This is a genomic window from Staphylococcus sp. HMSC068G11 (assembly GCF_001815825.1).
Lineage (GTDB): Bacteria > Bacillota > Bacilli > Staphylococcales > Staphylococcaceae > Staphylococcus > Staphylococcus epidermidis.
Genome location: NZ_KV822067.1, coordinates 30,167 through 145,509 on the forward strand (window position 1 = coordinate 30,167; position 115,343 = coordinate 145,509).

General features: G+C 32.2%; 88 protein-coding genes and 5 pseudogenes (1 of these 93 cut by a window edge). 22 read left to right on the plus strand and 71 right to left on the minus strand.

Features of this window, described 5'->3' with window-relative positions; translation table 11 throughout:
- The first annotated feature begins 425 nt into the window (after positions 1–425).
- Positions 426–1,787, plus strand: coding sequence for an FAD-dependent oxidoreductase (locus HMPREF3058_RS03085; RefSeq protein WP_002490866.1), 1,362 nt, complete (start codon positions 426–428; stop codon positions 1,785–1,787).
- Positions 1,788–2,103: 316 nt separating this feature from the next.
- The gene (locus tag HMPREF3058_RS03090; RefSeq protein WP_002458264.1) at positions 2,104–2,994 is read left to right on the plus strand and encodes a fructose bisphosphate aldolase; all 891 of its coding nucleotides are present in this window, start codon (positions 2,104–2,106) and stop codon (positions 2,992–2,994) included.
- 132 nt (positions 2,995–3,126) lie between these two features.
- Here the strand turns inward: HMPREF3058_RS03090 and HMPREF3058_RS03095 are convergent, their stop codons facing one another.
- The 10 genes from HMPREF3058_RS03095 to betB form a co-directional block, all read right to left on the minus strand.
- Positions 3,127–4,050, minus strand: coding sequence for a hypothetical protein (locus HMPREF3058_RS03095; RefSeq protein WP_002490897.1), 924 nt, complete (start codon positions 4,048–4,050; stop codon positions 3,127–3,129).
- A 392-nt stretch (positions 4,051–4,442) separates the two neighbouring features.
- On the minus strand, positions 4,443–5,942 hold the full coding sequence (gene lqo / locus HMPREF3058_RS03100; RefSeq protein ID WP_001830651.1) for an L-lactate dehydrogenase (quinone): 1,500 nt from the start codon (positions 5,940–5,942) through the stop codon (positions 4,443–4,445).
- A 208-nt stretch (positions 5,943–6,150) separates the two neighbouring features.
- On the minus strand, positions 6,151–6,969 hold the full coding sequence (locus tag HMPREF3058_RS03105) for a pyruvate, water dikinase regulatory protein (RefSeq protein ID WP_002447042.1): 819 nt from the start codon (positions 6,967–6,969) through the stop codon (positions 6,151–6,153).
- 1 nt (position 6,970) lies between these two features.
- Positions 6,971–9,598: a pyruvate, phosphate dikinase gene (ppdK, locus tag HMPREF3058_RS03110; protein ID WP_002499483.1), complete on the minus strand. Its 2,628-nt coding sequence runs from the start codon at positions 9,596–9,598 to the stop codon at positions 6,971–6,973.
- Positions 9,599–9,960: 362 nt separating this feature from the next.
- A complete protein-coding gene (mbcS, locus tag HMPREF3058_RS03115; RefSeq protein WP_002490872.1) occupies positions 9,961–11,541 on the minus strand; it encodes an acyl-CoA synthetase MbcS in 1,581 nt (526 codons plus the stop codon).
- 317 nt (positions 11,542–11,858) lie between these two features.
- Positions 11,859–12,305, minus strand: a complete 447-nt coding sequence (locus HMPREF3058_RS03120; protein WP_002490853.1) for an antibiotic biosynthesis monooxygenase family protein — start codon at positions 12,303–12,305, stop codon at positions 11,859–11,861.
- A 27-nt stretch (positions 12,306–12,332) separates the two neighbouring features.
- Positions 12,333–12,551, minus strand: coding sequence for a sterile alpha motif-like domain-containing protein (locus HMPREF3058_RS03125; RefSeq protein ID WP_002458270.1), 219 nt, complete (start codon positions 12,549–12,551; stop codon positions 12,333–12,335).
- Positions 12,552–12,995: 444 nt separating this feature from the next.
- A complete protein-coding gene (locus tag HMPREF3058_RS03130) occupies positions 12,996–14,171 on the minus strand; it encodes an amidohydrolase (RefSeq protein ID WP_002490858.1) in 1,176 nt (391 codons plus the stop codon).
- A 316-nt stretch (positions 14,172–14,487) separates the two neighbouring features.
- Entirely contained in the window at positions 14,488–16,206 is a 1,719-nt protein-coding gene (gene betA, locus HMPREF3058_RS03135; RefSeq protein WP_001830593.1) for a choline dehydrogenase, read from the minus strand.
- Between the two features lie 159 nt (positions 16,207–16,365).
- Positions 16,366–17,856: a betaine-aldehyde dehydrogenase gene (betB, locus tag HMPREF3058_RS03140; RefSeq protein ID WP_002474203.1), complete on the minus strand. Its 1,491-nt coding sequence runs from the start codon at positions 17,854–17,856 to the stop codon at positions 16,366–16,368.
- Positions 17,857–18,336: 480 nt separating this feature from the next.
- Here betB and HMPREF3058_RS03145 point away from each other — a divergent pair, with 480 nt between their 5' ends.
- Entirely contained in the window at positions 18,337–18,897 is a 561-nt protein-coding gene (locus tag HMPREF3058_RS03145; RefSeq protein WP_002490864.1) for a choline uptake/conversion transcriptional regulator CudC, read from the plus strand.
- 49 nt (positions 18,898–18,946) lie between these two features.
- On the opposite strand, the gene HMPREF3058_RS03150 is transcribed toward HMPREF3058_RS03145, so the two are convergent.
- The 27 genes and pseudogenes from HMPREF3058_RS03150 to HMPREF3058_RS03280 form a co-directional block, all read right to left on the minus strand.
- Positions 18,947–20,569: a BCCT family transporter gene (locus HMPREF3058_RS03150; RefSeq protein WP_002447035.1), complete on the minus strand. Its 1,623-nt coding sequence runs from the start codon at positions 20,567–20,569 to the stop codon at positions 18,947–18,949.
- A 422-nt stretch (positions 20,570–20,991) separates the two neighbouring features.
- On the minus strand, positions 20,992–22,290 hold the full coding sequence (locus tag HMPREF3058_RS03155) for an anaerobic C4-dicarboxylate transporter (protein ID WP_001830664.1): 1,299 nt from the start codon (positions 22,288–22,290) through the stop codon (positions 20,992–20,994).
- Between the two features lie 362 nt (positions 22,291–22,652).
- Positions 22,653–23,189: an anaerobic ribonucleoside-triphosphate reductase activating protein gene (gene nrdG / locus HMPREF3058_RS03160; RefSeq protein WP_002447033.1), complete on the minus strand. Its 537-nt coding sequence runs from the start codon at positions 23,187–23,189 to the stop codon at positions 22,653–22,655.
- The gene (nrdD, locus tag HMPREF3058_RS03165) at positions 23,186–25,036 is read right to left on the minus strand and encodes an anaerobic ribonucleoside-triphosphate reductase (RefSeq protein WP_002490905.1); all 1,851 of its coding nucleotides are present in this window, start codon (positions 25,034–25,036) and stop codon (positions 23,186–23,188) included. Before nrdD ends, nrdG begins: the two co-directional genes overlap by 4 nt.
- Before the next feature lie 317 nt (positions 25,037–25,353).
- Positions 25,354–25,659 carry a hypothetical protein gene (locus HMPREF3058_RS03170; protein WP_002490871.1) on the minus strand — a complete coding sequence of 102 codons (306 nt, stop codon included), beginning with the start codon at positions 25,657–25,659 and terminating at the stop codon, positions 25,354–25,356.
- Positions 25,660–26,011: 352 nt separating this feature from the next.
- Entirely contained in the window at positions 26,012–26,611 is a 600-nt protein-coding gene (cysC, locus tag HMPREF3058_RS03175) for an adenylyl-sulfate kinase (protein ID WP_001830609.1), read from the minus strand.
- Between the two features lie 15 nt (positions 26,612–26,626).
- A complete protein-coding gene (sat, locus tag HMPREF3058_RS03180; RefSeq protein WP_002447030.1) occupies positions 26,627–27,805 on the minus strand; it encodes a sulfate adenylyltransferase in 1,179 nt (392 codons plus the stop codon).
- Between the two features lie 23 nt (positions 27,806–27,828).
- Positions 27,829–28,728: a sulfite exporter TauE/SafE family protein gene (locus HMPREF3058_RS03185; RefSeq protein WP_002489313.1), complete on the minus strand. Its 900-nt coding sequence runs from the start codon at positions 28,726–28,728 to the stop codon at positions 27,829–27,831.
- A 20-nt stretch (positions 28,729–28,748) separates the two neighbouring features.
- On the minus strand, positions 28,749–29,360 hold the full coding sequence (locus HMPREF3058_RS03190; protein WP_002489311.1) for an NAD(P)-binding protein: 612 nt from the start codon (positions 29,358–29,360) through the stop codon (positions 28,749–28,751).
- A gap of 86 nt (positions 29,361–29,446) precedes the next feature.
- On the minus strand, positions 29,447–30,226 hold the full coding sequence (cobA, locus tag HMPREF3058_RS03195; RefSeq protein ID WP_002447028.1) for a uroporphyrinogen-III C-methyltransferase: 780 nt from the start codon (positions 30,224–30,226) through the stop codon (positions 29,447–29,449).
- A gap of 21 nt (positions 30,227–30,247) precedes the next feature.
- Entirely contained in the window at positions 30,248–31,966 is a 1,719-nt protein-coding gene (gene cysI / locus HMPREF3058_RS03200; RefSeq protein WP_002447027.1) for an assimilatory sulfite reductase (NADPH) hemoprotein subunit, read from the minus strand.
- 19 nt (positions 31,967–31,985) lie between these two features.
- Entirely contained in the window at positions 31,986–33,830 is a 1,845-nt protein-coding gene (locus HMPREF3058_RS03205; protein ID WP_002458281.1) for an assimilatory sulfite reductase (NADPH) flavoprotein subunit, read from the minus strand.
- Between the two features lie 298 nt (positions 33,831–34,128).
- Positions 34,129–34,860 carry a phosphoadenylyl-sulfate reductase gene (locus HMPREF3058_RS03210; protein WP_002490851.1) on the minus strand — a complete coding sequence of 244 codons (732 nt, stop codon included), beginning with the start codon at positions 34,858–34,860 and terminating at the stop codon, positions 34,129–34,131.
- Positions 34,861–35,175: 315 nt separating this feature from the next.
- Entirely contained in the window at positions 35,176–35,652 is a 477-nt protein-coding gene (locus HMPREF3058_RS03215; protein WP_002490906.1) for a glutathione peroxidase, read from the minus strand.
- Positions 35,653–35,664: 12 nt separating this feature from the next.
- Positions 35,665–36,998 (minus strand): annotated as a pseudogene (locus tag HMPREF3058_RS03220) (NAD(P)/FAD-dependent oxidoreductase).
- A gap of 16 nt (positions 36,999–37,014) precedes the next feature.
- Entirely contained in the window at positions 37,015–37,455 is a 441-nt protein-coding gene (locus tag HMPREF3058_RS03225) for a MarR family winged helix-turn-helix transcriptional regulator (protein WP_002490895.1), read from the minus strand.
- A 219-nt stretch (positions 37,456–37,674) separates the two neighbouring features.
- A complete protein-coding gene (locus HMPREF3058_RS03230; RefSeq protein ID WP_002447022.1) occupies positions 37,675–38,424 on the minus strand; it encodes a zinc-ribbon domain-containing protein in 750 nt (249 codons plus the stop codon).
- A 5-nt stretch (positions 38,425–38,429) separates the two neighbouring features.
- Positions 38,430–39,755, minus strand: a complete 1,326-nt coding sequence (locus tag HMPREF3058_RS03235; protein ID WP_002490881.1) for a PrsW family glutamic-type intramembrane protease — start codon at positions 39,753–39,755, stop codon at positions 38,430–38,432.
- Positions 39,756–39,898: 143 nt separating this feature from the next.
- Positions 39,899–41,008, minus strand: coding sequence for a hypothetical protein (locus tag HMPREF3058_RS03240; RefSeq protein ID WP_002490870.1), 1,110 nt, complete (start codon positions 41,006–41,008; stop codon positions 39,899–39,901).
- Positions 41,005–42,189, minus strand: a complete 1,185-nt coding sequence (locus tag HMPREF3058_RS03245; RefSeq protein ID WP_032604314.1) for a hypothetical protein — start codon at positions 42,187–42,189, stop codon at positions 41,005–41,007. Before HMPREF3058_RS03245 ends, HMPREF3058_RS03240 begins: the two co-directional genes overlap by 4 nt.
- 129 nt (positions 42,190–42,318) lie before the next feature.
- Positions 42,319–43,911 (minus strand): annotated as a pseudogene (locus HMPREF3058_RS03250) (solute:sodium symporter family transporter).
- 522 nt (positions 43,912–44,433) lie between these two features.
- Positions 44,434–45,024, minus strand: coding sequence for a DUF4064 domain-containing protein (locus HMPREF3058_RS03255; protein WP_002490857.1), 591 nt, complete (start codon positions 45,022–45,024; stop codon positions 44,434–44,436).
- A gap of 103 nt (positions 45,025–45,127) precedes the next feature.
- On the minus strand, positions 45,128–47,140 hold the full coding sequence (locus HMPREF3058_RS03260; RefSeq protein WP_002490860.1) for an FtsX-like permease family protein: 2,013 nt from the start codon (positions 47,138–47,140) through the stop codon (positions 45,128–45,130).
- A 1-nt stretch (position 47,141) separates the two neighbouring features.
- On the minus strand, positions 47,142–47,891 hold the full coding sequence (locus tag HMPREF3058_RS03265) for an ABC transporter ATP-binding protein (RefSeq protein WP_002490898.1): 750 nt from the start codon (positions 47,889–47,891) through the stop codon (positions 47,142–47,144).
- Positions 47,892–48,001: 110 nt separating this feature from the next.
- A complete protein-coding gene (locus HMPREF3058_RS03270) occupies positions 48,002–48,898 on the minus strand; it encodes a sensor histidine kinase (protein WP_002490847.1) in 897 nt (298 codons plus the stop codon).
- A gap of 5 nt (positions 48,899–48,903) precedes the next feature.
- Entirely contained in the window at positions 48,904–49,569 is a 666-nt protein-coding gene (locus HMPREF3058_RS03275; RefSeq protein WP_002486903.1) for a response regulator transcription factor, read from the minus strand.
- Between the two features lie 60 nt (positions 49,570–49,629).
- Positions 49,630–49,779, minus strand: coding sequence for a hypothetical protein (locus HMPREF3058_RS03280; RefSeq protein WP_002490882.1), 150 nt, complete (start codon positions 49,777–49,779; stop codon positions 49,630–49,632).
- Positions 49,780–50,074: 295 nt separating this feature from the next.
- Between HMPREF3058_RS03280 and HMPREF3058_RS03285 the strand changes: the two genes are divergently transcribed.
- Positions 50,075–51,544, plus strand: coding sequence for an alkaline phosphatase (locus tag HMPREF3058_RS03285; protein ID WP_002490907.1), 1,470 nt, complete (start codon positions 50,075–50,077; stop codon positions 51,542–51,544).
- A 122-nt stretch (positions 51,545–51,666) separates the two neighbouring features.
- On the opposite strand, the gene HMPREF3058_RS03290 is transcribed toward HMPREF3058_RS03285, so the two are convergent.
- From HMPREF3058_RS03290 to HMPREF3058_RS03305, 4 genes are all read right to left on the minus strand, one after another.
- Positions 51,667–53,211: an NAD(P)H-binding protein gene (locus HMPREF3058_RS03290; protein ID WP_002490842.1), complete on the minus strand. Its 1,545-nt coding sequence runs from the start codon at positions 53,209–53,211 to the stop codon at positions 51,667–51,669.
- A gap of 189 nt (positions 53,212–53,400) precedes the next feature.
- Positions 53,401–55,734 (minus strand): CDP-glycerol glycerophosphotransferase family protein, encoded by a 2,334-nt coding sequence (locus tag HMPREF3058_RS03295; RefSeq protein ID WP_002490908.1) that lies wholly within the window; start codon positions 55,732–55,734, stop codon positions 53,401–53,403.
- Between the two features lie 198 nt (positions 55,735–55,932).
- Positions 55,933–56,034, minus strand: coding sequence for an SE2200 family small protein (locus HMPREF3058_RS03300; RefSeq protein WP_002437978.1), 102 nt, complete (start codon positions 56,032–56,034; stop codon positions 55,933–55,935).
- 406 nt (positions 56,035–56,440) lie between these two features.
- Positions 56,441–57,760, minus strand: coding sequence for a poly-gamma-glutamate hydrolase family protein (locus HMPREF3058_RS03305; RefSeq protein WP_002490913.1), 1,320 nt, complete (start codon positions 57,758–57,760; stop codon positions 56,441–56,443).
- A gap of 1,136 nt (positions 57,761–58,896) precedes the next feature.
- Between HMPREF3058_RS03305 and HMPREF3058_RS11620 the strand changes: the two genes are divergently transcribed.
- The 4 genes and pseudogenes from HMPREF3058_RS11620 (at position 58,897) to HMPREF3058_RS12385 (ending at position 60,787) form a co-directional block, all read left to right on the plus strand.
- Positions 58,897–58,992 carry a type I toxin-antitoxin system Fst family toxin gene (locus HMPREF3058_RS11620; RefSeq protein WP_002495983.1) on the plus strand — a complete coding sequence of 32 codons (96 nt, stop codon included), beginning with the start codon at positions 58,897–58,899 and terminating at the stop codon, positions 58,990–58,992.
- 192 nt (positions 58,993–59,184) lie between these two features.
- Positions 59,185–59,352, plus strand: coding sequence for a hypothetical protein (locus HMPREF3058_RS12275; protein ID WP_002490862.1), 168 nt, complete (start codon positions 59,185–59,187; stop codon positions 59,350–59,352).
- Between the two features lie 8 nt (positions 59,353–59,360).
- The gene (locus HMPREF3058_RS03310; RefSeq protein ID WP_002490911.1) at positions 59,361–60,059 is read left to right on the plus strand and encodes a hypothetical protein; all 699 of its coding nucleotides are present in this window, start codon (positions 59,361–59,363) and stop codon (positions 60,057–60,059) included.
- 100 nt (positions 60,060–60,159) lie between these two features.
- A pseudogene (locus tag HMPREF3058_RS12385) lies at positions 60,160–60,787 on the plus strand (recombinase family protein).
- Positions 60,788–60,928: 141 nt separating this feature from the next.
- On the opposite strand, the pseudogene HMPREF3058_RS03320 reads toward HMPREF3058_RS12385, so the two are convergent.
- The 3 genes and pseudogenes from HMPREF3058_RS03320 to HMPREF3058_RS03330 form a co-directional block, all read right to left on the minus strand.
- Positions 60,929–61,115: pseudogene (locus HMPREF3058_RS03320) on the minus strand (DNA/RNA non-specific endonuclease); the annotation flags it as partial.
- A 172-nt stretch (positions 61,116–61,287) separates the two neighbouring features.
- Complete coding sequence (tnpA, locus tag HMPREF3058_RS03325; RefSeq protein WP_032604316.1) at positions 61,288–61,782, minus strand: IS200/IS605 family transposase; 495 nt, start codon at positions 61,780–61,782, stop codon at positions 61,288–61,290.
- Between the two features lie 212 nt (positions 61,783–61,994).
- A complete protein-coding gene (locus tag HMPREF3058_RS03330) occupies positions 61,995–62,441 on the minus strand; it encodes a MarR family winged helix-turn-helix transcriptional regulator (RefSeq protein ID WP_002446968.1) in 447 nt (148 codons plus the stop codon).
- A 171-nt stretch (positions 62,442–62,612) separates the two neighbouring features.
- Here HMPREF3058_RS03330 and HMPREF3058_RS03335 point away from each other — a divergent pair, with 171 nt between their 5' ends.
- Complete coding sequence (locus HMPREF3058_RS03335; RefSeq protein ID WP_002490909.1) at positions 62,613–64,262, plus strand: alpha-keto acid decarboxylase family protein; 1,650 nt, start codon at positions 62,613–62,615, stop codon at positions 64,260–64,262.
- A 345-nt stretch (positions 64,263–64,607) separates the two neighbouring features.
- On the opposite strand, the gene HMPREF3058_RS03340 is transcribed toward HMPREF3058_RS03335, so the two are convergent.
- From HMPREF3058_RS03340 to HMPREF3058_RS03380, 9 genes are all read right to left on the minus strand, one after another.
- Positions 64,608–65,774, minus strand: a complete 1,167-nt coding sequence (locus HMPREF3058_RS03340) for a CapA family protein (RefSeq protein ID WP_002490888.1) — start codon at positions 65,772–65,774, stop codon at positions 64,608–64,610.
- A 252-nt stretch (positions 65,775–66,026) separates the two neighbouring features.
- Complete coding sequence (locus HMPREF3058_RS03345; RefSeq protein WP_002490876.1) at positions 66,027–66,785, minus strand: alpha/beta hydrolase; 759 nt, start codon at positions 66,783–66,785, stop codon at positions 66,027–66,029.
- A 291-nt stretch (positions 66,786–67,076) separates the two neighbouring features.
- Positions 67,077–67,763: a Crp/Fnr family transcriptional regulator gene (locus HMPREF3058_RS03350; protein ID WP_001831835.1), complete on the minus strand. Its 687-nt coding sequence runs from the start codon at positions 67,761–67,763 to the stop codon at positions 67,077–67,079.
- A 244-nt stretch (positions 67,764–68,007) separates the two neighbouring features.
- Positions 68,008–69,411: an arginine-ornithine antiporter gene (gene arcD / locus HMPREF3058_RS03355; protein WP_002490916.1), complete on the minus strand. Its 1,404-nt coding sequence runs from the start codon at positions 69,409–69,411 to the stop codon at positions 68,008–68,010.
- Positions 69,412–69,669: 258 nt separating this feature from the next.
- Positions 69,670–70,677: an ornithine carbamoyltransferase gene (gene argF, locus HMPREF3058_RS03360; RefSeq protein WP_002490889.1), complete on the minus strand. Its 1,008-nt coding sequence runs from the start codon at positions 70,675–70,677 to the stop codon at positions 69,670–69,672.
- 104 nt (positions 70,678–70,781) lie between these two features.
- A complete protein-coding gene (gene arcA, locus HMPREF3058_RS03365; RefSeq protein WP_002446960.1) occupies positions 70,782–72,017 on the minus strand; it encodes an arginine deiminase in 1,236 nt (411 codons plus the stop codon).
- A gap of 337 nt (positions 72,018–72,354) precedes the next feature.
- Complete coding sequence (locus HMPREF3058_RS03370; protein WP_002486840.1) at positions 72,355–72,816, minus strand: arginine repressor; 462 nt, start codon at positions 72,814–72,816, stop codon at positions 72,355–72,357.
- A gap of 513 nt (positions 72,817–73,329) precedes the next feature.
- A complete protein-coding gene (locus tag HMPREF3058_RS03375) occupies positions 73,330–74,853 on the minus strand; it encodes a M4 family metallopeptidase (protein WP_002499477.1) in 1,524 nt (507 codons plus the stop codon).
- A gap of 432 nt (positions 74,854–75,285) precedes the next feature.
- Complete coding sequence (locus HMPREF3058_RS03380; protein ID WP_002490903.1) at positions 75,286–76,530, minus strand: ArgE/DapE family deacylase; 1,245 nt, start codon at positions 76,528–76,530, stop codon at positions 75,286–75,288.
- Positions 76,531–76,865: 335 nt separating this feature from the next.
- Here HMPREF3058_RS03380 and HMPREF3058_RS03385 point away from each other — a divergent pair, with 335 nt between their 5' ends.
- From HMPREF3058_RS03385 to HMPREF3058_RS11635, 3 genes are all read left to right on the plus strand, one after another.
- Positions 76,866–77,369, plus strand: coding sequence for a hypothetical protein (locus HMPREF3058_RS03385; protein ID WP_002490914.1), 504 nt, complete (start codon positions 76,866–76,868; stop codon positions 77,367–77,369).
- A gap of 204 nt (positions 77,370–77,573) precedes the next feature.
- Entirely contained in the window at positions 77,574–78,476 is a 903-nt protein-coding gene (locus tag HMPREF3058_RS03390; protein ID WP_080033768.1) for a DUF1672 domain-containing protein, read from the plus strand.
- Positions 78,457–78,627, plus strand: a complete 171-nt coding sequence (locus tag HMPREF3058_RS11635) for a hypothetical protein (protein ID WP_002456749.1) — start codon at positions 78,457–78,459, stop codon at positions 78,625–78,627. The genes HMPREF3058_RS03390 and HMPREF3058_RS11635 overlap by 20 nt, the downstream gene beginning before the upstream one ends.
- A gap of 457 nt (positions 78,628–79,084) precedes the next feature.
- Here the strand turns inward: HMPREF3058_RS11635 and HMPREF3058_RS03395 are convergent, their stop codons facing one another.
- Complete coding sequence (locus HMPREF3058_RS03395) at positions 79,085–79,864, minus strand: (S)-acetoin forming diacetyl reductase (protein WP_001831826.1); 780 nt, start codon at positions 79,862–79,864, stop codon at positions 79,085–79,087.
- Between the two features lie 298 nt (positions 79,865–80,162).
- On the opposite strand from HMPREF3058_RS03395, the gene HMPREF3058_RS03400 reads away from it, so the two are divergent.
- The 4 genes from HMPREF3058_RS03400 to manA all read left to right on the plus strand — a co-directional run bounded on the left by HMPREF3058_RS03400 (position 80,163) and on the right by manA (position 85,724).
- Entirely contained in the window at positions 80,163–80,297 is a 135-nt protein-coding gene (locus HMPREF3058_RS03400; RefSeq protein ID WP_001831873.1) for a beta-class phenol-soluble modulin, read from the plus strand.
- A 563-nt stretch (positions 80,298–80,860) separates the two neighbouring features.
- On the plus strand, positions 80,861–82,732 hold the full coding sequence (locus HMPREF3058_RS03405; RefSeq protein WP_002490854.1) for a BglG family transcription antiterminator: 1,872 nt from the start codon (positions 80,861–80,863) through the stop codon (positions 82,730–82,732).
- A gap of 85 nt (positions 82,733–82,817) precedes the next feature.
- Complete coding sequence (locus HMPREF3058_RS03410; protein ID WP_002490869.1) at positions 82,818–84,758, plus strand: fructose-specific PTS transporter subunit EIIC; 1,941 nt, start codon at positions 82,818–82,820, stop codon at positions 84,756–84,758.
- A gap of 15 nt (positions 84,759–84,773) precedes the next feature.
- The gene (manA, locus tag HMPREF3058_RS03415; RefSeq protein WP_002490850.1) at positions 84,774–85,724 is read left to right on the plus strand and encodes a mannose-6-phosphate isomerase, class I; all 951 of its coding nucleotides are present in this window, start codon (positions 84,774–84,776) and stop codon (positions 85,722–85,724) included.
- Positions 85,725–86,034: 310 nt separating this feature from the next.
- On the opposite strand, the gene HMPREF3058_RS03420 is transcribed toward manA, so the two are convergent.
- Positions 86,035–88,893, minus strand: a complete 2,859-nt coding sequence (locus HMPREF3058_RS03420; protein ID WP_002490844.1) for a YhgE/Pip domain-containing protein — start codon at positions 88,891–88,893, stop codon at positions 86,035–86,037.
- Between the two features lie 287 nt (positions 88,894–89,180).
- On the opposite strand from HMPREF3058_RS03420, the gene HMPREF3058_RS03425 reads away from it, so the two are divergent.
- Positions 89,181–91,148, plus strand: coding sequence for an amidase domain-containing protein (locus tag HMPREF3058_RS03425; protein WP_002490843.1), 1,968 nt, complete (start codon positions 89,181–89,183; stop codon positions 91,146–91,148).
- A gap of 368 nt (positions 91,149–91,516) precedes the next feature.
- On the opposite strand, the gene HMPREF3058_RS03430 is transcribed toward HMPREF3058_RS03425, so the two are convergent.
- On the minus strand, positions 91,517–93,547 hold the full coding sequence (locus HMPREF3058_RS03430; RefSeq protein ID WP_002490902.1) for an LPXTG cell wall anchor domain-containing protein: 2,031 nt from the start codon (positions 93,545–93,547) through the stop codon (positions 91,517–91,519).
- 249 nt (positions 93,548–93,796) lie between these two features.
- On the opposite strand from HMPREF3058_RS03430, the gene HMPREF3058_RS03435 reads away from it, so the two are divergent.
- A complete protein-coding gene (locus HMPREF3058_RS03435) occupies positions 93,797–94,225 on the plus strand; it encodes an organic hydroperoxide resistance protein (RefSeq protein WP_002446944.1) in 429 nt (142 codons plus the stop codon).
- A gap of 313 nt (positions 94,226–94,538) precedes the next feature.
- Complete coding sequence (locus HMPREF3058_RS03440; protein WP_001831885.1) at positions 94,539–94,715, plus strand: hypothetical protein; 177 nt, start codon at positions 94,539–94,541, stop codon at positions 94,713–94,715.
- Between the two features lie 231 nt (positions 94,716–94,946).
- Here the strand turns inward: HMPREF3058_RS03440 and HMPREF3058_RS03445 are convergent, their stop codons facing one another.
- Together HMPREF3058_RS03445 and HMPREF3058_RS03450 are read right to left on the minus strand one after the other, a co-directional pair.
- The gene (locus HMPREF3058_RS03445; protein WP_002486855.1) at positions 94,947–95,636 is read right to left on the minus strand and encodes a flavin reductase family protein; all 690 of its coding nucleotides are present in this window, start codon (positions 95,634–95,636) and stop codon (positions 94,947–94,949) included.
- A gap of 161 nt (positions 95,637–95,797) precedes the next feature.
- On the minus strand, positions 95,798–96,970 hold the full coding sequence (locus HMPREF3058_RS03450) for an MFS transporter (protein WP_002476077.1): 1,173 nt from the start codon (positions 96,968–96,970) through the stop codon (positions 95,798–95,800).
- A 340-nt stretch (positions 96,971–97,310) separates the two neighbouring features.
- Between HMPREF3058_RS03450 and HMPREF3058_RS03455 the strand changes: the two genes are divergently transcribed.
- Complete coding sequence (locus HMPREF3058_RS03455) at positions 97,311–97,667, plus strand: hypothetical protein (protein WP_002446941.1); 357 nt, start codon at positions 97,311–97,313, stop codon at positions 97,665–97,667.
- Positions 97,668–97,812: 145 nt separating this feature from the next.
- Here the strand turns inward: HMPREF3058_RS03455 and HMPREF3058_RS03460 are convergent, their stop codons facing one another.
- From HMPREF3058_RS03460 to HMPREF3058_RS03515, 12 genes and pseudogenes are all read right to left on the minus strand, one after another.
- Complete coding sequence (locus HMPREF3058_RS03460) at positions 97,813–98,292, minus strand: peptide-methionine (S)-S-oxide reductase (protein WP_002446940.1); 480 nt, start codon at positions 98,290–98,292, stop codon at positions 97,813–97,815.
- Positions 98,293–98,461: 169 nt separating this feature from the next.
- Entirely contained in the window at positions 98,462–98,809 is a 348-nt protein-coding gene (locus HMPREF3058_RS03465; RefSeq protein ID WP_002476081.1) for a magnetosome magnetite crystal formation protein family, read from the minus strand.
- Positions 98,810–98,914: 105 nt separating this feature from the next.
- Positions 98,915–100,255: an accessory Sec system glycosylation chaperone GtfB gene (gene gtfB / locus HMPREF3058_RS03470; RefSeq protein ID WP_002490900.1), complete on the minus strand. Its 1,341-nt coding sequence runs from the start codon at positions 100,253–100,255 to the stop codon at positions 98,915–98,917.
- Positions 100,248–101,756 carry an accessory Sec system glycosyltransferase GtfA gene (gtfA, locus tag HMPREF3058_RS03475; RefSeq protein ID WP_002490912.1) on the minus strand — a complete coding sequence of 503 codons (1,509 nt, stop codon included), beginning with the start codon at positions 101,754–101,756 and terminating at the stop codon, positions 100,248–100,250. The genes gtfB and gtfA overlap by 8 nt, the downstream gene beginning before the upstream one ends.
- 17 nt (positions 101,757–101,773) lie before the next feature.
- Positions 101,774–104,164 (minus strand): accessory Sec system translocase SecA2, encoded by a 2,391-nt coding sequence (gene secA2 / locus HMPREF3058_RS03480; RefSeq protein ID WP_002502186.1) that lies wholly within the window; start codon positions 104,162–104,164, stop codon positions 101,774–101,776.
- Positions 104,157–104,729 carry an accessory Sec system protein Asp3 gene (gene asp3, locus HMPREF3058_RS03485; RefSeq protein ID WP_070731134.1) on the minus strand — a complete coding sequence of 191 codons (573 nt, stop codon included), beginning with the start codon at positions 104,727–104,729 and terminating at the stop codon, positions 104,157–104,159. The genes secA2 and asp3 overlap by 8 nt, the downstream gene beginning before the upstream one ends.
- Positions 104,716–106,005, minus strand: a pseudogene (gene asp2 / locus HMPREF3058_RS03490) (accessory Sec system protein Asp2); the annotation flags it as partial. The pseudogene asp2 and the gene asp3, both read right to left, overlap by 14 nt.
- A 73-nt stretch (positions 106,006–106,078) precedes the next feature.
- Positions 106,079–107,380 carry a hypothetical protein gene (locus HMPREF3058_RS03495; RefSeq protein WP_002490865.1) on the minus strand — a complete coding sequence of 434 codons (1,302 nt, stop codon included), beginning with the start codon at positions 107,378–107,380 and terminating at the stop codon, positions 106,079–106,081.
- Between the two features lie 275 nt (positions 107,381–107,655).
- Positions 107,656–108,471, minus strand: coding sequence for a phosphonate ABC transporter, permease protein PhnE (gene phnE, locus HMPREF3058_RS03500; RefSeq protein ID WP_002476085.1), 816 nt, complete (start codon positions 108,469–108,471; stop codon positions 107,656–107,658).
- A complete protein-coding gene (gene phnE, locus HMPREF3058_RS03505; protein ID WP_162832815.1) occupies positions 108,468–109,220 on the minus strand; it encodes a phosphonate ABC transporter, permease protein PhnE in 753 nt (250 codons plus the stop codon). The genes phnE (HMPREF3058_RS03500) and phnE (HMPREF3058_RS03505) overlap by 4 nt, the downstream gene beginning before the upstream one ends.
- Before the next feature lie 49 nt (positions 109,221–109,269).
- A complete protein-coding gene (gene phnC / locus HMPREF3058_RS03510; protein ID WP_002446931.1) occupies positions 109,270–110,043 on the minus strand; it encodes a phosphonate ABC transporter ATP-binding protein in 774 nt (257 codons plus the stop codon).
- A gap of 113 nt (positions 110,044–110,156) precedes the next feature.
- Positions 110,157–111,113 carry a phosphate/phosphite/phosphonate ABC transporter substrate-binding protein gene (locus tag HMPREF3058_RS03515; protein WP_002490918.1) on the minus strand — a complete coding sequence of 319 codons (957 nt, stop codon included), beginning with the start codon at positions 111,111–111,113 and terminating at the stop codon, positions 110,157–110,159.
- Between the two features lie 234 nt (positions 111,114–111,347).
- Between HMPREF3058_RS03515 and HMPREF3058_RS03520 the strand changes: the two genes are divergently transcribed.
- Positions 111,348–112,898 (plus strand): motility-associated ABC transporter substrate-binding family protein, encoded by a 1,551-nt coding sequence (locus tag HMPREF3058_RS03520; RefSeq protein ID WP_002490896.1) that lies wholly within the window; start codon positions 111,348–111,350, stop codon positions 112,896–112,898.
- Between the two features lie 96 nt (positions 112,899–112,994).
- Positions 112,995–114,530, plus strand: coding sequence for a bifunctional metallophosphatase/5'-nucleotidase (locus tag HMPREF3058_RS03525; protein WP_002490901.1), 1,536 nt, complete (start codon positions 112,995–112,997; stop codon positions 114,528–114,530).
- Positions 114,531–114,629: 99 nt separating this feature from the next.
- Here HMPREF3058_RS03525 and HMPREF3058_RS03530 read toward each other — a convergent pair whose 3' ends face one another.
- Positions 114,630–115,343: the 3' portion of an MFS transporter gene (locus HMPREF3058_RS03530; protein WP_002446927.1), read on the minus strand. It continues 462 nt past the right edge of the window; only the last 714 of its 1,176 coding nucleotides appear in the window; the start codon falls outside the window, past its right edge — the gene reads right to left on this strand; the stop codon is at positions 114,630–114,632.

Consider the following 115,343-nt stretch of genomic DNA (forward strand, 5'->3'; position numbering starts at 1 on the left):
CAGTAAATGAATTTATAAAAAACTCATTTACTGGTTATTTTGCTAGAAATTATGTGCCAATCTCTCCTTTTAATTTCAATATTTGTAAAATAAATAGTTAAGTAACTAAAAGTATAACTAAACTATAGTTTGTAAAATATTTTGAACACACTCTCCTACCAATAACATAAATATTGAAACAAGCTTGATAATAGCGCATTTTAATCCACTATCGACTACCCATATGTAAAAACCCTTGAGTCAATGACTTAAGTTTCATATTAATCGAACATGAACGAATCCCCAATTCTTTTACAAAATTTTGAAGAATATATCACTTTTTCAATAACGTTGAATAGAATTTAACTACCTGGGTAAACATCATAATGTAATTGCTAAAACTAACGTAATCTATACGTTTTTATAAATAAAAGGAGGACATCATAATGAAATATATTGTGGTAGGTACATCTCATTCAGGATATGAAGTAATCCAAACATTGCTTAAAGAAGATGAAAATGCTGATATTCAAGTTTTTGAAAGTGCAGATCAACCGTCCTTTTTATCTTGTGGTATTCAAAGTTATCTTGAAGACATCTCATCATCACTAGATGATTTACATTACGCATCCGTTGACTCTTATAAGGCACAAGGTGTAAACATTCATACGAATAGCACAGTCACAGATTTAGATACTGACAATAAGACTGTTACAGTTGAACACCAAGGTCAAACATCAACTTATTCTTATGATAAATTGTTCCTAAGTCCCGGCGGTAAACCTGTTACACCTCCAGTCGATGGAATTGAAAAATATAAACATGTATTATTTATGCGTGGACGCGATTGGGCAAATCAAATTAAAGAACGCATGAAAGATGCCAAAAAGGCTGTTGTAGTCGGAGGTGGCTATATAGGTATTGAAGCTGCTGAAGCTTTTGCTAAAGCAGGCATAGATACTACAATCGTAGATGTCGCTGATCGTATATTAAACACTTACTTAGATAAAGAGTTTACAGACGTATTAGAAACAAATGCACAGCAACACGGCCTTCATTTTAAAGGTGGCGAAACAGTACAATCACTTTCAGGAAATCAAAATGGCGAAGTAACTACTGTAGTTACCGACAAAAATGAATATGACGCAGATACTGTCTTATTTGCTGTAGGTGTCGAACCGGCTACCGAGTGGCTAAAAGATAAAATAGATTTAGGTAAAAAAGGAATTATAAACATTAATCACCAACAACAAACATCTGCTAAAGATGTCTATGCAGGTGGCGATGCGACATTAGTTCCTTTTGCACCAGTATCTGAGGATCGTTATATTGCATTAGCAACAAATTCAAGACGTCAAGGCGTTGTCGCAGCAAAAAACATGTTGGGTAAAGAAATGACAATGCCACGCGTTTCTGGTACTTCAGGTTTACAATTATTTGATTATAAATTTGGACAGACTGGCATTCATGGTACAGAAATCGATAATTATGATGGCAATTTAGGTCAAACATACGTAGAAGAATTGATTCGTCCTCAATTTATGCAAGATGATACGAAAATTCATATGAAAATTATTTATGATAAAGACACTCACCGTATACTTGGTGGTCAAGTCATGTCAGAAGAAGATATTACTGCTTCTATTAATACAATTTCAGTAGTAATATCTGCTGGTTTCACACTTGAACAACTCGCTGTCCAAGATTTCTTCTTCCAACCTGATTATGATAGACCATGGCATTACCTTAATGTTTTAGCTCAACAAGCATTGGGTGATACATTTGGTAGCGATAAGATGTTGTTCTAAATCTCTTAATCTGATATAGGAAAAAGTACTTATAAGCCTAGGTTATCTAACGTTGTCCTAGGTTGATTTAACCTTTATCAGTTGATAGTTAAATGCAAATACCAGTTAAACTTTTTGAATTCTATTCGTCGGTGTTTCTGACGATATGATGCATTTAAGGAAAATCATTGTTACGATTTATTTACATTTTACACATCTAAATCATAGTTAATTACAACAATTATGTGATTTTTCATCATTTTTAAGTAGAAAAACTTGAGATAAAAAGTAATTTTTATCATACTGTATATGAAAGTTATATTAAGGAGTGGAAAGTATGAATAAAGAACAATTAGAAAAAATGACTCATGGTAAAGGATTCATTGCTGCATTAGACCAAAGTGGTGGTAGTACACCTAAAGCACTTAAAGAATATGGTGTGAATGAAGACCAATACAGTAATGAAGACGAAATGTTCCAACTTGTTCACGATATGCGTACACGCGTTGTAACTTCACCTTCATTTTCACCTGATAAAATTTTAGGTGCGATTTTATTCGAACAAACTATGGATCGCGAAGTTGAAGGTAAATACACTGGAGACTATTTAGCGGATAAAGGCGTTGTTCCTTTCTTAAAAGTCGACAAAGGTCTTGCTGAAGAGAAAAATGGCGTGCAATTAATGAAACCAATTGATGATTTAGATGAAACTTTAGATCGTGCAAATGAACGTCATATCTTCGGTACTAAAATGCGTTCTAACATCCTTGAACTTAATGAACAAGGAATCAAAGATGTTGTTGAACAACAATTTGAATTCGCTAAAAAAATCATCGCTAAAGGTTTAGTACCTATTATCGAACCAGAAGTTAATATTAACGCTAAAGATAAATCTGAAATTGAGAAAGTTTTAAAAGCTGAAATCAAAAAAGGTTTAGATTCATTAAACGATGATCAATTAGTTATGTTAAAATTAACTATTCCTACTGAAGCTAACTTATATAAAGAATTAGCTGACCACCCTAATGTTGTACGTGTAGTAGTATTATCAGGTGGTTACAGCCGAGATGAAGCTAACAAATTGTTAAAAGATAACGATGAATTAATTGCAAGCTTCTCACGTGCATTAGCAAGTGACTTACGTGCTAGCCAATCACAAGAAGAATTCGATAAAGCATTAGGCGATGCTGTAGATTCAATCTATGATGCGTCAGTAAATAAAAACTAATTATTTATCAGTTCATAACGAACAATGTTTTCTCTAAACAACATCACATTGTCTAGAGAAATATTAAAACCGTGTGGTAGATTAATCTGACCACACGGTTTTTTTATACTTTACACACATTTTGTCCTTTGATTATTCATCGAACGACATACTACTTTCGATAATTTTTTTAAATACACCAAGTTGATAAGATGAAAAATCGTTTTGAGCACTTAAGAATGGCGCTGATGCAACTTCAACGTATTTATGATTATCATCACTATCTAATTCCGTTGGTGAAAATAGATAATAAGCTAATATGGCTGAGGAAATATCATTCTCTTCATCAGAATCACTGCCTAATATTGAAACTTGAGTGTATGGTTTCCCTTTATATTTCGTCTGTAAAATACCATATGATGTCGCTTTAGGATTTTTCAAACGCGTTAAATCTTCCAATGTCTTAACTTCTTCTAAGTCTTTAGCTTTAACCATTTTCTTTTTATCTAAAGCAAAAAATCCAGGTTGAATATTTGTAGCTACTAATTTACCTTCTTTAAATGTTGCAAGTATTTGAGCGTAGGACATAGGTTGCTTATTTTTACCTGTTTTTTTACCATCTGGATCTACATACATATAATTAATATGCTTAATATTTTTTTCCTTACTTTTCATTCGTTTAATCTCTACACCTTTTTTATCTTTAAAGAACTTATTAACTTCTTCAATGGATGATCCTTTAGATTCTTTTGTGTATTTATAATCTGCAAGTGTTACCTTATCCATTAATTTTTTATAGTCTTCCCAGCCTTGCAATCCCGTTTTATTTGTAAAACCTTTTTCTGTAATAAGTGCATCAATTTCATTAAGAACTGGCTTTTGTTTAAGATCCTTAGCTTCTTTTTCTAGTTCTTTATATTCATCCTCTTTTGTATATTCAGTCGCCACGTCCGTTTTTTTCTCAGAGCTTTTTGATGATGACTTTTCATTAGAAGATTGATCTGAATCATTGCTATTTGAACATCCCACAAGAGCAATTGACATCACAATTAATAAAATTCCCAAAAATTTTTTCATATTCTATCTCCTTTTAATTTTTATATACAGAGAAATAACAATTAAATATTCATTAGTTTTAAATTGCTATTTATAACTTTATAATACACTATTTAATGTTTTTAATATATAGTTACCTGTACATATTTTTATTTATTAATTTTAAAAAAGAATTTTCATTAATCATCTATCAATTAAAGAAAAGATATGAAATATACTTTGTATTGAATTTTTTCGCTGCCTTATCAAAAGATATGATAGTTCACAATCTTGATTTAAATCCCTTTCATCTGCAAATTAACCATCGACTGTTAATATATAAAAATGCCTGAGACACTCATTGTCTCAGGCATTTAAAATATTAAATACAGCAACTTTACCTAATAAGGATTAATAGATAACGCTATATATTTTTATTTTGCTTTATTATAGAATCCTAATTCAAGATCTTTAGATGTTTGTTTACGTATTTTTCTCATTAATTGAACATCATCAATAAGTGATTCACCATATGAAGGAATCATTTTCTTGATTTTAGGTTCCCAGTCTTTCGCGTATTCAGGGAAGTTTTTCTCTAAAACTTCTAGTGCTACTGATACTGAAGTTGATGCTCCTGGTGATTCGCCTAGTAATGCAATAACTGAGTGGTCTTCAGAATTAACCACTTCAGTACCAAATTGGATAAATCCTTTACCATTCTCTTCAGTATCTTTAATAACTTGTACACGTTTACCAGCTGTGTAAACTTGCCAATCTTCATCACGTGCTTCAGGATAGAACGTACGTAAATGGTTCATACAACCTTCTTTTGTCATAATGACTTGGTCAAATGAATACTTAATTAATGGTAAGTTTTTAACTGCAGAAGCAAGTAAAGTCGTAATGTTATATGGTTTAATTGATTTGAATAAATCCAAGTTAGAACCATGTTTTAGGAATTTAGGCCCCACGTTTGCAAATGGCCCAAATAATAATGTTCTTTCACCATCAATGTAACGTGTATCTAAGTGAGGTACCGTCATTGGTGGTGTACCAGGTGGTTCTTTACCATAAACTTTAGCATCGTGTTGTTCAATAACTTGTGGATTTGTACAAGCAATAAATTGTCCACTGATTGGGAATCCACCTAAATGTTTACTTTCTGGAATGCCAGTTTTTTGTAATAGTGGAATTGCGCCACCACCAGCACCGATAAACACATAATCAGTTTGATGTTCGAATACTTGTCCATTATTTAGATTTTTAATTTTAACTGACCATTTACCATTAGACAAACGTTCAAAATCAACAACTTCATGTTTGTATTGCACTTCAACGTTTGGTGAGTTTTTAAGATTTTGAGCCATTTTACGAGTTAATTCACCGTAGTTTACGTCAGTGCCTTCGTCTATTTTACTCGCTGCCATGTAGCCCTTATCTTCACGGCCTTTCATCATTAATGGAATCCATTTTCTCATTTCTTCAATATCTTCAGTATATTCGATATTATCGAACATAGGGAATTGCTTCATCGCTTCATAACGATCTTTTAAGAATTTAACGTTATTTTTACCACGAACAAAACTAATATGAGGTAATGGATTAATAAATTCTTTAGGATTTTGAATTTCTCCTGATTTAACTAAATGCCCCCAGAATTGTTTAGAAATTTCAAATTGTTCATTAATTTCTTTAGCTTTTTCAATATCAATTGAACCATCAGGTTGTTGTACAGTATAGTTCAATTCACATAAAGCTGCATGCCCTGTTCCTGCATTGTTACGTTCATTTGAACTTTCAATACCAGGACGATCTAGACGTTCATATAAATGAATGTCCCAATCAGGTGCAATCGTTTTCAACATAGAACCAAATGTAGTACTTAGTACACCGGCACCGATTAACACGACGTCTTTTTTGTCAGACATAGCCATAATGTTCACCTCTTGTGTAGTAGTTATCAAATTGCTTTCCAGCTAATTAGACGTCATCATTCTTGTTATATTACTTTATAACCTCAAAACCTTAGAAAAGAATCAAATCTAATAGCTTTTACATATATATGTTAAAGCAAGCACTTTGAAAAGTAAATTGTTAATAGTAAATTTATGACAATTTTATGATATATATTTTTATGAAAATTTAACGTTTAGCTAAAAACTTTTCAATATAAAATGCCGATTCCTCTATCGATTTATATTCTGTATTAATTACCGTTGCATTTAATTTTCTAAAAACTTCTTCAGCATAAGATAATTCTTTTTTGATACGCTCTAAACTATTGTAATTAGATTCTGAAGATAGTCCTAATGTTTCTGCACGATTACGTCGTATATTTGCGATATAATTGGGACTTGCTGTTAATCCAAATACCTTTAAATTCTTTTGTTGAAATACATTATCTGGAATAGCCACTTCAGGGACCAAAGGAATATTTGCAATCTTATATCCTTTATTAGCTAAGTACATACTTAATGGCGTTTTAGAGGTACGTGATACACCTACTATTAAAGCATCCGCTTCTCCAATATCTGTAAAATGCTTACCATCATCATATTTCACTGAATACTCAATTGCTTCTATACGCTTAAAATACTCATCATTAAGCTTACGCAACGCACCACTTTCCATTAATGGTTTAGCGTGTGTATGTTTTTTAATTATACTAATTAACTCAGACATGTAATCTACATAGGGAATTTGATGTTCATTTGCAAACTGATGACCTAATGCATTAAATGACTCACTCACTAATGTTGTTGCAACAATTGCATTCTGTTCTTTAGCTAATTGTAAGACATTTAAAAATTCTTGTTCGTCCTTAATATACGGAAATTTCTTAATTTCTACTTGAGTTAAATCTGGAAACTGTGTCAACGTTGCATGAATCATCCGTTGCGCTGTTTCTCCTATTGAATCTGAAACTATAAATAACTTTAATACTTCATTATTATCCTTCACCTTATCGCTCGCTTTCCTCCGCTTGACTCTGAGCTGTAGCTAAAATTGCACCCGGAACTCTAAATGGTGAACATGAAACATAATCAATTCCCCATTGGTTAAATTGACGAATTGATTTTGCATCGCCACCAAGCTCACCACATACACCAATTTTAATCTCTGGATTGGTATTTTTAGCTTGTTCAACGGCTAATTGAATTAGTCGTCCTACACCTTCTCTATCTAAAGTTTGGAATGGGTCAAGCTGTAAAATGTTATTTTCAGTATACACATTTATGAATTTTCCTGCATCATCTCTAGAGAAACCAAATGTCAATTGTGTTAAATCATTAGTACCAAAACTGAAGAAATCACAATGTTTCGCAAGGTCATTCGCAATCAAGCATGCTCTAGGCGTTTCAATCATAGTACCTATCATATATTGTATATCTTGTTGAGATTCTTTTTCTAAATGTGTAATTGTATTAACTAATCGTTCTTTTAAAGTTGTAAATTCTTCTACTGTTGACACGAGAGGAATCATAATTTCCGGCAGGCACGTTATCCCCTCTTTTTGAAGCTTAATAACACTTTCAATGATAGCTTCAACTTGCATCTCATATAACTCTGGATAAGTCACAGCCAAACGACAACCACGATGACCAAGCATTGGATTGACCTCATTTAAGTCAACGATTCGCTTGCGTAAGAACTCAGAAGATACATTCAGCTGTTGAGAAACATTGTTTATATCTTCTTCAGATGATGGTAAGAACTCATGTAACGGTGGATCAAGTAAACGAACAATCGTAGGTCTATCTTGAGATAATCTAAAAATTGTTTCAAAATCTTCTATTTGGTATGTTTTAATTTTTTCTAAAGCTTGTACACGTTCGTCATGATTTGAAGCTAAGATAAAACGGCGCATTTCTATTAAACGTTCAGGGCCAAAGAACATGTGCTCAGTACGAACTAAACCTATTCCTTTAGAGCCAAAATTATATCCAGCTTTTATATCTTGTGGTGTTTCAGCATTCATTCTAACTTGCAGTCTTGCAATCTCTTCAGACCAAGTCATAAATTGATCGAACTCTTCACTATGTTCAGCATTGACTGTTTCAATTGCTCCTAAATATAAATCACCAGCTGAACCATCTACAGAAACGATATCCCCTTCATGTAATTCACCTTCAGGATAATATACTGTTTTGTTCACTGTATCTATCTCTACATTCGAACATCCTGTCACACAACATTTACCCATTCCTCTTGCTACAACAGCAGCGTGTGATGTCATACCACCATGAGTTGTTACGATTGCTTCACTTGCTATCATCCCCTCAATATCTTCAGGTGATGTTTCCGGTCGCATTAACACTACTTTATTACCATTTTCAGCTTGAAGTTTTGCTTCTTCAGCAGAGAAGACTACTTTTCCTGTTGCTGCACCGGGACTAGCTGGTAAGCCCATTTTAGAAACCACTGTCGCTTGCTTTAATGACTCTTCATTAAAATTAGGATGTAATAATTGGTCTATTGATTTTACTTCTACTTTTGATACTGCTTCTTCACGTGTAATTAATTGCTCGTGAACTAAATCCACAGCAATTTTTATTGCTGCTTTAGCAGTACGCTTTCCGTTACGTGTTTGTAATAAATAAAGTTTCCCATTTTCAATTGTAAATTCTATATCTTGCATATCTTTGTAATGTTTTTCAAGTTGTTTGGTTACATCAACGAACTCTTGATGCACGTCTGGCATTTGTTGTTTTAAAGTGTCAATATCCTTAGGGGTACGAATACCTGCAACAACATCTTCACCTTGAGCATTAAGTAAGTACTCCCCGAATAAATGATTTTCTCCGGTAACTGGATTTCTTGTAAATGCTACGCCCGTACCACTATTTGCACCACTATTACCAAATACCATTTCTTGAATATTTACAGCTGTACCAATATCATGTGGAATATCATTTAAATCTCTATATACACGTGCACGATCATTGTCCCAAGATTTAAATACTGCTTCAATTGCTTCTTCTAATTGCTTTAACGGTTCTTGTGGAAAAGGTTTATATGCCTCTTCTACATAAATTTCTTTATATCTTTCACATATAGTTTGTAGTCCTTCTGCCGGAATTTCAGCATCATTTTGATAACGATGCTTCGTTTTAAAATCATTAAAGTATGTATCAAAAGCAGTCATTGGAATGCCATAAACAACTTCACCAAACATTTGTAGTAAACGACGGTAACAATCATATGCAAAACGTGCATCATTAGTTTTGTCAGCAAGTTTTTTCACATTATCATCATTAAGTCCCAAGTTAAGAATTGTATCCATCATTCCTGGCATGGAAATTTTTGCACCACTACGTACTGATACTAATAACAAGTTGTCATCAGAAGAAAAGGACTTTCCTGTTCGTTTAGAAAAAGCTGCTAAATGATCAATTAATTGTGTCTTTACTTCTGTAGGTAGTTCTTCATTTTGTTTTAAATAGGTAATACAAGCTTCAGTCGTAATTGTAAAACCATCAGGTACTGGTAGTCCGAGTCTCTTCATCTCTGAAAGATTGGCACCTTTACCACCAAGTAAGTCTTTCATAGCTATATTTCCTTCATTAAATGCATAAACGAATTGTGTCATTCTTGACCACCTCTTATTTTTATTATGTCATACTATTTATTTACAAGTATGTCATAATAGAAAAGGAATTACAACACTTTTAAGAAAAGGCTTTCATTAAATTTGTTCTAAATATGTCAAAAGTATTAATTTAATGCTTTTTTATTCATGATTCTATTTTTCAATTCATCATTGATGAGATTATACTCATGTAATCGTAAAAAGCAGGACAAAATTCATATTGAATTCCCTATCGCATGACATTAACTAAATTATACTAATGCATATTTCTAATATTAGTCTCTGATAGTCAAAATAAAAAACCTGAGACATTGTATAAGTGTCCCAGGAAATATTTTCATTCATACTTAATGCGATGAATACTATTGTTTATATTTTTTAATTTCTGCATCACGTAATTCAACGCGACGTATCTTACCTGAATTTGTTTTTGGTAGATTTTCAACAAATTCAATTGCTCTTGGATATTTATACGGTGCTACTTCATTTTTACAGAATACTTGTAATTCTTGGATTAACCCATCACTTGCTTCATAATCATCTTGCAAGATGATAAATGCTTTAACAATATTTCCACGAATGTCATGCGGACTTGCTACAACAGCACATTCTTTAACAGCTGCATGATTTGTTAATGCATCTTCTACTTCAAAAGGTCCAATGGTATATCCTGAACTAATAATAATATCGTCACGGCGACCTTCGAACCAGAAATAACCATCATTATCAATATGAGCTTGGTCTCCAGTAACATAATAATCACCTGTTGAAGCTGCTTTTGTGCGTGCTTCATCTTTAAAATAACCTTTAAATAAGGCTGGTAAGTCTAAAGGCACGGCAATATTACCTTTTACATTTGGGCCAACCTCTTTACCATCATCATCAATGACAGTAACAAAACTACCAGGTATACCTTTACCCATTGAACCCATACGTGGTTCAGTATCTTTTAGAAATCCAATCAACAATGTACTTTCCGTTTGTCCATATCCATCTCGAACAGTAATATTAAAATGACGTTTAAATTGTTCAACAACTTCTCGATTTAAAGGTTCACCCGCAGACACCGCACTGTGTAAATGTTCTAAATTATACTGTTCTAAATGACTAAGTTTAGCCATCATACGATATTCTGTTGGTGTACAACATAGAACATTGATTTGATAATTTTGAAGTAACTCGAGATATGTTTCAGGGTGGAAACGACCGTTATAGACAAATGCTGTTGCTCCCATCCCTAAAACAGATAAGAATGGACTCCACACCCACTTTTGCCACCCTGGTGCTGCAGTTGCCCATACAAGATCATTCTCTTGTATGCATAACCAATGTTTTGGTGCCATTTGCAAATGGGCATACCCCCATCCATGTGAATGCGTTACTGCTTTTGGATTACCTGTTGTACCTGATGTATAAGAAAGAATCGCCAAATCATCTCGTGTTGTATCTGCGCCTTTAAGGTCATCACTTACTTTTTCTTTTTCATCTTCTATTGAAACCCAATCTTCTTTGTGACCAGCTACTATAAATTTCTTTAATTGGTCATATTCTTTAACGTTTTCGAATTCTTTAGTTAGAGAATCAAATGAAATAACTGCATCAATCTCACCGTGAGTAATTCGATATTGTAAATCTTTTGTTCGTAACATTTCTGAACTTGGAACAATCGCTATCCCCAGTTTCAATGCTGCAATATATAATTCATATGTAACGATTGCACGTGGCATCATGATGAGAACTTTATCTCCCTTTTTCAGCCCATGATTGAGGAATACATTCCCTACTTTATTAGCATTACTGATAAGTTCTTTATAACTTACAGAAATATTTTCATGCTCGTTATCCTTGTAAATAATGGCTTTTTTATGATCTTCTGAAGCATATTTTTCTATTTCTGAAACAATATTATATTTCTCAGGTGCTAGTAAATTTGATTTATTCATAAGTGTACTTCCTTTCAATATACTTTCATCTAAAATCTACCAAAGGTTTATAATCTATCAAACCTATTAAAAACATTCATATCATTCATCATCAACTAACAAATTTTCAAATAAGAAAAACCTGAAACATAAAATAATGTACAGCTTTATCATTAACTTTTTGTTACATTCATTTATCTTATATTATTTGAACAAGTCAAATAGACTTTTACGTGCGTACAATTCATTAAAAGTATCCTCAAATTTTTATTCTTAATAAATTCAATAACATATTATACCGTTTTTTATATTTTATCATTCATATATTCAACACAAATTTAGTTATTAAGACTTTCTAACTCTATTCTTATATTATAGGATAAATCTCTATTGACTATACGATGATCGACACCTTTTTGAGTTCCACGTTTTTTATGAGTTTGCGCATATGCTTTTGAATTTTGCCAATCATAGAAAGCTTGTCTACTGTTCCATAGCGTGATGATAATGTAATGTCTCCCTTTGACTACTGGTCTAAGAAACCTTAGCGCTTTAAATCCAGACACATCTTGCAAATGTTGATTTCTCTTTAAAAACCGTGACTCAAAAACCTCTTCATTACCTTCATTGACGAATAAGTGATTTAACACACAAAATGAATCATTAGATAAGCTGTTAATTGATTCTAATACTTCGTAATGTTGTTGATCATTATTCCTTTCAATTGTGAATGAATTACGAGTTTCTTCTATTATATAAGATTTATTTGTATCGCTAATTAACATAAGACATCCCTTCATTTCAAATTAAGATTATAGAGCTACTTTACTTTGTTCATATAGTGATAGCGAACGTTTTACAGTTTCAATACAATCGTCATCAAAATAATTTAACTGATTAAAATAGTTTAATATATTATGTGCTGTGGTTTCTTCTATAGGGAAATCTTCATCTTGGTTAATCCATGCGGCTAGTTTACCTAAAGGTGTTTCATCACCAACGAAATTTTGTATAAAATGATAAAAACTCACCCTATCACCTCTTCAATATGATATAAATACATACTACCATGATTTATTATATAAAACATTAAATCCAAACCGACACTCTATGCACTTCACTTATACATATCAGAACTATTTATATATTCTTACTGACATTTCGAGGTAAGAAAAGCCCGAATGATAAGGAATGCTGAAATTGCCATTGATACATTGAAACAAAAAACTTAAGTTATTATTTTGACTAACAAAAGTATCTTCTAAGTTTCCCTCAACAACAATAAACAACACACAAGAAGTACTGTTAGACTCACCACTATATTTATCGCACCTTTTCAATTTCCAAAAGACGTTTGTATCGTAAAAACAAGATTTAATTACCAATTAGATAATTAACAAATCGTAATAACTGTAAAATCGATACCTATTTACAATTTATAGATACCTTTATATTCTTGATATTTCATACTCTTTTTATTTCAAATAATCTAATACAATTGTACCCACTGCCTCTGCAGCCACAAGCATAGATGTTTCATTGATATTAAACTTAGGATGATGGTGAGGGTACATAGGTCCTTCTTCTGGTGCTGCACCCGAATAAATAAATGTTGAAGGTCTTTCTAACGCATAAAACGCGAAATCTTCTGAGGGTGGCTGTGGCTCACAAACATCTATTGCTTTTATGTCATCCAACTGAGCATTTTTTAAAGTTGTTGCTACATAAGAAGTAAATTCAGGATTATTATAAAGTGCTGGATAATCCTTTTTAAATTCAAAATCGCAAACCACTCCGAACGTCTCTTCTAATCCTCTGACTAGTCGTGTCATCTCATTCTGAATATTGTCTCTTGTATCATCAGTCAATGCACGTACATCACCTTCGATTATTATTGTATCTTTAATCACATTGAATTGCCCTTTCCCGTCGAAGGAACCTATTGTGACTACACCCGTTTCAAACGGATTTAAACGTCTTGAAACAATGGTCTGTGCGGTCGTTACAAAATGCGCACCTGCTACAATAGCGTCATTCGATGTATGTGGGGATGAGCCGTGACCACCCTGACCTTTAACAACAAGTCTAAAATAAGCGCGTCCTGTTTGAACAAAACCTTCACGATAGTATATTTTACCTGCTTCCATCATGCTCATCACATGTGCACCTAAAACATGGTCCACCCCTTCTAATACGCCGTCGTCTATCATACCTTTCGCACCACCCGGTGGCATTTCTTCTGCAGGTTGATGTATAATTACGACATTACCTCTCAATTGATCTTTCATTTCAATTAATGTTTCTCCAAGTATTAGCATGTATGCAGTATGTGCATCATGACCACAAGCATGCATGACTCCCTCATTTTTAGAAGCATAAGGTAAGTCTGTTTCTTCTTTTATCGGTAGCGCATCAAAATCAGCACGAATGGCGATAGTTTTGCCTGGATGTTTACCTGCGATGGTAACTTTAATTCCGTTAGGCCCCACATTCGTCTCAACTAAACAATCTTTATCTTTATAAAAGTTTGCAATATATTTAGATGTTTCATTTTCTTCGAATGATAATTCTGGGTTTTCATGTAAGTAACGTCTTATTTCTTTCATTCTTTGTTCTTTTTCACGTAGATGTTGAACTAAAGTCTGATTCATCTTAATCCTCTCCTCAAGATTATTATAAACTTAAATTTATAAATATTGTTACACAACGTTTTAGAGATACATATCTTAATTTTTATATTTAACCAATCAACGTACACATCTATCACAGTTATGTTACAACTAAAAACCTGAGACAACAAGTTGTCTCAGGCTTTTATATGAGTAACCAATGAATAAGTTACAATTGTGTACACAACAATTTTTAATTAAGTCTTTATATACCGTAACAAATAATCGAATTCAATATGATGGGTATTATAATCTATTTCTGGTTAGAATTTAAGATTATATTTTGAATCAAACTATTTTAATATTGATAGAATGGATCATCTTCCATTGCACCTGCTTTTTCATCATCAATACCATGTTTATAATAGTCAACATATTGAGGTTCGAGCGGTTTTCTACCACGAATAATATCCGCTGCTTTCTCAGCTAACATCAATACAGGTGCATGAATATTACCATTTGTTGTTCTAGGCATTGCTGAGGCATCAACGACACGTAAATTTTCCATACCATGTACTTTCATAGTTAATGGATCGACTACTGCCATTGGGTCAGATGCAGGTCCCATTTTCGCGCTACAAGATGGATGTAATGCAGTTTCACCATCTTTTCGTACCCAATCTAAAATTTCTTCATCCGTTTGAACTTGTGGTCCTGGTGAAATTTCGCCACCATTAAATGGATCCATAGCTTTTTGTTTTAATATATTTCTTGCTACTCTAATTGCTTCAACCCATTCTCTTTCGTCTTCTTTCGTAGATAAGTAATTAAACACGATACTTGGTTTTTCAAATGGATCCTTAGATTTGATTTTCAAACTACCTCTTGAGTTGGAGTACATTGGTCCAACATGTACTTGGTAACCATGTGCTACTGGTGCTTTTTGACCATCATATCTTACAGCAATTGGTAAGAAGTGGAACATGAGGTTTGGATAATCAACATCATCATTTGATCTTACGAAGCCGCCACCTTCAAAGTGGTTAGACGCCGCTGCACCTTTACGTGCAAAAATCCATTGTAAACCGATGAACGGCATACGTTTAACATCAAGGCTAGGTTGTAGTGAAACCGGTTGTTTACATTTATGTTGAATATATACTTCTAAGTGATCTTCGAAGTTCTCACCAACACCTGGTAAATGCATACGTGGTTCAATACCTTTTGATTTTAAGAATTCTGAGTCACCAATACCTGATAATTGTAATAGTTGTGGCGTATTGAAAGCACCGCCAGATAAAATAACTTCGTTTGCATGAACAGTATGTTCTTTACCATTTTTCTTGAAAGTCACGCCTGTTACTTTTTTACTATTATTTTCATCAAATATTAATTTTGTTACGAACGCACGTGTTTCAACATCTAAGTTTCTACGTCTTAATGCTGGGCGTAGATACGCTCTTGAAGCAGACATACGACGTCCATGATGTACTTGGCTATCAAATGGGCCAAATCCTTCTTGTCTGTAACCATTAACGTCTGCAGTTTTATGATAGCCCGCTTCAACACCTGCGTTAAAGAATGATTTAAATAATGGATTAGTAGCTGGTCCACGTTTTAATTTGATTGGACCATCATGACCTCTAACTTTATCATATGGCGCTGCACCATATGTTGTTTCTAACTTTTTGAAGTATGGTAGACAATGCGCAAAGTCCCATGTATCCATTCCTTCAGGTTCTGCCCATCCTTCATAGTCCATTGGGTTACCTCGTTGATAAATCATACCGTTAATAGAACTTGAGCCACCTAATACTTTACCTCTCGCATGATCAACTCTACGTCCCATATGTGGTTCTTCGTCAGTTTGATATTCCCAGTCATAAAAACGATTACCTGATGGGAACATCAATGCTGCTGGCATTTGAATAAATAAATCCCAGAAATAGTCACTACGTCCAGCTTCTAATACCAAAACATTTTTATCTTTATCTTCTGAAAGGCGTGCACCAAGAACTGAACCTGCACTACCACCACCAATAATGACATAATCGTATGAATCGCGTTTTCTTCTCATCGTTAAAGACCTCCAAAAATTGATTTGTTTTCTTTGTTTGTTAACATCTCTTTCTTAAAAGGTTTCATTTATTGAAGTGAGCACTATACCTTTGTAAGTACTCACTTCATGTAGCATTTTGTATTTATAAGTCATTTACTGTATAAAAGCAATTTATTATTATTTACTAAACCAATCCACTGGTTCTGGATTAGTATTTGTAAGAATATGTTTACTTACTAAATATTCCTCTAAGCCTTCTTTACCTAATTCTCTACCAATACCTGATTGTTTGTAACCGCCCCATGGCGCTTGTGCAAAGTATGGATGGAAATCGTTAATCCAAACCGTACCAAGTTTCAATTTATTCGCAACACGTTGTGCTTTACCAATATCTTTAGTAAATACAGCACCTGCTAAACCGTAAATTGAATCATTTGCTAAGCGAATAGCTTCTTCTTCATCAGCAAATCCTTCTACAGTCACAACTGGTCCAAAGACTTCCTCTTGAACAATACGCATTGATGTATCACAATCTGTAATTACAGTAGGTTCAAAGAATAATCCCGCTTGTAAGTCTTCTCGTTCAGGACGTTTACCACCAATAGCAATTGTTGCTCCATCTTTTTTCGCAACTTCCATATAACCTTCAATTTTATCGCGGTGTGCTGTTGAGATAACTGGTCCCATTTCAGTATCTTGATCAAAACCGTTACCTAATTTGATTTTGCTTACGCGATCGATAAGAGCTTTTTCAAATTTATCTTTAATATCATTGTGAACTAAGATTCTAGAACCAGCAGAACACACTTGACCAGCGTGGAAATATCCACCATTAAGTGCTTGGTCTACAGCTAATTCGAAATCAGCGTCATCAAAAATAATATTAGGATTTTTGCCGCCTAATTCTAATGCAACGTCGGTTACGTGATTAGCTGCTTGTTTCATGATGTGTTTTCCTGTTTCAATACCACCTGTAAATGAAACTAAATCGACTTCTTCATGACCTGACATCACGTCGCCCACTTCTGATCCAGCACCAAGTACTAAATTAATTGTTCCTTTAGGGAAACCAACTTCCTCCATCAATTCAAATACACGAATTGTTGTTAACGGAGTAATTTCACTTGGTTTCATAACTAATGAGCAACCTGTTGCTAAAGCTGGCGCAATTTTCCAAGATGCTTGAAGTAATGGATAGTTCCAAGGTGTAATTTGAGTAACGACACCTACAGGTTCTTTAACTATTTTACTTTCTGTATTAGGAATTGGTGAGTTAATCATTTCACCGCCATCTTTATCAGCTAAACCAGCAAAGTACATAAACACATTGTGAATATCATCCATATCAGCATAGGATTCTTCTAAAGTTTTACCAGTGTCTAATGTTTCTAATTTAGCTAACTCTTCTCTATTTTCTTTAATTTTATCAGCAACGGCTCTCACTTTTTTACCTCTGACTTCACTTGTTTCAAGTGACCATTCACCGTCTTCGAAAGATCTTCTAGCAGCTAAAATTGCTCTTTCAACATCTTCTTTAGTTCCTTCAGCTACAGTGAAGATTGTTTCTTGATTGTAAGGATTTATAATATCTCTTGTGTTTTTATTTGAACTTTCAACCCATTCTCCATCAATATATTGACGATTTGATAATTTATCTACAAGTTCCATCAAACGACCTCCGTTAAGTTTGTTAAATTTTTATTTAACGAATTTTACAGAGTTATGTTATCATAATTGATGAAAAAGTGTCAATTTCTTTAAAAATGTTTGTATTTTACAATCAAACTTATCTATGTTTAAGAAATAATTTTTGTTCAGAAAATTACTTTTCTTTTTTTCATAAAAGGCTTTATAATGATTCTCGTGTGTATTTATTAGAAATGGGACATATCGTATAGGTTTTTATAGCCATTTATAGATTACAACATTGAAGATAGTCAAAAGTAGTATAGACATTAACACTTCAAATCGATAACTAACATTTGATTATGATGATTATAAACTTTCAATGTAACTATGCTTTATATTCACGAACGAACTACAACTCAAAGTAATAGACGTATTATTTACAGATAAATCATCATAAAAATCATAGTATCTAGTGCGTCCCACCTAAGCTGAATAATGGATTAAAATGGAGGTGCAGTGATGGATTATAATAACAATGACAGTCAACATATCGAAGAAGCTAAAGATTTAGTTATCAACTCAATTGGTGAAACCATGGATTTGTATGGTATCAACCGTAGTGTAGGCAACTTGTATGGCATTATGGTTTTTGAAGGAAGTATGACACTTGATGAAATGCGACAGCAACTGCAAATGAGTAAACCTAGTATGAGTACAGGTGTAAAAAAACTACAAGAATACGATATCGTCAAACAACAATTCACGCGTGGTAGTCGAAAGCAACATTTTATTGCAGAGAAAGATTTCTTCACTTTCTTCCGCAACTTTTTCACTAAAAAATGGGAACGTGAAATTGACACTAATATGGAAGCTATTAAAGAGGCAGAAAATATCATTTACCCAATTCTTGAAAAGAATGATATAGACGAGGAAGTTAAAAACCAAGCAATAAATGTAAAAGCGCAGTTAGACCACTCTAAAATTTATTACAAGTGGCTCGCTCAATTAAGTGAAGCTTTAGAGTCAGGAGAAATCTTTAACTATTTTCCAATTCCAGATGAACAACATCATCATGATTAAAAAGAAAAAGCCAAGCGATAATGACTTAACATTATTGCTTGGCTATTTTTTATAAGTTATCATCTTCAGGTTTATCTTTGACCTGAACTATCCTTAGAGAACGTCTTTCAATTTCTTTATGCTTATCTGCACGTCTTTCTAACTTGATACGATCTCGTCCGAGTATAATTAAGAACGAAATCATCATAAGCGTAAATATAACAATTAAAGGTACACTAGCAAGTAATGATGCTGTTTTCAATACTTCTAATGCACGTTCTCCTCCAACTAGCATTAAAGAGAACGGTAGTAAACATAACGCAAACGCCCAGAATAAACGATTAGCACGTAACGGTTCTCCTATCACTTTTTTCTGTGACGCTGCTGCTAAAATATATGAACCAGAATCGAATGTTGTTGCTAAGAATAAGAAAGCTGATATTAAGAATAAGATAATAGTAATTGTCGAGAATGGTAGTTGATGCATTACTTCTATGATTGTTGCCTCTGTACCATGATTGTTTAAATAGCTTATTACATTAAATTGCTCAGAAATTTGTAGATATACAGCATAGTTACCAAAAATACCGAAAAATAATACACAACCTAATGTTCCATAGCATATTGTTCCTAATACAACTTCTTTAAGTGTACGTCCTTTTGAGATACGCGCGATAAATAATCCAATAAACGGTGCATAAACGAGCCACCATGACCAGTAGAATATTGTCCAATCTTGAGGGAAATTCGTCTCTTTACGACCTTTTATGCCACCAAATGGTTCCATCCATGTCGCCATATGGAAGAAATCTTTTATCATATTACCGAACCCTGTAACTGTAGTTTCCATAATAAACACAGTTGGACCTACAATGAATACAAATGCTAATAATAAAAATGATAACCAAACGTTAACATCACTTAATTTTTGAATACCTTTTTTCAAACCTGTGTAAGAACTGATTGCGAAAATAACTGTAATAGTTAGTAAGATGATTGAACGTAAAATCATATTAGATCCATCTAAACCAGTCAATCGTTCAATACCAGCTGAGATCATTGGCACGCCTAGAGCGAGTGATGTTGCAGCACCACCGAGCAAACCGAAAATAAATAAAATATCTACGATTTTTCCTAATAATTTATCCGTATGTCCTTTTAAAATTGGTCGACAAGCTTGACTAATTTTATAGACGGGTTTCTTCTTAACGAAAACTAAATAACCAATTGGCAATGCTGGTAGCACATATATTGCCCAGGCTATAGGTCCCCAGTGAAACATACCATACTGAGTTGCATATTGAAGAGCTTGATCAGACATTGATTTTGCACCGTTAGGAGGTACTTGATAATAAAATGCCCACTCAATAACACCCCAATATAAAATATCCGAACCAATACCGGCACAGAATAACATGGCTGCCCATGTGAAATTATTAAATTCAGGTTTGTCAGTCGCTTTTCCTAACGTGACATTCCCGTACTTACCAAATGCTATGTATAAAACAAAACAAAATATAGCCAATCCCATAAAGAGATATACCGATCCAATTGAATTAGAAATGGCACTATTGATATCGGTAATGATTATTTCACTTGCTTTCGGAAAAACCATCATAGGTATAACAGCAAAAAGTAACACAATGACTACGCCTATGAAGGTCGTCCAGTCCATAACTTTTTCCTTTTTCAAATGTGATCCCCCTAATATTAATTTATGAATCTTTACTTTAAATTACGTTCAATGGATAGTGATTCACAAAAAAGACAATAACGAATTTTTAATAATAATGCAAATTACATACATGGATCATCAAAATCTCATTTGAATAATTATATAATTTACGCCTCTCAAACATTCATCTCAAATTGCTATGACAATAGTGTTAAGTTAAAATTTAACAAAATGAACGAACTTTACAATATTTCATATTGTATTTTTATACACTTTTAAAGTATATATATTTATTTTAATTTTTTTCTCCACTTATACTCACTCTTAATCTATAAATAAAAAAATCGCCAATATTTAGTCATTCAAATACCTTACTCTATGAGATGAAGTATCTAAAGAACTATATATATAGCGATTAAATTCCAACTTATAAAAATTGATTAATATCCTAAAATGGTTTTAATAACAAATCCTGTAATGACGGATACTGTTATAACAAAAAATCCTGGTATCATAAAGCTCGTAGGTCTTGTTCTACCAGTTTCATCTAGTTCTACAGCAAATAATAGTGTCGGTTGAGCTGGAATAACGAAATTCACATTTAATGTTTGTACCATCGCAACAAAATAGATAGGGGGTATACCTAAACTCATAACTATCGGTACCATAATTGATGCTGTAGCTGTTTGAGAAATGACAATCATTGCAACTACAGAAACAAGTATGATAACAAGCCAAGGTACTTCACTAATAATTGACCCAATATCATTTTTCAATATTTTTAAGTTATGTGGAGCATTAAATATTGTTGCACCTAACCAACCTGGGCCAAGAACTGCAAAGAGTGCTCCCATTGCAGACTGAGTAATATTCGATGACAGAATATCAGAAGTATTGATTTTTATTAATAATAAATTAATTGTAGCGCTGAGATACATAAAGAACTGAACAATTTCAGTCATCTCAACTTTAACTACATCTCCATTCACATTGAATTGCGGCATGAGATTAGGAAATATGCCAAACGTTAATATACCCATGACACATAATAGGAATGAGATAACACCTATTTTTACTTTTAATGAAAAGTCATTTTTGATTTCGACTTCTGGCATCTGAACTAAACGTTCTGACTCATCACGCACGTGTTCTTTTCGTCCTACAAATGTACAAAATGTACTAAGCATTAACATACTAATTAAAGCTGTAGGTAAAACAATACTTAAATACTTGCCCATCGATATTTCATACCCTGCTAATACTGAGATAATATAAGCTGTAGCAGAAGCTGCCGGGCTACAAAGTAGGGCTAAATTGGCGGTTAGTACCGAAGCAGTTAATGCGCGTTTAGGCTGAATTCGTGCTTTTTGTGCAGTTTTAGCTATGATAGGTTCAAGTGAAAGAGCTATATTTGCAGTACCAATTCCAAAAACAAAGACAAAAACAATCATTGGTGCTATAAATATAATTGATTTTGGAAAGCGTTCAATCACACGTGAAGCAATGTAAACTAAATAGTCAATACCACCAGTAGCTTGTAACGTACCACCTGCTATACCAATAGATAATATGATCAAGACTGCCGTCACTGGTGCTGAACCTGGAGGTAACTGGAATCCAAATATCATAATAAGTTGCGCTACTATAGCAAAGATGCCACATCCCAGTGCACCAGCAGTTCTTAATCCTAATAATATCGCTAGAATCATGATTATGATTTCTATGATAAACAATAACATGGAAGAATCTCCTAACTTATGCCGAACAATTTTCACTTCAATATTTTATCACTTTAATATGTAATTAGTATATATATAAGTATAATATTATTTCCTTTACTTTTTAGATGTTTAATGTTTGTCACTTTTCAGTCTATAAATTGCAACAAATCACATCCACCTAATAAAAAGTGATAAAAATTTACTTTAAAAATAAAATTAACTATACTCTTTAAAACTGTCGTTATACATGTGATAACATTCATGTTCATCTCATTGATAACTTATAACAAAGATTGCTCAAAACAAATGAACCATAACATTTATTTCGGGCTATTTTTCTAAGAGATATCTTAAAAATTAATTACAATTATTATCATAAACTATTTAGTTAGATATTCAATGACCTGTTCTTTTTGTAAAGAAGCTTGAACATCAATCACACGTTGATTAAGTGATCCTTTATATGGAAGATTCGGACGATATAAATGTTGAATAAACATACCATCAACTAATACATCAATATGTTCGAGTAATGACTTGCGCGCATCGTTTTGCTGTTTCAAATATTCAAATAAAAAGCCAGTCCACACCCAAATTGTTTTTGTATGACCGAATCGTTGTCTAAAAGCTTCAACGAGTTGGAGTGTGATAGACAAATTACAAAATGGTTCTCCACCAAGTATGCTTAAGCCTTCGATATAAGAAGGCGCACAATAATCTAAAATCTCTTCAAGCATTTCTAGTTCGAAAGGTTCTCCGTATTTAAAATTTTGGGCTTGAACGTTATAACAACCTTTACATTGAAAAGGACATCCGGAAACATATACACTGCATCGAACACCTTCACCATCTACAAAGCTATGACTTTCTATTTTAGCTATATAGTGTTGACCTTCTTTAATGTTTAAAATATTCATGAACGAGGTTCCTTCATGTGTTTCACTCTCGCACATATCTCTTTTTGTCGTCCTTCAATAACTGGTCTTTGAACTGGATTTCCTAAATAACCACATGTTCTTTTTACAACGTCAACTGTTTTAGGATCATTGTTGCCACAATGTGGGCATTTATATCCGTTAGCAGTAGTTTCAAAATCTCCATCATAGCCACAACGATAACAGTGATCAATAGGAATATTCGTACCTAAATAACCTACCTTGTCATAAGCATAATCCCATACTGCTTCTAAAGCTTTAAGATTATGATTTAACTTTGGATATTCACAATAATGAATGAATCCACCACTTGCGTAGTAAGGATAGTCCTTTTCAAAATCTAGTTTTTCAAACGGCGTTACATCTTTACGAACATCATAGTGGAATGAATTTTGGTAATATCCTTTGTCAGTAACATCTGGAATAGATCCAAATTTATCTTTGTCCAATCGGCAAAATCTATCTGTGAGTGATTCACTAGGTGTGCTGTATATACTGAACCAAATATCATATTGTTTCGTCCACTCTACTTGATAACGTTTCATTTCTCTTAATATGTCTAATGTGAATGTTTTAGCCTCAGGATTATGTTCCCAATTTGGTCCATAAAATAATGTTGCTGCTTCGTATAAACCGATATACCCCATTGAAATTGTAGCGCGTTGATTTGTAAATAATGATTCGACAGTATCTTCTGAAGTGAGTTTATTTTTAAATGCACCACTTTTATATAAAATAGGCGCGTTATCCGGAATAGCATCTTGTAGTCTTTCAATTCGATACACAAGTGCATCATGTAATAATTGCATGCGTTTTTCAAAGATATCCCAAAACTGTTGCATATCACCATCTGCTTCGATTGCAATTCTCGGTACGTTCAGCGTCACTACACCTAAGTTACACCGTCCATTATTTTCCAATTGACCTTCATCATTCTTCCAACTTGGTAAAAATGAACGACATCCCATCGGTGCTTTAAAATCACCAAGCAGTTCCACTAGTTTATCGTAATTTAAAATATCGGGATACATGCGTTTTGTTGAACATTCCAATGCAAGTTGCTTAATATCATAGTTAGGATCTTCTGGACCAAAGTTAATACCCTTTTTTATCGAAAATACAAGTTTAGGGAAAATTGCAGTGACTCTATCTTTACCGAGACCTTTAATACGAGTATGTAAAATTGCTTGTTGAATCTTTCGACTTAATTGATCTGTTCCTAAACCAAATCCCAAAGTAACGAATGGCGTTTGTCCATTGGAAGTATATAGTGTGTTGATCTCATATTCTAAACTTTCAATCGCATCACCAATATCTTTAGTTACTTGCGTGTCCACATAATTCTCAATTTTGTCAGGTTGAACGAAATCATTCGCTACTTCCCTATGATGTTGTGCGTTCATTTGTGCATATTTACTTAGTAATTCGTCAACACGATCGACAGTACAACCTCCGTATTGACTGCTTGAAACGTTTGCAATGATTTGTACAAGTTGTGCTGAAGCGGTTTGTATTGATTGAGGTCTTGTAACATTAGCATTACCTATCTCAAAGCCATTCTCTAACATATCTTTTGCATCTATGAGACAACAATTGGTTAATGGTTGAAATGGATGGTAATCTAAGTCGTGAAAATGAATATCTCCCGATTGATGTGCATGAGCAACATGCTTCGGAAGTAAATGATCGAGTGCATAAGACTTTGATACCGTTCCAGCTGTTAAATCTCGCATTGTTGAAAATGTATTACTATCTTTATTTGCATTTTCATTTAATATAGTTGGATCTTTTGTGATTAATCGAGTTAATGATGTTTCTAGAGTAGTCATTTTGTCACCCTTTGCTATATATAGTGTATATCAATAAAATAAAACACTATATATAGTATTACAATCGATTACTAAGTCGTTAACTAAAATGTCATAAAGATTATTAACGTTTAGTGAACTCTATGTGAGATAAAGATAGTTTTGTAATCAATATAAAAACCTGAGACGTCAATGTTCTCAGGCTTCTATAACATACAGTTAGTTATTGATTCAGTTAAAATTTATAATATTTTCATTTTTTGTAATTCTAGTAATTATCTTCGTATAAATTGGGAATAAATAATCGAAAAAAACATTTATCTTTCCCTTTTACCTATCTAATTATTTTTATTATCTTGTGTTGATTGATTTATATTTTGATGTGTTTGTTGATAATCTCGAACGACATGACGAGAATGCTCTTGTGCTACTTGTTCTCCCCCGTTGCTCGACTCTTGCGATTCATCCGTATGTCCTTTTGACATCTCAAGATTTTTTTCTAAATTTTTGCGTTTTTCATCCTCTGATCGACGGTCATATGAGCGCTCTTCTAACACTGAGCCAACTGTTAAAATGAGAATTACAGCTATTGTCCCCACAATAAATAATACAAGTAAAATCCACATCCAAATATTAAATGCCATGTTATATCACCATCCTCTTATTTTTTATGATAAATCACTCAATATCTCTTTAAAAATATTTTCCCTTTTTATTTCACTTTAATCACACATCAATAATTAGCTTTTTATAAATTTGAATTATATTTGTATTTAGATAATCACAAACTAAGCATAAATCATGACTCATAAGTATACTATTGATGTCATTTAAAAATAGCATTTTCTTATTTAATTAGAAGTAAGTATACCTGACCAAGTGCTTTTCTTTAAAAACTTATGATACGTTCAAAACTTTCCACTATACTTTTAAAATTAAAAAGAGTAGGATTAAGAATCTATAATTCTCTCCTACTCTATATAATGAAATATCAATTTAAATATATTGGTGTTCTTTAAGATAACGTATAATTTGTTCCACTGATTGTTCAATAGTGTCGTGTTCAGTATCTATAGTGATTTCAGGATTTTCAGGTGCTTGATAAGGTGCACTTATACCTGTAAATTCAGGTATTTCCCCAGATCGTGCTTTTTTATACAATCCTTTCGGATCTCTCTTTTCACATTCCTCAACACTACATTTTGTATATACTTCTATAAACTCATTATCCTCTAGTAATGCTCTAACACCTTCTCTGTCTTCTTTATATGGGGAGATAAAAGCAGTAACTGTTAAAGCTCCAGCGTCTACCATTAATTTTGCTACTTCTCCAATGCGTCGAATATTTTCTGAACGATCTTCAGGACTAAATCCTAAATTTTTATTAAGACCGTGACGCACATTATCACCATCTAAACGGTATGTTTGTTTTCCTTCATTAAATAATTCTTTCTCTAAGGCAACAGAGACCGTTGATTTCCCTGACCCAGATAGCCCTGTAAACCAAATTACAGCACTTTTGTGCCCATTTCTATGCTGTCTTTGTTTCTTCGTAACTTCTGAGTCATGCCATGTAATATGATTTGATTCACTCATTTTAACACTCCTGATTTATTTTTCTCGCAAACCTTTAATTAGAACTTCGGCAACTTCTGGTCTTGAAAATTTAGTTGGCAATGATTCACCATTACGCAGTTTTTCTCTTACTTTAGTACCACTTAAATGTAAATGTTGAGAAGCGTCATGCGGACATGTTTTAGCAGTTGCCATATTACCACAAGCTTCACAATAAAAGGCATGTTCAAATTTTAAAATTTGAATACCTAACTCATCTTCAAATTGAGTAATCAGTTCTTGCGCTTCATAAGTACCATAATAATCGCCTACTCCAGCGTGATCTCTTCCCACAATAAAATGTGTACAACCATAATTTTTACGGACAGTTGCATGAAGTATCGCTTCACGTGGTCCCGCATAGCGCATTGCAGCAGGATAAATAACTAGACGTGCTCTATCTTCAGGATAATAGTTTTTTAATATCACTTCATAACTTTCCATACGTACATCCGCTGGAATATCGTCTGACTTTGTTTCACCAACTAGTGGATTTAAAAGTAGTCCATCAACAATTTCTAGTGCTGATTTTTGAATATATTCATGTGCTCGATGCACTGGATTTCTCGTTTGAAAACCTACGACAGTTTTCCAACCTAAATCATGAAATAATTGTCTCGTCTCTGAAGGATCCAAATGATAATTTGAAAACGCATCATGTTTCGGACGATTTAATAGTTTAATAGGACCACCTAAATAAATATTACCTTTTTCGTAAACTTTTTTAACTCCAGGATGCGCTTCTTCAGTTGTTCCGTATACCAAACGCGCTTCTTTTTCTTTATCATATGTGTACTTTTCTTCTAATTTAAGCGTTCCATATAACTGTCCATCTTCACCATATAAAGCGATATCATCACCTATATCAAGTTTATCTGCTTCAGATTCTGTTACAGGTAAAGTGATAGGAATACTCCAGACCAAGCCATTGCTTAAATGCGTTTCCTCTATAACCTTAGTGTAGTCTTCTTTGTTCATAAATCCTGTAAGCGGACTAAATCCGCCAATACCTATGAGCTCTAGATCCGATATTCCCCAAGGATTTAAAGTAATCGGTTTAAATTTTAATGCTTCCTCAATCAAACGTTCACGTTCGTTTCCTTCAACAACACGATTGATAAGTTCTCCTCCATGAGGTTTAATTGTATAATTGGTTATTGTTTCATTGTTAGACATTATAATCAAATCTCCTTTTCTAATTAATTATATTTGTTTACTCGGCTTTTCTTGTAAGAAAAAGATAATTTCTTGTTTCGAACGACTTGAAAAACAAGCAAAATAATGATTGCAATAATAATAATGAATCGAACTGTATTTGAAATAGTGCTATCTTTTACAAAATAGCTTAATAATGCATTACTATTTGTAAAAATAATTAAACCTCCGACACAAATTGCAAGAATGTTAATAGGTAACACTTTAACTAAATACGCTGAAATAGGTGCCGCTACCATTCCACCGAGACTCAAAGCAATTACAGCAAACCAATTAATTTGAGTGATTCCTAAAAAGATGATGAAACTTAAAGCAGCAGATGACGTAACAAAAAATTCACTTGCTGAGACCGTTCCAATCGCATATCGTGGTTGAATTTTTTTACTTGAGAGCAGGAGTGGTGTATTAACTGGTCCCCAACCACCACCACCGATTGCGTCTAAAAATCCTGCCACAAAACCTTGTGGAATTACTTTAAAGCTACTCAAATCTCCCACATGATGATGATGTTCATGTGCACGTTTAAATAGAAATTGATACAAAATATAAAATCCCATACTTAACAAGAATAAAGCAATGAACGGTTTAATATATTCACCATGAATAATTGTCAAAACACCTGCACCGACAAAGGCGCTTATTGACCCAGGTATAGCTAACTTCAACATTGTTGGTTTATGAACATTATCAAATCTCCAATGTGATGTCCCAGATGCAGCTGTTGTTGCAATTTCAGAAAAATGAACGGTTGCTGACACTACTGCCGGTGCTATACCATAAGTTAATAATATTGATGACGATGAAGCGCCAAATCCCATGCCTAATGATCCATCAACAAGTTGTGCTAAAAATCCCGCAATTGCGAAAATTAATACTTTGCGCATATATCATATGCCCCCATTCTTCATTTGACTTGTGATTTTAGCCATCGGATGAAATCTTGTTGCTTCTTCTCATCTAAATATTTGTCTGACAAAATTTGCTCGAGTAACGCTTGTTTATCAGATGGCTCAATTTTAAGTGATTTAATATACTGTCTACTTTCATATAAAAACTGAATATACATTGAATAGTCTTCATTGTATGTATCTTTTAAATCTTTAATAATTCGTTGACCTAATTTAGGACTTGCACCATCAGTTGATACACTTATTGTTAATTTATCTCTTTTTAAGAAATTAGGGAACGTTATATTACCTAGGTCTGCTTGTCCTGCATGATTAAATAATACGTTCTTAGACAAAGCTGCCCTCACATCGTTGTTAACATCGGATTGATTAGTAGCCGCGATGACCATATCAGCATTCTTAACATCTTGTGGTTCGAAGAGTTTCTTTTCATAAGTGATTTGCTTCGTTTCTAGATATTTTTGTAATGTATCAGTAATTGTTGGACTTACAACATGAATATGGTTTGTATAAGCTAATAAACTTGTAGTACGACGTGTTGCAACTTTACCTCCACCTACAATGACGACTTTCTTGTTACTTAAATCAATCATTAAGGGCATATTCATGATGATTTCCTCCTATACACTTTTATTAATACTCTTTATAACATGATATTTATCCATGATTTTTATTGTTGCGTTAAATGTATGCGCTAAGTTGATGACATTTCCGTTAACGTTTCATTTTGAACAGTTGCTTGTTCTACAAACCAATTAATTTTTTCTCTCATCTTAACCACTTCGCCTACAATAATCATTGCTGGATTCTGAATGTGATGTGCTCGTTCTTGAATTGTATCCAGTGTCCCAGTCACTGTCATTTGCTGTTTTGACGTTCCCATATGCACGAGAGCTACTGGTGTTTCTGACGAACGGCCATATTGTATTAACAACTCACAAATTTCACTGAGTCTCTTAACCCCCATATATATGCATAAAGTTTCAGGACCATTGGCCAAATGTTGCCAGTATTTGCCTTTATCCATACCAGGTTTATTCACTGCAGTTACAAATGCTACAGAAGAACTATAATCACGATGTGTTACTGGAATTCCAGCATATGCTGGTGCTGCAATTCCCGATGTAATTCCAGGTATAATTTCAAAGTGGATATTATGACATGCTAATTCCTCTGCTTCTTCTCCGCCACGTCCAAAAACAAATGGATCGCCACCCTTTAAACGTGTAACTGTGTGCCCTTTTTTGGCTAAGGTTACCATCATTTTATTTGTTTCTTCCTGCGGTAAGGAGTGCCTGTGAGGATCCTTACCACAATAGAAGAACTTAGTAGAAGGAGAAGCATAATTAAGTATTTCTTTATTTACAAGTCGGTCATAAAGAATGACATCGGCTTCTTTAATGGCTTTTAAACCTTTTAATGTTATTAATTCTGGATCGCCAGGTCCAGCTCCAACTAAATATACTTTCCCCATATGAACCACTACCCCTCTCGTTTAGCTATGAAAATCGCGACCATCATGAACTTTGGCTATCACACCGGCACGAATTACAAAGTCCCCAAAGTGTTCTCCGTCAAGACGCTCTTTACTATAACGCAATAACAATGGACGTAGACTTTCTAATATTTCATTTTCGTCGATATTCTCTTTATATATTTTATTTAGACGTTCGCCTTTAAAACTACCACCTAAGTACATATTATATTTACCAGGTGCTTTACCGATAAAAGCTATTTCTGCTAGCGCTGGTCTTGCACATCCATTAGGACAACCTGTCATACGAATCGTTATTTCTTCCTCTCTTAAACCAGACTCATCTAGTAAATCTTCAATTTTTGTAATTAATGAAGGAAGATATCTTTCAGATTCTGCCATAGCTAAACCACACGTTGGGAAAGCAACACAAGCCATAGAATTTCTTCTAAGTCCTGTATAATTTTTGCCATCTGTTAACTTATATTTATTAATAATAGCTTGTATTTCTTCCTTTTTCTCGGGAGAAACATTTGCAATAACTAAGTTCTGATTAGGTGATAATCTGAAATCTCCAGTATGGATTTCTGCGATTTCTCTTAAGGCTGTTTTTAACAAATAGTCTTCAGTATCTTTCACACGCCCATTTTGTATAAATAAAGTGAAGTTCCAATTATTAACACCTTCAATCCAACCTAATCGATCACCATTATGTTCAAATTCGAAATCACGTGGTGCTTTAATTTCCCAACCTAATCGTCGGTTTAATTCTTCAGTCACCCAAGTTTCTCCTAGACGGTCCACTGTATATTTAAAACGTGCATTTTTTCGATTTTCACGATTACCATAATCACGTTGTATTGTAAGTATTTTCTCACATACATCTACAACCTTTTCCTTAGGTATAAAACCTATGAGACGTCCAAGTTGAGGATATGTTTCTGTATTACCATGAGTCATACCCATACCGCCACCGATAGTCACATTAAATCCAATTAACTCATCTTGTTCAACGATAGCGATTAAACCAATATCTTGAGAATAGACGTCAATATCATTAGATGGTGGTACCGCAATACCTATTTTGAATTTACGTGGTAAATACGTATTCCCATAAATAGGTTCCTTTTCCTCACTAGAATCTAAAACCTTTTCACCATCAAGCCAAATTTCATGATATGCATTTGTTCTTGGAAGTAAGTGATTACTTATACGCGTTGCATAATCATTAATCTCCTTATGTACTTGAGATTGATAAGGATTAGGATTGCACATTGTATTACGATTAACATCTCCACATGCAGCAATAGAATCAAGTACTGCATGATTGATATTTTTCATTGATTGTTTCAAATTACGTTTAAGAATGCCATGAAATTGAAATGCTTGGCGTGTTGTTAATTTAATCGTATGATTGGCATATTGATTAGAAATATCATCCATAGCAATCCACTGTTCAGGAGTCGCTTTCCCCCCGGGTACACGAACTCGAATCATAAAACTATATGCAGGCTCAAGTTTTTGTTTACGACGCTCATCTCTTAAATCCCTGTCATCTTGCATATAACTTCCGTGAAACTTTAGCAGTTTTGCATCATCTTGTGTAATGGATCCAGTGATTGGATTAGCTAAACTTTGTTCAATAGTTCCACGCAAAAAGTCACTATTTGCTTTTAAAAATTCCATTTCATCAAGATTTTTATCTAATTCTTCCGAAATATGATTATTTGTATTAACCATGTATCCCCCGTCCCTTCTATTAATACACGTCTCTTTGATATCTTTTATCTCTTTTCATTTGTTTTAAGTATTCTTCTGCATCTGTTTCAGATAGGTTTTGCTCTTTGATTAACACATTTTTAATCGCTTGATGAACATCCTTTGCCATTTTACTTTCATCACCACATACATAAATAGTAGCGCCATTTTCAATCCATCGATTAAATTGTTCACTATTTTCTGCAATTTTATGTTGCACATACACTTTTTTATCAGTATCTCTAGAAAAAGCAATATCTAATTTTGATAAAGTTCCATCTTCAAGCCATTCTTGCCATTCCGTTTGATACAGAAAATCTGTAGTGAAGTGTTGATCTCCAAAGAATAACCATGTATTTCCTTCAAAACCTAGTTCCTCTCGTTCTTGCATATAGGATCTAAACGGTGCAACACCTGTCCCAGGACCTATCATAATCACAGGTGTTGATTCATCTTGCGGAAACTTAAAATTCGGATTTCGTTTTAAATAGATAGGAATTGTATCGCCCTCTTGTATTCTCTCTGCAAATTGAACTGAACAAACTCCTGAACGTTCGCGACCGTGTGCTTGATATCTAACTGCCCCAACAGTAATGTGAACTTCATCTGGTGTTGCTTTATAACTACTAGATATTGAGTACTCTCTAGGTGGTAACTTTCTTAATAATTGATGTAAATTTTCAGGTTGTAGTTCTGTCGTTGCGAAGTCATTTAATAAATCAATCAAATCCCGTCCCTCAACGTAGTTTTGAATCCATTCTTTATCTTGAATTTTTTCAGAAAGCTCTTCATTATCAAAAAATATCGCAGCATTTTCTATTAGCGGTTTTGTTAATTTAGTAATTTCGAAATGCGATGTTAATGCCTCTTCAAGATTTAAAGTATCTCCATCCTCGTTAATTAAAACTTGTGTTTCTGGACTCCAACCTAATGTGCTAATAAGTAAGTCTACGATAGCTGGATCGTTTTGAGGCAAGACAACTACACAATCACCCGGTTCATATTCTTCACCGAAATTATCAAGTAATAACTCAATATGTCTTGTCTCTTTGTCTGAACCTCTACCATTCAAATTAATGTTGGTCAATACTTCAGCATCGTAAGGATTAGACTTACTATATTTCTTTTCCTTTGCTGATTTTATAGATTCGCTAACAACTTGTTCACTTTCAGTACCAGCTGGTGTTGAATCAATCGTATTAATAACATTGGCCATCCACTTTTCAGCGTCTTCTTCATAATCAACATCGCAATCAGTACGTTGATAAAGTCTTTCTGCCCCTAATTCAGCCAAACGATTATCAAAATCTTTACCAGTTTGACAGAAGAATTCATAGGTTTGATCTCCTAATGCTAATACTGAAAATCTCACCCCATCCAATTTTGGCGCTTTACGTCCGTGGATGTATTCATGTAATTCAACAGCATTATCTGGTGGATCTCCTTCGCCATGTGTAGATGTGATAATAAATAAATCTTCTACTTTCTTTAAATTCTTAGGTTTAAAGTCATCCATTGATTTGAGCGTAACGTCATTTCCAATATCAGATAAACGTTGTTCAAATATTTCTGCAAGTCCTTGCGCATTACCAGACTCAGATCCATATAAAATCGTTATCGATCTCGCTTCCGGCTCAACTGAAGGTTCCTTTTCATGTAGCATCGCTTCTGTATTGTCATCTAAGTTATGTTGGTCTACAGAATCTGTAGATGTATTTGATTGTTGATTTGCCATCAGATAGCCACTTAACCATACTTGTTGGTTAGGTGATAAAGTGTGAAGCAATTCATTGATTTGTTTAGCTTGCCCTTCCGTAAAAGGACTATTGGTAACACTTAAGTTCAATCTTATCCACCTCTTATACTTTGTTATTCCGATATTTGTCATTAGTTTATATATGTCTATATTTGAAAATTATTAATTATATCTTCAATTCTAGTATGTACCATTTATTATTTTCAGTAAATGTAATACTCAAATGATAACTAAAATCGAAAAGACAATTCATAATATCAAAGTGCAATACAAACATTGATTACTCAAGATAATCGCTTATAAATAAAGCTGTATCAGCTTTTAATAAACAATTCCTTATTTCTTATCGGAATACTATGTTTTTAAATTAAAATTTTTTGACTATCTCTTATGGTTTATCAGCTACATGTAATCCGCATTCAGTCTTACTAGAATTTGACCAACGACCAGCACGTGAATCATTAGAATTAAATACGGGTGATGTACATGGAATGCAACCAATACTTGGATAATTTTGATCATGTAATTCATTATAAGGTAAGTCCTTATCACGTATATAAGACCATACTTCTTCTTCTGTCCAATAGATTAAGGGACACACTTTAATTGATTTAAATCTTTCATCTTTGTTAATGAAATTTGTATGTGCTCGTGTTGGTGATTGTGCTCGTCTAAGACCTGATATCCAAGCTACAGCACCAGATAATACGTCTTCTAGAGGTTTAATCTTGCGTATGTAGCAACATTGATTAGGATCATTCTTCCATAAAGCAGGATTATATTTCTCACCTTGTTCCTCTAACGTAAGTTCCGGTTTTTTCATTTTAATGCGTAATTGTGGATATTTATCTTTCACCCTATCTATTAAGTCATATGTTTCTTGAAAATGTAAATCAGTGTCTAAAAATACAATTTGTGCGTCGGGTTTAATTTGAGAAATCAAGTCAATCAAAACCATACTCTCAGCACCAAAACTGCAAGAATAAACAATATCATTTTCATAAGTTTGATATGTCCATTTTAAAATCTCATAAGCACCTTTTGTCTCATCATTAATATCTAATTCATTTATAAATGGATCGTTTTGAAAATTGTCATAAGTAATTCTTTTTATAGACATTTGTGGAGCCCCCCTATCACCTTATCAATCCATCCAAATCAACAAAACATATCAGAATTGTCAGAATAATTATGTTTAATACTTTAACTACTTTTATAACGAAAGTCAAGGTAACTCGAGAAATTATCGAAATAAAGATGAGATTAATTTAAATTTTTTGTCCTATATGCTCATAAAAAAATTTAAAGAGCCTACACATATGATATGGCAGACTCTTTAATAATTTCTTTTCCATTCGTTTATCGTGGCTTCATTCAAAATATTACAAATGAAACAAGATTATTTTATTCTTTAATTCAAGTATAAGACAGGCATTTATTTTAATAATTGTCTTATTAATTCCTCCATTTGGTTAGGATTATCACAAGGTAAAAATCGTTTAACAATATTTCTCTGTTGATCGACTACAAATTTAGTAAAATTCCACTTAATTTGCGAACCAAATAATCCTGGTTGTTTACATTTTAATAATGTGTACAAAGGGTGCTCATGCTCTCCATTAACGTTAATCTTAGCATGGATGGGGAAAGTAATACCAAACTTATATTTATATACGCGATAAATATCTTTGATTAATCCTGGCTCCTGATTATTAAAATCATTGCAGGGGAAGCTCAAAATCTCAAGACCATACTTATGATATTTTTTATAAAGCATTTCTAATTTATTAAATTGATCATTCAAAGTACAATTAGTTGCAGTATTTACGATAATGAGCACTTTCCCTTTATATTTATTTAGTAAATAGGTAGAACCATCATAATTCTCTACCGCAATATCATAAATACTCATTTAGTTACACCTCTACATCATCGCCAATTTCAATAAATCTATAACGCCACTGGAAGCTCCAGGAAATGCAAAAATATTTTGATTTAAATCGTGTGCAGTAAGTTTTTGATTAATGATAAAGACTAGGAGATTAACCAAATCACCAGCGTCATTCCCATAAATCTCTGCTCCTACTAAACGTTTTTGACTATCTAATACAATTGACATTTCAGCTTCTGTTTCGTTTTGATACTCAAATACCATTTGTCTTCCGAATGGTATATCTTTAATTATATACGTATCATCTTTCTTAGCCTCGCTTACTGTGACACCTATTTGAGATAAACGAGGCAATGAATAAAGCACTGAAGGTATTGGTGGATACTGGATGTTCAATCCAAGGATATGGGCAGCGATATAATTAGACTCAAATGTAGCTGTAGGAGTAATCTTAGGAATCATTTTATCGATAACGTCCCCACTTGCATATATATTTTTTACATTTGTTCTTAAATAATCGTCAACCTCAATACCTCTATCACTAAATTGTATACCCACTTTTTCCAAACCTATTTGCTCAACATTAGGCTTTCTACCTGTTGCATCCAGTACATAATCTGTTTCAATCATTTTTCCAGACTCAATTTCTACTATAAAACGTTGCGCATTCGGTCTAACTGACTTGGTATTCTCACTAAAGTAAAATTTAACACCTTCATCTTTTAACTTTTGAATTAATTTATTGACGTGAGATTCGTTAAACCCTTCAAGTGCCTGATTTGTATGATGAATCACATTGACCTCTACACCAGATTTGACCATGATAGAAGCGAATTCAATACTGATAATACCTGCTCCAATAAAAGTTATACTATTCGGTAAAGATTGCATTGATAAAAATTCCCGACTATCATGCGTATATTCTTTACCTTCGATATCTAATTGATGACTATGTTGTCCAGTTGCTATAACAATATAATCTGATTGTAATGTTGTATTATTTACCTCTATTGTATGAGCATCTACAATTTTACCTTTCCCCATGATTACATCAATCCCCTGTTGTTCAAACATAGATGTGAGGGTTTCAGACATAGGATTAATGACTTGCTCTTTGTAACGCATTAAATTCTTCCAATTCACTTCTAAATTGTGACTATCAATAATATTAGGATATTGTTTGGCTTCTTCAAGCACTTCATAAGGTCCCTCTAATAAAATTTTCGCATTACAACCATAGTTAGTACATGTACCGGCGATGGTATCTTTTTCAACTATAGTACTTGCTTACCACTTTGCTTTAATGTTAACGCAGCATGCCAAGCTGCATGACTACTTCCTAAAAATACTACATCATATTGTTTCATTAACTCTCATCCTTTCTTATTTTTCTATGAGATGTTTTAATGTTTTCTCTAGTTCTTCAAACACATACTTCGTTTCATCATACTCCGTTGTATCAAATTCTTGTGGTAAGCAACTTGAAATTGCTTCAAAAACTGCTTCTTGTTGTTGTTGTCCATTGTCAGTTAACGTAATTATCAACTGTCGTTTATCAGATTGTTGACGTTCTCTTTTAACCCATCCAGATTGCTCAAGTCTTTTTAGTAATGGGGTTAAAGTGTTACTGGATAAATCCAAATGTCTACCGATTGAATTTAATGTTTGAGGATTCTCTTCCCATAACATCAGTAATACTAAATACTGAGAATAAGTTATACCAAACTGTTTTAACTTTTTCTCATAAAATTGAGCAAATAAACGACTTACATTATATGCTGAAAAACAAAGTTGATTCGCTAACCTCATTTGTTCTTGTTTCACATATCCACCTCTTTTCAATCGCGCACGATTGATTATAGTGTAAAATGACTCGCACATATTCACAATATTTATGCTCACAAATAAAATTTTCTCATTTAAACATCGACTATAAAGTTAAAGAGACTTGGAATAATACTATATTAAAGATACCCTGACCACTAATCATAGAAAAAGCCCAAGACACTTTTTGAGTTCTTAGGCTTTCCATAAGCGTTATATTTAAATTTGATTTACATTTTCAATGACGGTAACGTCTCCATTTTTAACATTAACTAACACAGAGAAGTCATTATCTTTGTTACTATCATAAATAAGCTGGCTTGAATTTCTATCATCCGGTTCATTATACATACTTAAAAATTGATCTTCTGAAATATGATTAGGTGCTACACCTACGCTAACAACTTCATTATCATCGTAGGCTACAGCTAAATCACCATATGTTTCATAACTCCACTTCAAACTTTCTACAGAACCATTGGATGTTCCAAATTTATCTTCAACTTCTTCACGTGTCATTCCATTATAAACACCTCTATATCCACTTGTTGAAGCAGACTTCATATAACCTTGATCAAAGTCATTACTAAAAACATCAATGCTTGGACCAGTAGATTGGTTTCTATTTTGATTACTTTCATTTGATTGTTGAGACTGTGTTGTTTGATGACTTTGCTCATCACTAATATAATGATTGTAAGCATAGTACGCACCATACAATAGTGCTGCTATCAACAAGACAAATATAATTGATAGTACAATCAACCAACCTGTATGTTTCTGTCCTTTATAAAATGTTGAATCATGATCTTGTCTTTCCTCACGAGAAATATACGATTGCTGTTCACGCATATGTTCAATTTGATTTTCACTTTTTCTTTGTGTCGATGTCTGTAAATGTTTTCCACATTTATTACAAAATGACTGTTCCTTTTTTACCGGATTTCCACAATGAGGGCAGAATTTCATTTATATCACCTTTCCTCTAAACGATTGTATTCCTCACGCAACTGATTCACCTGAGTTAGCCCTGCTTTCATAAGTATAAATATAAATAGCCATGCAATTATAATTAATAGAATATATTTTAAATAACCACTACTTAAAAGTGTTATTTCCGTATCCCATATTCCGTGCAATGTCACTGCCACAAAAAAGAAAAATATAAAACGTTTATCGATGATATTCGCCCATTCGAAATGGTTTGTTTCTTTCACTATTACTGCCGCAGCACCAACAATAGCTGCCCAAACGAGGTGACCGCCTAAAGCTGTCCAACCTCTTTGTATAGTAATTTCAGTAATATTATTAACTCCATCAACTAAATTAAATCCAAACCTGAATATATAACCGGCTGATTCAAACACCGCGAACCCTGCACCAACAGCAGCACCGATTAGTAATCCATTGAGTATTTTATTTGTTTTTAAATAATTGATAAACAAAATAACAACAGTTGCTTTTCCAACCTCTTCAACAAATCCTACTATGAATGCATCTGTTATAGTCATAATTCCATAATATTGCGATTCAGTACTAAATGTAACAAATTGATATAAAATCATTGTACTAATGAGTGACAATACACCACCAATAAAGAACATCCTCATTACATCAAAGATACTAATGTTTTTAAATGCATTAGATTCGAAGAAGAAGATTAACCCTGAAATAGGAACTAATAGTGCGCCAATAAATATCATTCCTGGTATGGCATTGGCATTACCAAATACATTTGTTAATACCCATAACGCTAGGAAAGTGATACCTAAAGCTAAAAATACACGCGAGAATACCCAAGGTCTCCCCCACTCCTCGGAAACTTCATTAATATGTGGCGTCGTACGCTTTGTTCCAGCAATAAATACATCATCCGCTTCATCTTTGGTGTGAGCTTTAAACACCTCAGAAAACATATCACGCAAATTCAATTTTAAACTTTCATCATTCCCTGCTAGCCTACCTATTGATTTCGTTGTGTTATTAAATAGATGCTTGGCTTCTTCTGTTAATCGAATGCGATCTGCAGTTTCATTTTCTATTTCAGGTTTTGTGTTTGAATATGTATATGACCCTATGTTGTCATTTGCATTTGATAATGTTTGCTGAAGAAAATGACCACAATTAATACAAAACTTATCATCGACATTTACTACTTTGTGACACTTTGGACATTGTCTTTCTTGACTACTAAAAAAATGTTCAGTTTTTGTCTTTGGATTATCGAACACACTCTGCCCACAATTAATACAAAATTTATCATCCTTCTCTAAATGTGTCCCACAATTTGAACAAATCAATTCAATCCCTACTTTCAAGTTATCTCTATAAAAAAGTTGTTATCAATATTTTAAATTAATTCTCATAAAATCGCTATATTCTATGACAGATAAACTGTTAAATTTCGTATTGCAAAATAAAATGTCGATAAAAGCGACTGCTTTTATCGACGTTGCTCTTCGTATCTTATACGTTGACGATATCCATATGTGCTTTCTTTAATGAGTTCATCATTAAGTAAACCAGCTCCAATTGCACCTGCAACTGTCGAAATGGAAGCTGCAAACCATGGAATACTTAAATACAAATCAATGCCTGCAGGACCTTTTAATCCAACTTGCTGACCTAAAAATCCTGATGGTAATAATACGATTTCAGCAATTAAGAAGAGTAAATATAGAATAATATAATAAATGATAATGGCAAAAATCAATGTCATTATTGTTGTAAGATTGTATAACCAAGTAATACGCTTATGATTACTTTTTTTAACTGGTTCCCATAAATCATGTGACATCATTATCCATATTAACATTCCAATAATCGCAATAATTGAAATTCCAAATAAGCGCCACATTGAAAAGTTATAAGCCATTTGCCACATCGTTGTAAATACAAGTCCAAATGCACCTGTAGTAAATGCAATTGCTACTATATTACTTAAACTTGCCATCATATTTAATGGATTATTCGCAAAGGTCATTCCACTAACAAGGCGAAACATGCCTCTAGAACGTGAACTTGATAAATATCTTAAGTGATATGAGTCTGTTTCTTTCATATATATTGTTTCTTTATCTATTTTAGAAAGCGGAAATTGCTTTTTCACTGAATTTTCTATTTGATTATTATTATCATAATTACGACTTTCTTGTTCAGCTTCATTTAATTCTTGAATAATATTATAAATCGCATGCTTGAAACGTTTTTTAACTGGACGCCAGCCAAAGGCCGGATATGAGAAAATAGCTGCACCATTTTTCATATTAATATCTAATGCCATCACTTGCTTATCAGCAAACATCGGTAAATCTGTAATTGCTATCACATAATCCCATTGTCTCTTATCGTGATAATCGGCTACTTTCGCAAAAATTTCATCTACAGATTCGGCAAAACCAGTAAGCGGATCAGTAACTAAATCAAAAATCCATTCTTGCTGATGATCATAATGCGTAGATAACATTTTAGGCATTTCTTGTATGAGATTTTCTGCAAGATGTTCAGTAACACCTGGAGCGACGACTAGACCCACAGTTTTTTGATTTGTCATGCGTCATCCTCCTCTCTATGTCCTTGTTTTTTACCTTCATATTGTTCATTATTTTCATCTTTACTTGAAGTTTGTTGTTCGACATTTTGTTGTGATACATCACGAGAAGTTTCTCGTTCTTTTTGTTCTTGCTCAGCTTCTTTATAGCGATGATATTGTCTATAAGAATAAGTAATACGACGTATTTTCTCTTCATTTTCAACAGTTGATCCCATAGCTCCAGCTAAAAGCCCTAATGATGATACAAACCAAATCAATCTCATATAATTTGAGAACGTAAATTGTGCTTGGGCACTCGTCCAACTATTAAATAATTCCACAGGGACAAAGAGTGTGATACTGATGATTAACAATAAATACAAAATGACATAATTTATGAGTGTAATCAAACTTAGTGTAACAAGTGTGGTTGAATTATAAATATATCGATATACACGCTGAGATTTAGCAGTTTTCTTTTCAATCAATTGATGCGCATAGAATAGCCATCCGGCCATCCCAAGTATGGCAATCACCATCAATATGATAAGTCGAAGCGGTGAATAAATCACGCTTAATTCCCATGGCATTGAAAATATGGAGACATAAGTTCCTGTTGCAAAGGCAACTGAAATGATTTTCTTAAAATTAAAGATGTTTTTCCAAGGCTGATTTGCTCGTGTCAGTCCACCAATTAACTGAATCCAACTTATGATAAATAAAATATTAATATATCGTTGCTTTGATGTTGCGTCTTCGTCTGGTTCTACAGCCTTCACGCGTACAAAAGGATGTGGCGCATTTTTGTTTTTCGGTTGATTATAATATAATTGTTCAATCAATGAAGTCATCGTTTTAACTAGCTTGCGCTTTAAATCAATAAAACCTAGTGACGGTAATGATAGCATTGCAACATGTTTGTCACTATTAAAGTCGCTGACTACCACTTTATTATCTGAAATACTTGGCAAATCTGTCAGGCAAACAACGTAATCCCACTGATATGCCTCTTTAATTTGTGCTGCTTTTTCAACACTTTCATGTACATCCTCTGCAGATCCTATCATGAGATCGACTTTGATTTCGAAATTCCATCGATTATGTTTAGTCCGCTTTGACAATAACTGTTTAACATTTGGAATTATATTTTTTGCATGTTGATGCGCTATACCTGGTGAAGGTATAATTCCGACTGTTTGCATCGTCGTTGTCCCTCCTTTCTAATTTTTAAATCAACTTTATTCATAGTTAAAAAGTGCACGTGATCACGCTGATAAACGTTCTTAACGTACACTTTTGTTTTGTTACTCATTAAGTTTTAATTGTAACATTTATTTTGCTAACACGAGTGGTGAGAAGATAATATAACTTACTACTACTAATGCAAGAACAATAATACCTGCAACGTAACGATATTTCCAAGGCGTCATATCTACTTTTGGTTGATGCGTGTTTAAATCAAACTCACTAGATGGTTTAACTTTGTTAAAGATCAAAATTATAATTAAATCTACAAAGAATAATACACTAAATGTGTATACATAATTAATTTCTGTAAATACAAAGCTGATGATGGCATATAAAATTATATGTGTGAAGAGTGTCACTTTAGCGCCCAATTTAGATGTGCGTTTAGAAAAGAAAGCGACTAAAATCAAAGCTAGCACAGGCATACTATACACACCATTAAACTGTTGAACTACTGCATAAAGACCACTAGGGAATAATGAGATGACTGGTGCAAGTGCTACAACAATAACTCCAATGACTACAGTAGCAATGTGTCCCACTCGAGCAATATGTTTATCTGATTTATTTTTTCCAAAAATAGGTTTATAGAAATCGAGTGTTAATAGTGTAGTCGTACTATTCAATGAGCCAACAAATGAGCTCAATATTGCACCAAAAATAACCGCACCAAATAAGCCGAATGCCCATTCTGGTAATACTGAAGTTACAAGTGCAGGGTAAGCGTTATCTGATTTATCAAGACTACCATTAAAATAGTTAAATGCTACTACACCTGGTAAGACTGTAAATAATGGTCCGAACACTTTAAATAAGCTTAAATATATTGCTCCTTTTTGAGATTCTTTTAAATTTTTAGCTGCGAGTGCTTTTTGAACTATCATCTGGTTTGCGCACCAGAAGAATAAATTGTTAAAGAACATACCGAAGAATAGGGTTGGCCAAGGCACAACATCCGAATCCACCTTACCAAAACCATTTAATTTCTCAGGTGTGTCTTGCACGATTTTGTCGAATCCATGTAGGAAGTTGCCATCTCCTAATTGACCTAGACCTAATATTGTAATCGCAAGTCCACCTATGATTAAAGCCATGCCATAAATTGAATCACTAAAAGCACTTAACGATAAACCACCTACAAATAAGTAAATAATACCAATTATACCAATAATAGATGAAATAATGATGACAGCTGTTGAACTACTTACACCTAAATATTCATCAACTTTAAACATTTTATTGAACACTAGTGAACCAGAGTACAATACTACAGGCAAGAAAGATACGACATAGGTGAAGATAAATAAAATGGAGACAAAACGTTTAGTAAATGTATCATAACGTAATTCCAAAAACTCAGAAATTGTATTAACACCGTATTTTAAATATTTAGGAAGAAAGACCCATGCCAACAATACAACTGCTACGGCAGCCGTAACTTCCCATGCCATTACTTCCATTCCTTGTGCATAGCTTTAACCATTTTGCCCAACAATTTGTTCTGTAGACAAATTGGTCATGATAATTGTTGAAGCAACTGTAAATCCAGTAAGGCTATTTCCTCCCATAAAATAACCATCTGAACTATTCGTTTTAATTTTTCTTGATTGCAAATAGGCATAAAAAGAAATGCCACCTACGACCATAATAAATAAAATAATCGATATCCAATTCATTTAATATGTTCCTCCATTTCACTTTTGTTGATTGGATATAATTAAAATGAATCCTAAAAAACAACGATAGCGACTTATACGTAAAACAATGAATGTATCTACATCAACTTAACAACATATTATTGTAAAGTGATAAATGTTTCATATGTGAATTGCGTTTGTCATTTCGTATACAACTCATATATTGACAGAAATATAAATTTTAAAACTTCTTTTTTTGTTTTTAAAATGAATTGTACACTTTAGAACATTTTTTAATAGCGGCATTTTTCCAATATATTTTTTAAAGTATCCTTGCACTAAATTTAACTATAGAAATCACTTCATCATTTTAAAATAATAATTAAATTTTTATACTAAAAAAGCGAGACCGATTCTTTTCAGATTCGTCGTCTCGCTCCCGTACAACTGACTATGATTCGAAACAGTCAGTAACAAGCATTTTTCAATTCATTTATTTATAATAAAAGTTTCAAACATTAAAACATTTGATATAGGTATTCAACCTTTAAATCGTTTGTACTATTTGTATGGTTGATTATCATGATTATGGTTTTCTCGTTTATTTTGATCATTCAAGGCGTGATCATGATGAGATGTTGATGGTTGACCAATATGTGGTTCATTCATATTATATTGTTGTTGTTCACGTTTCTTTTCTTCTGGCACAACATGTGAATGTATGTCATTACTGTATTGAGAATTGATTTGGTCATTTTGTGTTTGTGGTTTACGTACTAAAAGCATGATACCTGCTATTAACCATAAGACACCAGCCATAAAACTTAAAAAGAGACCAATGATTCCTGTAATAACGAGTAATATTCCTGATACTTTTGCATTTTTACCAATTAAAATAGCGGCAACTATTGATACAATTAATAAAATGAGAAGTATAATAATTAAAACGACACCTAAGCCTAACATAATATTATAAGTTTGGTATGCTAAATCATATTCCCCTGGATTTTCTTCTATAAATCCTTGAATCATTCCATTTTTAAAATCACTTGTTTGTGTCATTATGAAAAATATGCCTATTAAAAATACATACAACAGATGTAATCCATTGCCAATCCATGAAAGTATTAATTCACCTTTACGTTGTATCATTCTTGTTCCTCCTTTTCACCTATTCATTTAATTCCCTAATTTTTTTAAACATATGCATTAAATTAGATATATTGTAATTTATCTTTCTTAAAATATATAAATATTAATGCTTACCGTTTATCATCGTATAATAAATTCTAGAAGTAATCCAGTACATCATTGAATAAAAAATAATAAATACAACTATCACACCTACATAACTTGTAGCATATAGTCCCAAGTCATATTGACCAACGATTCCTAATACAGAGTATATGATGCGAAAAGCAGCTAACGTATGTATAATTGCAACAATTACAGGAATGAGAAATACCCATATTACTTGTTTATTAATTGTTTTTTTGATTAAATTTTCATCTAATCCAAGTTGTTTCATCGTTATATATGCATCTCTATCTTCATGTCCTTCTGAAACTTGTTTATAATACATCATAAGAAATATACCTATCAATAAAACTAGAGATACAACACTTCCAACAAAAACTAAACTTGAGTTGACTTGTTTCCACATCAATAGATTTTGTTTTTTCACTTGAAATTCAATATCATGTTGAACCCCTATTTTCTTAATACGATGATTCAACTTATCCTTTTCTTTTAATACATTAAATTCAACGGCAGTTTGGACTTGATTAGGAGTGATGACTAAATTTTCATCATTATGATTACGATATTCATTAACAATACGATCCATCAGTTGTTGTTGATTCACAATTAAAGTTATACCATCTGCATAGAGTAAGTTATCCATATTTGTAGACTCAATATATTTAACTCTGTATGTTTTCCCGAATATATTGAGCGTTTTCATTTTTTTAAATAATGACACACTTGTACTAATTGCAATTTCATCATCATTTAATTTTATTTTTTTATTGTTTTTATTGTAATCACTTTTATTATATATAGAAATAAAGGAGTTGAATTTTCGCTTATTTCCAAAATTAAATAAACCACTCGATACAGTTTGTCTTTTTAGCTTTTTATGTTTTAAGCCTCCCTGCAATTCAGCTCCCACCATACCTCGTGCATAAATTTTAAATTGACCAGTTGGAACTTCTTGGCGAATATCTTTTTTTAAATTTTCTATCTTACGTTGAATTTTGCTATTTTTATGAAAATCACCAATATAATAACCTGCGTAATCATTTTTAAATGCAAATTCAAACCTGTGATCCATATTTCTATAAGTTGAGACTGTCATACTTAACGTAACAATCAGAAATGTACACATAAATGAAATCGTAGCTAAACCAATCGCACTAGATTTTACGCGTGATTTGAGTCCTGCAATAAAGAAAAAATGATTGGGTTTATAATAATAATGATCTAATTTTTGTAACATTTCTAAAACTATTGACCCTAAGCTAACAAAAAGCAAATAGGTACCGATAAGCGTTGACAAAATCGCAAAAAATAGAATCCCCAAGGAACCGATAGCCGTGTTAGGTTTTATAGCTAAATAATAGCCAATTCCTATAAAAATTAATCCTAAAATTAAAAATATTATTAACAGTACACGGGACTTTTCATGTGTCTTACTTTTATTTTTAAGCAGTAACTGCAAGGAGTTTTTAAATGATATTTTAAAATTGTTAATAACAAACAGTATAATCATCAAACTGAATAGCATGGTTAATGTGATTTTCATTGACAAAACATCAAATGGATAATCTGACAACTGAGGTTGATGCGTATTAACTAGTTTATTAAATAACATAAAAAAGAGCTCACCAAATAAGTAACCTCCAACAATGCTCAATATTGCAGATATAATAAATTGAATGAGAAGTTCAATCAAGATGATGAGTCTTAGATGTTTTTTCTCCATGCCAAGAACCATATTTAAGGCAAATTCCTTTTTCCTACGATTCATAACAAAGTGATTTGCATAAATTAAAAATATGAATAATAACATCGTCAGAAACACTATTCCAATCATCGCAGATATTTTTAATTCAGGATGATGCTCATTAAAATACATGTTAGTGGTTAACGATAACAATATGTATTCAATACCGAATAAAATACTTATTACGCTAATAAACGGAACAATGATATGACGTTGATTAACAAAATTTTGTTTAATCATTTTCCACAAAATCTTGAAAGTCATATTAGTCACCTACTCCATTCAATATGGCCAAATTATCGGCAATACGCTTTTGATAATCTGTTTGCGATTCTTCACCACGATAAATCTCATGATATAAACGACCATCTTTGATAAAGATGACACGGTTCGCATATGACGCGTCAATATTTGAATGTGTCACCATTAATATAGTTTGATGCTTTTGATTAATTTTTCGAAATAAACACATAAGGTTTTTAGAGGTTTTTGAATCAAGTGCACCAGTGGGTTCATCAGCTAATAATAATTTAGGTCGTGCTATCAACGCACGGGCTATAGCTATCCGTTGTCTTTGTCCCCCAGATATTTCAGACGGATATTTTTCAAGCAAGTCTTCAATTCCTAATTGTTCACTTATTTCCGTTAAGCGTTTTTGCATTATTTTCGGACGTTCATTTGCAAGTACAAGAGGCATCAAAATATTATCTTTGTTCGACATCGTATTCAACACATTAAAATCTTGAAACACAAATCCCATCATTTCTCTGCGAAAGCGTGCAATGTCTTTATTCTTCAATTGATTAAGCGGCAACCCGTCTAACTTTATTAATCCTTCAGTTGTACGATCAAAAGTAGCAATTAAATTGAGTAATGTAGATTTACCTGAACCTGACTCGCCCATGATTGCTACAAATTCATTTTCATCAATTTCAAGGTTCATTTGATTTAAAGCCGTTGTCGTGTTCATACCTCTGCCATAGACTTTTTTTACATTTTTAACCTCTAATAACACTATGCAAACTCCTTTCTCCCTTTCTACTACATCATAAAATAAAAAGAATGCCAATAACATTCATAATATCTTACAAATATCATTGGCAAACTTACAATTTTGAAAGTTTATTATTTTTCTTTAGTAAAATGTATAAAAAATACTGTCCCCTGATTCAACTCTGATTGTACAGTTACTTGTATATTTAAATGATTTGCAATGTGTTGCACTATAAATAAACCTATACCAGTTGATTGTTCATTCAATCTACCGTTAAATCCTGAGTATCCTTTATCAAAAATTTTAGGAATATCTGCTTTACTAATCCCAATACCATTATCTTTAATCTGTAAAGTTTGATTGACAACATCAAAATCTATCCATATATCTTTACCTTTAGCATATTTTAAAGCATTATTTAAAAGTTGCTCTATCATTATAGAAGCCCATTGTGTATCGGTTAAAATGATGTCCTCACTTTTTTCATAATGGATTTGCGTCTTTTGTTCAATAAACTGAATTCTATATTTTAAAATCAACGGGCGAATCAAATCATCAACTGTCACTTTGGTAATTGTCATATCTGACTCTTCATTTAATAATTTTAAATAACTTAATGCGAGGCTTGTGTAATTATCAATGTGCACAATTTCTTGTCTAACACGATTAACTACATTCTCCTCGTTTCTCTCCAAAAGTAATTGTGAGGCAGTAATAGGTGTTTTAATTTGATGTACCCATGTTAAAAAATAACTTTCAACATCATTACGATATTCAATTTGCTGATTCTTAACATGTGCTAACTCATATTCTAAATATGCCACTTTATCTTTAAGATGTTCGTTCTTTTTAAAACTTAAATACTTTATCCACCAACGTACACACATCAATAGTAATATGATACTGATTGCTAGTATGTATGCATCAAATGGTAAAGAAAATACATAAAATATAAGTGCAAAAAATAATAGAATTATTAAAATAATTGAAATCTCATTACGAATCGATTGAATATATGCAAACTTCATATGTCTCAAACCCTGTATCCTACATTTTTCTTTGTCTCAATTAAATTATCGACACCGATAGAAAGTAATTTTTTTCGTAATCTCGTCATATTTACTGCTAGCGTATTGTCATCAATAAAATTCTCAGACTCCCAACATTTCTCAATTAAAGCTGTACGACTTACATACTTATTTTCATTTTGAAATAACAATTTTAATATCTGTAGCTCTGTTAAGGAAAGTTGAACATGTTCATTATCCTTGCTAAGCTTCGCCTCATCAACAATTAGTTTACAACCTTTAACAGCTATTTCATCACGAGCTATAGATAAATCATAAGTGCGACGCAATAGTGCCTGAATTTTAGCTACTGTTAAAGACAAGTTAAATGGTTTCTCGATAAAATCATCGCCACCCATTTGGATAGCCAGAATTTGATCCATATTATCTGTTCTTGAACTAATAAACATAATAGGCACATGAGATACTTTTCGTATTTCTTGGCACCAATGGAAGCCATTAAGTGTTGGTAGATTGATATCTAATAATACGAGTTGTGGTTCTACTCTGCGAAAATCTTCCATTATCTTTTCAAAATTGTCAACCACATGAACCTCATAATTCCATTTAGATAGCTCATTAGCTAAACTTTCAGCAATCACTAAATCGTCTTCTACAATGAAAATCTTCATATATGTTCACCTTTCACTATCTTTTCACTCTTATTTATCATCATCTGAATTTTTATTTTGCTATTGTTCTTTGTCGATATAATCATGTTGTTGCTGTTCTACATGATTCGAATTTTGATCTTTTGAATTTTTCTTTCTACGTTTTTCTTCTAATACGCTTAGTACAATAAACAAAATAATTAATATTGGAGATAACATTACGAATATCATTGTCTCACCTTCTCTTAGGATCTCTAGCTTCCAATAATTATGATACCTATTATAGATTATTTTACATGTTTATTAATAAGAAATACATTGACATGATGCTATTATTTTAACAATATTATCACTTTGAGAGATATAAAGGGCATCGAAGATAGAGCCATACATTTTATTTAAGTGATGAAATTTTATAATATGTAAAAATAATATTACTTTACATTATATTTACTAAAAACTAACTCTCAATCAAAGTTTGTCTTCTATACTTAAATTATCATACATATTGGGAGGCAATTTATTTATGAAATTTATGAATAAAATGGGCAAGACGACGCTTGTTTCATCAATCGTAGTAGCATCCGTTTTAAGTACAGTGAACGTATCCTATGCTTCAGGTAGCTCAGAACAAGGTGCTCAAACTAAGCAAACACAAAACGAAGCCATTGCTTTCGGCAACACAAAAAATCCAAAAAATGTCATCTTCATGGTTGGCGATGGTATGGGACCTTCTTTTAACACTGCATATCGCTATTATAAAAATAAGCCTGGTGCTAAGAAAATGACTCCAACCGCTTTTGATAAATATCTAAAAGGAACAAATCGTACTTATTCTAATGATCCTAAAGAAAATGTTACAGACTCTGCTGCTGGAGGAACAGCTTTTAGTACCGGTCACAAAACATATAACGGTGCAATTAGTGTTGATACAAATAAAAAACCAATTAAATCTGTGCTAGAACAAGCTAAAGAACAAGGAAAATCAACTGGCTTAGTAACTACTGCTGAACTTACTGATGCAACACCTGCTGTATATGCTGCTCATATAGATTCACGCGATAAAAAAGATGAAATTGCACAGCAATTTTATAATGATAAAATAAATGGCAAACATAAAATCGATGTGATGTTAGGTGGCGGAGCAAAATACTTCGGTAAAGAAAATAAAAATTTAGCGAAAAAATTCAAAAAAGACGGTTATGATATCGTTTCTAATAAAGATGAATTAAATCAATCACAAAGTAAGCAAGTCTTAGGTACTTTCTCAGAAAAAGATATGCCATTACAAATAGATGCACCTCAATCTAATCCGTTGCTAGTAGACATGCAAAACAGTGCACTAAATAAATTAAGTAAAAATAATAAGGGATTCTTTTTAATGGTTGAGGGTGCCTCAATTGATAAAGCTGCCCACCCTAATGATATCACTGGTGTGATGTCTGAAATGTCTGGTTTCGAAACAGCTTTTGATAATGCTATTAATTATGCAAAGACACATAAAGATACACTTGTTGTAGCAACTGCAGACCACTCAACTGGTGGTCTATCAACCGCAAAAGGTAAAGATTATAAATGGAATCCAGAGGCTATTCACAAGATGAAACATTCTGGAATGTATATGACAAAACAAATCGCTGATGGAAAAGATCCTGAAAAAGTAATTAAAGATGGATACGGCATTGATTTTCCAAACAAACAACTCGATAAAGTCAAAAAAGCAGCAGACGACCTTCACAAACTACAAAAAGAAGGTAAAGATGACAAAGACGAAAAAGTTGTAGAACAAACAACAAAATTACAAAATGCAATTCAAAAACCAATTAACGATGCTTCACACACAGGTTGGACAACCAATGGCCATACAGGTGTAGATGTTAACACATATGCATATGGGCCAGGTTCTAATAAATTCAAAGGGAATATGGAAAATACCCAAAGCGCTAAAAACATATTTGACTTTTTCGGAAACAATGTAACATCAAATCAAAATTAGTTATAAAGTTTAAATTTAATATAATAAGAAAGGGGCAGTCGTCGTTATGACCACTGTCCCTTTATCATGTACATAATATATTTTATATACATAAGATGCAATAACTATTAAATATAAATCGCTTATAATTCTGCATTCGACATTGTGTTCTTTTTGATTTGATGCTTTTTAAAAAGTTGGAACCCTACTGCGCTTCCAATAACGAACGTTGATGCTACTGTTACTCCAATTGTTACACGATTAGACATATTCTTTTCATCTTTCACATTTTTTTGCTGTGCTAAACGTGCCATCTTATTTTTAAAAATATTCATAACAGTCTTGTGTGCTTTAGCTTGAGTTAGTTTATATACTACCCAAGGTAATGTAGGTTCATATTCTTGTAAAGCAATAATACCATCATTGGTGTTTCTTATTCTTCGGAATTCAAAGCGTGCATTTCCACCATCATTTGAATGTGCTAAATCGCCACCCACAATATTATATACCACCATATCTTCTGTAGAGTCAGCTTCATCACGTTCCATTTTTAAAATACATTTATTAATGAAGGGCCAATTCATATTAAATTCTCGTTCATTTATCGTACCTTTAACGAGATGTAGTGTGATATTATTGATGAATTTTGCATATTCTTTAGTCACATCTTTAATTGAATAACCTTCCGGAATTTTAAACCGTGTAATGGCTCGTACATCCTTAATTTCTTGATGCATACGCCCAAATGATTGAGAATTTTTCGAATCCGACTTTTTCTTAGAAGTCTTTTGTTCTTCTCTTAGTGCTCTTTTCACACTATCTTCAAAGGTGATATTTCCTACGGACAAGTTAGACACAACGCGTTTTCGATGTGGTACCATATCGTGAATCAAACTATTCATTAATGGATATACCATTTCTTTCGGTACATTTGAAATCAGTTGTACCCAATAACTACTTACGATAATGGGTATAATAGGTAAATCAAGCATAGGTAGTCGCTTATCAAGTACGTTAGCTGTGCGCTGTATCAGCGTTTTATAATTCATCACTTCAGGACCTGTGATATCAATTGCTTCGTTATCTTTGGGTGTTCGATTCACCAATGCTGCTAAACCATCTATCACATCGTCAATGGCAACAGGTGTAATTTTATTGTAAGCCCAACTAGGCAAAACCATTGCTGGCAATCTCTCAACTAGTCTTTTAAGAATTGGATAAGAACTTCCTTTTGCACCTATAATTAAACCTGCATGTAATGTGCTAACTGGTATACCGTAATCACCAAGAATTTTTTCACATTCAAGTCGACTTCTTAAATGCGCAGATAGCTCATCATTTTCTGGTATTAAACCACTCATGTAGACAATATGCTTAACACCCTGCTTTTGAGCTGCACGCGCAAAATTATCCGCTAACAATGCATCCATATCTTCAAAGCTAGCCTGCGTTAATTTTGCTGATGGCATCATAGAGTGTACTAAATAAATCGCTGTATCTACATCTTTCATTACTTTTGTAATTTCGTCCAAATCAAATAAGTCTGCTGACTTCCACGTGACATTTTCTTCATCCGTTTTATTATGAGTATTTCTGGATATAGCTATCACTTCATGATCTTTTTTTAATTTATTCTTGAGATGGCTACCAATATAACCTGATGCACCCGTTAGTAAAATTTTAGACATATACTCCCCCTAGAATGTGTTTTAATGTTCTATAAAAATAGTTAGATTGTATACTTATTAAATTTGTATTGGTTATCATTGCTATATGTTAAATGTTTACTCAAAAATATGAAACTGAGACAAGATTCACATGATTCTTGTCTCAAAGTACCCATACTTATATTATTTCCCAGTAAATAACAACTTTCTTTAAGAAATCTGTTGTTTACAGTTTGATGAACTTGGATATTCTGGTTCCCCAAGAATTTTGGTCATTAACTTTTCACTGCTTTTCGAACTATCTTGTCTCATCAAACGATGAACCACTTTTGAATAATTTATATAATCAGTGCTACAAATTTGTTTAGCTAATATGCGTTCATTTAAAGAGGCTTTAAGAAAATCACCCACTTCAAACAAATCAAAATAAAAACCAACACTTTGTTTATATTGTTGCTCGTCTTCTTGAAGAATAAACACCGGCTTGTTTAAATGTATATAGTCAAAAATGGTCGACGAGTAATCTGTAATCATACATGCACTCAGAATATACAGTTCTTGAATATCAACAAGTTCATTGAAGTAACAGTGAATTCGATTATCTATTTGATTATATCTAGTTCTTAAATGACTTTCATTAGGATGAAGTTTCACAATAATCTCGTAATTCTCTGGTAAATATTTAAGTAAATCTTTTAAATTAATCTGAGTGACTTCTTTTCTTTGATTTCCCCTCCAAGTGGGACAATATAATATATATTTTTTATCATCATCTATCTTATACATATATTTAAGCTGTAACTGCTGGCGCTCTTGTAAATTATTATTATTTATTAAATATTCATTCTTAGGTGCGCCGTATTCTAGAACTTTAAGATTTGGATTTTTATTTAGCATAAAGGCTAATTCTAACAACGTCGTATTAATATCTGATGATGTCAAAATATAATCCCATTTTTTCATGCGTGGTATGAATGCCTCTAGTTGTTGTTGTCTTTCATGCTGTTCATTTAAATCATTAACCATTTTCTTTAATGGAAAACCGTGCCACGTTTGAATAAATATCTGATCTGAAGACTTGTACACTTTATCCCATGAGTTACCATTGATAAAAACATACTTACACTTTCTAAACGTTTTAATATATTTCTCGCTTCCAAATCGAACAGGTGTAAAACCGTAACGTTTGATTTCCATATCGACAAGTGAATTGGTTGAACTCACATATATTTTTTTATGAGCATACTGTCTTTTAATAGCGAGAGCAATATATTTAGGATCTCCACTGAAATTCTTACCATGGAAAGACTCTATAAATATTGAGTCGTCGTCTACAGGTATTTGATTTAAATTTTTGATATAGCTCATATGCTTTCTTTTTTCATAGTACGTTTTACATTTATTAAATAAATATTTATTTTTTCTAATTAAATTCATCCAACGACTCTCTTTTAAACGACTTGCTATATCTATTTGTTTTTCACTACCGAGATGTTGATGAATTTTCTTCACTTTTACATGTTGAGATGAAGAAAAAGTTTCAACATGATTTAAAAATTCCTGTCCATAGTTAATGCATTTAAACGTACTTTCCAACTGTCGATAATCTTTTTGTCGATCACAGTGACTATATTTATAGTCTAGAAAGTCTTTAATTATTTTACTATCTTTAATCATATCTTTGGTTAAAAAACGTATCGCTTCATATGGTGCATAGATATCCTTTAACACGTTATCATCACCATAGTAAACTAGAGCTTTATTCCCCTGTGCAATCGTTTCTAATATAGAATAGCCGAGCGTTTCATATGGTGAACTAGATATATAAACATAACTCTGCGGTTCTTTTTCATTAATATGAATATAATCATTAAGATGATAGTAATTTATCAAATTTTTGTAAAACATTTCTGAAGGACCATAGCCTATTAAATAAAGTTGAGCATCGTCAACAATTTGGTTTTTAATGATGTAATTAAACAATTTAATAATATATGAAATATCTTTAACTTCGTCCTCAAAACGTGCTTTAATTAAAAAATTTCGTTTAGTATTTATTGGCTCTGATTTTAAATCGATATGTTGTGCATTTACGTATTGATTAAAAACCCGATGATAGTCATATTTAGCTATAAACTCATTTTTGATTCTAGCTGTACTCACTCGAACACAATCAATACAGTCTAATGCTAAATCTATATTCTCATTAATATATTCCAATGGACCATGTATTTCACCAACAATCTTAATCTTGCTATTTAATTTTTTAACTAGATATGCATGATGAAAAAAGGTTTCTCTAGTAATTATAAGTAGGTCTCCATGAGCAAGTTCTTTTCCACTATTAAATTGATGAATATGAAGATGCTTTGTGCTCAAACCTTCGTAAATAATTAGTTTTGTGATATCACTTTTATTATAGTTCTTATAATTAAAGTAGTGTACCTCATGTCCAATTTCTAATAAGCTTTTCACTAAGTTAATATTACTTCTTGATGTTCCGCCCTTGGCGAAGATATTATATCCAAATATGTTAATCTTCATTTAATATCTCACTTCCCAAATACATTAAATTATTTCATCTTTAATATGTAGAACTCGCGAAAGATATTATACTTAATATTTGGAATTTTATCTACTTTATATATAATTAAAATAATTTTGAATTTTAAAATTAAAAAAAGACACGACATAATCGCAATCGACCTAGTCGTGTCTTCATATAATTATCATTAGTGAATCTTAATATTCAATGTTTGGAGCTTGGTTTACATGATTTTGGTATTTTTTGAAACCATAGAACGCTGCACCAGCTAATGCTAAAATAACTGCTAATTTTTTCATCTTAATAACACTCCTTTCAAAGATGCGGTTCTTGAACAAACAAATTGTTCAATAGTTAGTTACTATTATACACGTTTTATAGTTGTTTTTAAAAACTTGAATTTCAAATTAACGTAATTTTTTCCTTATTTTCTAAAATTCATTATTAATTTTGAAACTACATAGATTTATTTTACAACTTAAGTTACGATTTATTCTTATACCATTTCACTACAAATTATATATACCGTAAATACGTACCGCAAAATCATTTGAATGTAATCAACATAGAAAATACTATTTTAAATCAAATTGTTACTCTTACCATAGATTAAGAACTATAAAATATAACATAATCTTAAAACATCTGTTTCTTATCAAGATTTTTTAAGTAAGATATTGTTGTTTATCATTTATTAAAAATATTTTATGAATACGTTTGATTGATACCTTCATACAATGCATTAATAAATGCCTCCATTGTTGGTGTCCAATTTTCTTTGTTGGTACGATTTTTTGTACTAGTATCTCCATTTTTAAAGAATGCTTTTCTTAAAGCAGTCGTTAATTCTAACTGAACGCCAGTGTTATTGTCTTCTCTATTAATAAAGTTTTTATTATTTTGACCACCTAGATACTCTGGTGGAACTTTAACAGTAAATCCACGTCCAACAAGTTGCTTCTCTATAGCATTTCTCAAATCTGAACGAGGCCCGCCAAGATAGATAATCTCCTCAGTACCTGATGCGCCATGAATTGAAACAGTTGCAGTACGGTTTTTTATCATTTGATTTAATGTCGGATCATCATAATGTGTAGACGTAACATGTAATTCAGAGTTATTTTTAGGTCGAATGCCTTCAAATGAATAATAATCATAATTACCTTTATCCGCTAATGCTTTAGTTAATTCTGTTGTACCTTGTTCAATACTTCCACCATGTGGAGCCACAATGAGTACTTGATTCCCTGTGTTTTTTGTATCTTTTCTCCAATCTACACCTTCAGTTGTTTCTTTTTCTAACTGTGTCATCGATTGATATTTATCTGTTTTACGTTCAGCAGGTGCCACTCCCACTAATTCTTTACTACTATTGATTTTAGAAGTAGGTGACGTTGAAAGTTGTTTTGCTTTAGTAGTTGTACTAACTTGAGTCGTTAAAGTAGGTTGTGCCTTTGTCGTCGAGGATTGAACTATTTTAGATTTTGTTGATACTGACGGTGATTTTGTTTTACTTAGTTGTGTAGTGTTTTTCTTAACAGAAGTTGCATGACTTTTAGTTGATTGTTGTGTTTTTGTTGATATTTTAGCTTTAGAAGTTGGCGACACAGTAGTTGCTTTATGAGAAGTTGTGCGTTTCACAGAAGTAGGCATTGTTTTTGAACGTGTTGAAGTTGTTGAACTCTTACGAATGGTAGGCTGAGTCTTGGTTGTTGTACGCGTTTTATTTAATGTTGTAGATTTTTTGGCTGTTGTAGTTTTTTTAGTTGATGACGTTTTGGGTGATATAGCTCTTTTTGTTGATGTAGCTCTAGATTTAACAACCGTATCTTTAACTGAACGTTTAAAATTGGACGTCGTCTTTTGAGTTGGAGATGTCTTAGTTACATGTGTTTGTTGCGTTTTCGTACTTGCATCAGCATACTGATTAAATGAACCTATTGTCCCTACTCCAATAAATACGGTAACGAAACTTAGCGTCACTTTCTTCATTGAAAAGAACCGTGAAATACTTTTGACTTTCATATCAATTCTCCTTATGAATTATTAATATAAAAATTATACTAACTTATTTGTGCAAAAAATCAATATTTTTTATTAAGTTGTGGAATGTTTTTTATCATATCAATATTTTTAAAATATTGATATTACTAAATATTTTCACTAAAAAATTTTTCAAACAAAAACAAAGAGTTTAAGATACAAATCCTTAAAAAAGCAATAAGATATTTTCAATTGAAAGTTATCTTACTGCCATTCTCTATTTATGCAATATTTCATATTGAATAACCCACTTTTCTAGTGTGCCATCTCAATCTCTTTCAACAATTAGCACTACTTGCTTAGGAGTCTCGGCATAAATACTACGTATTAACATGCAATTTCGCTTTTAAATACTTAAAAAATAAGACACCTTCATATAATTTAATAAATACCACCAAATTAAATTAACAGAGGGCTTGCGTATAAAATTATAACAACCTTCAACTTAAAAGCTTACGCTATCAATGGGAAGTTATGTTAGAACTACTCAAAAATATATCGTGATATGTTAATAAAATTTTTGGAACGAAACCCAATTGTGATCTTAACTAATCTATATGTCGTAATAGTAAAAGAATAGATTTTAATGATATGTAAATCGAAATGGTAGAAATGGCTTTAAATGTGATTTTAATATAAAAAAATGTGATGATTGTTCAGCATGTTCTTTGAGAGGTCTATACATAAAACCGGGTTCATAACAAATAAGAAAATCATGAAAAATGATAATTAGGAATACTTTAAAATTCAAACTCATTAAAACCTTTCTTAACTAGAAATGAAAAACTATAGTCATAGAATATTGGGTGTAGAACCTATTTTGGAAATTATGAAGGCTATTTGGGGCTTCACTCGAGTGTCAGCTCGAGCTATAAGTAAAGTCAAAGGGAAATAGAGTTTTTATTAACGGTGCTTAATATTAAGAAAAATAGCGACTCAGAGATTTGAGTACTTATAAAGTATCTCTTTTGTCTCTGAATATCAAAGAAATAAACCTCACTATCATTACATAAAATAACTTATCGGAAGTAGATATGTTTGTATATTCACAGATGGTATATTAATAGAGTCGCCTATCTCTCAGGCGTCAATTTAGACGCAGAGAGGAGGTGCAGAAAATGACAGATATTCTTGTTCACATCATGACCACGGCAGCAAGTGGTTGCATTGTCACATTCTTTGCGTATTGGCTTCGCAAACGTGATGATAAGTAAAATAGGCGACTAAGCCACACCAAAAAAACCCCTCACTATTCTCAGTAGTGAGGGGTTTGGTGCATTAAATGCAGATATTCTTGTTAATCATATTATAACACTGGTTAGTAGAGGAATGCAAAAGCTATAGTGTTAATTAGCGTAGTAAAATATAATAGAAATATATTTTATATAAAATGTGAGGTAAATAACATGGAAATTACAATGCTAATAGTTTCAATTGTTACATTAGTAGTAACGGGCTGTGCTACTATTATTTCAGCTTTTCAATTAAAAAAGTTAAATGATGAAAAGAAAAATGTGAATATTAACATCAGAAAACTTTACGTTCAAAAAATTAGAATTAATAAAAATATATAGAAGATAATGTGAGAAGATTTGAAAATACTATTGAAAGACTAACTTTTGGAAAAGGAGATAGAGAAAATTATTTGAAAAATATTGAATGTTTATCTTACTATATTACATCTATTAATAACAAAAAATTTGAGGAGATTTTAAAAAACTTAATAATAGATACAGAAGATTTTATTAAGGTTTCTATAGATACTAAAAATTCGAAATTAGATAATATTTTTGAATTACATGCTAATCTAAAGGAGGTTTTAAGTATTATAGAAAATGGAAACTATATAATACATATGATGTTTAAAGATTTTGATGAAGGGCTTTCTGAAGACTATAAAAGAATGATGTTTTCGAAGACAATGGAAATCTCTTTATGTCAATATCCGAATATTAGCCAGTTTTATAAAAAAATTGATTCCAAAATAAGTAATAATGTTTTATACCATCCGCCAGGAAATCCAAAAATTTTAACATTTTCAACTCCTAAAATGTATTATGGAAAACAAGTAGAAAATATACAAAAGAAAATGGGAATATACGGAAGTAGTGATATGAAAGATATCCCTTATATTTCTATAAATGAACTAAGTGAAAAAGGAGATTTTAAAACCATCATGAAAAGTTTGAACATAGAAAATACGCTAAATTTGTTAAACTCTATTATCAAGAAAATTGATTTTATGTTAAATAGTGCTAACTCTGATAACAAACGCAAATAATTTGTCAAATTATGGATATACCCTAATCTTACTGATATTGTAGTTGAATTTATAATGACTCAAACGTATGATTTGGGTGTATATTAATTATGGTATGAAAATAAATGTTGGCTATGTGAGGGTATTATCCATGGATCAAAATTTAAAAAGACAACTGGATAATTTGAAAACGTTTGGTGCGAAAAACATTTACAGAAAAACAGTCTGAGGAACCTATTAAAAATAGATTGTTATTTCAAATATTTCCTAGTTTTGTGAGGGTGGAAGATGAGGTTGTAGTGTAGTCATTTGATCGTTTAGGCCTTAATTACGATGAAGTAATCAAGACAGTTAATTATTTAAAAGACAAATAAGTTTAATTAATGATTACTAGCATACCTATGATGAATGATGAGATTGGCAATTCATTATTAGATAAATTTATGAAAAATCTATTCATTCATATATGAGCAATGGTTTCAGAACAAGAACGAAATGAAAGTAAACGTAGACAAGCACAATGTATTAAAGTCACAAAAGACAAAGGGCTATATAAAGGCCGTTCATTACTTTATTCGCCGAATTGTAAAGATCCTCAAAAACGTATTATTTATCATCGTGTTTTAGAAATGTTAGAAGAAGGCCAAGCAATTAGTAAAATTGCGAAAGAGATTAATTTAATAAGGCTAACAGTTTATAGAATTACGATATTGTTTTGGTTTTATAAACTTTTCTTCAATGCCTCCTAAAATAAATGATAATAACCTATTATGATATTTTAATAATAAAGCAAGAAAGAGAGAAAATACAATCTCCCTTTTTTTATATTCCTCTTCCCATTAATATACGATTAATACACTTTTTTATAGCAAACGACTGTTAAAGTATATAGAACCTCCGAATGCGTGCGCAATTAAATGACCGCCGTCATCATCTGGTAATCGGTCTTCTATTCCTACTGTTCGTTGCGCATATGAATTACGTCCGCCATCTTGAAGTGATAGGTCATACGCATATACTTCTGTGAACCGTTCGATATACATGTCCATGCGGTGTTGTATATTCGATGTTGGCTTTCTCTCTAAAATATTTTATATGTATTTAGTAGTAAAATTAAAATTTATTACTCGTTGTAATCAAAACCACCCGTATGAACGGGTGGTTTGTTCTACGGCTATAAGCCTTTCTTACGGGCCAGCCCTAAAAGGGCACTGATAGATCAGCCAACTGCACTACTTTCCCAGCATCCCTAAAGGGGTACTGTTTTTTTTCGTCTTTTTTTAATTTCTTCTCCTGTAAAAGGATCTAGGTATTCTTCCATTGAAATTTGATCTGCAACGATATCTTCTTGTAATTGATTACGAATGTAATTTTCAATTACCTTTTTATTTCTACCTACTGTATCTACATAAAATTCTTTACACCAAAACTTTCTATTTCCATATCTATATTTTAAAATAGCATGTCTATCAAAAATCATTAAATTACTTTTACCTTTTAAATATCCAACAACTGATGATACTCCTAATTTAGGTGGAATACTAACTAACATATGAATATGATCTTTACATGCTTCTGCTTCTATTATTTCTACGCCTTTTCTTTCACATAGTTGACGTAAAATAACTCCAATATCTCTTTTGATTTTTCCATATATCACTTGTCTTCTATATTTTGGTGCAAAGACTATGTGATACTTACAATTCCATTTTGTATGTGCTAAACTGTTTGTGTCAGATGAAATTAAATAGCATCTCCTCGTGTTGAATATTTTGGTCGGCTGACCAATATATATTCTAGCATGATGAGATGTTTTTTTAGATAACGGTAAAACCTTTTCTGAACCATACGCATAGCGCATGGTTTTCTTTATACAATAAAAAAGACAATTTCTATTGAATAAATATAGAAATTGTCTTTTTCTTCGTCTAAGACCTTTATGTTCCAACATCTTTGTTAATCTTCTTTCAAATGTTCAATTGTTTTGAAGCCTTCACGATAATTAGCTAGTTCTTCCATCATCGCGTACCAATCATGGCCTACTTTTTGTAGTGTCTGTTGAATTAATTCATCTTGTGCTTGGTTTAACTTACCTATTAAATCATCACCCGCTTCAGTGGTAAAAAGTTTTTTTACTCGTCTATCCTGCTTAGATGTTTGTTCAATAATTAAACCTTCTTCTTTTAATTTACGTAACGTTGCATGCGATCCTTGTTTAGATATTTCAAGCGTAATCAAAAGTTCTTTAATTGTTATACCCGGTAATTTATTAATGAAAAATAAGAATCGATGATGTTGGCGACTCATGCCATATTGCTCAATAATTTCATCCGCTGTAGTAATAAAAGTCTTATACGCGAAGTAAAACAGCATATGTTCGTAATCATTTTTATTTTTAGACATTTAACACTATCCTTTTTTTATTCAATATCGTTATTATAATAAACTTTTGACTGATAGTCATATATTTCAGAAACTGTTCAAATTTTTAATAGGTCAACTTAGTTGACTTTATATCGGATTGACGTTACTATGATACTTGTAAGATAAAAGAAATCAAAGGTGGAATTATATATGAAACAACGCGTAGGACAATATTTAATGGACGCGGTTTATTCAGCAGGTGCTGACAAAGTTTTTGGTGTCCCAGGAGATTTTAATCTAGCCTTTTTAGATGATATTATTGCACATAATCATATTAAATGGATTGGTAATACAAATGAACTTAATGCAAGTTATGCCGCTGACGGATATGCACGTATTAATGGCATCGGTGCAATGGTAACAACATTTGGAGTGGGTGAATTAAGTGCTGTCAACGGAATCGCTGGATCTTATGCTGAGCGTGTGCCAGTTATTGCCATCACTGGGGCACCTACTCGAGCTGTAGAACAAGAAGGCAAATACGTTCACCATTCCCTTGGCGAAGGAACTTTTGATGATTATAGAAAAATGTTTGAGCCTATTACAACAGCGCAAGCTTATATTACACCTGATAATGCTACCACAGAAATTCCAAGAGTAATCAACGCGGCGATTCAACAACGTCGTCCAGTTCACATTCATTTACCTATTGATGTCGCACTCACAGAGATTGAAGTTTCAAAGCCATTCAAAGCAGAAGTAGAACCACAAAAAAACGTTCAAACTTATATCAATATGGTTCAAGACAAACTTGAATCGGCAACACAACCTGTTATTATTACAGGCCATGAAATAAATAGTTTCCATCTGCATAAAGAACTCGAACAATTCGTTAATCAAACTCAAATTCCAGTTGTTCAGTTATCTTTAGGTAAAGGTGCATTTAATGAAGAAAATCCTTATTATATGGGTATCTTTGATGGTTCAATAGCAGAACAAGATATTCAAGATTATGTCAATCAAAGTGATGCTATTTTGAATATTGGTGCTAAATTAACAGATTCTGCAACAGCTGGGTTCTCATATCAATTTGATATTAATGATGTGATTATGCTAAATCATAATGAATTTAAAATTAATGATACATGCATCGAAGCATTTTCATTACCAAATATATTAAATGGTTTAAATAAGTATATTCACTACAAAAATACTAATGATTTCCCACAATATGAGAGACCACAAGCACATAATTATGAACTTAGTGATCAGCCATTAACTCAAGAGACTTATTTCAATATGATGCAAGATTTTTTACAACAAGATGATATTTTAATCGCTGAACAAGGTACATCCTTCTTTGGTGCTTATGACTTAGCCTTGTACAAAGATAATACTTTTATCGGACAACCATTATGGGGTTCTATCGGCTATACGCTACCAGCAACGTTAGGAACACAAATTGCAAATCCATATCGTCGAAACATTTTATTAATTGGTGATGGCTCACTACAATTAACTGTTCAATCATTATCTACAATGATTCGTCAACATTTAAACCCTGTGATATTTGTAATTAATAACGATGGTTATACAGTTGAGAGAATGATTCATGGTATGAAAGAACCTTACAATGACATTCGCATGTGGGATTACAAATCATTACCTTCTGTATTTGGTGGTGACAATGTTTTAGTTCATGATGTAAATACTTCAGAAGAACTCATGCTCACCTTCGAAAACATTAAATCTAATAGTGATCGCATGCACTTTGTAGAAGTGAAAATGGCTGTTGAAGATGCACCAGCTAAATTAAGTAATATAGCTAAAGCATTCGCATCACAAAACAAATCATCTTAATATCTTTTTAAAATTCTATAATATAAGCAATTCAAACACCCGTATGATTCTCTAGTTATACGGGTGTTAAATATATCTTTATAGAAGTTGAAACTTAAAAAATGACGTTTCCCGTGAAACAACATTCATTTAACGTTATATTTTATATCGATTAAAAGTAAAATGTATGAATAATCACAAACATTGATGATTCTAATAAATCATTCTTAAGACGCTTTTTTAATGAACTTAATCATATCTTTAGCCATTGCTATAGTTTTAGAATTTGTTTTCACTTCCGAGTTAAAAATTCCAAATATACAAATAAGCCTGCACATTCTTTAATGTGAGGCTTACTTGAATTCTCTATAAACTCCGATTATCTAAATATTGTTTATCAATAACTGAACGTGTGATATCACGTAAGTGTGCTGGGCTCATCGAAGAACTATCCATTTGATTGCGACCGTGATGAGTGGCATCTTTGTCATTATAGTCATCTAGCATCATCACTTTAAAGTTCGACTTAAGGAACTGGTTTTGGTGTTGAGTTAATTCGTAATAATTCACCATACTTCTCCACTTCACATCTTGAACTTGAAACTGTTTATCTTTCTTACTAATTTTAAAATCTATTCGTCCTAATAAATCATTACTTTCATCCCCTGTTGACTGACCGTTCAAGAAATTTCCTAAAGAATATGCTACGAGTGTACGATTCCCTTCTCTACCATCAACCCATTTTACTGGTTGAATCACATGAGGATGTGTACCTAAAACTACATCAACACCTGCATCAGCGAAAATTTGTGCATATTTTTTTTGAGTGGCGTTAGGCTGATGCTTACCTTCATTACCCCAATGTGCTGAAACAAGTACTACATCACTTTGTTGTTTGGCTTTCTTAACATCTTGCTTAATTTTATTTTCATCAAACGTATCTACCATATAATCATGAGTTGGTTGATGATCGTTTGTACCAAATGTGTAACTTAATAAAGCAACTTTCACACCTTTAATTGTTTTAATAGGAATTTGACGGTGTGCTTGTTCTGATTCATATACACCCGTGAACAAAACTTGATCTTTAAATTTGTTCCAAGTATGAATATGATTACTTACACCTTGCTCCCCTTGATCTAAGGCATGATTGTTTGCACCGTTTACAAAATTAAAGCCAGTATCTACTAAATCCTGAGCAATACTACTCGGTGTATTAAAGTTTTTAAATCCTGAATAAGGCCTATCATCCCCACCTAATGGTGATTCTTGATTAACAAAAGAAATATCTGCGTTTTGAATGTCTTTTCTTACTGGTTGATACATAGGTTTAAAATCAAAACTATTCCCCGTAATTTGTGCATCTTTATATACAACTGGGTGAATTAAATTATCACCTACAGCAACAACACGTATCGTTTTATTTGCATTTTGTTTATTACTAAAAGATTGATTAATCGTACATCCACTAACAACTATGAAAAACGTAAATAATATCATGGTATACACTAAATATTTAGATACTGTTTTCATTTTTTAATACTTTATCCCCTTTTATAAACTTTTGTATTTATTTTCATCATATCTCTATTAACTTTAATAAACAATATATGATATGTGAACATAATGTTTTTAATAAATAACTATAGTTGTCTTACCTGTCATCTGGATTAACTGTAACACCGAACAAAATCAATAAGAGAAGAATACTAAGGCGAGTAACAATTTTTTATATTCGTTTAATAAGATGTCCGCCTAAATATCCAAATTCAACCCTTTGTATCATTACTGGACAAACCACTCAATCGCACGTTTAATAGCTCTATCCCAATAAGCATAATCATGATCTCCTGGACCATCTTCAAACTTATAAGAAACCCCTTTTTCATTTAACGTCTCAATAAATTGAAGGTTATCATGATATAAAAAGTCTTCTTTACCACACATGATAAACAATTCAGGAATATCTACATTAGCATCGATGGCTTGATCAAGTAAGTAGTACGTATCGAGTTCTGTACCTTTAATTTGAGTATCTCTTCCGGTGATAGCTTGTGGAGAGAAATCAATCCATTCCAAATCAATGAGTCGCTGTGCTTCAAAAACTGCTGAAAGTGGTGCAGCTTTAGCAAATTTATCACTTTGAGTTAGCGCAAATTTAATCGTTCCATAACCGCCCATTGAATGTCCTGCAATAAAATTATCTTCTCTTTTTCTAGAAAGTGGTAAAATTTGATGTACGTATTCGTAAATTTCTAATATGTAATCATAGTAACTATGTCCATATACCATATTTGCATAGCCACTATGATCGACGTTAGGCATTATAATCGCAAGTTGATGTTCATTTGCATAACGCTCGATACTTGTATATCTTATGTAAGTTGTTTCATCGCTAGACAATCCATGTAATAACAACATTGATTTCAATTGTTTCGCTGTTCTTGAACTATCAAAGAATGTTACATCCTCGGGTAAAATAATCGTTAAATTTTGATGCATTCCTATCGTTGGTGAATTGTAATTCATTGTTATTAAAGCCATATGTGTCACTCCTCTACTGTATTATCTATTATTTTACTTATTCTTTTTATCAATTTATAGAAAAAACGCAACTTTGACTATAGATTATATAAATTTCTATACTTTCCAATGCGGAACTAAAATTTTATTCTCTATATTAAACAAGTTGATTTACTATAGATTGTCTAACCTTTAAATATGATATATTTCTAAAGCAATAAATCATGAAATAAAAAAACGATAGTGAATGATTTCATAGAAACCTATTCGACCATCGTTTGTCTTCAATTATGTATGAGTGATACGCACTCATTATAAGTCTTTACTAACCAACCAATTTTTACTGTTTTTAAAGAGTATTTTTTCTTCTCTAAGTTCATTTATGATATGACTCGTCGTTTCTCTAGATATTCCTGCCATATCACTCAATAACTGTATTGTCATAAAATGCTTAATTTCATAAAACTCATCATGATCATAACCTACTGTTTGACATAGGTAACGTAAAATCTTAGTCACGCGTTCTTTAGCTAATTTACTCGTTAAAGCCATATTGTATTCAATATGTTGACATTGTGTTTCGCTTAATAAGGAGAATAATTTCACAAAAATCTCTTCGTGATTTTTACATAAATATTCTATTAAATCTCTCGGTATTCCAATCATTTCACAATCTGTTAGGGCTGTACACATTTCATTAGGAACTTTATCTTGAAATAAGTTATTTAAAGGAAAGAGCACTTTTTCTCTATTCAAATATCGATATACATCACCATTCAAATTAAAATTTTCTCTCATAATATTACCTTTTAAGAGTAAGTAGATATGCGTGGTTTCATCAGACGAATAGTAGACAATTTGTCCTTTGTTGTAATGTCTCACAAAACATTGACTTTTAAATGGCAGTAATACGCCTACAGGAATATTGATATAAGATGCTAATTGTTTAAAACTTTCATCAAGTTCATTTTCTCTACAAAACATTTGATTTCCAGTCATAAAAATAACTCCTTATTGCCTTAGACTATGGTCAAAGGGGACGCTATAATTTCTCCGATTTAAAATTTATTAGAATTCTGTATATACTACAGACAATATTTACTATGGACCACTGTTCTTATTATACCAATAGTTTAAATATCAAATATTTTATATACTTTTCTTTGTTTGATTTTTATCGATTAAACTCCCTTTATAACTCATGATTGATCACTATCTATAACATTTAAAAATATAAATCACATCATCGTAATAACCCTATCAATGCTAAAATAACGATAAGACTAAAGAAAATATAGTCAAATTGTGTAAGTCGCTTTTGATTATTTTTTTGAACAACTACATAGACGATAATCCCCGGAATATAGAGCAACATGGTAAGTAACAAATAATCTATACCTGACGCGTATACCAGCCAAATTGCATAAATAGATGCTAGAATTCCTATAGTCCATTGTTTAGGCGTTGCAGTTAACTTGTGTTCTATTGTATATTTCACCTGATAAAACGCACTGAACATGTATGGATAAAGTATAGCACTTGCCGCGAGAGAAAATGCAAAATGATAAGCACTTTTGGTAAATAGCATGCTAATAAGGAATATTTGAACTAATACATTAGTAATGAATAAGGCGTTCATAGGTGCCCCATTTTTATTTTCTTTTGCAAACCACTTTGGAAACAAACCATCTTTAGCTACAATAAAAGGCAACTCTCCGGCAAGTAATGTCCAACCTAGCCATGCACCTAATACTGAAATAATAAGACCAATATTGACAAATGTTGCTCCCCAATCACCAACAATATAAGCTAAAATTTGTGCCATTGATGGTGCCTCAAGTTTAGAAATATGATTTTGAATTACAATACCTTGTGCTAATACAGTCAGCAAGAAATAAATGAGCAATACTGAAATAAGTCCGATAACAGTGGCAGATCCAACATCTTTTTTATTTTTAGCTCTTCCGGAGAATACAACAGCACCTTCAATACCAATAAACACCCAAACTGTCACTAACATCGTACTTTTAACTTGTGACATCGTATTAGCGAAATGAAATGATAATGATCCATATCCATCCATTCCAAAGAAACCTATCCTGAATGTATTAAAATTAAAGGCTACAATCATACATATAATCACTAATAAGATAGGAATTAATTTTGTAATAGTCACAATACTATTGATTAAAGCAGCCGTCTCAACTCCTTTTAATATTAAAAAGTGCACACTCCACAATAATATTGATGCCACTATGATACTAGGAAATGTGTTGCCCCCTTTAAATATTGGAAAGAAGTTCCCTATAGAAGACATTAATAACGTTGCATATGCGACATTACCTAAAAAAGCTGAGAACCAATATCCCCAAGCACTTGCAAACCCTATAAAATCACCAAAACCCGCTTGAGCATAACTATAAATACCACCATCTAAATCAGATCGTTCATTAGTTAAGTTTTGAAAGACAAGCGCTAATGAAATCATTCCAATAGCAGTAATCAACCATCCAATTATAATTGCTAATCCTCCAGCGTGGCCTCCCATATCAGATTGAATATTGAAAGCACCGCCACCAATCATCGAACCTATAACAAGACCGATTAATGATGTTCGACCTAATCTTTTATCTCCTGTGTCATTCATATTCATTTCTCCTTTAGAAGGAGGGAGTGAAAACGTATATGTCTTTTAAAATACACATATATAGATGTATTACGGAAAGATATAGATGAGTAACGACACATCTTTGATAGTCATTGACCGAAGTTCTATATCATCCTCTCAACATGATTTTGAAAAAAGTTATTTTTATTATGTGACACAATTTGCAAGATTAAATATTCGTTTATTTAATAAAGCATACACGTAATCTTATCCCTATTTATTTTTCTTGTAGTAAATCTAGCCTAAAGTTGCTGCCATCACGGCTTTAATCGTGTGCATTCGATTTTCAGCTTGGTCAAATACTCTAGAATGCTCACTTCTAAATATTTCGTCTGTTACTTCCATTTCAGTTAAGCCATATTTTTCAAAAATATCCTGACCATATTCTGTTTGTGTATCATGAAAAGCTGGTAAACAATGTAAAAATATCGTATTTACTTTACCGGTTAAATTAAACATTTTTCTATTAACTTGATAGTCTTTTAATAAATGAATACGTGTTTCGAATTCACTTTCTTCACCCATTGATACCCAAACATCAGTATAAATAACATCTGCATCTTTAACGGCAGTATGAATGTTATCAGTCATCTTAACTGAACCTCCATAATTAGACGCTTGATCTTTAGCAATATTAAAATATACATCTCTTGGTGTTAATGATGAGGGTGTACAAATACGTACATTTACGCCAAGCATCGCACCCGCCACCATAAGCGAATGTGCAACATTATTACGTCCGTTTCCTACATAAGCTAGGTTGATGCCTTTTAAATATCCAAAATTTTCTTTAATTGTCATATAATCAGCTAACATTTGTGTAGGATGCCAATCATCAGTTAACCCATTCCATACCGGTACTCCAGAGAATTCGGCCAATTGTTCAACAGTTTTTTGGGAAAAACCTCTAAATTCAATTCCATCAAACATTCTTCCTAAAACTTTAGCAGTATCCTCAACAGATTCTTTTTTACCTAATTGAATATCATTTTTCCCTAAGAATTCAGGGTGTGCACCTAGATCAATAGATGCGACTGTAAATGCGGCACGCGTGCGAGTAGACGTCTTTTCGAAGAGTAAAGCAATGTTCTTACCCTCTAAATATCGATGTGGTGTACCTTGTTGTTTATATTTTTTTAACGTCATAGCAAAATCGATTAGACCTTCAAATTCTTCACCTGTGAGATCATACTCTTTTAGCAGTGACTTACCTTTTAAATCGAAGGGTTTCTTGATGTTTTTCATGGGATGTGCCCCTTTCATTTTATAAGTCGCTATCAAATTTAATAGCATAAGTGAATGTATTTCGTGATGCTCAAGCTATATCTATTCAACACCCTATCTTATATCTATAGATCTTCTCTTATTAAAGGTTGACTCATACATCGAGGGCCTCCTCGACCACGTACAAGTTCACTTCCAGGAATTTCAATAACTTTGATACCATGCTCACGTAACAATTGATTAGAAACATAATTACGATCATAAGTTACAACCACACCGGGACGGATGCATAAAGTATTCGAACCATCATTCCATTGTTCACGAGCTCCGTCGATGATATCACCATTTCCAGTTGGTATTAATGTAATTTCATCAACATTGAGCACTTCTTCTAATGTTTGTTTAAGATGACTAGAATGTTGAATTTTGATATCTTCAGCTTTATCATCGTATTCGATAATAAAGATATTCATGTTTCCTTCTGATTTAAGAATTGCTGAATGTGTAGTGAATTTGTCGTAATCAATCATTGTACAAACAGTATCTAGATGCATAAATGTTCGACTAGTTGGAATCTCAATCGCCACCACCTTTTTAAAAGTAGATAACGGATCTTTAAAAATACGTCGTGCTAAACGTTCAATTGCTTGTGCAGAAGTACGTTCAGATATCCCTATTGCAAGTACATCTTTAGATAAAACCAGTTCGTCTCCGCCTTCGATGTTGAATGGGCAGTCACGATCCAACCATAAAGGAACATTCTCATCTTTAAATCTAGGATGATGTTTTAAAATATATGAAATGAAAATCGATTCTCTGCGTCTTGCTCTCCAAAACATGCGATTTACTGTCATACCTTTACCAATTGAAGCTTGAGGATCACGTGTGAAATATAGATTAGGCATTGGGTCAAGATAAAACGGATATTTATCATCCATGTACTCTACAAGGTGTGTCGATTCAAGTTGTATTTCTTCTTTGCGTACGCCAGCCATAATCTTATTAATTAATGCTTGATTTGACAAAGTTGAAAAGAGTTTTTTTATTTCTGTTTCATGCCCTAGGATAGTTTTTCTAGATTCTGCTAAAACGTCATCTATAAATTGCTCTCTGACATTTGAATCTTCTATACTTTGTGCTGCTAATTTTTCTAAATAAAGCACTTCTATTCCTTCATCTTGAAGAACTTGAGCAAAACGATCGTGCTCTTGTTGAGCTACCTTTAAAAATGGAATATCATCAAACAATAATCCATCTAAGTAATCAGGCACTAAGTTTTCTAATTCCTTCCCTGGTCTTTTAAGTAATACCGTCTTTAGTTTCCCGATTTCACTGTTAACTTGAATAGGTCCATTTGTCATACTCATTTCCTCCTTTTCTTCGCTACATTATCAGTATAAAACTGATTAATAACTAAGTTCGTGATGATTATCACATACTAAATGTAAAAAGTTTCGCAACATTTGGTTATTCAATACATAATTATGTTTGAATATACATTACTATTGCATACTTTCGTTGAAAAAATGAATATTTGAGTAATATGAACCTTTACATCTTTATGGATAAAAGTTTTTTATTCATAAATTTGAATACTTAGTCAAATAACAACACTCATATTTATTGAAATAAAAAACACCTGATAAACGATGTATGCGCTTACCAGGTTATATTTATAATACACAACTTTATAAATTTTTATGAATAATTATGATTAAATATTTTGTAATAGACATATTCAGCTATAGACTGGGAATGTGTAAGAATCATAATCGTATCATTACCACTTATAGTTCCTATAATCTCTTTCAATTGTAACTGATCAATATAATAATTTATGCTTTGTGCAAATCCTGGTGTCGTCTTTATTAGTATATACGATTCTTTAATCATAGTGTTAATAATTTCTGTTTTTATGTAATCATTAAGTTTTACTCTTGAGTCTAATTGAGACTGCTGCGTAAGTAATTTATATTCATATTGATTTGCCTTCACAGGCAGGCGATAAATATGGAGTTCTCTTAAATCTCTTGCAATAGTAGTCATGCTATAACGTACACCAAAGTGATCATCAATGTAATCAATAATATCTGCTTTTTTATAAATGTGATTTTGCTTAACAATCATAGTTACTAAATCTTGTCGTTTACTCTTTTTCATTGAATGATCAACTCCTATAGATAATCAATTTATTTTAATTTATAAATTAAAATTTCTTTTTATTTAATTATACTTTATCATTTTATTGTTGATAATTATAAGAATTTTTATGTCGTTTGTGACAAAGTACGTAAACATACATTCAAATTTAAAATTAATTTGTTTATTTAACTATCATTTTATCTATATTTTCCCTTTTATTCTTATTAGGTTTTATATACTTATTACTATGCAGTCACACATACGCTAGACAAACCGTAGTCTTACCTCAAGGTAAAGTAAGCAGCTTTGTATTAGTTGAAAAAATCCTGAAGATTTTAGTTCACTCTTATGATGAAATAAAAAACCTGAGACAGTTAAGTTTGTCTCAGGCTGAGTCGAAATTAAGTCAACACTCATTTCGATTAAGGCTTTAAAGATTGTAAATATTTAACATTACTTCTTCTTTGTTAAGATTCTTTAAAATTCATTTTTAGATACTTGTTAACATATTTTTATTTTAAAACGGTTCGCCTACACGCCAACACTGTCCCATGCTTGACCTACTTGTTGAGCAATACCGTCGCCATATAAATCAAATGCTGCTTGTTGTAATGATGCTTTGGCATCTTGGAAATCAGAATTTGAAGTTAAATAAACAGTTAACGCTCTATAGTAAATTTGTTCAGAACGTTGTTTACCAATACTACGAATTGTGTTGTAAGCTGCTTTGTTCGGAATACCTGAATTCGTATGTACGCCTCCATTGTCAGAATTTGTATAAACAAAATCATTCATATGAGATGGTTGTCCAAAACGCTCTGGATTAGATAAACTTCTTAAGGCATCTCCGCCTACGCCAGGTGTATAAACATCTTCACCCATTAAGAAATCTTCATCATCAACGAAGTAACCAAATACATCTGAAAAACTTTCATTTAATGCACCTGATTGAGAACGGTAAACAAGATTAGCAGTTTGCTGTGTTACACCATGTGTAATTTCATGTGCAACAACATCATTTGCACCAGACAGCGCTGTAAATGTACGTCCATCTCCGTCACCGTAAATCATTTTATCACCAATCCAAGCCGCATTGTTTCTGTTATCTTGACCTTGGAAGTTATTTACATGTGCGAGTGAAATAATTGGGCTACCTTGATTATCATATGATTCTCGGCCGAAAGTATTTTTATAATAGTCATACGTTTCTTTAGCATAATAATTTGCATCTACACCTGCACGTTGTTCATCATCAACAAAATTTCTATCTTTATCTTGCATTAAGTAAGCTTGACCAGTATTCGCATCGTAATTGTAAGCTGAAAGTGTACCTTGTTGAGTTAAATCTTGTAGTGCATAGCCACCGCTGACACTATTAATATTAATTTGTTTCATGTCACCTAGTACACCTTTACCTGTACCTGTAGTAGCTGCTTCTTTGATCATATTTAATTTACCAACTACTTGACCCGTTTCAGCATCAATTTTCACATTCCAATGAGAAATTTTTGGTGAAGTTGTAATAATTTCTATGTTATAAACATATTTATTTTTTTCTCCATCAATCTCAACTTTATTGGTTTTGATGACATCACTTTTTAAGTTTTTAGCTTTTTGACGATCAATTTTTATTGCTTCGAAAGCTTTATCTGTGGCATTTTCTTTACTTATCGATACTTTATTCGTAGGTTGAACTTTCTTAGCATCAGTATCACCATTGACAAGAACTACCTTACCCTCTTTATTCGTATGAACTTTTACTTCTTTGTCGGGTGCATACGTGTTGCCCACTTTCGGTTGCAATGTGTAATGCGTAAATCCTTTGTTATCTTTTTCAGTATCAGTGACCTTATAATCTTTGTAATGATTTTTTATATTTTCAGATTTTGGTAACTCTTTCAATGCGTTAGTTGCTTGAGATTCTTGGGTTACTTTCGCATCGATGTTTTGAGTTGCTGATACTTTATCCTTAGCGTCAACCTCCGTATTGACTAAAGGACTTGCCACAGTTAATGCGGCAATACTTGTAAGTGCGAATTTAGAAAAATTCTTCATTTTATTACCTCCTATAAATTAATGAAAAACAACTTACTATATAATAGTAATTAAAATTTTCTGAAAAGTAAATGAAAATTTCATTTAATTCACATAATCATCACTTATAATTTTTTTGTATAAATAATTTGTACAATACTTTAAAAACTTATGTTAAAATTTTAATTTAGAATTAATGTTATAATACACTTCAGTTAATTAAAATGAAATAAAATTAATTATTATATCAAATAGTTAAAACGTTTCACTTCAAATGTTATATTTTGAGAAATAGATTTAAAAAGTCGTCACTTTCTGAAGAACCAACAATTCTAGAACAATATGGTACGGCGTATTTTTTAAATACAGTTTAGTTTTACGATGTTATATTAAAAACACCCTCCAAGTTGAATATTTTAAATTCTACTTGGAGGGTGTAACGTCACATCTTTATTACTCATTCTCTTCATTTAAATATGAAGTGATAAACTCTATATAGTATTCCACAAATTCTAAATAATTGGTTTTTTCTACGCACTCATTTATTTGATGAGGTCCATTTCCCGGACCAAACATTAAAAATGGAAAATTTTCATCTTTTCCTTTTAATAAGTTAGAAGCATCAGTAACTGCTACAGTAGGAGTAACGATTAAATCTCTTTCGTTAGAAAAATGGCTTTTTGCAATATCAAACCCTAGCTCTACCAAGCGATTTTGACCTGTTGTTACTACAGGTTCTAAATCAAGATAAAGTTCTTGAGTCAAACTAGCACCATTTTGATTTGCTTCCTCGATATACTTATTAAATAACGCTTTAACTTTGTTATTATTATGTTCTGGTATTGTGCGTACATTAAATTCAGCTGTAGCAAAATCAGGTACTGAATTAACTTGTGTTCCCCCTTGAACAATACTATTAGTCATAACAAGTCCTTGAATAAGCTCTTGTGCCTTTTCCTTTGTTATATGGTTAGGTAGTTGACTTCCTAAATTATTTATCATGTTTGAAAAATCTAAGGATTCACCTTTTACTGATTGTGTTATTTTTTCATATTCTTGATTTATATTTTGAATAAATTCTAATAATGGCTTAATAGCATTTTGACCTAAAAATGGTAATGAACTATGTGAAGCACGTCCTTTAGATTTTATTCTAAAGTCCATTGAACCTTTATGTGCATACACCAAACTAGGAAATGATGGTTCCGCAATAAGTAATGCATCTAAATCATCAGCATATCCTTTTTCAAACAACTGTTGCGAACCAGATTGTTCCATTTCTTCACCCACTGTTGCCATGAATTTAATAGTTCCATGTGTTAACTTACCACTTTCTTTAATTTCAATAAGAGCAATGGCTAAAGCTGCTAATCCAGATTTCATATCTGCAGCTCCCCTACCGTATAAATAGCCTTGATCCTCTGTGAGTGTGAAAGGATCATACGTCCAATGATCATGATCCCCCTCAGATACTACATCCATATGACCAGATATTCCTATAACTGGTTGACTTGAACCAACGGTTGCAATTAAATTTGCTCGACCATCTGTAACTGTATCAATATATGAACGAATTCCATACCGATTAAATAGTTTTTCTAAGTACTGTGCAACCTCTAATTCATTACTATTTACAGTTTTTATTGACACTATATCGGATAAGATTTTAACTCTTTCCTCATTAGATAATACGCGCATCGTTATTCCACCTTTCTTAATTTGTAAAACTTTTAATTTAACAATGTAAGTATAACTTTTATTCTATAATGTATCTCATTTATCTATATTGTTTACCTTACAATACTTATATACCATTCATTGTTAAAGTCATGTCTTATATTAAATGATTATAACAAGCACAATGGTTCAGTCATGACATCATGCTTAGACGTTAAACGATAATTCTAGCTTGTAATATATTACTAGAAAATTAAATCTGGAATTTTTAATGTACTTTATAGAATAATTCTACTTACAATAAAAAAAGGATTATAATAAAATATAGTTGATAAAAAGGATGGAGGATATACGCTTTGAAAAAATTTTTAGCTACAATAGTGGTAATCATTCTTATATGTGCATTGGGCTTTTCATTATATGCAGCTATTAACCACCATACAACTTCTAATAAGAACGATCAAAAAATAGAACACAATCGCAAAAACAAACAAAATAATACTTCAAATCAGAATCGTGATACTCATCAACACCAAGATCAAACGCAACCAACAAATAGTGACTATAACAACGATAATCAATCAGGTACTGAACAACCAGCGCAACAACCTAATTACCATCAATACCCAAATAATAATCAACAGTCTGGTTCAAATAAAAATAACTCTTCAGAAAATAACAAACAGAAACCGAATCAGAACAAAACTAATCAATCAGATCATCAACCATCACAATCAACACCACAACAGTCGTCACGACCTAATCATAATCAATCTGATTCACAACAAAATGACAACTCAAACAATAATTCCAACAATCAAAATCATGGAACAAATGATAATCAGAATAAAAATCGTTAATCATATGACAAAGCTTATGCATGTATCAAATTACATTGTGTAAGCTTTTTATTTTTTTATTCGAATATGCTTGAAAATACTATAAAATCGATATAACTAATATGTGAAAAATGTTATATTTTTTCAATACTTTTATAAATTATATTTATATAATTTATAAATTAAGTTAAAATGAAAGTAACTAATCTTATATTGAGGTGTATCATGAGAAAACTGATATCTACCATTATCGTTTCAACACTAATATTAGGAAGTTGTTCGACAATGAAAGACGAAATAGAAAAAGTTCCTGCAAGTCAATACAAAGGTCAAGATTTCCAACCATTAGCTGAAAAAAGTGCTATCGCACATGCGAAAAAACATCGTGAAGAATACGAAAAACTTGGCGAACAATTTTTTAAAGATAATTTTAGCCTTAATGTTAAAGCCACAAATGTTGTAGGAAGTGGTGATGCCGTCGAAGTCTACGTTCATTGCGATGATCATGACATTGTGTTTAATGCAAGCATCCCTTTTGATATGGAATCAATCCATGAAGAAGGCTCCATGCGAAGCAATGATAACGGAGATACTATGAGTGATATGGTAGGAACTGTGTTAAGCGGTTTTGAGTATAGAGCAAATAAGGAAAAAATGGATAACTTAGAAAAATACCTCAAAGATAAAGAAGATAAATATCACTATACTGGATTCACCGATGAAGCAATAACTAAAACTCAAAATATAGGTTATCAAAATAATTACTTTTACATTACTACTAGTTCCACGAAATTACGAGATTATAGAAAACATTTTGAACCTTTAATTAAAGAAAGTAACGATGATTTTAAAAAGCATATGAAACAATTAAAGTCTAAAAAAGATACGTATCTTAATACAGAAATAACGACTACACTTTTCAGTACTCTGGATGAATATGACGAAAAAATCATTAGAAAAAATACTTTATCCATGGCTAAAGAAATGAGAAAAGAGCCATCTATTCCACATAATTTCACATTCCACTTATTATTTAGCAATAACAAATTAGAAATCAACGATCCAAACATAAATAACAATCAAATTAATGAGTATAGGGTGTTCGACCATGACGGATTTAAAAATTAATGATAGGGATATAGCTGAAATAAATGGCTTTTGGGTATATCACAATACTAAAAATAAACAATTTACAGTTAACGGTAAAAAATTCAAAGTAATTGATTCTTACGATGATGCATCCACATCAAATTCTATAGTAGCAGTTGGTGCTAACTAAGATGTATATTAATAAAAAAGATGTATGTGAGCACACTTTTCACATACATCTTTTTTATCTTCATTCTTTTATATGATAAAAATTAAAATCACTATGTTTGTTTAAATGATAAAGCAATGAACAAATCAAAGTATCAATCATTGTTTACCTAAAGATTATCCAATATTTGCAATTGCTAGATTTCATGTCATTTCTGGATCTGAGAGTGAATATTTTTCTAAGCGCATACCTTTTGTAAAAGATATGCCACAATATATCACGCCATCAATTTTAAATTTAATTACTAATTATAAATATTGACCATTTTCTAAGCGGTTAAAGTACCTTAAATAGCTTAAGTTATTTTTACAGAATAGAAGAATGTTAATGTTTGATAATTAAAAAAGTTAATTCTAGAAATTTTAAAATCTCTAGAATTAACTTTACTCAACTTTTTTATATCTCATTGATATTTATCTTAGTGGAATCTCATACCACCGTCAACGATGATTGTTTGGCCAGTAATATAATCTGAATCGCTACCTGCTAAGAAGCTTACTACATTAGCTACATCTTCAGGTTTAGACAAGCGTTTTAAAGCAATTTGATCTGTAAATTGTTTCCAACCCCATTCCATTGGTTGGTTATTTTCCTCAGCAAGCTTTTCAGCGATACCTTTCATCATTGGTGTTTCAACAATACCAGGTGCGAATGCGTTGACTGTAATATTTTTCTCAGCTAAATCACGTGCTGCTACTTGAGTTAATCCTCTAACAGCAAACTTAGTACTACTGTATAGAGATAAGCCTGCATTACCTTCAACACCTGCTTGAGATGTGGCATTGATAATTTTACCGCCATGTCCTAATTTATCAAATTGTTCAATTGCAGCTTGGATGCCCCAGAATACACCACCTACGTTAACACCTACAACTTGATTAAATTGTTCAGGTGTTACTGATTCAATTGGTGTCATTGGACCAAGACCAGCATTATTAACTAGGACATTTAAATCGCCAAAGTGTTCAACGACTTGATTTAACACACTAAATACTTGATCACGATTTGAAACGTCTGCTTTAAAAGCAACTGCTTCTTGCCCTTCTTTTGATAATTTTTCAGCTGACTCTTTAGCTACCGCTTCATTAAAGTCTACAAGCGCGATGCTATATCCATCTTCAAATAGACGCTCAGCAATTTTCAAGCCAATACCTTGTGCTGCACCTGTAACAACGGCTACTTTTTTTGAGTTACTCAACAAAACCACTCCTCAATATTTCTTAAGATTATATATTTAAATTATCATAATTTGTGCAATTTGATGTGAAAATATTGTGAATAAATGCACAATTTTATTAACATTTAATTTTCAATGTTTATCTATTGCAATTAATTAAATTACAAGAAGTCGCAATATTCCAAATTCCTAGTTCTCAATTTTATTTTGTTTTTAAAGAATTTGTTAAAATTTCTCAACTCCATTTACATGTATCTACATGTATGTTAAAAATAGTTATGTAAGCGTATTACAAACAACAAGGGAGGATTATATTATTATGTCAGGTATCGTTGAATCATTACATAACGCTGTAAACGCTGGTTTACACGTAAAACAAGATTGGGTAGACATGGGATTCGGTATTGCAGATACAGTTGCAAAAATCGTTGATCAAGTTTTAAAATTTGTTTAATTCAAAATAGCATATGAAACCTCATTGTTTCTAAATACCATAAAACAAGGCTGGGATACATTCGTGTCCTTGCCTTGTTTTATGGTATTTATAGATGCTAATTAAGTTGAACAAGTGACTATACTGTACTATTCATCTTAAAATATTAATTCTATAACCTTTTTAGAATTTATCATTTTAGTCCTCTATTTCTCTGACAAAATCATTTATTCTAATACTCCACCATCATACTGGACCATTAACTTTCAATCTTAAGCGAACTGATTTCCACATGGTTTAAAGTGAAGCAATTTTTATTATAGATATTAATTTCATCTCTTTACCACTTAATATATATCGAACTCAAATCTAATTTAATTCAAATTTTACTTTTTAATAATTGATGTCTACTATCTCTAAAAATATAACTGAATTATAAATATCGACTTCTTATAATTGTAATTAAGATGATGGTAAAATTTTTCACGTTTTCCCCATATTGATTGTGTTCAATTTTAATAATAGAATTAAAGTAAATTATTGAAGCGTTTTCTCAAAGTTTATATAGAGAAGAGTGATTAATCGTGATTGATAGACAAATCAAACTCATCAAATTGTTATTAAATTATACAGATACGTATATAAGCGGCCATGATATTGCCAAACAGTTAAATGTATCTAATAGAACTATTCGTAATGATATTAAAACTATACATACTACATTTCTAAATGAATTAATTTTAAGTGTACAATCTAAAGGTTATCTGCTAAATACATGGCTTTATACACCTGATGAGATACAATCTGCTTTAGAATCAGTTATTGTAAAAGAGAATAAATTACTTGTCACAATTGCTTATAGGTTATTTATGGAAAAGCATACATTCACTATTAAAGAGCTATCTTCAACTTACCATTTAACAAAATCAAAAGTGATTGATTATATAACACGTATACAAACGTGGGCTATAAAATTTGATATTTATTTATCAATTAAAAAGAAGCAAGGTATCATGATCGATGCGAGTACAACGAGTATCAGTAATGCTGTACTTCATATCAACCAACTTACAGACGATGACTTTAAAGTTGAAAAACTTATTTTACAAGAGTTACCTCAAGCCCATACTAGAAAAATAAAACAAATTATCTCAAAGCATATAAATAATCATCAATTATCAACTTCTGAAAATAAAATACAACAATTACTTGTGCATCTAATTTTAATTATTAAACATTCTCAACCAGAGGAAGAAGATTGGAGCACTGATACAGAATCTTTAACTATTGCGAAAAAGTGTATAAAAGATATCAACGAAACGCTTGGATATCAACTTAACAATAAAACAAGCGAATGCTTTTCCTTTTTTATTAGCTACCATTACAATAAGTTTGATTTAGGGGTCCAACAACTATTTATCCAAAGTTATATCGATCGCCTCATTGAATTAATGGAGCAGCATATTGGTTTTCCCTTTTCACAAGATACAATTTTAAAAGATAATATGAACGTCCACTTTAGTCGTACATATTTGCGATTAATGCGTCATGTGTATCTAAATAATCCATTAACAAGTCAAATTAAACGACTATATCCCTTTGTCTTTAATACACTATATGATAGTATTCGACAATTATCACAAGATACAAATATCCAATTAAGTGAAGACGAGATTGCCTTTTTAACTATACATTTTCAGTCTTCTATCGAACGTCATAAGTCATCACATATTCATGTTGTAATTGCTTGTTATTATGGTTTAGGCATCTCAACGTTACTCGCTGAGAAAATCAAACAACTTAATCATGCAATACAAATCGTAGATACATTAAAACTTGAAGATATTAACGACTATCATTTTGAAGGGATTGACTTATTAATTACTACTCAAGACTTTGATACAAGTCAACTTTTACAAACACCTAAAGTCATACAAGTATCACCTTTATTTTCAGATGACGATGCTAAAAAAATCGAATTCTTTATAAAAGCCATGCAAAACCCATTATCAAAAGATGATATATTATCAAAAATTCAGTTGAGTGTTGAGTCCAATTTCAAACTGAATCATTCAAATCACATTCTTCCAATTTTTGAGAAATCCAAAGAAATTTTAGATTATCATCATGCAACTCTAGATGGCTATATAGAAAGTGCAATAGATCGCGAAAAACAATCCTCAACATATATAGGTAAAGGGATAGCACTCCCGCACGGCAACCCTGAAAAAGTACTAAAATCACACATGATTATATTTAAACCTTCTCAACCTATAACATGGAAACAACATAAAGTTAAACTTGTTTTCTTTTTAGCAATGAGTAAAAAAGATTTAAATATTAACCGTAAAATTATACAAACAATTGCTCAATTAGAAGAAGATGACATCCATCAATTATGTCTTTTAGATAATTTACAACTAAAAAACACTTTGTATGCACGTTTTAAAGAATAATTGCCACTATTGACGGCAATTATTCTTTTTTTATGCTTGAATGTATGCGTTTACAATTATTGTTAGGAAAAGGAGCGTGCATACTATGAAAATACTTGCAGTTACATCATGTCCAAATGGAATTGCTCATACATATATGGCTCAAGAAAAATTAGAACAAGCGGCAAAAGATATGGGCGTTGATATTAAGGTTGAAACTCAAGGAGGCGTCGGAGCAGAAAATGTGCTCACTTCTAAAGAAATCAAAGAAGCTGATGGAATCATCATTGCTGCCGATAGACAGGTAGATTTATCAAGATTTAATGGTAAACCTCTCATCAATGAAAGTGTACGTGAAGGTATTCATAGACCCAAGGAATTAATACAACGTGTGATTGACCAAGATGCACAAATTTACCATGATCAAAATATTTCTACAAATATGTCTAGAGATCAGGAAGAATCTCATAAAAGTAATATTCAAATGGTGTATCAGCATTTAATGAATGGTGTATCCTTCATGGTGCCATTTATCGTCGTTGGCGGTTTACTCATAGCTATTGCCTTAACTCTTGGAGGACACACCACTCCAAAAGGATTAGTTATCCCCGAAGATTCATTTTGGAAATCTATTGAAAATATTGGTAGTTTATCGTTTAAATTTATGGTTCCCATCCTTGCAGGTTATATCGCGGTGAGTATTGCTGATAAACCTGGTCTTGTTCCAGGTATGATTGGTGGTGCCATTGCTGCAGATGGTAGTTTATATGGAAGTGAAGCAGGAGCCGGTTTCCTTGGTGGTATCGTCGCAGGTTTCTTAGCGGGCTATATTGCAAAATGGATTAAACAGATTAAAGTTCCTAAAGCTATGGCCCCTATTATGCCTATCATCATTATACCTATTCTATCTTCATTAATAGTTGGTCTCATTTTTATATTTGTAATAGGCGCACCAATTTCGAATATTTTTGGTGCATTAACATCATGGTTAAAAGGAATGCAAGGGGCTAACATCATTATTCTTGCTCTTATTATTGGCGCGATGATTGCTTTTGATATGGGAGGTCCAGTTAACAAAGTAGCATTCTTATTCGGTTCTGCATTAATTGCTGAAGGCAACTACACTGTGATGGGAATGGTTGCTGTTGCAGTATGTACACCACCGATTGGTTTAGGTTTAGCAACGTTTGTTCGTAAACACCAATTTAATAAAGCAGAACAAGAAATGGGTAAAGCATCATTTACGATGGGATTATTTGGTATCACTGAGGGAGCAATCCCTTTTGCTGCACAAGATCCTCTAAGAATCATTCCAGCTAATATGATTGGCGCGATGTTCGCTTCAGTGATAGCGGCCATTGGTGGTGTCGGTGATAAAGTTGCTCACGGAGGTCCTATTGTCGCTGTACTAGGTGGAATCAGTAATATTTTATGGTTCTTTGTAGCTGTTATTGTCGGAAGTCTAGCAACCATGTTGACAGTCTTGTTATTTAAACGTCACACCCTTGCTACAGCAAAAAGCAGTAGTGGAAATGATACTTCTGTTGGAACTGACAATGTATTTTCTGATGACCAATCTACTAATCACACTACACAATCCTCACATCATATGGTGTTCGATAAATCACTCATTGAAATTACCAAGGAACCAATGACAAGAGATCAAGCGATTGATAGATTACTTACAAAGTTATGCCATCGTCATTACATTACGAATATAGAAGAGGTAAGAACCGCAATCCTTAAACGAGAAGCTGAGTCAACAACTGCTATCGGAATGAACGTTGCAATACCACATGCTAAATCTTATGCAGTTAAACGTCCTATCGTCGCTGTATTAAATCATAAAGCAGGTGTAGAGTGGGAAAGTCTAGATGAATCAAATCCTCAGCTCATTTTCCTTATAGCAGTTCCCAATGACAATAACGATACACATTTAAAACTGCTACAACGTTTATCACGAACGCTCATGAAAGATAATACGCGTGATGAGTTAATTCATGCTCAAAGTCGTGATGAAATATTTAATATTTTAAAAGAGATATAAAGGAGCGTATGACAAATGGTACTTTTTCTTCAACCCGTATTTCAAGAACGTTTATGGGGTGGCACCAATCTCACTCAATTTGGTTACGATATTCCGAATAATTCTACGGGTGAATGCTGGGCAATTTCCGCACATAAAAACGGTCCCAACACAATTCTTAACGGAAAACATAAGGGGAAATCTTTAAAACAAGTTTGGGACGAGGATAAAGCACTTTTCGGAAATGACTCACGTAAAGATTTTCCACTCCTCACTAAAATTCTAGATGCACATGATCGTTTGTCAGTACAAGTACATCCTGATGATGAATATGCACTTAAACATGAAGGCGAATACGGTAAAACTGAATGTTGGTATATTTTAGACGCTCAACCTGGTGCTGAAATTATCTATGGTGTTAATGCTACAAGTAAAAATGAACTTGAACATATGATTGATCATCATGAATTCGACTATTTATTTAAACATGTACCTGTTAAACCGGGTGACTTCTTTTATGTACCAGCCGGTACAGTTCATGCTATTGGTTCCGGAATACTCATTTTGGAAACCCAACAATCCTCAGATACAACATATCGTATATACGATTATGACCGAAAAGATAAAAATGGTCATACGCGTGAATTACATTTAAACCAAAGTAAAGATGTTATTGATATCACTACAACTGAACCTAATACAACACCTAAGACTGAAATGATAAATGGCAATCAATACACTCAATTTGTTGCTAATCATTTCTTTACGGTTGAAGAATGGTCTATCAAAGACATATTAGATTTTCAAAAACCACACACTTATTGCTTAGTGTCAATGATTAACGGCCACGGGCAAGTTTCAATCAATAACGAAGTATATAAAATCGATAAGGGTGATCATTTTATTTTAAATTCTGAAGATCAATATATTAACTTTGTTGGTAATATGGATATAATAGTCAGTTTTAGTAAAGATGAGGCATCTTAAATAAACGTGTTGCATCAATTTTTAATTTAAATCAATTGAATAAAACATCATGTTACTTGAACTGACTTAATCATAGATTTTTCTTTCATATAAGAGAAGCATCGATAATTACAACTGTGCCTGTTTCTATAGCAATAAAATCTGTCACTGTTAAACTTAGGATAAACAAAAACGGTTATCCACCTTCTGTTAAGGTGAATAACCGTTTTTTAACTTATCTTTCTAAGATAAGAACAATACAACATGTTTTCCTGTAAGTATCATTTTAAATCATACTGTTCTGACATTAATTAAGTAAAATCGTTGATCTTTATTCAGTTACTTTACTTTCGTCAGCTTTTTCAGCAATTTTACGGATAATAGGGTCAGTCACAGGTTTCAAGCAATAACCTACAACCATGAATCCAATTCCGAATAAACCTAAAATAATCACTTTCGTAATCAGTATCTCTGGAACTATACCTCCAACTGTTTCACGTAATGCGTCGATAGAATACGTGAATGGTAAATATGGAGATATCGCTTGGAAGAATTCTGGCGTTGTTTGAATTGGGAATGTACCTCCTCCACCAGCAATTTGTAACACAAGTAAGATAATAGCAACAGCCTTACCAGGGTTACCTAACAATGATACAGATGTGTAAATGATCGAGTTAAATACGAGTGAACTAAACACGGCAACAGAGACAAATAATATCGGTGATTCTATCGATGCTTTAAGGATAACTAAATCACCGATAGATACTATTAATGCCTGTATGATACCTAATAAGAAAAAGAAACCAGATTTACCAAGATACACTTGTCTCTTCGTCATAATAGGTTGTAAGTGTTCGTGTTTGTTATCCACAGATAATAAGCTAACCATTAATAATCCTCCAACCCAAATAGACAATGCAGTATAGAATGGCGTCATGCCAGAACCATAATCTTTTACTGGGAACACATCTGTCGTTTTTTTATTAATAGGGTTAGCAACAATATCTGCCTGTTTCTTCAAATCATTTTTCAGTGTATCTATTAACTTATCTACAGCATCATCTTTATCTAACTTTTTGAAGATTTTATTTGCTTTTTTCAAGTCTTTCTCAACATCTGGCAATTTATTTTCTGAGAAATCGGCAAGCGAAGCAAGTGCTTCTTTAGCTTGAGGCTGTTTCTCGTTTAATAAATCTACAGCATTATCATAACGACTAAATAAAGATGGTATTTTTTGGTTTACAGACTGTGTTACATTGGCTAATTCTCTCTCTAATCCAGGCAAGTCATTACGTACAAAGTCTGCGGCTTTCGCGACATCTTTTTTAGCTGTTGGGAAGTAAGCCTGTGCAGTTCTCATTGCTTTTATATATGCGTTTTCGATCGCTGGCAATGCAGTTTGAATCGTATCAATTCTCTTTTTACCGCTATTTAAAATATCTTGACCAGCGTTAATCACTCGGTTAATAGTATTTAATTTAGACTGGATTGTCGATAATGTATTTTGACCTTTATTAAGTTGATCAGTAATCTCATTAGAAACAGCTAGTAAATTACGATTAAGTTCTTTTTTAATGTAATTTCGTAATGTATCTAACCTTTTATTTAAGTTAGGTAAGTCACGTAATACATTGACTGCTTCTAATTGTCCAGAGCTACCATTTGACAATGCATCTATTAATTGATTGGTACTTTTTAAATTATCGTTAATGCTATTGTTTGCTTCTTTCACTTGCTTAATTTCATTAGATAAATCAACATGTTCACTTTTTTCCAACTCTGACAAGATATCTATAAATTGTTGATTATACTTAGATGCGTTTTCTAAGCGTGATTTTATATTTTTTAATGGTTCTTTAAACTCTGATGGTTTATCTGAAGCGATGACACCATATGCTATATTTTTTAATGACTTAATGTCTTGTTGGGTAGCTTGTGCTTGTTGATCAGTTTGATTAGATAATGATAATAAAGCTTCTGTTAAAGCTGTATTCATTGATTTTACATCACTGTTAGATAAAATGTTATCACTGTATACGGGTTGATTCTCACCTGATTGACTCACAGGTACTGTTTTAATGTTTGAATGACTCTTCCCTTCCGAATGAGATGATTTTATAGCGCTTTGGGGTGTAGTTGATGCTTGATTTCTTAAATTTTGATTTGCTTGGTTGTTCACATCTTGAGCGCGGCCCGCTGCTTCTTGATAGTCTCCCACTCTCGCTTTAGCTTGAGTCAAATAACCTTTTGCATCATTTAACTGACCGCTCGCTGCATCAATACCTTCACTTGCAATATCAACACCTCTATTGATTCTAGGGAATTGTGCTGGAACATCATTAGCAGCAACATTTAAAATTCTTTCAATATTAGGCATGTAGCTATCAAGTGCAAGAATCAACTTAGCCCTTTCATTAAGCGCCGGAATAGACGAATTAACAGCATTAAGTTTTTCTTGAGCATCTAATACATTCCCTTTATACTTTCCTAAACTTCTAAATTGATTAGCATAAGCATCCAAATCATCTTGATGTTTATTTAGTTCAATAATCTTGTCTGCAAATTGATTAATTTTAGGCAATGAATTATTAGCTTGATATACAGCACTCTTAATTTTATTGATTGTAGGTACATTATCTTCAATTGATAGTCCGACTTTGTTAGCTTCAGAAAGTAAAGCGGTTGCTACGGTTTTGTTAAATTGTTTATTTGCTTTATCAATCACAAATGACGATCCCGTATCAGTTAATTTAGCTGCTACGGCATTAATCTTCTGATTTACTTTAAAATCTATATCCGCCTTTTGAGGATGTTTTCTTAAAGTACCAGTGATTTCATGTGTAAATTTCTTCGGTATATAAATACCTGCATAATACTTTCCTATTTTAATTTCATGGTCAGCTTTTTCTCTACTCACAAATTGCCAGTCAAAACTATCATTCTTTTTTAAAGTTTTGACCATTTTATTTCCTACATTAATATTCTTACCACGAACTTTTTCACCTTGGTCTTCATTCACTACGGCAACTTTGATATGTCCTGTATGACCATAAGGATCCCACATAGCCCAGAGGTTAAACCATGCATAGAATGAAGGAAGAATTGCTAAACCAGCTAAGATGACCCATACACCTGGTGTTTTAGCAACTCTTTTTAAATCCGTGATAAAAAGTTTTAGTGCGTTTTTCATTTTCACACTCCTAATTATCATTATTCTTTTTTATTGTAATACATTTCCGTACAGATGATTACTTAAATGTGCATATTTTTTTGCTTACGTAAAGATGATACACATGTTATATTAAAATTTGATTAAATGGATTTATTTTTCTAATGTTGATTAGTATAATATTTGTATTAAGGCGTAATCCATTTTTGTTGATACTTGTCAACTTTATAAATCATAAGATAAATTATATCAAATTCTCATTTGTTATGACAATAACTAAAAATATTTTTTAAGGGAGCACACATAAGATGAAGAAAAATAAATTTTTAGTATATTTACTATCGACGACGCTTATCACGCCAACCTTCGCTACACAAGCAGCTTTTGCTGAAGATTCATCTAATAAAAATACAAGCTCAGATAAAATGGAACAACATCAAGCACAAAAAGAAACATCAAAGCAATCTGAAAAAGATGAATTTAACAACGATGATTCTAAACACGATTCTGATGATAAAAAAAGCACTTCTGACAGCAAGGACAAAGACTCTAATAAATCATTATCAGCTGACTCAACACATCGCAACTATAAAATGAAAGATGATAATTTAGTTGATCAACTTTATGATAATTTTAAGTCTCAGTCAGTAGATTTTTCTAAATACTGGGAACCGAATAAATACGAAGATAGTTTTAGTTTAACGTCACTCATCCAAAATTTATTTGATTTTGATTCTGATATAACAGATTACGAACAGCCACAAAAGACAAACCATTCTTCTAATGACGAAAAAGATCAAGTAGATCAAGCAGATCAGACAAAACAACCATCACAACATCAAAATCACTCACAGTCGTCTGCTAAACAAGATCAAGAACCATCAAACAATGAAAAAGAAAAGACAACTAACCACCAAGCCGATTCTGACGTCAGTGATTTACTTGGAGAAATGGATAAAGAAGATCAAGAAGGCGAAGACGTAGATACAAACAAAAATCAATCTTCTTCTGAGCAAAAACAAACTCAAGCGAATGATGATAGCTCAGAACGTAACAAGAAATATTCTAGTATTACAGATTCAGCATTAGACTCTATTTTAGATGAATATAGTCAGGATGCTAAGAAAACAGAAAAAGATTACAATAAAAGCAAGAATACAAGTCACACTAAAACATCTCAAAGTGATCATACTGACAAGAATCCACAATTACCAACAGATGATGAATTAAAACATCAATCAAAACCTGCACAATCATTCGAGGATGACATTAAACGCTCAAATACACGTTCAACAAGTCTTTTCCAACAACTACCTGAATTAGACAATGGTGACTTATCTTCTGATTCATTTAATGTTGTTGACAGTCAAGACACACGTGATTTCATTCAATCAATTGCTAAAGATGCGCATCAGATTGGAAAAGACCAAGATATATATGCATCAGTTATGATTGCTCAAGCTATTTTAGAATCTGACTCTGGAAAAAGTTCGCTTGCACAATCACCAAATCATAACTTGTTTGGAATCAAAGGTGACTACAAAGGACAATCTGTAACTTTTAATACTTTAGAAGCTGATAGCAGTAATCATATGTTTAGTATCCAAGCAGGTTTCCGTAAATACCCAAGTACTAAACAATCTCTTGAAGATTATGCAGATTTAATCAAGCATGGTATCGATGGTAATCCGTCAATTTATAAACCAACTTGGAAGAGTGAAGCTCTATCATATAAAGATGCTACTTCACATCTGTCACGCTCATACGCCACAGATCCTAATTATTCTAAAAAATTAAATAGTATTATTAAACATTATCATTTAACATCTTTTGACAAAGAAAAAATGCCTAACATGAAGAAATACAACAAATCAATAGGTACAGATGTGTCTGGTAATGACTTCAAACCATTTACTGAAACTTCCGGTACATCACCTTACCCACATGGTCAATGTACTTGGTATGTGTACCACCGTATGAATCAATTTGATTCATCCATTTCTGGTGACTTAGGTGATGCTCATAATTGGAATAACCGTGCTGAAAGTGAAGGCTATACGGTAACGCACACACCTAAAAATCATACTGCAGTTGTGTTTGAAGCTGGACAATTAGGTGCTGATACACAGTATGGTCATGTTGCTTTCGTTGAAAAAGTTAATGACGACGGTTCAATTGTTATTTCTGAATCAAATGTTAAAGGATTAGGTGTCATTTCATTCAGAACTATTGATGCAGAAGATGCTCAAGATTTAGATTACATTAAAGGTAAATAGTAAAAATTTAAAATTATTTGAGGTATTACCCACAAAATAATAGCACAAAGATGTATTCAAATTTACAATGCATCTTTGTGCTTATTTTATATTCAATAACTATATTAGAGTAAGTTTACATTGAAAAGTCCATTTTTATATTTTACTCAAGTGATTTCTAAAAGTATATTATTCATTATATATAACGATCATTATTGCATGTCAAAAAAGAGTAGGACAGAATTGATTTTAAATTCTTAGTCCTACTCTTTTATACTGACTCTTGTTATAAACTTTGAGTAAGCATTGCGACAACTCAATCATTAACTGTGTAATTGTTTAACTACACATAAGATTGATGATGTCTATTAGTATATATCATTTTCAAATTAATTTTGGTGTTTTTTTCTACGAGCCATAAAGATGAGCGCCCCACCTAATGACATGAGTACAACAGCCACTGGCATCCAATGTTGTTTGATGACTTCACCTGTCGCTGGTAATGAAATATTACCATCGTCGTCAAATAGATCACTTAAAAGGCCACCTTTATTATCTAAAGATAATCCATTCTCTGGTGCCGAATGATCTAATTTATCAAGAATAGATCCTCTTGAGTGAAGTTTATCAAGTAAACTTGGTCTATCAAATATTGAATTAGAATCACCGACACCTTTGTTAATACGATCTAACAAGGATGGTCTATTCTTTATAGGATCTAAAATATATTCTAAGTCTTTCTTAGCTTGTTTTGCTCGTTTTTCTAAATCTAATAAATCATTTGCCTTGCCTTCAATCGCAGAGTGAATGAGATCCATGATATCTGATTTGTCCTTTTGTACACGCGCAATAACATCAGCGATAATTTTAGCTTTGTCTTTATTGATACGGGTTTGTAATATTGTTTCAATCGCTTGTCTTTTGTCTTTAGCATCATTAATCACACCATTCAATATATCATCAGCTGTTGCTGTTCCTTGACTATTAAAATGACGTTTTAATTGTTCTACGATTTGAGAATTCGACAAGTTTTGGCTTAACAATTTTTTGGCAATACGATCTGCTTCATCATTACCAAGTCGTGTCGTCAACAGTTGTTTAATTAAACTTTCTTTATCTTTAGATTGATCTAACATTGATTTTAAAATATCATCACTAGAAGTTAATGCAAGACCATCAATTTGCTTGGCAATTTGATTAGCGATATCTTCATTACTTCGGCCATTTGTTTTAATACGTTTCATTATATCTTCTACTTCATTTTTGCTAAAAACACTATTTAAGATATCTTCGGTTGCTTGTTTTTTATTACTAGCACCATTGAGTTGATCTATAATAATATTTCTTTGTCGGTCAATACTTTGCTTAGTTTTATCAATTTCTTTTTTAAGCGCTTGTTTCTTATCATCAGATAAAGTGTTATTATCCTCTACTTTTGTATCTAGTGCTCTTAAATTCATTAATTTATTATTTATATAATTAGAATCTAGTGATTGATTGTCAGTTTGTACCTTAGCAAGTGCTTTTTCAATCTTATCACTACCTTGTAATGAACGTGTAATTGCTTGTATATCTTGTTTTCCATCTGTGACATGTTGATTTTTTGAATCCCTAATTTGATCAGTATCTGATGCTAGACGTTCTAATGTTGAGCGACGACCATCATTACTTTTATCGTCTTTACTATCACTATCAGATTGGTTTGTTGTTGTACTAGATTCTTCTTTGTTATTTTCTGTTTTATTAGATGGTGATGCTTGCTGATTGCTTTGTTCAGAAGGCTTATTATTAGAGTCAGACTTAAAATCTTGTTGGATTTTATCTAATTTATCAATAACTGACTCTTCAGAATCATCAGTAGTTGCATTACGTGTACTAGCACTTGTATCGTGTACTTTATTATTTGAATCATCTTCTTCATCGGTTGTTGAGTCGCTAGGTTTAGAAACACTTCCTTCATCTTGTTGACGGTTATCAACATTTTTAGCAATTGAATCTAAATCTGACAGAATTTTATCTAAGTCTTTAGTTATATCATCATTATCTTTTTCAGATGTATCGTCATCTTCAGTTTTTGATGATGTGGCACTAGAGTCTGTCGATTCTAAGTGATTATTTTTATCTTTTGCATCATTTATAATTCGGTCAATGCTTGATTGATTATCGACTTTATCTAAACGTTCTTCAAAACTTTTGATATCTGCGTCAGAAAGTTCTTTCAAATCTTTAATATCATTTTTAGCTTGTTGGATTTTGTCAGCGATGGAGTTACTATTAGAAGTATTTTCAACATTTGATGATGTACTTTCTGAATCTGCAAAAGCATCTTTTGTGAAGCCATAACCAACCAGCGAACCACTAAGTAACAACGCAGAACATGACAGCTTGAGGTAGACACCAATTTTATCTGTTCTCTTCATTTACACATACTCCTTTAATAAAGTTACCTGTATTATTCTTTAAATAGATTTACATGATTTAATCAAAAATATACATATCACATTATAATACATAATTTCATAGATTTGTAGATAATGAACCTAAAATAACAAATTTAAAAAACAAATTTCTTGTAATTATTAGTAATTTGGTATTACACTTCTTTACACACTTAATTATTTAAATAATATATTAAGTTAAGTGTAATTCAAAAACAAGGAGTTTTTATAATGGCAAATTCTATTTACTCAACTACAATGATTTCAAATGGTGGACGTGATGGTCGCGTTTTTAGTCCAGATAATACATTTGTTCAAAACCTTGCAACACCTAAGGAAATGGGTGGTCAAGGAGGCAACGATACTAATCCTGAACAATTATTTGCTGCTGGATATAGTGCATGCTTTAATAGCGCGCTATCATTAATCTTATCTCAAAATAAAATAAGTGATGCAAACCCAGAAGTTGAAATCACTATTGAATTACTTAAAGATGATACTGACAATGGCTTTAAACTTGGCGCAGATATTAAAGTCACACTTGAAAATATGTCCCAACAAGATGCTGAGAAATTTGTGGAGCAAGCACATCAATTCTGTCCATACTCAAAAGCAACACGTGGTAATATTGACGTTCAGATAGACGTTACAGCTCAATAAAACTTGTAATCGTACAACTAACTCTTTGCAAATAATTCTATACACGATTAAAGAGTAGAATAATGAATTCAAATTGAATTCTATTCTACTCTTTTTATATACTCTCATACTTCCACAATCACTGGTTTTCATTTTCAATCCCTCATTAAATTTACTTTTCATAAACAAAATATCTTTTTTTAAATCAATTTCATACTTTTTAAAAAATTTTACTTTAAAACAACTATAAAAAGGTTAAAATGGGAATAGTATAAGTAAGTAGATTTTTTCTTCATAAAATGTAAAGTTGCTCATCACCGAAGGAGGACTATTTATGTTTACCATATCAATCATCGCTATGATTATTGGTGTTGTGCTTATCGTTTTAAGTCAAATTATCTATCATTCAAAACCGATAGATGCTAAAGAAAAAATGTTTATACCCGGTGTATGCCTTTTTTTAGTAGGACTCTTAAGTTTAATCGGTCACTTTGTTAATGGCTACGTATGATCTTTTTTCAAAGCTGTAAAACATACCAACATCTCTATAACAAAACATAGTATTTAAAAATTTTGTAATTATTAAAAGAGCCTAGGACATCAATGTCCTAGGCATATTTAGCTATTGGCTTTTGTCAGTTAAATTTAAAATACTCTTTTTCAAGTTTTTAAATTTCTAGTTCTCATTAATGAATCTGAACGACGAATTTAATATGAATATGATTTCATTCTTTTTGATGTATCATGATTCTTTATTAGTGTTGTCAAAATTTCGACCTTCAAGTCCAGCCAATTCTTCTTTCGACGCTGCAGGTGCTTTCATTTCAAATATTTCATCGACAACCGTGTAATCATAATAACCGAGACGTGCTATAGGTCTGATTGACTTAATGTCTAATTTTCCGTTGTCCATAATTACTTTATCGTCAATATGCACTTGTGCTACACGACCGATGACTATATCCACAGTTGAAACAGGGTCTCCAGTGGGAATTCTTACTGTTTGAACGTATTCACATTCAAAATGAACAGGTGATTCCTTTACTCTACTTCCAGGAGCTTCGATACACGATTCTTTCGTCACACCAGCAAAATCAAATTCATCATCTTCTGGAGGTAATGCTTTGGATGATAAATTCACTGCTTCACGCAAATCATATGTTGCCATATTCCATACAAACCAACCAGTTTCTTCCGCATTTTTAACTGTATCTTTTCTTTCATGATCGCCAAGCACTGACTGATTAGCCGCAAACATTACCATTGGGGGATCCCATGTAAGATTTTGATATTGACTGTACGGCGCCAAGTTATCTTTACCTTCTTTAGATACTGTAGAAATCCAACCTATAGGTCTAGGTACGGTGCTACTTTTGAACGGATCATGTGGCAATCCATGACTTTTAACACCTTGTTTTGGTGAATAATTCATTTTATATCCACTACTATCGTTAATCGTTCTATCAACTTAAGGTTACATAACTTGACTTAGCATTGTCTAATATTTATCAATCATTTCAATATAGTTAAAAGTTAAAAATAATATTTATAACTTTTAACAACCAATATTGCTTTTATCATTTGAAGCTATTTTCAAGAACGTTGGTCACCTGGCATAAATATTGATACAACTAAAGCAATCAGTCCGACAATAGCAATCATTAAAAACTGTAAGAAAAAGTTAGACAGTTCGCCTACAAATAACATTAAAATAGGTGCAATCGCTGTTCCTAAGAATAATACAAATGTATTAACAGATAAAAAGAAACCTTGATTGTTTTTAACAACTACACCTACTTTTGAAATAACAGTAGGAATCGCAAATGCGATGCCTGCAACAAACAACACACTAAATGTTGTAATAAGTATAATATTCGTAGTCACACCCATGAGTATGATCGACACAATACATGTTGTTAATGCGATAGTTATCAAGCGCTTCATACCTATACGACTGCTTAAACGCCCTGCAAATAGAGATAATAGCATGCCTATCACACCGAACAATTTCATCATTGAGGACACAGACATGTCTCCTCCAACATGGTGTGATGTGACATATTCATTTAAAATATCATACATACTTATAAACATAATCAATAATGTTAGTGAAATAAATAAACAATAGAAAACTTTAAGATTGTCTTTGAAATCTTTAAAGTTATTGAAAAACTTAAAGAGTTGTATATCAGGATTTTTATGAGGACTCTCAGGTACATTTTTATAAATAACTAATACGAGAATTAAATATAGGATTGTTAAAATAAAATATACCCACTGCCAATTCAAATAACTTACCACTAATTCACTCATATTTTGCCCTAACACACCTGATAACATAAAACTTGTACTGATAAAACTAATTGCTGTTACACGTTTCACACGTGGATAAGTTTCAGTTGTATAAGTCATGACTACAGGAGAAAATGATGCAGCAAATACGCCTTGTAGTGCTCTTAATATTAATAACACTGTAAATGAATGAACAATGCCTATCATAAGACAGATGATAACTAATGCACTCATACCTACTAAAATAGTTTTAATTCTGCCATACTTTTCAGAAATCGTTCCATAAAATAGACAACTGATTGAATATGTTAATGAGAATAAAACACCGTTTAAAGTTGCTATAGATTCAGGAACATGAAAGTCTTCTGCGAAAGTTGCCGTAAGAGGTAGAGCCGTATATAAACTTGCCATTACAATGATACCTGAAATAAACATGATTGTCGTAATGAGATTATAGTTTTTACTTTCTTCCATCGATTTCCATACTCCTTTCTAAATTTTAATCAATACGATTATTATGACAGGTTGTTTCAAATACCTAAAGAGATATTTAAATTGACGAAAAATTAAAACAATATAAATACACTTGTATACATTTAATTTCTTTATAGACACATGAGAGCTGAAAAATTGACATACAGATTACTTCAATTTAAGATTACCATTACCTTTTATTATCTATATTTCACAAACCTATGATTAAATCGTTAGTATATTACAACATTTCTGTTAAATTGTGCATTTAATTTTTATTTTAGGGAAAAGAGATGTCTAGAAGGAATTCATATTTACAGATAAATAGGAGGAATCTTTAATGATTTTACGTTATGCTACAAATTTAAAACTAGCTAAAGAATTATATGATGCAAGTAAACCTAAATTAAAAGGCGATCAAGGTATGATTGATACGTTCACTAATACATTTGGTTTACCGGAAAACTCAGTTAAATTAGCAGGTGGCGTTGAAGCTGCAGCTGCTGGTTTATTTGCTGCAAGTTTTTTAAATAAAAATATTTCACGCTTAGGCTCACTTGCAGCAATTTCAGTACTTGGTGTTGCAGCTTACAAACATTTTGAAGCAGGGCATGGTAAAAAAGGTGCACAACATGCTTTAGACTTATTAGGTTTATCAACACTTAGCTTATTAGATACTTTTTCTTGTAAAAAATAAGTACTTCAACATATAAATGTATATTAAATAAAATAACAGCGGTAATTTCCTTATTAATCTTATCAAGGAATTACCGCTTCTTTTATGTTATCTATCAACGAAAAAAATGCATTCAATTCATCAGTCTAGATGAATACGACAATGATTATTTCTTGTATTTATTAAGCAATGCTGGAGGAACATGACATAAATAATAATCCTCCGGAAATTTCTCAAGATGATTCTGATGTTCTTCTGCACTCTTCACATAATTACTTAGAGGTTGTACTTCGACCATTACTTGTTTCGCGTCTTCCCTGCGCTTAATGTAGTCTTTTGCTTCATTTAAATGCTTCGAACTTTCACTATACACGCCTGTTCGATATTTTTGACCCTTGTCTTGACCTTGTTGATTTAAACTATAAGGATTTATCATTTCAAACAAATAATCCAGCAGCATATGTATTGAAGTTTTTGCAGGATCAAAGTGTATCTTCACACATTCGGCATAGCCATCATAAGGAGCATCTAAACATTTCGACGTTCCATTTGCCCTTCCAGCTTCTGTTTGAATAACTCCTGGAATCGTATTAAAAAAAGCTTGAGTTCCCCAGAGACATCCACCAGCAAAATATACCGTTTCCATATCCTCACTCCCTAAAACAAATGTGTTAACTCCCTTTTCAATAATAAAGAATTCAAAATAAGTCTCTCAGTTCATTCAATTACAATCAAAATAAGAAAAGAACCTGTACATATGATTGATGTATCAGGTTCCATATTATTAACTTGATTACTCTGTTCATTCTGTCTTACTAAGGCATCAATAATTTGATACCCTTCACAATATTAATAATAAATAATACAAGCGAAACGATAAGTAGAATGCCTCCAATAATTACTCCTATCACTAGTACAGCAACTCCATTTGTCGAATCAATCAAGGATAGTCCAGCAGCAAATGATATAAGTCCTAATGCCAAACACACCCAACTCAATATATGGTTAAATAATGCATTTCTTGAATACGTAGATGCTGGTGGTTGTCCAACAATCCATACGATTAATGGAAACAATACAGGTGCAAAAAATACACTTAGATAACTTAAAGCCCCTAACATATCATCCGTTTTATCATGATAGCTTTTATCAAAATTTTCCATACAATCAATCACCTCAATTTAAATATAAACACATTCTGAGTATTCATTTAAGTGATATGGAATACAATTACAATATTGTAAGTTTCGATACAAAAATACTAATGATTAACCACTTAATGCTTGTACTAATGCATATTTAAATGTTGATACCGACACAGCATTAGCATGACGTTGTTGTAGTGCTAAACGTGTTTCAAATTGACCACGATGAGTCCCTATCTCCTTCAAAGCGTTACTCAACTGACTTATATCATTTACAAGAAACTGATTTTCTATTGCAACGAAATCTTGATTATGAACAACCTCTTTATATCCCATAATTAACAATTGATGATTATATGCGCTTCTTACAGCATTCCCTATTTCATTCCCCTCATTAATATCTAAATAGATATCACATTGTTGATATAAGGTATGAACTGTTTGATCTTTAATTATTGGATATAATTTAACATTTTCATATTGCGATAAACTTAATAATTTTGAAGACATCTCAGTTTTAGCGCCTATGTGAAATTGATAATCTTTATGCAAACGTATCAACGTTTCAACATGTGGTATTTGATCTGAATTTGTTAATGTTAATACATTCTTAGAATAATGATTCCGTTTATACATGTCATATAAGTAACCAGATGCATATACTTTCTGTTGTTCCTCTCTAGATAGTTGTTCTTTGATTAATTTATATTCATTTTGATTAGGAACAATAACGGCAAAGCGACTTTGAAGGTTTTGTGATAACATGACTTTCATATTTCCTGGGATATAACCATGAGATTGCTCTTGCCAAAATAAAATACCTTTTTTCAATGTCGGTAAATGATAAATTGCTAAAAATGGTGTTGATAAAGTATTAAATATAACTTCTTTTATCTCAACGCCCATTTCACTCAAGTAAAATTTAATCCACTCTGTATATGACTCAAAAAAATAAGATTTCCCTTCATATTCTACAACTACATCGTTAGTTACATAATTCTCATAAATCACTTCTTTACCTTCACGTGTCATATACTTTTTTAATATTGCATTACCTAACAAATCGTAAACTGTTTCAGCAAATTTAAATCCTTCTTTTGTATAATAATCAACCGAACGCAAACGCTGTTTTGAATCAAGCCACTCTACATGGCTAACTACCCGTGTCTTATAATGTTCCTTATAAAAGATTTTACCTCTAAGCTCACCCATATCTGTAATGGTAGCCATTGTCGCATCTCCTTTAATTTCCCAAAAAGGAGGCGTATCAATATCATTAAAAAAAGCAGGGGTATCATCTTCATAAATTTGATATGCTGCGAAAAAACGATACGGCGATGTCACATCATCAGGTAAAAAACCATCATCATTAATTACAATCGTAAAGTGATTGTAACCAGCATGCTTAAGAGAGTGATGTAATTCCTGTGTTTCTTGATTATAATTTTCGAATAAATTAATCATATAGCACCTCTTCAATGAGTTGTCTCCATAGATCAACAATATGCGATGTTTTAAATGATTCTGCAATGTTATACGATACCTCATGTGCCCTTATGGGACCATCTTTAAAATATCGAATAATCATATGAGCGATTTGCGTTGTGATATCATCAGTAGACGCTTGTTCAAAATCTATCGATATCAAATAGCCATTTTGATGATGTCGAATAAATGTCGGACTGCCATAATTCACATCAAATCCAATCATACCTAAACCTGAGCCAACCGCTTCCATTAATGTCAGGCCGAATCCTTCACTTTGTGAGGCAGCTATGAATAATTCATATTGCTGATATATTGTACGAAGATTTCTATGTCCTTTAATTTGTATGTAATCCTCAGCACGATGTTTGGTAATAATATTTTTAATTTTTTCTTGTTCTTCTCCTTGTCCGTAGATATCAAAACTCAATTGAGGTAACTGATGTTTAGCTTTAATCACAGCTTCCACTATCCAATCAACATGTTTTTCGGTAGCAAGACGTGATGCGGTTATGATGGAATATGGTTTTCTTTCTTTTTCAGGATATTGTAACGATTCTATACTACCTACTGGAATTGTACGTATACGTGGGCAATCATTCTTATATTGTTTAAATTGTTCACTTAGTGTATGCCTTTGCAAATCTGTCGCTGTGATAAAGAAATCAATATACTTTGCATTTTCGAATTGATACTCATAATAATTATTCCATAAAATGTGAGTCCCATCAGTCGCACCTTCACTGAAATGTTCAGCGTGAACGACTACGCCAACTTTACTGGATCCCTTGTTTTCTAATATGGCTTGTCCCACATCAGTTGCTCGATCAATAATAATGATATCATCTGAATCCAATCGCAATTGGCGTATAAAGTATGCGACGAGTGCTTGTTTACTGTATAAACGTGCATCATCAAACACAAAAACATGTTCATCTTCATCTATATATTCGCGGTATGCAATTGATCCATCTTCATTATAAAATTGACGCATATATATTTTAGCTTTATTGTCAAAAGGAGCATAATACTCCGAGAATGTTCTTACATAGCTATAAAAATCTTTCCTAATTAACATTCCATTCACTACAAACTCCGCACGATCAACGTAATGTTCGTTAGCATTTTTTAAATAGCAGGTTACGAATGTTTGCTGATTATTTAAATAGAGTCGTAATACTTTACCGTTTTGATCTTTTCGAGTAACCTCATTACCTAACTCTGAAATTAAATCATCAACTGTGTACGTTGTAGGAGCGATTTTTACGTCTGTGAAGTATTGATATAGCCAAATAACTTCATCATCTTTAAACCCTATGTTGCTTGTTAGTGTTTGAATATTTTCTGATTGAATAAAATCTAAAAATATAAATTTTGTTGGATAAGGTAATTGCCTTAATAGTTTTGCTCGATACACTTGTGCATATTCAACACCACTACTGGCCCAACCGATTCCAAAATTGATATTATAAATCGTCATGTCTAACACCTCTTTGTTTATGGGAAATGAATGACCATATCTCCGTCCTTATCAAAGGTTAGAATACTTAAACATAAATTTCTAACCATCTTCCTTTTTATATCTTCAGACATATATTCATACGTTTCAAGAGCCACTTTGTGATATTCAAAAATGACATTACGCTGTCCATTTTGTCGATTGTTTACACTGGCTTTAAGTTGTTGTAAGTTATCCACTTGCTCAATCCATTCGCTATCTATCGCTTTCAAAATTGATTTTTGAATGAAACGAAGTTTTAAATATGAATCCGTCGCAATTTCTAAACGATTGTTAAATTGTTGAGTAAATTGTTGTATTAAGAATTGTATGATTTCTTCATCATTTTGCATATTAATATTTGATACATCTTCATCAAAGATAAAACTTAAGTTTTCGTATATATAATTCACAAGTGCACGTTCCCTACTTAAGCCAAGATTTTTAACGTCTTTTGTAAACACATCTCGTGCAAGCTGTTCAAAATTAAAATCATCAAAATCGCTTGCTTCAAGTATGTGATTACGTTCAGCATAAATTTTATCTCGTTGAACACTAATACTTTTTTCGAATTCATTTGCCATTTCTCTATTTTTCATAGCAGTCTCTTCAGATACACGTTGCGCTTTATTAACAATTGACTTTACACGTTTTTTAAAGAGTGCACTACTTTCTAGTTTAGATGCATCCATCGTTTGGAGATTTTTATTTTCTGCCAAGTTAGAGTTACTCCAACGTTTTACTAAATCATCATCAAGTGATACAAAAATCTGTGAATATCCAGGATCTCCTTGGCGACCTGAGCGCCCTCTTAATTGACGGTCAACACGACTGTTATCCATATGTTCATTAATTATCACTGCTAAGCCACCGATATCATGAACCTCTTTTGATAACTTTATATCAGTTCCACGCCCTGCCATACTTGTAGCAACAGTAACTGCAGATAATTGTCCCGCCTCAGCAATCATTTGTGCCTCTTTAGCTACATTTTGAGCGATTAATAAATTGTTAGGTATATCACGTTTAAATAACTCAGCTGAAAAATATTCTGCCGCTTCTGCAGTACGTGTAATTAGTAACACAGGTTGTTGAGATTCATGTATATCAATCACTGTCTTTAAAATTGCATCGTTCTTTTTGTCACCATTAGCAAATACTCTATCAGGTCTATCATCCCGTTCAATCGGACTGTGCGTCGGAATCTCTATAACAACTTTTGAATATAAATCAAAGAATTCTTTTTCCCCTAATTTACCTGTTCCAGTCATACCTGAAAATTCATCAAATTGTTTAAATAAATTTTGGAATGTTATCGTTGCCATCACACTCATATCTTGAGAAATTTCAACATTTTCCAGAGCCTCTATAGCTTGATGTAAACCAGACTGAAGCTTTGTCCCAGGTAGCATACGACCAGTGATTCTATCTATAAGCACAATCTCACCATCAAAAATAAAATAGTCTAAATTATATTTGAATAAATACTTAGCTCTAAGCGATAAATGAATCATCCTCACTAAATCAAAATATTGCTGTTGGTATATATTATTCACTTTGAAATAATGGTTTGCTTTTTCCGAGCCCTCATCAGTGAGCCACACTTCTTTTTTATTAAAATTAACTATGAAGTCTTTATCTTTCTCAAGTGTTTCAACAAACGTTTTAACGATGTGAAATAAATTAGATTGTACACGTGGCGCACCAGAAATAACTAAAGGCGTTTGGGCAGCATCTAATATAATAGAATCGACTTCATCAATAATAGCAAAGTTTAATTTCGGTAAAAATTTGGCACGAATATCATCAGCTAAATTATCAATTAAATAATCAAATCCTAATCGCCCATTAGTCGTGTAAACAATGTCATGGTGGTACAGTTCATATTTTTCATTTTCAGCGTATTCGTATTCTGGAATGTCCACAAATCCTAATGATACAGACAAGCCTAGCCATTCATATAGTGGTTTCATTTCTAAAAAATCGCGTTTTGCTAAGTAATCATTTATTGTGATTAGATAAGCACCTTTACCTGTAAGTGCATTTAAGTACAGAGGCATGGTAGCTGTAAGCGTCTTACCTTCTCCTGTTTGCATTTCTGCAATATTCCCCTGATGCATAGCGATTGCTCCTAAAATCTGCACATCTTTTGGATACATACCTAAAACTCGCTTGGAAGCTTCTCTAACTGTGGCATAAGCTTGTGGCAGAATGTGATTGAGTGAAGATTTATTATCATTTAAATAAACTTTAAATTCTTTTGTCTTCGCTTGAAGTGCTTCATCACTAAAATTTGAGAATTCCTCACTCAACGCATTAATTTGATTTAATATTTTACGCAATTTTCTTAACCTAATATTATTAATAATTTGGTTGACACCTTTAGCCATTCATATCACTCCTGTGATAGTTTGATATGTCTAGATGATGTGTCCTTATATTGGTTATGATTTGATTAATTACTTTAAGTTTTTTCTCAGGATCTATATATTTCGTTGCCTCGTAAGCTTGATTACTATCTTCTCTTAATTCTTGCACAATTATATTGCGAAAAGATAAATGATTCATGCCAGCATTAATAAGTTCTAAATCATATGAATATGCTTCTCTAGGATAGACAATATTTTCTTTTTTATTTTTTAAAATTTGATGACTAAGAATTTCTTTATTCTTACGATAAAATTTCATTTTAAAATAAGCCGCACCCTTAGGTTCAACTTCAAAATTAAATTGAAATTGATATTGGTGCCCTTTTTTTAAAATAGGTAGCTTAGGGCTTACACGGTCTTCTGCAAAATCAGTTAACATATACCAACTGTGAATGATTGTATCGGATGGCATCAAAGGGTTCTCAAAATAGATATTATCTTGATTAAAACGTAATTTTGTACCATACATAAACGTTGATGAATTAACTAGTCGCCATTTGACTTCAAATTTCCTATCTTTTTGCATGTGTCACCCTCCCAAATCGCTCTTCCATGATTAAATGATAAAAATTAATAAACCAATGAGTAACAGTAGCAGAATCATCGTTATGTCTACCAGGAATTCTTTTACTTATCACACGTGCATGTTGTTTTGTAAGAACAGGCAATAAATCTTGAAATGCATATTTGTCATAATCATCATGCTCCATGTAAGCAATCGCAAATGTTGTCATTGACAAATCACTATGCTGAATTTGCTTCCAAAAATGATTATCTAACTGAACAACATCTTTGTTAGTTATGTCATTTTGATTCAATCGCAAAATATCAAGTGACGTTCCAAAATCGTTTGGACGAACGAGTTTCATATTATTAGCAATAGTACCTAGATTTATCAAAGGTTTTCCTACAATAACAGCCGCTGGATTTAATTTTGTAGCGTAATAAAGTGCGCCAAATGATCCCATTGATAACCCTGAAAGAATTAATTGGTTGTTCGCAAATCCCAAATAATCCAAAGCATTTTGGATGACCTTACGGATTGACTGTTCATAATTCTCTGACCCTAGGTAAAAGGCACCACCTTCGATTCTAGGATCAGCTATTAAAATAAATGGAGCATTCATGCGTTTCATCATAAAGTACCCTTCAAAGCCCTCAGCAGTACGATACCCACTAAAATATACATTGAGTGGTGGTTTTAAATCTCCAGGATGAAAGTAATGTATAAATTCTTGCTTATTTTCATCACTATATCGTTTTCCGCCTAATATGAACTGCCCTAATTCCAAGCGTGACCAACGTTTATGAATAGCACCTATAAATAATGTTCCTTTACCTTTAGCTTTGATTGATACACTCACATATGTTTGATAAGGACGAGCAGGTAGTTCTATGGGAGCGTCTAAATCGTCTTGTTCATATATTAGCTTTTCTACTGGTTGATCAGTTGAATAAACAGGCGTCAATCTCAATGTATATTGGATTTTAGCATCACCTTCAACTTTAAATTCTGGCCATATTTGATTCACCTTATTGGCATCAGCGATGATATTTTGACTCCATGTAATGAGGGGTTGGTATGATTCCCCAAATCGTCCTGATACTTCAATAGATTCATTTCCATTAAATTGATAAGAACCATCAAAATGAATACTAACGCGACAATGAATAGGTTTTACTTTATCTCCATATTGCCCAGGAAATGTAACTGCTTCTAATTTTTGTTGTAATTGTTCTTCATTTTCATAAATGAGTGGTTTTATAAAATTACGTTGTATTTTCTTATCTTGTTGGTAACGAATAAAAAACTAACTTTAAATAAAGTTAGTTTTAAAATTATTGATTAATGAATTTCTTTAGACAAAATATTATTTACCATTGTCCGTTGTTGTATTGATACATACCTTCTTTTAAATATATTCCCCAAAATATATAACACAATATGCCTAGCCCCATGGAATCAAATAAAATAATATGATTCATATTAACAAAGATAGTGATTAAAAATAATAAAATAGTTATACTCATTGGAAAAGTAACTAAAAGTACCATATGAAGCATGTATATCGTACATAAAGTAAGTCCTATTATTCCAGTAAAGATAATCATACCGAAGATGATATTACTCGTTTCTACATTAAAGTATTGTATTTCTGAACTCGCTTTTATCATCGGTATACCAAAACCGCTTCCTAAAAAAGGATGCTCAGTTAGCGCATAATCAATAGCTTTAATATTCATATCACTCGGCATAAAGACTTCCTGGCTATTCTTCCCTTTTAAGATTAGTTTAATAAAAAGGTGATAAATGTATGGTTGATTGATTATAGCAATTGTCATTAGTATCATAGCACCAATTATGGGATGTTTAATTCTCTTTTTCATGTGAGATAACGGTAATAGAAGCATTAGACATAAAATAACAGATATAAAAATATGACGAGAATTTGATAAATAGAGCTCTATCATTCCAATATTTAACAATAATAAATTGAATACATCATAATCTTGTTGTTTGATTTTTGTTACCATATATAAAACTAGTCCCATAGCAAGAATAATTGCGAATGAATGTTCATCTTTGAAAACACTTCGAAGTGATTCCCCATCAATTAAATATGATTTTGGCGCTATAACTATAAGTAAAAAAGTAAAGGCAATCATTAGCGTGATAAATTGATTAATCCAGTTAATAAGATTTTTTATCTTTTTTATTAAACTAACATACATAACAATCAAAATTAGCGGTATAAAGAAGTTAAGCAATTTAAGAATAGATTCTATCGGATCGTTAGATACAACTAAACTCATTATGATATAAAGTAGCATAATAATCATAGTAGATTTGATAAACCTTAATATCATTTCATTTCTTATCCAATTTTTTACATATTTAAATAGAAAAAATACCCCAATGACATAAGTCAAGATATATTTCATACTTACTATGTAATACGTCATCTCTAGTGTGTCAAAGGGAGTATATATCTGCGATCTGAGCATATAGAGTATGATTAATTGAACGACACCTAGTGCCCCTCTTTTAAGAAGTAATAAAGATAAAGCGATAGATATCATTAATGTCCATTTATTAGGAATGCTAACCATAAAAATGGATAAGATAATCAACCATTCGATAAATTTACGTTGAGTGATGTTTAAAAATTGTTTCATGATATAAGCCTCAAGTTGTCTAATTCGTGATGTAAGTGTTTAATCAATTTTTAATTATGAACATGTTATTATATTTCTATTATAAATAATTAAACGCTATCAACAAAATATTTTTCTAAATAATTTTATTATATTTTAGAATTATAACATGAATACATTCCTACCGAAAATTAAAATGATGAATATGCCGTATGTCTTAAATTAAAATTTTTATTCCAATAAATGAAAACAATTAATGCTTTAGACAATGAACATATCCTTTCACCATAAATGCACTAAACGATACGTTTACGAACCGCGCCAGATATTAAATCAACTAAAGCGACCATCGCAATCAAACCAATTAGAATCATGCCCACTCGGTCCCAAGATCGTGTTTGTAAAGCAAAAATTAATGGTGTACCTATGCCGCCTGCGCCGATTAATCCTAAAATGGAGGCTGAACGTAAATTCAATTCAAATCGATATAAAATAAGTGAAATAAACGATGGTAAAATTTGTGGTATTACAGCAAACATTAACGTCTTCATTTTATTTGCTCCACTCGCTTTTAAAGATTCTACAGCGCTAAAATCTAAACTTTCAATATCTTCAACAAAAAGTTTCCCTAACATACCGACTGAATGAATCCCCAGTGCAAGTACACCTGAAAACGAACCCGGTCCAACAGCTTTAATAAATATTAACGCCATTACAATTTCAGGAAACACACGTATAATGCTTAATATGAATTTACTTATACCCGTAACTGGTCGTAATTTCATCATATTTTTAGCGCCTAAAAATGCAAAAGGAATACATATAATTGATGCAATGAACGTGCCAATTACTGCAATAGCAAAAGTTTCCAGCAAACCTCTAAGTAAATCTTCACCATCAGGTATATATATGTAACTTAAATCTGGATGAAATAATCCGTAAAAGATAGACTTTAATATTTCAATAGACTTACTTTTAAGTTCAAGGCCTGGAATCCCTGCAAACGCCCATATAATTATAGCTGCAACAACAATGACTATAATCCAATTTTTAATTATTCGTTGACGATGTTTTTTTGATTTTAATTCATATTTACTATCCAACGTATTCATGCTAATCTTTCCCTCACTTTCGAACTCACATAGTCAATAATCACTACAATGATTAGAGTGAACAGGATAATCATTGCTGTCTTCTTATATTGAAATAATCCTAACGTTTGATCGTAGAACAACCCAATACCACCTGCGCCAACAAGACCTAAAACTGCTGATGCCCGAATGTTAATTTCAAAAGCAAATAGCACATATGACATAAATGATGAAAGTGCTTGAGGAACAACGCCAAATGCAATCCATTTCACTTTATTAGCCCCTACAGCTGTCATAGCTTCCATAGGTCCTGGATCAATTGTTTCTAATGATTCATATAATAATTTACCAATGATACATATTGTTAGAACAAAAAGTGCTAATACACCCGGAATTTGTCCAATACCAAATATGGCTACAAATACGGCAGCTAATAATAAATCAGGTATTGTGCGTACAATATTAAGAACAAAACGTGATGGTATCGCAATCCATTTAGTTTGAACAATATTACTCGCACATAGTAGCGCTATTGGAATGGAGACAATACTTCCTAGAAAAGTACCGACAATTGCCATACGAATCGTGTCTAGCATTGGTTGTGTAATATGATCTAGGTAACCCCAATCTGGTGGTATCATTTGTTTGAAGAATACGCCAATTTGTGGAAGACCTATCATTAAATCTCCAATGCTAAAACCAGTATAAATAAAACTCCAAATAATCAAACCCGTGATTAAAATAATTGAAAAGCTAGTTTTAAGAGACATCCGTTTATTTAAATAGCGATTATATTTATGCGTTGTTGGTGTCGTCACTTTATTCCACCCCTAATTTTTCATCGTCCTTAATTGAGCGACCGTATATATGATTAAATACTTCATCATTTGCCTCAGACGCGGGACCATCATAAACGAGCTCTCCCGCTCTTAAACCAATTATTCTCGAGCCGTATTCCTTTGCTAAATCTACAAAGTGTAAATTAATCAAAATAGTAATACCTAGTTCTTCATTGATTTTCTTTAAGTCATCCATCACTTGTTTTGTAGTTAATGGATCTAATGAAGCAACTGGTTCGTCTGCTAATATAATGGTTGGTTCCTGACATAACGCTCTAGCTATTGATATACGTTGTTGTTGACCACCTGACAACTGGTCAGAGCGTTGGTCATATTTATCTAAAATGTTGACACGTTCTAAAGCATTCATTGCCTTGACTTTATCTTCCTTAGGAAAAAGACCAAGTATCATTTTCCAAGTAGGATGGTATCCTACCCTACCACTCAAAACATTTCTAAGCACTGTTGAACGCTTAACTAAGTTAAAATGTTGAAAAATCATCCCTATACTTCGACGCATTTCTAATAATTTTTTACCGCGTGCTTTAGTTATTGATTGACCTTCGATAGTAATTTCACCTTTAGAAATATCATGTAGCCGATTAACCGATCGTAGTAATGTTGATTTACCTGCTCCAGACAATCCAACAATAACTGCAAAATCACCTTTTTCTATATTTAAGTTAATATCTTTTAATCCCACATGGCCATTTGGATACACTTTACTAACATCCTTAAATTCGATTTGACTCATCAACAAACACCCTTCTTTTATAAAGAAAAGCTATGAGACTCAAACCGCAAGAGGTCTACAAACCTTCACGTTTAATCCCTTAGCTTTTCTTTTTATAATTCATTCAATTTATTTTATTTCATATCATGAACAGCTTTTTCATATTGTCTAACGATATCAAAGTCTGAATCTTTAGTATCAACATAACCTTCATGAGAGTATACCTCGCTAATGATTTTATGACCTTTTTTAGTTTTAGAAATTTCTTTAAAAGCTTTTTTCAATTTATCTTGGAATTTTTTATCCATATCAGGACGTACTGAAATCGTATCATTAGGAATAGGTTTAGTGAGTTTTAATATTTTAGTATCTTTAAATACATTTGGTTGATCTTTTTTTACAACTGTACGTGCATCATTAAATACAGCTGCTGCATCCACATCTCCATTTAACAATGAAATAACTGCTTGGTCGTGTCCTTTAACATTGACTATCTTCATATCTTTTGTTGCATCAATACCAGCTTCTTTTTTTAATGTTACTAGAGGGAATGTATATCCTGCTGTAGAAGTTACATCTTGTAATGCTATTTTTTTACCTTTTAAATCTTTGAGACTATTAATACCAGAGTCCTTTTTAACAAGGATTTCTGATTTATAATCATCAACTAACTTTTTACTTGGAGATCCATCTTCATTAACGTCGTAACGTTCTGCCTTTAATAATAAATCCGCTGCCTTTTGATCGTGTGCTAAAGTATATGCAGTTGGTGGCAAGAAACCAACATCCACTTTCTTAGATTTCATCGCTTCAACTATCGTGTTGTAGTTTGTTGAAACTGATACTTTAACCGGAATCCCTAATTTATCTGACAACAATTTTTCTAACGGTTTTGCCTTAGCTTCAAGTGTATCAGCATTTTGAGATGGTACAAATTGTACTGTTAATTCTTTAGGTGTATAACTACCTGTTTTTGAATCTGATCCGCTATCAGAACTTTTATTATTATTCAAAGAACTTGAATTCCCACAGGCTGCTGCAAAAATAACCACCGATAAAACAAGCACCACTAAAAACTTAAGATTTTTCATTCTACTTACTGTCCCCTTCATATCAATATTGGTGTAATATGTATATTTTTGAAACTATATTTATAGATTAGCATATCTTATAAGTGATGGGTATTTAATTTTAATTAAAATTATAAATTTTTTATAATAAATCGTAAGAAATTGTAAAAAATCTGTTAAGCAAGCACAATACGCTATATTTTTATACTATACTTTTTAAAAATTCCATCTTTTATATAAGGAGTAATCATAGAGATGAAAATATTTAAAACTTTAAGTTCTATACTAGTTACATCTGTTCTTTCTGTGACTGTGATTCCATCAACATTTGCATCAACAGAATCTACTGCTACAAATCAGACACAACAAACAGTACTTTTTGATAATTCTCACGCTCAAACCGCGGGCGCTGCCGATTGGGTGATTGATGGCGCTTTCTCAGATTATGCAGATTCAATGAGAAAGCAAGGTTACCAAGTTAAAGAACTAGAAGGAGAATCAAACATTTCTGATCAATCTTTACAGCAGGCGCATGTATTAGTTATTCCCGAAGCTAACAATCCATTTAAAGAAAATGAGCAGAAAGCAATCATTAATTTTGTTAAAAATGGTGGTAGCGTCATTTTCATCTCAGACCACTATAATGCCGATCGTAATTTAAACCGTATTGATTCTTCAGAATCAATGAATGGTTATCGACGTGGCGCATACCAAAATATGACTAAAGATATGAATAATGAAGAAAAAAATTCTAACGTTATGCATAACGTTAAGAGTTCTGATTGGCTCTCACAAAACTTCGGTGTTCGTTTTAGATATAATGCACTTGGAGATATCAATACTCAAAATATCGTTTCAAACAAAGATAGTTTTGGTATTACTAAAGGTGTACACTCAGTTTCAATGCACTCAGGTTCAACATTAGCAATAACTAATCCTAATAAAGCTAAAGGCATTATTTATATGCCCGAGCATTTAACGCATAGTCAAAAATGGTCTCACGCAGTTGATCAAGGTATTTACAATGGTGGTGGCATCAACGAAGGACCTTATGTAGCCATTTCAAAAATTGGTAAAGGAAAAGCTGCATTTATTGGTGATAGCTCTCTTGTAGAAGATTGTTCACCTAAATATCTTCGTGAAGATAACGGGAAACCTAAAAAAACGTACGATGGTTTTAAAGAACAAGATAATGGAAAGTTATTAAATAATTTAACAACATGGTTAGGCAAAAAAGAATCTCAATCTTCTATGAAAGACATGGGTATTAAACTTGATCATAAAACACCGTTACTTAACTTTGAGCAACCTGAGAATTCAATTGAACCTCAAAAAGAACCGTGGACTAACCCAATAGAAGGTTACAAATGGTATGATCGTTCAACATTTAAAAAAGGGAGTTATGGAAGTGATCAACGGGGGGTAGACGATGGAGTAGATGACAAAAGCTCTTCTCATCAAAAACAAAATGGCAAAGTTGAATTAACTTTACCTCAAAATATCCAACCGCATCATCCATTTCAATTTACAATCAAACTCACGGGATATGAGCCTAATAGCACAATTAACGATGTAAGAGTTGGACTTTATAAAGATGGAGGTAAGCAAATCGGTAGCTTTTCTTCTAACCGTAACCAATTCAATACTCCCGGCTATAGTCCTAGCCAATCAATTAAAACAAATGGAGCGGGTGAAGCCTCAATCACACTCACAGCTAGAGTGACAGATGAAATTAAAGATGCTAATATTCGTGTTAAACAAGGGAAAAAAATTCTATTAACTCAAAAAATGAATGAAAATTTTTAACACCGATAATAACTTAGTGTTGAAAAGTGAGACATTGTTTTTAATTTATATATCACAGAACTATGTCTCTTCCCCGTACTTGAGGAGGTTAATTCAATGTCTCAAATTGCTTTCTATATCCTTAGTGATGTCCACGGTTTTATATTCCCAACAGATTTTTCATCAAGAGGAAAAGATTTACCCATGGGGTTGTTAAAAGCCAATCATCTTATCGAGCAAGACTGCGTGCACTATGACGACAGTGTAAAGATTGATAATGGAGACTTCTTACAAGGTTCTCCATTATGTAACTACTTAGTATCTAAATTAAAGAGTAGTCTCCCATTAACATCAATATATAATCGTTTAGGGTTTGATTTTGGAACTGTTGGCAATCATGAATTTAATTATGATTTACCTTATCTAAAACAGGCCATCAATCAACTTCATTACCCAGTTTTGTGTGCAAATATAATTGAAAATACACAGCCATTCACTGGCCAAGGTATTCATTATTTTAAAGTAAATGGTTTAACTATAGGAACTATTGGATTAACCACTCAATATATCCCTCACTGGGAACAACCTGATTACATTAAGACACTCACTTTTAACAGTGCTTTCCACACATTAAAATCTGAGTTACCTACACTTAGGGAAAAGAGTGATATTGTAGTAGTAAGTTATCATGGTGGCTTTGAACGTGATTTAGATAGTGGCATCCCGACAGAGGCGCTTACTGGGGAAAACGAAGGGTATGATATTCTAAGTCAGTTTAGCGATAGTATCGATGTGTTGATAACCGGCCATCAACATCGTGATATTGCGACAATCAAGAACCAAACAGCCATCATTCAACCAGGTTCAAAAGGTACAAAAGTTGGAAAAATAGTTATTGAATATACGCATGATAAAAAAGTATTAATTAAAGAATGTAAATTAATGAATGTTCATAACAATACCTCCTTTAAGCCGAATGACGAAGATATCGTTTTACGTAATCAATTAGAAGATTGGCTTGATACTCAAATCGCAGAACTCCCCTACGCTATGAGAATAAACAATTCATTTGAGGCAAGAAAATCACCGCATGCATTTGTTAACCTTCTTAATTATATTTTACTAGAAAAAAGTGGTGCAGATATTGCATGTACAGCACTATTTGATTCCGCAAATGGCTTTGATGAGAAAGTAACCATGCGTGATATCATCAATAATTATCCTTTTCCTAATACTTTTAAAGTGATAGAACTTAGTGGAAAAGATATTAAACTTGCAATTGAACGAAGCGCAAGTTATTTTGACATTGTTAACCATAAAATCACAGTTAATAAAGAGTTTCTAGAACCTAAACCTCAGCATTTCAACTATGACATATTTGCAGGTATCCAATATACAATTCATGTTGGTCATCCTTACGGTGAACGTGTTAGTGATTTGCAAATTAATGATGCACCACTACAAAGTGATCAAATATATACAATATGCGTAAATAATTATAGAGCTGTTGGTGGTGGGAATTATGATATGTATGTTAACAAACCTGTGATAAAAGATATTCAAATCGAAGGTGCTCAATTGTTAATAGATTACTTATCTCACAATGATTTATCTCAAATCCCACAAGTGATCGATTTCAATGTTGTTAAGTAATCCCTCTTTCTATTAAAGTATCATTGCTGAAAAGTTTGATTGTATAAAGAAAAATCCTTATAGAGGTGTCGCCACACTTCTATGAGGATTTTTTAATAATCATGAATATTCATTAAATGTGACATGTTTCTTTTCATAAAGTTGATTAACAAGATTAAGAAGCATACCCAACACTATAATCCCACCAGATATCATAGTAATTTGAATGTAAGGTAATCCTACTGATAATAATATAGATCCAATAATTGCACCAAGAAAATTAGCAACATTGAAAATAGAAGCTGCTAACGTGCTTGCAAGAAGTGGTGCTTCTTTTGCACTTAAGATAATTTTGCTATTAAGTAACGGTGTTGTACCAAATGTACCAAAACCAAATAAGAAGCAAATGATTAATGCTAATATTGAATTTTGAATAACAGTAACAAATAGTACGATTGTTAAAAATAGTAAAAGAAATGTAAGGTATAAATTTTTTGTTAATTTATTTTCCGGTACATTACCAGTAATTAAATTCCCTATTACACCGCCTAAACCAAACATAAATAAACAAACAGTTAAACCTACAATTTTAAATGGAGAAAAATCTCGTATCATTGGCTCCATAAATGTATAAGTAGTAAACACACCAGAGTAACCAAACACAATAATGGCAATCACAATTAAAATGTGTGGATTCTTAAACACTGTTAATTCTTTGCTAATATTTGCTTCTGCACTTAAAGAAACGTTTGGAACAAATTTAATCATTCCTAACATAGTAATGATTGCCAACACAATCATGAATCCAAAAACAACTCTCCAATTTGCAAAGCC

Bases quoted from the DNA above. Each gene is read 5' to 3' on its own strand.
- HMPREF3058_RS03085 (WP_002490866.1), top strand. From the start codon at position 426: ATGAAATATATTGTGGTAGGTACATCTCATTCAGGATATGAAGTAATC.
- HMPREF3058_RS03090 (WP_002458264.1), top strand. From the start codon at position 2,104: ATGAATAAAGAACAATTAGAAAAAATGACTCATGGTAAAGGATTCATT.
- HMPREF3058_RS03095 (WP_002490897.1), bottom strand. From the start codon at position 4,050: ATGAAAAAATTTTTGGGAATTTTATTAATTGTGATGTCAATTGCTCTT.
- lqo (WP_001830651.1), bottom strand. From the start codon at position 5,942: ATGGCTATGTCTGACAAAAAAGACGTCGTGTTAATCGGTGCCGGTGTA.
- ppdK (WP_002499483.1), bottom strand. From the start codon at position 9,598: ATGACACAATTCGTTTATGCATTTAATGAAGGAAATATAGCTATGAAA.
- mbcS (WP_002490872.1), bottom strand. From the start codon at position 11,541: ATGAATAAATCAAATTTACTAGCACCTGAGAAATATAATATTGTTTCA.
- HMPREF3058_RS03120 (WP_002490853.1), bottom strand. From the start codon at position 12,305: ATGTTAATTAGCGATACAAATAAATCTTATATAATAGAAGAAACTCGT.
- HMPREF3058_RS03130 (WP_002490858.1), bottom strand. From the start codon at position 14,171: ATGAATCAGACTTTAGTTCAACATCTACGTGAAAAAGAACAAAGAATG.
- betA (WP_001830593.1), bottom strand. From the start codon at position 16,206: ATGAGAAGAAAACGCGATTCATACGATTATGTCATTATTGGTGGTGGT.
- betB (WP_002474203.1), bottom strand. From the start codon at position 17,856: ATGGAACTTGTAGATAAATTATCAAATCGTCAATATATTGATGGAGAA.
- HMPREF3058_RS03145 (WP_002490864.1), top strand. From the start codon at position 18,337: ATGGATTATAATAACAATGACAGTCAACATATCGAAGAAGCTAAAGAT.
- HMPREF3058_RS03155 (WP_001830664.1), bottom strand. From the start codon at position 22,290: ATGTTATTGTTTATCATAGAAATCATAATCATGATTCTAGCGATATTA.
- nrdG (WP_002447033.1), bottom strand. From the start codon at position 23,189: ATGAATATTTTAAACATTAAAGAAGGTCAACACTATATAGCTAAAATA.
- nrdD (WP_002490905.1), bottom strand. From the start codon at position 25,036: ATGACTACTCTAGAAACATCATTAACTCGATTAATCACAAAAGATCCA.
- HMPREF3058_RS03170 (WP_002490871.1), bottom strand. From the start codon at position 25,659: ATGGCATTTAATATTTGGATGTGGATTTTACTTGTATTATTTATTGTG.
- cysC (WP_001830609.1), bottom strand. From the start codon at position 26,611: ATGAGTGAATCAAATCATATTACATGGCATGACTCAGAAGTTACGAAG.
- sat (WP_002447030.1), bottom strand. From the start codon at position 27,805: ATGTCTAACAATGAAACAATAACCAATTATACAATTAAACCTCATGGA.
- HMPREF3058_RS03185 (WP_002489313.1), bottom strand. From the start codon at position 28,728: ATGCGCAAAGTATTAATTTTCGCAATTGCGGGATTTTTAGCACAACTT.
- HMPREF3058_RS03190 (WP_002489311.1), bottom strand. From the start codon at position 29,360: ATGAATATGCCCTTAATGATTGATTTAAGTAACAAGAAAGTCGTCATT.
- cobA (WP_002447028.1), bottom strand. From the start codon at position 30,226: ATGGGGAAAGTATATTTAGTTGGAGCTGGACCTGGCGATCCAGAATTA.
- cysI (WP_002447027.1), bottom strand. From the start codon at position 31,966: ATGGTTAATACAAATAATCATATTTCGGAAGAATTAGATAAAAATCTT.
- HMPREF3058_RS03210 (WP_002490851.1), bottom strand. From the start codon at position 34,860: ATGTCTATAAAAAGAATTACTTATGACAATTTTCAAAACGATCCATTT.
- HMPREF3058_RS03215 (WP_002490906.1), bottom strand. From the start codon at position 35,652: ATGAGTATTTATGATATTGCGGTAGAGAATTATGATGGTTCTACCTAT.
- HMPREF3058_RS03230 (WP_002447022.1), bottom strand. From the start codon at position 38,424: ATGAAATTCTGCCCTCATTGTGGAAATCCGGTAAAAAAGGAACAGTCA.
- HMPREF3058_RS03240 (WP_002490870.1), bottom strand. From the start codon at position 41,008: ATGACAAATCAAAAAACTGTGGGTCTAGTCGTCGCTCCAGGTGTTACT.
- HMPREF3058_RS03245 (WP_032604314.1), bottom strand. From the start codon at position 42,189: ATGCAAACAGTCGGAATTATACCTTCACCAGGTATAGCGCATCAACAT.
- HMPREF3058_RS03255 (WP_002490857.1), bottom strand. From the start codon at position 45,024: ATGATACAACGTAAAGGTGAATTAATACTTTCATGGATTGGCAATGGA.
- HMPREF3058_RS03260 (WP_002490860.1), bottom strand. From the start codon at position 47,140: ATGACTTTCAAGATTTTGTGGAAAATGATTAAACAAAATTTTGTTAAT.
- HMPREF3058_RS03270 (WP_002490847.1), bottom strand. From the start codon at position 48,898: ATGAAGTTTGCATATATTCAATCGATTCGTAATGAGATTTCAATTATT.
- HMPREF3058_RS03275 (WP_002486903.1), bottom strand. From the start codon at position 49,569: ATGAAGATTTTCATTGTAGAAGACGATTTAGTGATTGCTGAAAGTTTA.
- HMPREF3058_RS03280 (WP_002490882.1), bottom strand. From the start codon at position 49,779: ATGATATTCGTAATGTTATCTCCAATATTAATTATTTTGTTTATTGTA.
- HMPREF3058_RS03285 (WP_002490907.1), top strand. From the start codon at position 50,075: ATGAAATTTATGAATAAAATGGGCAAGACGACGCTTGTTTCATCAATC.
- HMPREF3058_RS03290 (WP_002490842.1), bottom strand. From the start codon at position 53,211: ATGTCTAAAATTTTACTAACGGGTGCATCAGGTTATATTGGTAGCCAT.
- HMPREF3058_RS03295 (WP_002490908.1), bottom strand. From the start codon at position 55,734: ATGAAGATTAACATATTTGGATATAATATCTTCGCCAAGGGCGGAACA.
- HMPREF3058_RS03300 (WP_002437978.1), bottom strand. From the start codon at position 56,034: ATGAAAAAATTAGCAGTTATTTTAGCATTAGCTGGTGCAGCGTTCTAT.
- HMPREF3058_RS03305 (WP_002490913.1), bottom strand. From the start codon at position 57,760: ATGAAAGTCAAAAGTATTTCACGGTTCTTTTCAATGAAGAAAGTGACG.
- HMPREF3058_RS11620 (WP_002495983.1), top strand. From the start codon at position 58,897: ATGACAGATATTCTTGTTCACATCATGACCACGGCAGCAAGTGGTTGC.
- HMPREF3058_RS12275 (WP_002490862.1), top strand. From the start codon at position 59,185: ATGGAAATTACAATGCTAATAGTTTCAATTGTTACATTAGTAGTAACG.
- HMPREF3058_RS03330 (WP_002446968.1), bottom strand. From the start codon at position 62,441: ATGTCTAAAAATAAAAATGATTACGAACATATGCTGTTTTACTTCGCG.
- HMPREF3058_RS03335 (WP_002490909.1), top strand. From the start codon at position 62,613: ATGAAACAACGCGTAGGACAATATTTAATGGACGCGGTTTATTCAGCA.
- HMPREF3058_RS03340 (WP_002490888.1), bottom strand. From the start codon at position 65,774: ATGAAAACAGTATCTAAATATTTAGTGTATACCATGATATTATTTACG.
- HMPREF3058_RS03345 (WP_002490876.1), bottom strand. From the start codon at position 66,785: ATGGCTTTAATAACAATGAATTACAATTCACCAACGATAGGAATGCAT.
- HMPREF3058_RS03350 (WP_001831835.1), bottom strand. From the start codon at position 67,763: ATGACTGGAAATCAAATGTTTTGTAGAGAAAATGAACTTGATGAAAGT.
- arcD (WP_002490916.1), bottom strand. From the start codon at position 69,411: ATGAATGACACAGGAGATAAAAGATTAGGTCGAACATCATTAATCGGT.
- argF (WP_002490889.1), bottom strand. From the start codon at position 70,677: ATGAAAAACATCAAGAAACCCTTCGATTTAAAAGGTAAGTCACTGCTA.
- arcA (WP_002446960.1), bottom strand. From the start codon at position 72,017: ATGACAAATGGACCTATTCAAGTTAACAGTGAAATCGGGAAACTAAAG.
- HMPREF3058_RS03370 (WP_002486840.1), bottom strand. From the start codon at position 72,816: ATGAAAAAGAGTAAACGACAAGATTTAGTAACTATGATTGTTAAGCAA.
- HMPREF3058_RS03375 (WP_002499477.1), bottom strand. From the start codon at position 74,853: ATGAAGAATTTTTCTAAATTCGCACTTACAAGTATTGCCGCATTAACT.
- HMPREF3058_RS03380 (WP_002490903.1), bottom strand. From the start codon at position 76,530: ATGCGCGTATTATCTAATGAGGAAAGAGTTAAAATCTTATCCGATATA.
- HMPREF3058_RS03390 (WP_080033768.1), top strand. From the start codon at position 77,574: ATGAGAAAACTGATATCTACCATTATCGTTTCAACACTAATATTAGGA.
- HMPREF3058_RS11635 (WP_002456749.1), top strand. From the start codon at position 78,457: ATGACGGATTTAAAAATTAATGATAGGGATATAGCTGAAATAAATGGC.
- HMPREF3058_RS03400 (WP_001831873.1), top strand. From the start codon at position 80,163: ATGTCAGGTATCGTTGAATCATTACATAACGCTGTAAACGCTGGTTTA.
- HMPREF3058_RS03410 (WP_002490869.1), top strand. From the start codon at position 82,818: ATGAAAATACTTGCAGTTACATCATGTCCAAATGGAATTGCTCATACA.
- manA (WP_002490850.1), top strand. From the start codon at position 84,774: ATGGTACTTTTTCTTCAACCCGTATTTCAAGAACGTTTATGGGGTGGC.
- HMPREF3058_RS03420 (WP_002490844.1), bottom strand. From the start codon at position 88,893: ATGAAAAACGCACTAAAACTTTTTATCACGGATTTAAAAAGAGTTGCT.
- HMPREF3058_RS03425 (WP_002490843.1), top strand. From the start codon at position 89,181: ATGAAGAAAAATAAATTTTTAGTATATTTACTATCGACGACGCTTATC.
- HMPREF3058_RS03430 (WP_002490902.1), bottom strand. From the start codon at position 93,547: ATGAAGAGAACAGATAAAATTGGTGTCTACCTCAAGCTGTCATGTTCT.
- HMPREF3058_RS03435 (WP_002446944.1), top strand. From the start codon at position 93,797: ATGGCAAATTCTATTTACTCAACTACAATGATTTCAAATGGTGGACGT.
- HMPREF3058_RS03440 (WP_001831885.1), top strand. From the start codon at position 94,539: ATGTTTACCATATCAATCATCGCTATGATTATTGGTGTTGTGCTTATC.
- HMPREF3058_RS03445 (WP_002486855.1), bottom strand. From the start codon at position 95,636: ATGAATTATTCACCAAAACAAGGTGTTAAAAGTCATGGATTGCCACAT.
- HMPREF3058_RS03450 (WP_002476077.1), bottom strand. From the start codon at position 96,970: ATGGAAGAAAGTAAAAACTATAATCTCATTACGACAATCATGTTTATT.
- HMPREF3058_RS03455 (WP_002446941.1), top strand. From the start codon at position 97,311: ATGATTTTACGTTATGCTACAAATTTAAAACTAGCTAAAGAATTATAT.
- HMPREF3058_RS03460 (WP_002446940.1), bottom strand. From the start codon at position 98,292: ATGGAAACGGTATATTTTGCTGGTGGATGTCTCTGGGGAACTCAAGCT.
- HMPREF3058_RS03465 (WP_002476081.1), bottom strand. From the start codon at position 98,809: ATGGAAAATTTTGATAAAAGCTATCATGATAAAACGGATGATATGTTA.
- gtfB (WP_002490900.1), bottom strand. From the start codon at position 100,255: ATGATTAATTTATTCGAAAATTATAATCAAGAAACACAGGAATTACAT.
- gtfA (WP_002490912.1), bottom strand. From the start codon at position 101,756: ATGACGATTTATAATATCAATTTTGGAATCGGTTGGGCCAGTAGTGGT.
- secA2 (WP_002502186.1), bottom strand. From the start codon at position 104,164: ATGGCTAAAGGTGTCAACCAAATTATTAATAATATTAGGTTAAGAAAA.
- asp3 (WP_070731134.1), bottom strand. From the start codon at position 104,729: ATGCAAAAAGATAGGAAATTTGAAGTCAAATGGCGACTAGTTAATTCA.
- HMPREF3058_RS03495 (WP_002490865.1), bottom strand. From the start codon at position 107,380: ATGAAACAATTTTTAAACATCACTCAACGTAAATTTATCGAATGGTTG.
- phnE (WP_002476085.1), bottom strand. From the start codon at position 108,471: ATGAATACGTTGGATAGTAAATATGAATTAAAATCAAAAAAACATCGT.
- phnE (WP_162832815.1), bottom strand. From the start codon at position 109,220: ATGTCTCTTAAAACTAGCTTTTCAATTATTTTAATCACGGGTTTGATT.
- phnC (WP_002446931.1), bottom strand. From the start codon at position 110,043: ATGAGTCAAATCGAATTTAAGGATGTTAGTAAAGTGTATCCAAATGGC.
- HMPREF3058_RS03515 (WP_002490918.1), bottom strand. From the start codon at position 111,113: ATGAAAAATCTTAAGTTTTTAGTGGTGCTTGTTTTATCGGTGGTTATT.
- HMPREF3058_RS03520 (WP_002490896.1), top strand. From the start codon at position 111,348: ATGAAAATATTTAAAACTTTAAGTTCTATACTAGTTACATCTGTTCTT.
- HMPREF3058_RS03525 (WP_002490901.1), top strand. From the start codon at position 112,995: ATGTCTCAAATTGCTTTCTATATCCTTAGTGATGTCCACGGTTTTATA.